General features: G+C 63.7%; 112 protein-coding genes, 2 pseudogenes and 1 riboswitch (1 of these 115 running past the window's edge). Of the genes and pseudogenes, 73 read left to right on the top strand and 41 right to left on the bottom strand.

Annotated features, from left to right (window positions below):
- The 4 genes from GEV01_RS24260 to GEV01_RS24245 all read left to right on the top strand — a co-directional run.
- Window positions 1–338: the end of an alpha/beta fold hydrolase gene (locus GEV01_RS24260; protein WP_152808029.1), read on the top strand. Its footprint begins 409 nt before the window's first position; only the last 338 of its 747 coding nucleotides appear in the window; the start codon falls outside the window, past its left edge; the stop codon is at window positions 336–338.
- Between the two features lie 91 nt (window positions 339–429).
- Window positions 430–3,987: a response regulator gene (locus GEV01_RS24255; protein ID WP_152808028.1), complete on the top strand. Its 3,558-nt coding sequence runs from the start codon at window positions 430–432 to the stop codon at window positions 3,985–3,987.
- Window positions 3,988–4,218: 231 nt separating this feature from the next.
- Window positions 4,219–6,594 carry a catecholate siderophore receptor Fiu gene (locus tag GEV01_RS24250; protein ID WP_152808027.1) on the top strand — a complete coding sequence of 792 codons (2,376 nt, stop codon included), beginning with the start codon at window positions 4,219–4,221 and terminating at the stop codon, window positions 6,592–6,594.
- A 68-nt stretch (window positions 6,595–6,662) separates the two neighbouring features.
- Window positions 6,663–7,343, top strand: coding sequence for a Fe2+-dependent dioxygenase (locus GEV01_RS24245; protein WP_008443280.1), 681 nt, complete (start codon window positions 6,663–6,665; stop codon window positions 7,341–7,343).
- A gap of 11 nt (window positions 7,344–7,354) precedes the next feature.
- On the opposite strand, the gene GEV01_RS24240 is transcribed toward GEV01_RS24245, so the two are convergent.
- Window positions 7,355–8,026 (bottom strand): TMEM175 family protein, encoded by a 672-nt coding sequence (locus GEV01_RS24240; RefSeq protein ID WP_152808026.1) that lies wholly within the window; start codon window positions 8,024–8,026, stop codon window positions 7,355–7,357.
- A gap of 75 nt (window positions 8,027–8,101) precedes the next feature.
- Window positions 8,102–8,758 carry a response regulator gene (locus GEV01_RS24235; protein WP_152808025.1) on the bottom strand — a complete coding sequence of 219 codons (657 nt, stop codon included), beginning with the start codon at window positions 8,756–8,758 and terminating at the stop codon, window positions 8,102–8,104.
- Window positions 8,759–8,867: 109 nt separating this feature from the next.
- Between GEV01_RS24235 and GEV01_RS24230 the strand changes: the two genes are divergently transcribed.
- From GEV01_RS24230 to GEV01_RS24215, 4 genes are all read left to right on the top strand, one after another.
- Window positions 8,868–9,605, top strand: a complete 738-nt coding sequence (locus GEV01_RS24230) for a hypothetical protein (RefSeq protein ID WP_152808024.1) — start codon at window positions 8,868–8,870, stop codon at window positions 9,603–9,605.
- Window positions 9,606–9,615: 10 nt separating this feature from the next.
- Window positions 9,616–10,875 (top strand): gliding motility protein GldB-related protein, encoded by a 1,260-nt coding sequence (locus GEV01_RS24225; protein ID WP_152808023.1) that lies wholly within the window; start codon window positions 9,616–9,618, stop codon window positions 10,873–10,875.
- A gap of 103 nt (window positions 10,876–10,978) precedes the next feature.
- Window positions 10,979–11,860 carry an SDR family oxidoreductase gene (locus GEV01_RS24220; protein WP_152808022.1) on the top strand — a complete coding sequence of 294 codons (882 nt, stop codon included), beginning with the start codon at window positions 10,979–10,981 and terminating at the stop codon, window positions 11,858–11,860.
- A 133-nt stretch (window positions 11,861–11,993) separates the two neighbouring features.
- Window positions 11,994–15,230 carry a S41 family peptidase gene (locus tag GEV01_RS24215; protein ID WP_175023201.1) on the top strand — a complete coding sequence of 1,079 codons (3,237 nt, stop codon included), beginning with the start codon at window positions 11,994–11,996 and terminating at the stop codon, window positions 15,228–15,230.
- A gap of 3 nt (window positions 15,231–15,233) precedes the next feature.
- Here the strand turns inward: GEV01_RS24215 and GEV01_RS24210 are convergent, their stop codons facing one another.
- Window positions 15,234–16,160 carry an AraC family transcriptional regulator gene (locus GEV01_RS24210; protein ID WP_152808020.1) on the bottom strand — a complete coding sequence of 309 codons (927 nt, stop codon included), beginning with the start codon at window positions 16,158–16,160 and terminating at the stop codon, window positions 15,234–15,236.
- A 4-nt stretch (window positions 16,161–16,164) separates the two neighbouring features.
- Window positions 16,165–16,917 carry a hypothetical protein gene (locus GEV01_RS24205; RefSeq protein ID WP_152808019.1) on the bottom strand — a complete coding sequence of 251 codons (753 nt, stop codon included), beginning with the start codon at window positions 16,915–16,917 and terminating at the stop codon, window positions 16,165–16,167.
- A gap of 102 nt (window positions 16,918–17,019) precedes the next feature.
- On the opposite strand from GEV01_RS24205, the gene GEV01_RS24200 reads away from it, so the two are divergent.
- Window positions 17,020–17,232 carry a ParD-like family protein gene (locus GEV01_RS24200; RefSeq protein WP_008443292.1) on the top strand — a complete coding sequence of 71 codons (213 nt, stop codon included), beginning with the start codon at window positions 17,020–17,022 and terminating at the stop codon, window positions 17,230–17,232.
- Window positions 17,229–17,996 (top strand): type I methionyl aminopeptidase, encoded by a 768-nt coding sequence (map, locus tag GEV01_RS24195; protein ID WP_152808018.1) that lies wholly within the window; start codon window positions 17,229–17,231, stop codon window positions 17,994–17,996. Before GEV01_RS24200 ends, map begins: the two co-directional genes overlap by 4 nt.
- A 1-nt stretch (window position 17,997) precedes the next feature.
- Here the strand turns inward: map and cobA are convergent, their stop codons facing one another.
- On the bottom strand, window positions 17,998–18,717 hold the full coding sequence (gene cobA, locus GEV01_RS24190; RefSeq protein WP_152808017.1) for a uroporphyrinogen-III C-methyltransferase: 720 nt from the start codon (window positions 18,715–18,717) through the stop codon (window positions 17,998–18,000).
- Between the two features lie 84 nt (window positions 18,718–18,801).
- Window positions 18,802–18,994: riboswitch (cobalamin riboswitch) on the top strand.
- A gap of 116 nt (window positions 18,995–19,110) precedes the next feature.
- On the opposite strand from cobA, the gene GEV01_RS24185 reads away from it, so the two are divergent.
- From GEV01_RS24185 to GEV01_RS24120, 14 genes are read left to right on the top strand one after another with little or no spacing between them, the layout of a single operon-like run.
- Window positions 19,111–19,794: an energy-coupling factor ABC transporter permease gene (locus tag GEV01_RS24185; protein ID WP_152808016.1), complete on the top strand. Its 684-nt coding sequence runs from the start codon at window positions 19,111–19,113 to the stop codon at window positions 19,792–19,794.
- Window positions 19,791–20,138, top strand: a complete 348-nt coding sequence (locus tag GEV01_RS24180) for an energy-coupling factor ABC transporter substrate-binding protein (RefSeq protein WP_152808015.1) — start codon at window positions 19,791–19,793, stop codon at window positions 20,136–20,138. The genes GEV01_RS24185 and GEV01_RS24180 overlap by 4 nt, the downstream gene beginning before the upstream one ends.
- Window positions 20,128–20,862, top strand: a complete 735-nt coding sequence (gene cbiQ / locus GEV01_RS24175) for a cobalt ECF transporter T component CbiQ (RefSeq protein ID WP_217428486.1) — start codon at window positions 20,128–20,130, stop codon at window positions 20,860–20,862. Before GEV01_RS24180 ends, cbiQ begins: the two co-directional genes overlap by 11 nt.
- 8 nt (window positions 20,863–20,870) lie before the next feature.
- Entirely contained in the window at window positions 20,871–21,728 is an 858-nt protein-coding gene (locus GEV01_RS24170) for an energy-coupling factor ABC transporter ATP-binding protein (RefSeq protein ID WP_328595611.1), read from the top strand.
- On the top strand, window positions 21,725–22,519 hold the full coding sequence (gene cobM / locus GEV01_RS24165) for a precorrin-4 C(11)-methyltransferase (protein ID WP_008443329.1): 795 nt from the start codon (window positions 21,725–21,727) through the stop codon (window positions 22,517–22,519). Before GEV01_RS24170 ends, cobM begins: the two co-directional genes overlap by 4 nt.
- Complete coding sequence (locus tag GEV01_RS24160; RefSeq protein ID WP_152808013.1) at window positions 22,516–23,484, top strand: sirohydrochlorin chelatase; 969 nt, start codon at window positions 22,516–22,518, stop codon at window positions 23,482–23,484. Before cobM ends, GEV01_RS24160 begins: the two co-directional genes overlap by 4 nt.
- Window positions 23,481–24,158: a precorrin-8X methylmutase gene (locus GEV01_RS24155; RefSeq protein ID WP_008443337.1), complete on the top strand. Its 678-nt coding sequence runs from the start codon at window positions 23,481–23,483 to the stop codon at window positions 24,156–24,158. The genes GEV01_RS24160 and GEV01_RS24155 overlap by 4 nt, the downstream gene beginning before the upstream one ends.
- Window positions 24,155–25,345 carry a cobalt-precorrin-5B (C(1))-methyltransferase gene (locus GEV01_RS24150; protein WP_152808012.1) on the top strand — a complete coding sequence of 397 codons (1,191 nt, stop codon included), beginning with the start codon at window positions 24,155–24,157 and terminating at the stop codon, window positions 25,343–25,345. Before GEV01_RS24155 ends, GEV01_RS24150 begins: the two co-directional genes overlap by 4 nt.
- A 2-nt stretch (window positions 25,346–25,347) precedes the next feature.
- A complete protein-coding gene (cbiE, locus tag GEV01_RS24145; protein ID WP_152808011.1) occupies window positions 25,348–26,658 on the top strand; it encodes a precorrin-6y C5,15-methyltransferase (decarboxylating) subunit CbiE in 1,311 nt (436 codons plus the stop codon).
- A complete protein-coding gene (gene cobI / locus GEV01_RS24140) occupies window positions 26,651–27,457 on the top strand; it encodes a precorrin-2 C(20)-methyltransferase (RefSeq protein ID WP_152808010.1) in 807 nt (268 codons plus the stop codon). Before cbiE ends, cobI begins: the two co-directional genes overlap by 8 nt.
- Entirely contained in the window at window positions 27,454–28,215 is a 762-nt protein-coding gene (locus GEV01_RS24135) for a cobalamin biosynthesis central domain-containing protein (RefSeq protein ID WP_152808009.1), read from the top strand. Before cobI ends, GEV01_RS24135 begins: the two co-directional genes overlap by 4 nt.
- Window positions 28,212–28,616, top strand: coding sequence for a cobalamin biosynthesis protein (locus tag GEV01_RS24130; protein WP_152808008.1), 405 nt, complete (start codon window positions 28,212–28,214; stop codon window positions 28,614–28,616). The genes GEV01_RS24135 and GEV01_RS24130 overlap by 4 nt, the downstream gene beginning before the upstream one ends.
- Window positions 28,613–29,605, top strand: a complete 993-nt coding sequence (gene cobJ / locus GEV01_RS24125) for a precorrin-3B C(17)-methyltransferase (protein ID WP_152808007.1) — start codon at window positions 28,613–28,615, stop codon at window positions 29,603–29,605. The genes GEV01_RS24130 and cobJ overlap by 4 nt, the downstream gene beginning before the upstream one ends.
- Complete coding sequence (locus tag GEV01_RS24120; protein ID WP_152808006.1) at window positions 29,602–29,949, top strand: (2Fe-2S) ferredoxin domain-containing protein; 348 nt, start codon at window positions 29,602–29,604, stop codon at window positions 29,947–29,949. Before cobJ ends, GEV01_RS24120 begins: the two co-directional genes overlap by 4 nt.
- Window positions 29,950–29,952: 3 nt before the next feature.
- On the opposite strand, the gene GEV01_RS24115 is transcribed toward GEV01_RS24120, so the two are convergent.
- The 11 genes from GEV01_RS24115 to GEV01_RS24065 form a co-directional block, all read right to left on the bottom strand.
- On the bottom strand, window positions 29,953–30,687 hold the full coding sequence (locus GEV01_RS24115; protein ID WP_328595610.1) for a hypothetical protein: 735 nt from the start codon (window positions 30,685–30,687) through the stop codon (window positions 29,953–29,955).
- A 16-nt stretch (window positions 30,688–30,703) separates the two neighbouring features.
- Window positions 30,704–31,462 (bottom strand): helix-turn-helix domain-containing protein, encoded by a 759-nt coding sequence (locus GEV01_RS24110; protein WP_235914555.1) that lies wholly within the window; start codon window positions 31,460–31,462, stop codon window positions 30,704–30,706.
- Between the two features lie 111 nt (window positions 31,463–31,573).
- Window positions 31,574–33,106 carry a cryptochrome/photolyase family protein gene (locus GEV01_RS24105; protein WP_152808004.1) on the bottom strand — a complete coding sequence of 511 codons (1,533 nt, stop codon included), beginning with the start codon at window positions 33,104–33,106 and terminating at the stop codon, window positions 31,574–31,576.
- 2 nt (window positions 33,107–33,108) lie between these two features.
- On the bottom strand, window positions 33,109–33,534 hold the full coding sequence (locus GEV01_RS24100) for a nuclear transport factor 2 family protein (RefSeq protein WP_152808003.1): 426 nt from the start codon (window positions 33,532–33,534) through the stop codon (window positions 33,109–33,111).
- Window positions 33,531–34,310: an SDR family NAD(P)-dependent oxidoreductase gene (locus GEV01_RS24095; RefSeq protein ID WP_152808002.1), complete on the bottom strand. Its 780-nt coding sequence runs from the start codon at window positions 34,308–34,310 to the stop codon at window positions 33,531–33,533. Before GEV01_RS24095 ends, GEV01_RS24100 begins: the two co-directional genes overlap by 4 nt.
- Window positions 34,298–34,831 carry a DUF3833 domain-containing protein gene (locus GEV01_RS24090; protein ID WP_152808001.1) on the bottom strand — a complete coding sequence of 178 codons (534 nt, stop codon included), beginning with the start codon at window positions 34,829–34,831 and terminating at the stop codon, window positions 34,298–34,300. Before GEV01_RS24090 ends, GEV01_RS24095 begins: the two co-directional genes overlap by 13 nt.
- Complete coding sequence (locus tag GEV01_RS24085) at window positions 34,828–36,030, bottom strand: MFS transporter (RefSeq protein WP_235914574.1); 1,203 nt, start codon at window positions 36,028–36,030, stop codon at window positions 34,828–34,830. Before GEV01_RS24085 ends, GEV01_RS24090 begins: the two co-directional genes overlap by 4 nt.
- A gap of 68 nt (window positions 36,031–36,098) precedes the next feature.
- Window positions 36,099–36,665 (bottom strand): chalcone isomerase family protein, encoded by a 567-nt coding sequence (locus GEV01_RS24080; RefSeq protein WP_152808000.1) that lies wholly within the window; start codon window positions 36,663–36,665, stop codon window positions 36,099–36,101.
- Window positions 36,634–37,839: an SAM-dependent methyltransferase gene (locus GEV01_RS24075; RefSeq protein ID WP_152807999.1), complete on the bottom strand. Its 1,206-nt coding sequence runs from the start codon at window positions 37,837–37,839 to the stop codon at window positions 36,634–36,636. The genes GEV01_RS24080 and GEV01_RS24075 overlap by 32 nt, the downstream gene beginning before the upstream one ends.
- Window positions 37,836–38,612, bottom strand: coding sequence for a DUF1365 domain-containing protein (locus GEV01_RS24070; protein WP_152807998.1), 777 nt, complete (start codon window positions 38,610–38,612; stop codon window positions 37,836–37,838). The genes GEV01_RS24075 and GEV01_RS24070 overlap by 4 nt, the downstream gene beginning before the upstream one ends.
- Complete coding sequence (locus GEV01_RS24065; protein WP_152807997.1) at window positions 38,609–39,889, bottom strand: NAD(P)/FAD-dependent oxidoreductase; 1,281 nt, start codon at window positions 39,887–39,889, stop codon at window positions 38,609–38,611. The genes GEV01_RS24070 and GEV01_RS24065 overlap by 4 nt, the downstream gene beginning before the upstream one ends.
- 98 nt (window positions 39,890–39,987) lie before the next feature.
- On the opposite strand from GEV01_RS24065, the gene GEV01_RS24060 reads away from it, so the two are divergent.
- Window positions 39,988–40,593: a TetR/AcrR family transcriptional regulator gene (locus GEV01_RS24060; RefSeq protein WP_152807996.1), complete on the top strand. Its 606-nt coding sequence runs from the start codon at window positions 39,988–39,990 to the stop codon at window positions 40,591–40,593.
- Between the two features lie 147 nt (window positions 40,594–40,740).
- Window positions 40,741–41,814 (top strand): annotated as a pseudogene (locus GEV01_RS24055) (glycosyltransferase); the annotation flags it as partial.
- Window positions 41,815–41,821: 7 nt separating this feature from the next.
- On the opposite strand, the gene GEV01_RS31200 reads toward GEV01_RS24055, so the two are convergent.
- Together GEV01_RS31200 and glmS are read right to left on the bottom strand one after the other, a co-directional pair.
- Window positions 41,822–42,937, bottom strand: a complete 1,116-nt coding sequence (locus tag GEV01_RS31200) for an acyltransferase family protein (RefSeq protein ID WP_152807994.1) — start codon at window positions 42,935–42,937, stop codon at window positions 41,822–41,824.
- 90 nt (window positions 42,938–43,027) lie between these two features.
- Window positions 43,028–44,857: a glutamine--fructose-6-phosphate transaminase (isomerizing) gene (gene glmS / locus GEV01_RS24045; protein WP_152807993.1), complete on the bottom strand. Its 1,830-nt coding sequence runs from the start codon at window positions 44,855–44,857 to the stop codon at window positions 43,028–43,030.
- Between the two features lie 139 nt (window positions 44,858–44,996).
- On the opposite strand from glmS, the gene GEV01_RS24040 reads away from it, so the two are divergent.
- Window positions 44,997–45,449 carry an Lrp/AsnC family transcriptional regulator gene (locus GEV01_RS24040; RefSeq protein ID WP_152807992.1) on the top strand — a complete coding sequence of 151 codons (453 nt, stop codon included), beginning with the start codon at window positions 44,997–44,999 and terminating at the stop codon, window positions 45,447–45,449.
- Between the two features lie 380 nt (window positions 45,450–45,829).
- Here the strand turns inward: GEV01_RS24040 and glmU are convergent, their stop codons facing one another.
- Entirely contained in the window at window positions 45,830–47,194 is a 1,365-nt protein-coding gene (gene glmU, locus GEV01_RS24035; RefSeq protein WP_152807991.1) for a bifunctional UDP-N-acetylglucosamine diphosphorylase/glucosamine-1-phosphate N-acetyltransferase GlmU, read from the bottom strand.
- A gap of 41 nt (window positions 47,195–47,235) precedes the next feature.
- Here glmU and GEV01_RS24030 point away from each other — a divergent pair, with 41 nt between their 5' ends.
- The 5 genes from GEV01_RS24030 to GEV01_RS24010 all read left to right on the top strand — a co-directional run bounded on the left by GEV01_RS24030 (window position 47,236) and on the right by GEV01_RS24010 (window position 50,413).
- Window positions 47,236–48,117 (top strand): DUF6279 family lipoprotein, encoded by an 882-nt coding sequence (locus GEV01_RS24030; RefSeq protein WP_152807990.1) that lies wholly within the window; start codon window positions 47,236–47,238, stop codon window positions 48,115–48,117.
- 53 nt (window positions 48,118–48,170) lie between these two features.
- Window positions 48,171–48,827, top strand: a complete 657-nt coding sequence (gene rsmD / locus GEV01_RS24025; RefSeq protein WP_152807989.1) for a 16S rRNA (guanine(966)-N(2))-methyltransferase RsmD — start codon at window positions 48,171–48,173, stop codon at window positions 48,825–48,827.
- A 108-nt stretch (window positions 48,828–48,935) separates the two neighbouring features.
- Complete coding sequence (gene coaD, locus GEV01_RS24020; RefSeq protein ID WP_008443383.1) at window positions 48,936–49,427, top strand: pantetheine-phosphate adenylyltransferase; 492 nt, start codon at window positions 48,936–48,938, stop codon at window positions 49,425–49,427.
- Window positions 49,428–49,451: 24 nt separating this feature from the next.
- On the top strand, window positions 49,452–49,706 hold the full coding sequence (locus GEV01_RS24015) for a YfhL family 4Fe-4S dicluster ferredoxin (protein WP_008443384.1): 255 nt from the start codon (window positions 49,452–49,454) through the stop codon (window positions 49,704–49,706).
- Between the two features lie 113 nt (window positions 49,707–49,819).
- Window positions 49,820–50,413, top strand: a complete 594-nt coding sequence (locus GEV01_RS24010; protein ID WP_070268087.1) for a chalcone isomerase family protein — start codon at window positions 49,820–49,822, stop codon at window positions 50,411–50,413.
- Between the two features lie 52 nt (window positions 50,414–50,465).
- Here the strand turns inward: GEV01_RS24010 and GEV01_RS24005 are convergent, their stop codons facing one another.
- Window positions 50,466–50,741, bottom strand: a complete 276-nt coding sequence (locus GEV01_RS24005; RefSeq protein ID WP_235914554.1) for a hypothetical protein — start codon at window positions 50,739–50,741, stop codon at window positions 50,466–50,468.
- Window positions 50,742–50,912: 171 nt separating this feature from the next.
- On the opposite strand from GEV01_RS24005, the gene GEV01_RS24000 reads away from it, so the two are divergent.
- Window positions 50,913–51,881, top strand: a complete 969-nt coding sequence (locus GEV01_RS24000; protein WP_008443389.1) for a LysR family transcriptional regulator — start codon at window positions 50,913–50,915, stop codon at window positions 51,879–51,881.
- 13 nt (window positions 51,882–51,894) lie between these two features.
- Here the strand turns inward: GEV01_RS24000 and GEV01_RS23995 are convergent, their stop codons facing one another.
- Window positions 51,895–53,460: a methyl-accepting chemotaxis protein gene (locus GEV01_RS23995; RefSeq protein ID WP_152807987.1), complete on the bottom strand. Its 1,566-nt coding sequence runs from the start codon at window positions 53,458–53,460 to the stop codon at window positions 51,895–51,897.
- Window positions 53,461–53,517: 57 nt separating this feature from the next.
- A complete protein-coding gene (locus GEV01_RS23990) occupies window positions 53,518–53,973 on the bottom strand; it encodes an Lrp/AsnC ligand binding domain-containing protein (protein ID WP_008443393.1) in 456 nt (151 codons plus the stop codon).
- A gap of 212 nt (window positions 53,974–54,185) precedes the next feature.
- On the opposite strand from GEV01_RS23990, the gene putA reads away from it, so the two are divergent.
- Window positions 54,186–57,842, top strand: a complete 3,657-nt coding sequence (putA, locus tag GEV01_RS23985) for a trifunctional transcriptional regulator/proline dehydrogenase/L-glutamate gamma-semialdehyde dehydrogenase (RefSeq protein WP_152807986.1) — start codon at window positions 54,186–54,188, stop codon at window positions 57,840–57,842.
- Window positions 57,843–57,891: 49 nt separating this feature from the next.
- On the opposite strand, the gene GEV01_RS23980 is transcribed toward putA, so the two are convergent.
- The 3 genes from GEV01_RS23980 to GEV01_RS23970 form a co-directional block, all read right to left on the bottom strand.
- Window positions 57,892–58,551, bottom strand: coding sequence for a formylglycine-generating enzyme family protein (locus GEV01_RS23980; RefSeq protein WP_152807985.1), 660 nt, complete (start codon window positions 58,549–58,551; stop codon window positions 57,892–57,894).
- Entirely contained in the window at window positions 58,542–59,231 is a 690-nt protein-coding gene (locus GEV01_RS23975; protein ID WP_152807984.1) for a 5'-methylthioadenosine/adenosylhomocysteine nucleosidase, read from the bottom strand. Before GEV01_RS23975 ends, GEV01_RS23980 begins: the two co-directional genes overlap by 10 nt.
- A gap of 363 nt (window positions 59,232–59,594) precedes the next feature.
- Window positions 59,595–62,330: a bifunctional diguanylate cyclase/phosphodiesterase gene (locus GEV01_RS23970; RefSeq protein ID WP_235914552.1), complete on the bottom strand. Its 2,736-nt coding sequence runs from the start codon at window positions 62,328–62,330 to the stop codon at window positions 59,595–59,597.
- Window positions 62,331–62,776: 446 nt separating this feature from the next.
- Here GEV01_RS23970 and GEV01_RS23965 point away from each other — a divergent pair, with 446 nt between their 5' ends.
- From GEV01_RS23965 to GEV01_RS23930, 8 genes are all read left to right on the top strand, one after another.
- Entirely contained in the window at window positions 62,777–63,814 is a 1,038-nt protein-coding gene (locus tag GEV01_RS23965; RefSeq protein ID WP_152807983.1) for an NAD(P)H-dependent flavin oxidoreductase, read from the top strand.
- A 29-nt stretch (window positions 63,815–63,843) separates the two neighbouring features.
- The gene (locus GEV01_RS23960) at window positions 63,844–65,472 is read left to right on the top strand and encodes a GMC family oxidoreductase (RefSeq protein WP_152807982.1); all 1,629 of its coding nucleotides are present in this window, start codon (window positions 63,844–63,846) and stop codon (window positions 65,470–65,472) included.
- A gap of 123 nt (window positions 65,473–65,595) precedes the next feature.
- Complete coding sequence (locus GEV01_RS23955) at window positions 65,596–66,366, top strand: ABC transporter ATP-binding protein (protein WP_008443410.1); 771 nt, start codon at window positions 65,596–65,598, stop codon at window positions 66,364–66,366.
- Window positions 66,366–67,073, top strand: coding sequence for an ABC transporter ATP-binding protein (locus tag GEV01_RS23950; RefSeq protein ID WP_152807981.1), 708 nt, complete (start codon window positions 66,366–66,368; stop codon window positions 67,071–67,073). Before GEV01_RS23955 ends, GEV01_RS23950 begins: the two co-directional genes overlap by 1 nt.
- A gap of 63 nt (window positions 67,074–67,136) precedes the next feature.
- The gene (locus tag GEV01_RS23945) at window positions 67,137–68,345 is read left to right on the top strand and encodes an ABC transporter substrate-binding protein (RefSeq protein WP_152807980.1); all 1,209 of its coding nucleotides are present in this window, start codon (window positions 67,137–67,139) and stop codon (window positions 68,343–68,345) included.
- Window positions 68,346–68,437: 92 nt separating this feature from the next.
- A complete protein-coding gene (locus tag GEV01_RS23940) occupies window positions 68,438–69,322 on the top strand; it encodes a branched-chain amino acid ABC transporter permease (protein WP_043479584.1) in 885 nt (294 codons plus the stop codon).
- 10 nt (window positions 69,323–69,332) lie between these two features.
- Window positions 69,333–70,316 carry a branched-chain amino acid ABC transporter permease gene (locus tag GEV01_RS23935; RefSeq protein ID WP_152807979.1) on the top strand — a complete coding sequence of 328 codons (984 nt, stop codon included), beginning with the start codon at window positions 69,333–69,335 and terminating at the stop codon, window positions 70,314–70,316.
- A gap of 124 nt (window positions 70,317–70,440) precedes the next feature.
- Complete coding sequence (locus GEV01_RS23930; RefSeq protein ID WP_152807978.1) at window positions 70,441–72,501, top strand: 3-hydroxybutyrate oligomer hydrolase family protein; 2,061 nt, start codon at window positions 70,441–70,443, stop codon at window positions 72,499–72,501.
- 3 nt (window positions 72,502–72,504) lie between these two features.
- On the opposite strand, the gene GEV01_RS23925 is transcribed toward GEV01_RS23930, so the two are convergent.
- A complete protein-coding gene (locus tag GEV01_RS23925; RefSeq protein ID WP_152807977.1) occupies window positions 72,505–73,671 on the bottom strand; it encodes an iron-containing alcohol dehydrogenase in 1,167 nt (388 codons plus the stop codon).
- 143 nt (window positions 73,672–73,814) lie between these two features.
- Between GEV01_RS23925 and GEV01_RS23920 the strand changes: the two genes are divergently transcribed.
- The 15 genes from GEV01_RS23920 to GEV01_RS23850 all read left to right on the top strand — a co-directional run bounded on the left by GEV01_RS23920 (window position 73,815) and on the right by GEV01_RS23850 (window position 86,803).
- Window positions 73,815–74,579, top strand: coding sequence for a sulfite exporter TauE/SafE family protein (locus GEV01_RS23920; RefSeq protein WP_152807976.1), 765 nt, complete (start codon window positions 73,815–73,817; stop codon window positions 74,577–74,579).
- A gap of 167 nt (window positions 74,580–74,746) precedes the next feature.
- Window positions 74,747–76,678, top strand: coding sequence for a tRNA uridine-5-carboxymethylaminomethyl(34) synthesis enzyme MnmG (mnmG, locus tag GEV01_RS23915; protein ID WP_152807975.1), 1,932 nt, complete (start codon window positions 74,747–74,749; stop codon window positions 76,676–76,678).
- Window positions 76,675–77,325: a 16S rRNA (guanine(527)-N(7))-methyltransferase RsmG gene (gene rsmG, locus GEV01_RS23910; protein ID WP_152807974.1), complete on the top strand. Its 651-nt coding sequence runs from the start codon at window positions 76,675–76,677 to the stop codon at window positions 77,323–77,325. Before mnmG ends, rsmG begins: the two co-directional genes overlap by 4 nt.
- 120 nt (window positions 77,326–77,445) lie before the next feature.
- The gene (locus tag GEV01_RS23905) at window positions 77,446–78,216 is read left to right on the top strand and encodes a ParA family protein (RefSeq protein WP_008443425.1); all 771 of its coding nucleotides are present in this window, start codon (window positions 77,446–77,448) and stop codon (window positions 78,214–78,216) included.
- A gap of 9 nt (window positions 78,217–78,225) precedes the next feature.
- Window positions 78,226–79,113: a ParB/RepB/Spo0J family partition protein gene (locus GEV01_RS23900; protein ID WP_008443426.1), complete on the top strand. Its 888-nt coding sequence runs from the start codon at window positions 78,226–78,228 to the stop codon at window positions 79,111–79,113.
- Window positions 79,114–79,319: 206 nt separating this feature from the next.
- Complete coding sequence (locus GEV01_RS23895) at window positions 79,320–79,685, top strand: ATP synthase subunit I (RefSeq protein ID WP_070268109.1); 366 nt, start codon at window positions 79,320–79,322, stop codon at window positions 79,683–79,685.
- Between the two features lie 21 nt (window positions 79,686–79,706).
- Complete coding sequence (gene atpB, locus GEV01_RS23890) at window positions 79,707–80,507, top strand: F0F1 ATP synthase subunit A (protein ID WP_152807973.1); 801 nt, start codon at window positions 79,707–79,709, stop codon at window positions 80,505–80,507.
- A 61-nt stretch (window positions 80,508–80,568) separates the two neighbouring features.
- Window positions 80,569–80,844 carry a F0F1 ATP synthase subunit C gene (gene atpE, locus GEV01_RS23885; RefSeq protein WP_008443432.1) on the top strand — a complete coding sequence of 92 codons (276 nt, stop codon included), beginning with the start codon at window positions 80,569–80,571 and terminating at the stop codon, window positions 80,842–80,844.
- 42 nt (window positions 80,845–80,886) lie between these two features.
- Window positions 80,887–81,357: a F0F1 ATP synthase subunit B gene (locus tag GEV01_RS23880; protein ID WP_008443434.1), complete on the top strand. Its 471-nt coding sequence runs from the start codon at window positions 80,887–80,889 to the stop codon at window positions 81,355–81,357.
- 2 nt (window positions 81,358–81,359) lie between these two features.
- On the top strand, window positions 81,360–81,905 hold the full coding sequence (locus GEV01_RS23875) for a F0F1 ATP synthase subunit delta (protein ID WP_008443436.1): 546 nt from the start codon (window positions 81,360–81,362) through the stop codon (window positions 81,903–81,905).
- A gap of 62 nt (window positions 81,906–81,967) precedes the next feature.
- Window positions 81,968–83,509: a F0F1 ATP synthase subunit alpha gene (gene atpA / locus GEV01_RS23870; RefSeq protein WP_152807972.1), complete on the top strand. Its 1,542-nt coding sequence runs from the start codon at window positions 81,968–81,970 to the stop codon at window positions 83,507–83,509.
- Between the two features lie 52 nt (window positions 83,510–83,561).
- A complete protein-coding gene (atpG, locus tag GEV01_RS23865; protein ID WP_008443438.1) occupies window positions 83,562–84,437 on the top strand; it encodes a F0F1 ATP synthase subunit gamma in 876 nt (291 codons plus the stop codon).
- A gap of 30 nt (window positions 84,438–84,467) precedes the next feature.
- Window positions 84,468–85,868: a F0F1 ATP synthase subunit beta gene (gene atpD, locus GEV01_RS23860; protein ID WP_152807971.1), complete on the top strand. Its 1,401-nt coding sequence runs from the start codon at window positions 84,468–84,470 to the stop codon at window positions 85,866–85,868.
- 60 nt (window positions 85,869–85,928) lie between these two features.
- A complete protein-coding gene (locus tag GEV01_RS23855) occupies window positions 85,929–86,351 on the top strand; it encodes a F0F1 ATP synthase subunit epsilon (RefSeq protein ID WP_008443442.1) in 423 nt (140 codons plus the stop codon).
- Window positions 86,352–86,410: 59 nt separating this feature from the next.
- Window positions 86,411–86,803, top strand: a complete 393-nt coding sequence (locus GEV01_RS23850; protein ID WP_152807970.1) for a hypothetical protein — start codon at window positions 86,411–86,413, stop codon at window positions 86,801–86,803.
- A 14-nt stretch (window positions 86,804–86,817) separates the two neighbouring features.
- On the opposite strand, the gene GEV01_RS30965 is transcribed toward GEV01_RS23850, so the two are convergent.
- Complete coding sequence (locus tag GEV01_RS30965) at window positions 86,818–86,994, bottom strand: helix-turn-helix domain-containing protein (protein WP_152807969.1); 177 nt, start codon at window positions 86,992–86,994, stop codon at window positions 86,818–86,820.
- Window positions 86,991–87,155, bottom strand: a complete 165-nt coding sequence (locus GEV01_RS30960) for a hypothetical protein (RefSeq protein WP_217428484.1) — start codon at window positions 87,153–87,155, stop codon at window positions 86,991–86,993. Before GEV01_RS30960 ends, GEV01_RS30965 begins: the two co-directional genes overlap by 4 nt.
- Window positions 87,156–87,430: 275 nt before the next feature.
- On the opposite strand from GEV01_RS30960, the pseudogene tet reads away from it, so the two are divergent.
- Window positions 87,431–88,633: pseudogene (gene tet, locus GEV01_RS23840) on the top strand (Tet(A)/Tet(B)/Tet(C) family tetracycline efflux MFS transporter); the annotation flags it as partial.
- A 22-nt stretch (window positions 88,634–88,655) separates the two neighbouring features.
- On the opposite strand, the gene rsgA reads toward tet, so the two are convergent.
- From rsgA to GEV01_RS23820, 4 genes are all read right to left on the bottom strand, one after another.
- Window positions 88,656–89,708 carry a ribosome small subunit-dependent GTPase A gene (gene rsgA, locus GEV01_RS23835; RefSeq protein ID WP_152807967.1) on the bottom strand — a complete coding sequence of 351 codons (1,053 nt, stop codon included), beginning with the start codon at window positions 89,706–89,708 and terminating at the stop codon, window positions 88,656–88,658.
- 244 nt (window positions 89,709–89,952) lie between these two features.
- Entirely contained in the window at window positions 89,953–90,276 is a 324-nt protein-coding gene (locus GEV01_RS23830; protein ID WP_328595608.1) for a helix-turn-helix domain-containing protein, read from the bottom strand.
- A gap of 163 nt (window positions 90,277–90,439) precedes the next feature.
- Window positions 90,440–91,288, bottom strand: a complete 849-nt coding sequence (locus GEV01_RS23825; protein WP_152807966.1) for a PhzF family phenazine biosynthesis protein — start codon at window positions 91,286–91,288, stop codon at window positions 90,440–90,442.
- Window positions 91,285–92,094, bottom strand: coding sequence for an AraC family transcriptional regulator (locus tag GEV01_RS23820; RefSeq protein WP_152807965.1), 810 nt, complete (start codon window positions 92,092–92,094; stop codon window positions 91,285–91,287). The genes GEV01_RS23825 and GEV01_RS23820 overlap by 4 nt, the downstream gene beginning before the upstream one ends.
- Window positions 92,095–92,173: 79 nt before the next feature.
- Here GEV01_RS23820 and GEV01_RS23815 point away from each other — a divergent pair, with 79 nt between their 5' ends.
- A complete protein-coding gene (locus tag GEV01_RS23815) occupies window positions 92,174–92,806 on the top strand; it encodes a glutathione S-transferase family protein (protein ID WP_152807964.1) in 633 nt (210 codons plus the stop codon).
- On the opposite strand, the gene GEV01_RS23810 is transcribed toward GEV01_RS23815, so the two are convergent.
- The gene (locus tag GEV01_RS23810) at window positions 92,803–93,171 is read right to left on the bottom strand and encodes a VOC family protein (protein WP_152807963.1); all 369 of its coding nucleotides are present in this window, start codon (window positions 93,169–93,171) and stop codon (window positions 92,803–92,805) included. The genes GEV01_RS23815 and GEV01_RS23810 overlap by 4 nt on opposite strands.
- An 86-nt stretch (window positions 93,172–93,257) precedes the next feature.
- On the opposite strand from GEV01_RS23810, the gene GEV01_RS23805 reads away from it, so the two are divergent.
- Window positions 93,258–93,728 carry a hypothetical protein gene (locus GEV01_RS23805; RefSeq protein WP_152807962.1) on the top strand — a complete coding sequence of 157 codons (471 nt, stop codon included), beginning with the start codon at window positions 93,258–93,260 and terminating at the stop codon, window positions 93,726–93,728.
- Here the strand turns inward: GEV01_RS23805 and speD are convergent.
- The 5 genes from speD to GEV01_RS23780 form a co-directional block, all read right to left on the bottom strand.
- A complete protein-coding gene (gene speD, locus GEV01_RS23800; protein ID WP_328595607.1) occupies window positions 93,721–94,122 on the bottom strand; it encodes an adenosylmethionine decarboxylase in 402 nt (133 codons plus the stop codon). The genes GEV01_RS23805 and speD overlap by 8 nt on opposite strands.
- Window positions 94,119–94,301, bottom strand: a complete 183-nt coding sequence (locus GEV01_RS23795) for a hypothetical protein (RefSeq protein WP_152807961.1) — start codon at window positions 94,299–94,301, stop codon at window positions 94,119–94,121. Before GEV01_RS23795 ends, speD begins: the two co-directional genes overlap by 4 nt.
- The gene (locus tag GEV01_RS23790; protein ID WP_235914550.1) at window positions 94,298–95,704 is read right to left on the bottom strand and encodes a DUF4178 domain-containing protein; all 1,407 of its coding nucleotides are present in this window, start codon (window positions 95,702–95,704) and stop codon (window positions 94,298–94,300) included. The genes GEV01_RS23795 and GEV01_RS23790 overlap by 4 nt, the downstream gene beginning before the upstream one ends.
- 62 nt (window positions 95,705–95,766) lie before the next feature.
- Complete coding sequence (locus tag GEV01_RS23785) at window positions 95,767–96,795, bottom strand: SPFH domain-containing protein (RefSeq protein WP_152807959.1); 1,029 nt, start codon at window positions 96,793–96,795, stop codon at window positions 95,767–95,769.
- Window positions 96,796–96,816: 21 nt separating this feature from the next.
- On the bottom strand, window positions 96,817–97,203 hold the full coding sequence (locus tag GEV01_RS23780; protein ID WP_328595606.1) for a DUF350 domain-containing protein: 387 nt from the start codon (window positions 97,201–97,203) through the stop codon (window positions 96,817–96,819).
- Window positions 97,204–97,268: 65 nt separating this feature from the next.
- Between GEV01_RS23780 and GEV01_RS23775 the strand changes: the two genes are divergently transcribed.
- The 4 genes from GEV01_RS23775 to gabD are packed head-to-tail and all read left to right on the top strand — an operon-like array spanning window position 97,269 to window position 102,711.
- A complete protein-coding gene (locus tag GEV01_RS23775; protein WP_152807958.1) occupies window positions 97,269–98,780 on the top strand; it encodes a polyamine aminopropyltransferase in 1,512 nt (503 codons plus the stop codon).
- The gene (locus GEV01_RS23770; protein WP_152807957.1) at window positions 98,780–100,390 is read left to right on the top strand and encodes an NAD(P)-binding protein; all 1,611 of its coding nucleotides are present in this window, start codon (window positions 98,780–98,782) and stop codon (window positions 100,388–100,390) included. Before GEV01_RS23775 ends, GEV01_RS23770 begins: the two co-directional genes overlap by 1 nt.
- Window positions 100,391–100,402: 12 nt before the next feature.
- Window positions 100,403–101,245, top strand: coding sequence for a polyphosphate kinase 2 family protein (locus tag GEV01_RS23765; protein WP_152807956.1), 843 nt, complete (start codon window positions 100,403–100,405; stop codon window positions 101,243–101,245).
- Window positions 101,246–101,256: 11 nt separating this feature from the next.
- A complete protein-coding gene (gene gabD / locus GEV01_RS23760; RefSeq protein ID WP_152807955.1) occupies window positions 101,257–102,711 on the top strand; it encodes an NADP-dependent succinate-semialdehyde dehydrogenase in 1,455 nt (484 codons plus the stop codon).
- A 4-nt stretch (window positions 102,712–102,715) separates the two neighbouring features.
- Here the strand turns inward: gabD and GEV01_RS23755 are convergent, their stop codons facing one another.
- Window positions 102,716–103,780, bottom strand: coding sequence for an extracellular catalytic domain type 2 short-chain-length polyhydroxyalkanoate depolymerase (locus tag GEV01_RS23755; RefSeq protein ID WP_235914549.1), 1,065 nt, complete (start codon window positions 103,778–103,780; stop codon window positions 102,716–102,718).
- Window positions 103,781–103,947: 167 nt separating this feature from the next.
- Here GEV01_RS23755 and GEV01_RS23750 point away from each other — a divergent pair, with 167 nt between their 5' ends.
- The gene (locus GEV01_RS23750; protein WP_152807954.1) at window positions 103,948–104,550 is read left to right on the top strand and encodes a glutathione peroxidase; all 603 of its coding nucleotides are present in this window, start codon (window positions 103,948–103,950) and stop codon (window positions 104,548–104,550) included.
- A gap of 16 nt (window positions 104,551–104,566) precedes the next feature.
- Here GEV01_RS23750 and GEV01_RS23745 read toward each other — a convergent pair whose 3' ends face one another.
- Window positions 104,567–105,382, bottom strand: a complete 816-nt coding sequence (locus tag GEV01_RS23745) for a substrate-binding periplasmic protein (protein ID WP_152807953.1) — start codon at window positions 105,380–105,382, stop codon at window positions 104,567–104,569.
- Window positions 105,383–105,476: 94 nt separating this feature from the next.
- Between GEV01_RS23745 and GEV01_RS23740 the strand changes: the two genes are divergently transcribed.
- Complete coding sequence (locus GEV01_RS23740; RefSeq protein ID WP_152807952.1) at window positions 105,477–105,767, top strand: hypothetical protein; 291 nt, start codon at window positions 105,477–105,479, stop codon at window positions 105,765–105,767.
- A gap of 98 nt (window positions 105,768–105,865) precedes the next feature.
- Window positions 105,866–106,522, top strand: a complete 657-nt coding sequence (locus tag GEV01_RS23735; protein ID WP_175023200.1) for a class I SAM-dependent methyltransferase — start codon at window positions 105,866–105,868, stop codon at window positions 106,520–106,522.
- Here GEV01_RS23735 and GEV01_RS23730 read toward each other — a convergent pair.
- On the bottom strand, window positions 106,469–106,909 hold the full coding sequence (locus GEV01_RS23730; protein WP_152807950.1) for a rhodanese-like domain-containing protein: 441 nt from the start codon (window positions 106,907–106,909) through the stop codon (window positions 106,469–106,471). The two genes, GEV01_RS23735 and GEV01_RS23730, sit on opposite strands and share 54 nt — an antisense overlap.
- Before the next feature lie 97 nt (window positions 106,910–107,006).
- Between GEV01_RS23730 and ftrA the strand changes: the two genes are divergently transcribed.
- The 6 genes from ftrA to GEV01_RS23700 form a co-directional block, all read left to right on the top strand.
- A complete protein-coding gene (gene ftrA / locus GEV01_RS23725; RefSeq protein ID WP_152807949.1) occupies window positions 107,007–107,963 on the top strand; it encodes a transcriptional regulator FtrA in 957 nt (318 codons plus the stop codon).
- Window positions 107,964–108,150: 187 nt separating this feature from the next.
- Entirely contained in the window at window positions 108,151–108,651 is a 501-nt protein-coding gene (locus tag GEV01_RS23720; protein WP_152807948.1) for a phage tail protein, read from the top strand.
- 7 nt (window positions 108,652–108,658) lie between these two features.
- Window positions 108,659–109,186, top strand: coding sequence for a phage tail protein (locus GEV01_RS23715; protein ID WP_152807947.1), 528 nt, complete (start codon window positions 108,659–108,661; stop codon window positions 109,184–109,186).
- Between the two features lie 12 nt (window positions 109,187–109,198).
- The gene (locus GEV01_RS23710; RefSeq protein WP_152807946.1) at window positions 109,199–109,720 is read left to right on the top strand and encodes a phage tail protein; all 522 of its coding nucleotides are present in this window, start codon (window positions 109,199–109,201) and stop codon (window positions 109,718–109,720) included.
- A 48-nt stretch (window positions 109,721–109,768) separates the two neighbouring features.
- Window positions 109,769–110,203, top strand: a complete 435-nt coding sequence (locus tag GEV01_RS23705; protein WP_152807945.1) for a DUF6916 family protein — start codon at window positions 109,769–109,771, stop codon at window positions 110,201–110,203.
- Window positions 110,204–110,257: 54 nt separating this feature from the next.
- A partial coding sequence (locus GEV01_RS23700) for a two-partner secretion domain-containing protein (RefSeq protein ID WP_152807944.1) occupies window positions 110,258–111,356 on the top strand: 1,099 nt, incomplete at its 3' end.

The raw sequence follows: 111,356 nt of genomic DNA, 5'->3' as shown, positions 1-111,356 counted from the left end.
TGCAGGCCGACGCCGCCGGCTACCTGTGGCTGCCTGCCGACTCGGTCGCCAAGAACTTCGCGCCGGACGTGCCGCCGGCCACCGCCGCGCTGATCGCCGCCACCCAGGGCCCGATCAACTCCAAGGCCTTCGGCGACGTCACCACCGTGGCGGCGTGGAAAACCAAGCCCAACTACTACATCGCCGCCGCCAACGACCGCATGATCGCGCCGGCGCTGCAGCAAGCCTTCGCCAAGAAGCTCAACGCCACCACCGTCACGCTGAAAACCAGCCACGTGCCCATGGTTTCGCAGCCGGCCAAGGTCGCCGAAGTGATCATCGCCGCCGCCCAGCGTTAATCCTGTTGCCAAGGCCGGGCTTTGATAGGAGAATTTGCTAGCATTTTCATATTTTTTCCAATCTCGCCCGGCCTCGCCTACTAAGGATGAAATGAAGTCACTTGGCATCAAGGCAAAAGTTGCGCTCGCAACCAGCATCACTTCGGTCCTGATGATCGCGCTGGTGACGGTGGTGCAAACCCATCGCATGCAGGACGACTTCACCCGGGTGCTGTTCACGCAGCAGACGGGGCTGATCAACCGCACCGCCGAGGAGCTCGACGACAAGCTGTTGATGCTGCTCGATATCATCGCCGTGTCGGCGCGTAACACGCCTGCCGCCATCGCCCACAATCCCGGCCAGCTGCGTACCTACTACCAGGACCGCGCCGTGCTGGCGCTGTTCGACGACCTGCTGGTGATCAACCCCGAGGGCACGGTGATCGCCGACCTGCCCGAGGTGCCGGGCCGCGCCGGCATCGACGCCTCCGACCGCGCCTACTTCAAGACCGTGATGCGCGCCCGCAAGCCGCTGATCACCGAGCCGCTGATCGGCCGCGCCGGCAAGCAGCCCATCGTGCAGATGGTGGCGCCGGTGCTGGACGCCAACGGCGACGTGGTGTGCCTGCTGGTCGGCGTGCTGCGGCTGTACAAGGACAATCTGCTGGGCCACCTGCGCAACGCCAAGGTCGGCCGCACCGGCTACTACTTCGCGCTGACCCGCGGCCCGCATCCGGTGTACGTGCTGCATCCCGAACTGAGCCGCCTGCTCAAGCCGCGCCAGCCCAACGCCAACCCCGCCACCACCCAGGCGCTGGAGCAGGACTTCGAAGGCACGATCGACAGCGTCAACGGCGCCGGCAAGCGCACCCTCAACAGCTACAAGGCGCTGAAGTCGGTGGACTGGGTGCTGGCCGCCTCGCTGCCGGCCGAGGAAGCGTTCGAGCCCTTCAACGGCGTGCTGTACCGGCTGCTGCTGTGGGGCGGCCTGGCCTCGCTGGCGGCCGCCGCGCTGATCGGCTGGCTGACGCTGCGCCTGCTGGCGCCGCTGATACGGCTGCGCGACGCCATCGTCGCCCTGCGCGACAACCCCGCCCGCTTCACGCCGCTGCCCACCCAGGGACAGGACGAGGTCGGCCAGCTGACCACCGCCTTCAACGAGCTGATGCACGAACGCCTGGCGGCCGACGCCCGCCTGCAAAGCCTGGTCGAGTTCGCACCGAACGCCATCGTCGTGGTCGGCGTCGACGGCCGCATCGAAACCTTCAACCGCGAGGGCGAGCGCTACTTCGGCTACGAGCGCGACGCCGTGCTGGGCCAGCCGCTGGAAATGCTGGTGCCGGAACGCCTGCGCGGCCAGCACGCCGCCCACCGCGTCAAATTCTTCGCCGAGCGCCTCAGCGCCGAGCCGGTGCGCATGGGCGACGGCAGCGTGCTGTACGGCTTGCGCAAGGACGGCAGCGAGTTCCCGGTCGAGATCAACCTGAGCGCGGTGCGCACCGACCAGGGCACCAAGGTGCTGGCGGTGATCTCCGACATCACCGAACGCCACCGGCTGCGGCTGGAAGTGGAAGCACGCGCCGAGGAGCTGGAGCGCGAGCGCGACCGCGCCGAGGCGGCCAACCGCGCCAAGAGCGAGTTCGTGGCCAATATGAGCCATGAAATCCGCACGCCGATGAACGCCGTGCTGGGCATGGTCTACCTGCTCGGCAATACGCCGCTGACGCCGCAGCAGCGCAAATACCTGAGCATGGTGCGGGTGTCGGGCCAGTCGCTGCTGGGCATCCTCAACGACGTGCTGGATTTCTCCAAGATCGAGGCGCGCCACATGGAACTGTCGCCGGTGGACTTCGCGCTGGACGACACCATGAACTCGCTGGCCACGCTGATGACCATGAACGCCAGCGACAAGGAACTGGAGCTGGCGATCAGCGTCGACCCGGCCGTGCCGCGCCACCTGCGCGGCGATTCCATGCGGCTGCAGCAAATCCTGGTCAACCTGGCCGGCAACGCCATCAAGTTCACCGAGCAGGGCGAGGTGGTGGTCAGCGTCGAGCTCAGCGCGCGCGACGAGGGCCACGCGCTGCTGCGCTTCGAGGTGCGCGACACCGGCATGGGCATGACCGAAACCCAGCTGGCGCAACTGTTCCAGGCCTTCTCGCAGGGCGACCAGAGCATCACGCGGCGCTTCGGCGGCACCGGCCTGGGCCTGGCCATCACCAAGCGATTGATCGAGCTGATGGGCGGGCAGATCGCCGTCAGCAGCACCCAGGGGCGTGGCACTTCCTTCTGGTTCAGCCTGCCGTTCGACGTGCTGCCGGAGCTGCCGGACGAGCGCCGCAAGCCGGCGCTGGGCAATCTGCGCCTGCTGGTGGCCGACGACAACCGCACCAGCCGCGAAGTGATCGCCAAGCTGATACGGGCCTGGGGCTGGCATGCGGACGAGGTCGATTCCGGCGCGGCCGCGCTGCACCGCTACCGCCAGAGCCAGCAGTCGCAGCAGACCTACGACGTGGTGCTGGCCGACTGGCACATGCCCGGCATGGACGGGCTGGCCACGGCCAAGGGCATCCGCGAGGCGGCGGGGGGCGGCAAGCAGCCCATCGTGGTGATGGTCAACGCCTTCGCCCGCGACCATGTGGAGGAAATCTCCAACGCGCCGGAAGCGGACGTGGTGCTGGTCAAGCCCATCACCAGTTCCAACCTGTTCGACGCGCTGCACCAGGCGCTGGTGGCCAAGAGCGACGGCCAGCCGCAGCCGGTGGCCGACGCCAGCATCGCCGGCAGCCTGGCCGGCCGCCATTTCCTGCTGGTGGAAGACAATGCGCTGAACCAGGTGGTGGCGCGCGGCATCCTCGAACACGCGGGCGCGACGCTGGACGTGGTCGGCGACGGCCGCCAGGCGGTCGAGCGCCTGCGCGCCGGCGCCAGCCGCTACGACCTGGTGCTGATGGACATGCAGATGCCGGTGATGGACGGCTTCACCGCCACCCGCATCCTGCGCCAGCAGCTGCGCCTGACCCTGCCCATCATCGCGATGACGGCGGGCGTGCTCGGTTCCGAGCGCCACCGCAGCCAGGAGGCCGGCATCACCGATTTCATCCCCAAGCCGATCGAAGTCGAGGAAATGCTGGAGGTGCTGCTGCGCCACCTGCCTGCCCCTGCTCCTGCTGCGGCCCCGGCCGCGCCGGCGACAACGGCCGCCGAAGACGACCTGCTGGCCGCCATGGCCGCGGCCGCCGCACCGATAGCGGCGCCGATGCCGGAACCGGTGCTGGTCAAGCCCGCCGCGGCGGCCATGCCGGCCGGCGAGGCCAGCATCTTCAACATGGACGCCCTGATGCGGGTGATGGGCAAGGACGCCAAGGGCCGCGCCGTGATGGCCAAGATGGTGCGCGGCGCGGTCGACACCGGCATGACGCCGGTGGAGGAGGCCGGCGCGGCGCTGCAGGAAGGGCGGCTGCGCGACGCCGCCCGCCTGTTCCACAGCCTGCGCGGCGCCGTCGGCGTGCTGGGCGCCAAGCGCCTGATCCAGGCCACCGTGGACGCCGAGAACGCCATCAACGAGCAGCGCGACGAAGAGCTGGCGCAGCGCTACCAGACCGTCTGCGACGAGCTGGAACTGACGCTGGCCCAGGCCCGCGCCTGGCTGGAACGCGAACAGCTGTAATCGCACAGCTGTAATTCCCCTCCATCTTTACATTTGTCACCATCTGCGCCCCCGGCCACGGCCAGGGGCGCTGTCTTTTTTCACATAACGAAATGTTATTGATAATAATTCGCATTTACATATGTGAGCTTCGTTGTTACAATCTCACGCATTAAATCGCCATGATCCGGCAGCCAGACGCCAGAACGCTACACCTCAGCGCAGCCAGCCGCCTACATTCTCGGAAGAAAGATGCAAATGATTAAGAGTCGCAAACACGCGCAATCGCGCTTCAACCAGCAAATGAGCGCGGCATTGGCCGTGATGCTGCTCCCGGTCGCCGCGCACGCCGCCGACGCCGGCGTCGATCCGGTCATCGTGGCCGGCAGCAACCAGACGCTGCAGGAAGTCAAAGTCACCGGCAACGCCATCAACGACTTCAAGGCCGACAAAGCCTCGTCCGCCAAGTACACCGAGAAACTGGTCGACACCGCCCAGACCCTGAACGTCATCAAGAAAGAACTGATCGACCAGCAAGGCGCCGTCACGCTGACCGAAGCGCTGCGCAACACCCCGGGCGTGGGCGCCTTCTTCCTGGGCGAAAACGGCAGCACCACCACCGGCGACGGCGTCTACATGCGCGGCTTCGACGCCTCCAGCAGCATCTACGTGGACGGCGTGCGCGATGTCGGCTCGATCTCGCGCGACACCTTCAACATCGAACAGATCGACGTGCTCAAAGGCCCGGCCGGCACCGACAACGGCCGCAGCTCGCCGACCGGCTCGATCAACCTGGTCAGCAAGAAGCCGCTGATGGAAGACGCCTACCTCGGTTCCGTCACCGTCGGCAGCGGCAGCCAGAAGCGCGCCACCGCCGACCTGAACAAGGTCATCAACGCCGACACCGGCACCGCCTTCCGCCTCAACCTGCTCGACCAGGACAGCGGCAATCCAGGGCGCGACGTGGTCAAGAACAAGCGCTGGGCGATCGCGCCGTCGGTCGCCTTCGGCCTGAACGGTCCGACCCGCGTCTACCTGAACTACCTGCACGTCAGCCAGGACAACATCCCCGACGGCGGCGTGCTGACCATCGGCCTGCCGGGCTGGACCCCGCCGGCGCCGGTCGTCATCACCCCGGCCGCCGGCGGCAAGCCGGCCGTGTTCGGCCCGAGCTTCGACTTCATGGCCGGCGCCAAGGCGGTCGATCCGAAGAACTTCTACGGTTCGGTGCTGGACTTCGACAAGGTCAAGGCCGACATGTTCACCGCCCGCATCGAGCATGACTTCGCCGGCGGCGCCAAGCTGCAAAGCACCACCCGCTACGGCCGCACCAAGCAGGACTACCTGCTGACCTCGTTCATGTCGACCGGCGCCAACCTGCGCGGCGTCGTCGCCGGCTCCAATCCGGACAGCTGGATGATGGCGCGCACCAACCTGAACTACAAAGACCAGCTGAACGAAATCCTGACCAACCAGACCACCGTCACCGCCGACTTCGACGGCGCCGGCATGAAGCACACGGTGGTGGCCGGTATCGAGCTGATCAACGAGAAGCAGACCAACTACACCAACGTCAATGCGCCGGGCGCGACCGGCCTGCCGCTGGTCAGCATCTACCATCCGGACAGCAGCCAGCCGGTGACGGCCGCGCAGGTGAGCACCGTGCGCAACGGCGCCCGCGGCGACGGCACCACCAACACCCAGAGCCTGTACGTGTTCGACACCGCCAAGCTGGGCGACCAGTGGATCTTCAACGCCGGCGTGCGTCTGGACCACTACAACACCACCTACAACGGCGTCACGGTGCAGGGCACGGCCACGCCGCAAACCATCCCGGTCGGCACGCTGCTGGGCAGCTCGCTGACGGCCTCGGACAACCTGCTCAACGGCAAACTGTCGGCGCTGTACAAGCCGACCGCCGACAGCAGCGTCTACGCCCTGGTGGCGACGTCGAAAGCGCCGCCGGGCGGCAACAACTTCACGCTGAGCTCGGCCGCCAACAGCGCGTCCAACCCGAACTACGATCCGCAAATCACCACCAGCTACGAGCTGGGCACCAAGTGGGATCTGCTGAAGCAGAAACTGTCGCTGTCGGCCGCAGCCTACCGCACCGACGTGCGCAACGAGATCGAAGTCGACCCGAACAACGCGGCCAACTTCTTCCAGACCGGCAAGAAGCGCGTGCAGGGCGTCGAGCTGGGCGTGACCGGCGAAATCCTGCGCAACTGGCTGGTCAGCGCGGGCTACACCCGCATGTCGACCCAGGTGGTGTCCGGCAAGGTGGTCACCGCTGCCGGCGACAACCTGCTGAGCTACACGCCGAAACAGGCGTTCACGCTGTGGACCTCGTACACGCTGCCGATGGGCCTGCAGATCGGCGGCGGCGCCCGCTTCAGCGACAAGCTGATGCGCGGCACCGACGGCGCCGTCGGCACCCCGGCCTACGCCGATTCGTACTGGGTGTACGACGCCATGGCTTCGTACCCGGTCAACAAGCACGTCGATCTGCGCCTGAACGTCTACAACCTGGCCGACACGCAGTACGTGCAGGCGATCAACAAGTCGGGCTACCGCTACACCCCGGGCGCACCGCGCTCGGCCAGCCTGACCGCCAACTTCAAGTTCTAAGCGACAGCGCAGCTGTTATGCTGGCCCCGCCCTCACCGGCGGGGCTTTTTTTTGCAAGGAGTATCATCATGATGTTGCACATTCCCGGCGTACTGAGCCGCGAACAGGTGGCCGCCATGCGCCAGCGCCTGGACCAGACCGACTGGGTCGACGGCCGCAGCACGGTCGGCGCCCAGGGCGCGCAGGTCAAGCAAAACCGCCAGCTGGCCGAAGGCTCGGCGCTGGCGCAGGAACTGGGGGCGGAAGTGCTGGCGGCGCTGGCGCGCAGCCCCTTGTTCTTCTCGGCCGCGCTGCCGCTGCGCACCTGCCCGCCGCTGTTCAACAGCTATGCGGGCGGCGAGCACTACGGCGACCACGTCGACGGCGCGCTGCGGCGCGTGGCGTCCAGCGGGCAATGGCTGCGCACCGACGTCTCGTCGACGCTGTTCCTGTGCGATCCCGAGGATTACGACGGCGGCGAGCTGATCGTCACCGACGCCTATGGCGAACATGAGGTGAAATTGCCGGCCGGGGATTTGATCGTCTATCCGTCGACCAGCGTGCACCGGGTCATGCCGGTCACGCGCGGGGCGCGGGTCTGTTCCTTCTTCTGGACCCAGAGCATGGTGCGCGACGATATGCGCCGCAGCCTGCTGCTGGAGCTGGACCAGAACATCCAGAGCCTGCGCGCGCGCCTGGGCGACTGCCCGGAACTGGTCGGCCTGACCGGCCACTACCACAACCTGCTGCGACAGTGGAGCGAGGTCTGAGGCCTCAGGCCTCAGGCCTGTACTGCGGCCTCGGCTTCCGCCTTGGCCTTGGCCAGCGCATGACGGCGCTCGATGCGCGCGCCCAGCGGACGCATCAGGGACATCAGCACGAACACAAAGTTGGCATTGCCCGGCGCCGCATAGCTGATGACGACGGCCAGCGCGGCGATCAGCATGACGCCAAAGCTGCGCGCCATGGTGGCGCGGTAGACGCCCAGCGACATCGGATGCACGCACAGGCCGGGATGGCGGTGGATGTAGCGCGCCAGCAGCAGCGTGGACACGCTGAGCCAGATCATCACGCCCGAATACAGCGCCTGCCCGGTGATCGACGCGTACTGGCCGTTGACCGCCGACGCGAACGGCAGCAGCGCGGCGCTGGCCAGGCCGAGGATGGTCAGCCATAGCAAGCCCTGGTCGGCGTGGCGCACATAGCTGAACAGGCGGTGGTTGGCGATCCAGAAGATCGCCAGCACGAAAAAGCTGATCAGCCAGGAAATCAGATTCGGTATCAGGCCGTACAGCGCGCCGCGCAGCGCGGCCTCGCTGTCCAGGTGCGCATGCTCGGGCAGGCGCAGCTCGATCACCAGCAGGGTCATGGCGACGGCAAAGATGCCATCGATCAGGGCTTCGATACGGTGTTTGCTCAGCTGCGGCTGGCCCTCTGCGCTGACGTCGGTCATAGGTACTCCAGGATGATGGGGACGAGCCGTATTCTTGCCGCAAATTAAAATGTTTGCAACAACGGCCTGCCCGCCTCAGGCGGCCAGCATGTAGCCGACGCCGCGCACGGTGCGGATGCGCTGGGCGCCGATCTTGCGCCGCAGGTTGGAGACGTGGACTTCGATCACGCCGAAGTCGAGGGCGTCGCCCAGCGGCTCCAGGCGCTGCGCCAGCGCGCCCTTGGGCACCACCACGCCCGGTTCGCGCGCCAGCTCCAGCATCAGGCGGAATTCGCGCGGCGACAAATCCAGCAGCTCGCCGGCCAGCCAGGCCTTGTAGCCGCGCGGCTCGATGTGCAGCTCGCCGATGGTCCACAGCGGACTGGCCTGCTGCGCGTAGCGGCGCAGCACCGCGCGCAGCCGCGACACCAGCTCGGCCATCGCAAACGGCTTGATGATGAAATCGTCGGCGCCGCCGTCCAGCCCGGCCAGGCGGTCGTGCAGCGCCGAGCGCGCGGTGATCATGACGATGGGCAGCGCGACGCCGGCCTGGCGCCAGCGCAGCAGCAGGTCCAGGCCGCTGCCGTCGGGCAGCGAGATGTCCAGCAGCGCGCAATCGTAGGGCAGGTCGGCCGCCAGCAGCGGCGCGTCGGCCACGCGGCGCAGCCACTCGCTGCTGATGCCGTCCGCCTTCAGCGCCTGCTGCAGCGCGAATCCCAGGTCCAGGTCGTCTTCGATGATCAAGATGTGCATGTGGCGATTATAACGACGCCAACCTTAAGCCCAGCTATCGTTTTTTGTTCGCCCCGGTGCCGCGATACGTTATAGTTTCGGCTATTCAATTCTTCAACTGTGGATGGACATGGCGGAACAGGAAATAGCAAAGCACACCAAGAAAGTGGTGCAACTGATGGGCAAGAGCGAACACGGCTGGCGCCACAAGCTGGGCGAGATGGGGCTGGAGATCGTCACCATCGTCTTCGCGGTCAGCCTCAGCATCTGGCTGCACAGCCTGGGCGAGCACCGCCACGAGCAGCAGCAGGTGCGCGCCTTCCTGCTGGGCCTGCGGCACGATATCGGCAGCGACCTCGACATGATCAAGGAGCTCAATCAGGCCCACCATGAGTACGACGCCAACTTCGTCTACCTCGGCAAGTTCGATCCGCGCGCCACGCCCGACCCGCAAACCTTCGACGCCGCCTACCAGCGCGCCGACAGCAACTACTTCTTCAATCCGCTGGTCAGCCGCTATCAGGGGTTCAAGTCCTCCGGCAAGCTGGGCCACATCGAGAACGAAGCCCTGCTGGACAAGATCCTGGACCTGTACGAACGCAACACCGCCGCCATCAAATCGTCCGAAGGCGGCTGGCACTCCAACCAGGAGATCTTCCGCGCCTACATCGAAAACGGTTTGACGGGCGAAGACAGCCTCGCCGAGCGCTACCGCCTGATCACCGCGCCCAAGGGCAAGCGCCTGCTGCGCAAGCAGATCACCTTCCCGCAGCTATACGAGCGCTACAACGACTACGCCACGCTGGGCGCGGAGATCATCAAGGAAATCGAACACGAATATCCGGAAGCGGTCCAAGAGAAAAAATAGGAGTAAGCCGATGAAATTGAACACCCTGCTGGGCATGGCCGTCTGCGTGTCCGCCACCATGACCTGCGCCTATGCGCAACAATCGCCGCGCCAGCTGGCCAACGCCGCCGCCACCGCGCTGGAGAAAAAGGACTACGCGGCGGCGATCAGCGGCTACCGCGCCGCGCGCGACGGCGGCTATCGCGACGCCACGCTGATGTACGACCTGGCCACCGCCCACCTCAAGGCCGGCAACGAAGCCGAGGCGCTGGCCGCGCTGGAACGCGGCGTGGCCGAAGGCATGCGCCTGGCCGCCTACCTCGCGGAGGATCCGGATCTGGCCCCGCTGCGCGGCAACCCGCGCTGGCCGGCCATCGTCCAGCGCGCCACCGCCAACGAAGCCGCCTACCAGGCCGGGCACGCGAGCCCCGAGCAGTTCAAATTCATCACCAGCGATCTCGACCGCTTCTGGAAAGTATTCGAGCAACTGCCGGCCGCCAGCGCGCCGGCGCAGCTGCTCGACCAGCAGTACCTGGACGCCGGCAGCGTCGGCCTGCAGGGCTTCATCCCGCACCGCATCGGCAGCGGCGCCAACCTGTACGCGTCGATCAGCAAGCGGCCCAAGTACTACGCGGCGATCCGCCCGCAGACGCTGCAAACCGGCCGCATCGAACCCGCGCTGCGCGGCGCGATGCGCAAGTTCAAGGGCCTCTACGACAAGGCCACCTTCCCCGACGTCTACTTCCTGATCGGCGCGATGAACAGCGGCGGCACCTCCTCGCCGGACGGCCTGCTGATCGGCGTCGACATGTTCGGCCTGGGGCCGGGCGTGCCCACCGACGAACTGACGGGCTGGCACAAGAAATCGATCAACTCCTTCGACGCCCTGCCGTCGCTGGTAACGCACGAGCTGATGCACTTCCAGCAAAACCTGATGCCGCAAACCCTGCTGGGCCACGCCATCAAGGAAGGCGGCGCCGATTTCATGACATCGCTGCTCATCGACGGCAACTTCAACCAGAAGATCTACACCTACGGCTACGCGCACGAGGCCGAACTGAAGCAGCAATTCTTCGCCGCCATGCAGGGCAGCGACACCAGCCAGTGGCTGTACGGCGGCGCCGACGAAGCCACCGGGCGTCCGGCCGACCTCGGCTACTTCATGGGCTTCCGCATCTGCCAGGCCTACTACCAGCAAGCCAAGGACAAAAAGCAGGCCATCGCCGAGATCCTCAACACCAGGAATTTCGAACGCCTGCTGGCCGACAGCGGCTACCAGAACCCGCGCTGAAGCAGGCCCGGACGATCGCGACAACAATACGGACGCCGACGCATAGCCCGTGGCCGGGCGGCGGCATAGCATGTGTTCTTTCATCAAACGGAAGGAATGCAAGATGCGCGTATTCGTTACCGGAGCGACGGGATTCGTCGGCTCCGCAGTTGTAGCAGAACTGATCGCCGCGGGCCACCAGGTCACCGGACTGGCCCGCTCCGACGCCTCCGCCCAGGCACTGGCCGCCGCCGGCGCGCAGGCGCACCGGGGCGACCTGGAAGATGTCGACACCCTGCGCCAAGGCGCCGCGCAAGCGGACGGCGTCATCCACACCGGCTTCAACCACGACTTCTCGAAATTCCAGGCCAGCTGCGAAATGGACCGCCGCGTCATCGATGCCCTCGGCTCGGCGCTGGAAGGCAGCGCGCGGCCGCTGGTCGTGACGTCGGCCATGGGCGTGCTGCCGCGTGGCGTCGTCTCGACCGAGGAGTCGACGCCCATCGGCCATCCACGCGCCGCGTCGGAGCAAGCGGTCGATGCGCTGCGGGCCAGGGCGGTGCAAGCCTCGGTGCTGCGCCTGCCGCCGTCGGTGCACGGCGCGGGCGACCATGGCTTCGTGCCCATCCTGATCGAGACGGCACGCCGGACCGGCGTCTCCGCCATGGTCGACGGTGGGCTGAACCGCTGGCCCGCCGTGCACCGGCTCGATGCGGCCCGACTCTACCGCCTGGCGCTGGAACAGGGCGAAGGCGGCCGCCGCTACCACGCCGCCGCCGAGGAGGGCGTGGCCTTCCGCGACATCGCCGGTCTCATCGGCGACAAGCTGGGCCTGCCCGTCGCCAGCCTGAGCGTCGAAGAAGCCGCCGCCCATTTCGGCTGGTTCGCAAACTTTGCCGCGATGGATATTCCCTCGTCCAGCGCGTGGACGCGGCAAACGCTGGGATGGTTGCCGGCGCAGACGGAGCTGCTGTCCGACCTGCGGCAAGCGAATTATTTCGCATAATCGCATCGGGCCAGGGCCGGCCGCGACGGTTTTTTTGCATTCTATTCCCGCCAAACTGCAGTGCGTCGTCGCGGCATAATTCATCTGGTTTAATCGTTTTACCATGGCGCCTCCGAACAATTGGAGACACCCGATGAAATTGCGTACCACCCTGGCCCTGGCCTTATGCATGTCGACCGCACAGGCCGCCGATGTGCTCAAGCGCTTCCCCCATGCATCCGCCGAGCGCATCGTATTCGTCGCCAAAGGCAAGCTGTGGCAGGTTGCGCGCAGCGGCGGCGTGGCGAGCCAGCTGGCGCCGGAGGCCACCCGGCCGGTGATGCCGCGCTTTTCGCCGGACGGCCAGTGGATCGCCTTCAGCGCCCAGCGCGACGGCCACCAGGATGTCTACGTGATGCCGGCCGCCGGCGGCGAGCCGCGCCGCCTGACCTTCAATCCCAACTACGCCCAGCAGAAGGACGACATGGTCGTGACCTGGACGCCGGACTCGCGCCACATCGTGTTCGGCTCGCGCATGCAGGCCTGGAATCAGAAGGGCTACCGCATGTTCCTGGTGCCGCGTGAAGGCGGCCTGCCGCAGCCGCTGCCGATGGAGCACGCCGGCCTGATGAGCTACGCGGCGGACGCGCGCCACATCGCCTACACCCAGGTGCTCAACGATTTCGACGCCCGCAAGCGCTACGACGGCGGCCTGGCGCAGGACATCTACACCTACGACCTCGACACCCACGCCAGCCGGCAGATCACGCACTGGAAGGGCAACGACACGGCGCCGATGTGGTACGGCCGCAGCATCTACTACCTGTCCGACAGCGACAGCAAGCGCCGCATGAACCTGTGGGCCTACGACCAGGATAGCGGCAAGTCGCGCCAGCTGACCTTCTTCACGGATTTCGATATCGACTTTCCCGCGCTCGGCGGCCAGCAGATCACCTTCCAGCAGGGCGGCAAGCTGTATGCGCTGGACCTGCCGACGGAGCGGCTGCGCGAAATCCGCGTGACGCTGCCGGCCGATGCCAGCCCACCGCTGCAGGAAGTCGACGCCTCCCGCTTTATCCGCGAGGGCGACGCCGCCTTCGCCCTGGCGCCCGACGGCGGCGCGGCCGTGTTTTCCGCGCGCGGCGATCTGTTCGCGGTGGCCACCGGCGCGAACGCCATGACCAGGCTGACCGCCACCAGCGGCGCCGATGAAGAACGTCCGGCGTTTTCGCCCGACGGCAAGCTGCTGGCCTACATCACCGACGTCAACGGCGAACAGCAGGTCGCCGTGCGTCCCGCGCAAGGCGGCGCGGAACGGCTGCTGACGCATTCCACACGCGGCGCCTACTACACGCCGGTCTGGTCGCCGGACGGCAAGACGCTGGCCGTCGCCGACAGCGACAAGCGCCTGTGGCTGCTCACCGTAGCCGACGGCACACTGCGCGACGTAGCGCACGACCTGCATCGCGTGATCGACGACGCCGCGTTTTCACCCGACGGCCGCTGGCTGGCCTACAGCGTCCAGGCCGAGAACCAGCAGCGCGGCATCCACCTGTACGACATCGCAGCCGGGCGGGACCACGTCATCAGCTCGCCCATGAACAGCGACTGGAAGCCGGCCTTCTCGGAGGATGGCCAGTACCTGTACTTCCTGTCGTCGCGCCATGAGCTGCCGGTATCGTCCAGCAGCGAGGAAGCGTTTGCGACCGTCAACCCGAACGGCATCTACGTCACCACCTTGCAGCAGCATGCGCCGTCCGCCGTGCGCGCGCTGCGCGCCTCCGCGCCGGCCGGCAGCGGCAAGGCCGCGAACGGACAAATCGATTTCGATGGACTGATGCGCCGCGCCGTTCCCGTACCTGTCGGGCCGGGCAACTATTCGGGGCTGGCGGTGCGGCAGGGGAACCTGGTCTACCTCAGCCAGCCGATGCCGCTGGTGGCCGGCGAGCTGCCGGGCCAGCAGAACGCGCTGCACCTGTACGACATGCAGCGCGGCGAAGACCGCGTGCTGCAACAGGATGTGGAGCAGTTCCAGCTGTCCGGCGACGGCCGCCGCGTCCTGATAAAACAGGGCGACCAGTGGAAGACCATCGCCACGGCGGCCGGCGCCGCCGACAGCCAGGCGCTGTCGTTCAAGGGCATGACGGCCACCATCAACCTCAAGGAAGAATGGGCAGCCCTGTACAACAAGGTCTGGCGCCTCGACCGCGATTTCTATCTGAGTCCCACCATGAACGGCATCGACTGGCCGGCCGTGCGCAAGGCCTACGCGCGCCTGCTGCCCTTGCTCGGCTCGCGGGACGACCTGAACTACCTGATCGGCCAGCTCCAGGGTGAACTGGCGACCTCGCACATGGTCTACGGCAGCGGCGATTTCGGCCCGCCGCCTAACAGGCCGGCGACGCCGCGCCTGGGTGCGGACTACGCGCTGGACGCGGCCAGCGGCCGCTATCGCCTGGCGCGCATCTACCCCGGCGACAACTCCCGTCCATCGCTGCGCAGTCCGTTGGCCGAGCCCGGCCTCGACGTGCGGGAAGGCGACTATCTGCTGGCGATCAACGGCAAGCCGCTGGCCGCGCCGCACACGCCCGACGAACTGCTGGAAGGCCTGAACGGCAAGCTGGACTTGCTGGTCGCCGACAAGCCGGACGGCACGCCGCGCCAGGTCACGGTCGATCCGGTCAGGAGCGAGATGGCGCTGCGCGAGGAATACATGATCGAACAAAACCGCCGCAAGGTGGAGCAGCTGTCCGGCGGGCGCGTCGCCTACGTCTTCGTGCGCGACTTCCATCAGACCGGCGCGGAGCAGTTCGTGCGCCAGTTCTATCCGCAGATGGACAAGCAGGCGCTGATCTTCGATGTGCGCTGGAACCTGGGCGGCTTCACCAGCCAGCAGATCCTGGCGCGCTTGCGGCGCAACGTGGCGGGCCTGTACGTGAACCGCGCCGGCGGCCGCGAGACGCTGCCGGCGCAGCAGATCATCGGCCCCAAGGTGGCACTGACCAACCAGTTCACCGGTTCCGACGGCGACCAGTTCGCCTACTACTTCCGCGACTACGGACTCGGCAAGGTCGTCGGCCAGCGCAGCTGGGGCGGCGTGCGCGGCGTGACCGGTGCGATGGAACTGGCCGACGGCGGCTACCTGGCGATCCCCAAGGATGCGCTGTACAGCCCGGACAGCCGCTGGCTGATCGAGAACCACGGCACCGATCCCGACGTGGAAGTCAACGACGTGCCGGGCGAGACGCTGGCGGGCAAGGACGCCCAGCTGGAAGCGGCCATCCGCATGCTGGTCGATGCGCTGGACCGTCATCCGACGGTGCTGCCGCCTGCGCCGCCAGCCTTGCCGTCGTATCCCAAGGATGGCGATGTGCCGGGGCCCAGCCTCTAAGCTCTAGCTGAGGCTTGCGGCTTGCCGTTCCAGGCTGTACTGGCGCGGCGAACCACCCATGACGCGCTTGAACGCCGCGCCGAAAGCGCTCTCCGATTCGTAGCCGAGCGACAGCGCGACGCGCGCAATCGGCGCGCTGGAATTGGCGAGCCGGTCGGCGGCCAGCAGCATGCGCCAGCGGGTCAGGTATTCCATCGGCGGCGTGCCGACCTTCTGCTTGAACTTCTGCGCGAAGATGGAGCGCGACATGCCGGCCACACTGGCGAGCCCGGCCAGCGTCCAGCGCTGCGCGGGATCGTGGTGGATAGCGTTGATGGCCGCGCCGATCTGCTTGTCGGCCAGGGCGCCCAGCCAGCCGGCCTGCTCGCCGTGCTCGTCGGACAGGTAGAGGCGCAAGGCCTGCACCAGCATCATGTGCGCCAGCTGCTGCACCACCAGGTCGTTGCCCGGCTGCCGTTCGCGCAGCTCCTGCGCCATGCGCTCGACCGCCCAGCGCAGCGCGGCGCGGTCGCTTTCCTTCCATAAGTGGACGACCGGCGGCAGCATGGCCAGCAAGATACCCACATGGTCGCCATTGACGGCGAAGCGGCTGCCACCCAGGAAAAAACCGCCGCCGCCGTTGTACGTGACGACGCCGCCTTCCTGCGCCGACGAGAACACGGCCGTGGATTCAATGGCGGGCAGGGACAGGTCGCTGGCCAGCCGGAACGTGCGTCCGCTGCCCAGCACGAAGCAATCGCCGGCCTTCAGGTGCATGGGCTCCGGCACGCCATCCACCGCCAGCCAGCACTGGCCGGACACCACCGTGCAGCATTTGATGAAGTTCTGCTGCTGTGAAAAACGAACGGACCAGTCGCCGCCCGCATCGAAGCCGGCGGACACATAGCTGCGCGGTTTCAGCAACGACAGTACATCCGAGAGTGGGTCCATGGCCTTAAGGCGCAACGGGAACGAAGCTGAATTCGATGCGCGTATCGTCCGGCCAGCCGGCGTCGTTGACCGGGGCGATAAACGTCTCGCCATTCCGGCCGATAGCCGTCTGCGGCAAGGCCACGCGGCGGTTGCCGTGAACCAGGGTGACGCCATCGATCCTGGCCGGCGCCAGAGCCCAGAAGTCCACCCGGCTGCCGACACAGGCGCCGCCGAGCAGGGACAGCCCCATGCGCTGCGTGAAGCTCATGCTGCGCTCGTCGACCGCGTCGAACACCCGGCATTCGATGCGCAGATCGCCCAATCGCAACTGGTCCGCCGGCACCCCGGGCGTGCGGACATACGGCCGCCAGCGCACGCTGTCGGACCGCAGGCTGAGCTTCAGTTGCGCGTCAGGCTCGGGATGGTCGAGGCGCGGCAAATCAAAGCGGCCATCGGCATCGACCGCAACCGGCGTGATCTCGTCGCCGCTGGCGATGGAGAGACGGATGGTCTTCAATGCCGCCCGCCCCTGCAGCGGCACCAGCTGGAAGCGGCGCCGGCTGTCCGGCGCATGCGACTGGTATTTTTCAAACGCGTTCAAGCCATCCAGCATCTGCTGGTACGAGCGTAGCGGCGCACCACCGGTCGCCCGCACGATCACGCGCTGGACGTCCGGCTCGGGCTCGGGTTCCGTGGCGTGGCAGGGCGCGGACATCGACCAGCATGCGCAGGCCAGCATGGTCACGAGTCGGAGGTAAGGTTTGGTCGATGGCATGGCTACAGAGATCAGAACGTAACGCTCGACACTATATGGTCACTTGCGCGGCTCCGCAACACGAATATATAATCCATATACGTTTCGTATATAGGATAAATCATGGGCATAGTGAACATTGACGACGATCTGCACGACCAGATCCGCAAGGCCAGCACCGTAGGCTGCCGCTCCATCAACGCCCAGGCGGCCTTCTGGGTCAAGATGGGCATGCTGAGCGAAATGCATCCCACGCTGACGTTCAACGAGATCGTGGCGCGGGAGATGCGGGCCGCCGGGGTCGAGATACCGCCGTTGCGGGTGGCGGCCGCATGACCAAGCGGCCGGAAGAAATCGCCTTGATGGCGGAATCGGGCAAGCTGCTGGCGAGCGTCTTCGGCCAGCTGGACAAGCTGAACCTGATCGGCATGTCGACCATGGAAGTGAATGATCTGGTCGACCGCTACATCGTGAACGAACTCAAAGCGCGTCCGGCCAGCAAGGGGCAGTACGGCTATGCCTATGCGCTGAATTCCTCGCGCAACCACGTGGTGTGCCACGGCGTTCCATCGGCCGGCGATATCCTGCGGGACGGGGATATCGTGAACTTCGACATCACGCTGGAAAAGAACGGCTTCATCGCCGACTCCAGCAAGACCTACTTCGTCGGCGAAGTATCGGCATCGGCCAAGCGGCTGGTGCAAACCACCTACGAAGCCATGTGGCACGGCATTCGCACTGTGCGTCCGGGCGCCAGGCTGGGCGATGTGGGCCACGCCATCGAACGCCATGCGCGGCGCTCCGGCTACACGGTGGTGAAGGAATATTGCGGCCACGGCATAGGCCGCGAAATGCACGAGCCGCCCCAGGTTCTGCATTGGGGCAAACCGAAAACCGGGCTGGTGCTACAGGAAGGGATGGTGTTCACCATCGAGCCCATGCTCAACCAGGGCCGCCGCACCGTGCACACCGAAGACGACGGCTGGACCGTCGTCACCACGGATGGAAAGTTGTCCGCGCAGTTCGAGCACACGGTGGCGGTGACGCGGCACGGCGTGCAGGTGCTGACGCTGCGTCCCGAAGAGAGACCGCCGAACTAAATCACACCGGCTGATGCTGGCGCAGTTGCAGCGCCTCGCCGATCATCACCAGCACCGGCCCTTCCGCCGCATCAAGTCCTTGGCCCAGGCCCGACAGCGTCAGGCGCAGGATGCGCTGGTCGGCGCGGCTGCAGTTTTCCACCACCACCACCGGCAGATCGGGACGGCGTCCCTCGGCCAGCAGACGGGTGGCGGTGCCGACCGCTTCGCGCCCGCCCATGTATTGGACCAGCGTATCCGTCGCCGGCAGCGCGGGATGATCCGGCTCGCCGGGCGCGGTGCTGGAGGTGAAGAAGGCCACGCTACGGGCCACGCCGCGCCGCGTCAGCGGCTGCCTGGTGGCGGCGGCGGCGGCCAGCGCGGTGGTGATGCCGGGTACGACTTCGACCTCGATGCCCTCGGCTTCCAGCGCGCGCAGCTCCTCGTCCGCGCGGCCGAACAGCATCGGGTCGCCGCCCTTGAGCCGCACCACCATCCGATAACGCTGCGCGCATTCGACCAGCTGCTGGTTGATCACGGTCTGCGCGGTCGAGCGCTGGCCGGAGCGCTTGCCGACCGAAATCAGCTCGGCCTGCGGGCACAGGGCCAGCATCTCCGGCGTGACCAGCGCGTCATACAAAACGACCTCGGCCTGCGCCAGCAGACGCGCGCCGCGCACGGTGATCAGGTCCGCCGCGCCCGGTCCCGCTCCGATCAAATAGACTTTTCCCAGCGCTGCCATTGCTATCCTTTGAGTGATGTTCCAGGGCGAATCATACCGGCTAGCGCACGGTTTGGGTTTCGCTTGGCACGCTATGGGGCCTAGTGTAAGATGCGACGCTTGGGTGCGCCGAATCCCTGCGGGGATAGGCGTTAAACGGGAAACCGGTTCAATTCCGGTGCAGCCCCCGCTGCTGTAAGCCAGACGACTCCGTCATCACGTCACTGCCGTAACACGCGGGAAGACACGGAGAAGGATGAAGGCGAGCCAGAATACCGGCCCAAAAAGTCCAGCACCATTCTCCGGGGTAAGGGGAAGCCGCTGTCGACCGGCTTTTCATCCCCGCTGCTGTCGACCGTCCTCTCCTGCCCCTGTCCTTGGTGTCCATATCGCCCATTCGACGGGAGGTTTCGAATGCACATCATGGAAGGCTTTTTGCCGCCAGCGCACGCGCTCGGCTGGGCAGCCGTTTCCTTACCTTTTCTGGCCTGGGGCTTGCGCGCCATCGGCCGCGACCTGCACGCCCATCCCGAGCGGCGCATGCTGCTGGGCGTGGCTGCGGCCTTCGCCTTCCTGCTGTCGGCGCTCAAGCTGCCGTCGGTGACGGGCAGCTGTTCGCATCCGACCGGCGTCGGGCTTGGTGCCGCCCTGTTCGGCCCCGCCGCGATGGTGCCGGTCGGCTTTGTCGTGCTGCTGTTCCAGGCGTTGCTGATGGCGCATGGCGGCTTGACCACGCTGGGCGCGAACGTGTTCTCGATGGCCATCGTCGGGCCGTTCGTTTCCTACGGCGTGCTGCGCGCCGTGTCGGCGCTGGGCCTGTCGCGTTCCGTGGCGGTGTTCCTGGCCGCCAGCCTCGGCGACCTGGCGACATATGTGACCACCTCGGCGCAACTGGCGCTGGCGTTTCCTGCTGCGGCGGGCGGCTTCGGCGTATCGTTCTTCAAGTTTGCCGGCATCTTCGCGCTGACGCAGGTGCCTATCGCCATCAGCGAAGGCTTGCTGACGGTGCTGGTGGTGAACGCCATGGTGCGCTTCAACGCCCACGAACTGCGCGCGCTGCCGGTGATGCGCTTGGGCGCACGGAAGGAAAACGCATGAAGGCCCGTACCTGTTTGCTATGGCTGGCGATCGTTCTGCTGACGGTGCTGCCGCTATGGCTGGTGAGCGCGCCGCCGGCGGCACCTGGCGCTGAAGCACCCGCGATCTTTGCCGGCGCCGACGACCGTGCGCAGCGGGCCATCGGCGATATCGCGCCCGGCTACCAGCCGTGGTTCGCGCCGGTCTTCTCGCCGGCCAGCCCGGAAATCGCCTCGCTGCTGTTTGCGCTGCAAGCGGCCATCGGCGCCGGCGTGATCGGCTTCTGGCTAGGCCTGTCCGTCGCCCGCGAACGCGCGCGCCGGGAGGCTGCGGCCGTATCGTCCCAGGATCGCCGTGCTGATTGAGGCGTCGGCGTACGCGAGCCGCTGGCGCGATGTGGCGCCGTCGGCCAAGGCGTGGTTTGCGCTGGCCGGCATCGTCGCGGCCTGGCTGGCGCGCAGCCCCGCCGCACTGGGCACACTGGCGGCGCTGCTGATGCTGGCCGCGCTGTGCGGTGCACGCGTGAATCCGCGCGCCTACCTGCAAGTGGCGCTGCCGCCGCTCGGCTTCCTGCTGCTGTCCTGCCTGACCATGCTGGTCGGCCCCGACGCCCATGGCCACTGGGGCCTCACCACCGCCATGCTGCCGACCATCGAACATACCGCCCTGCGTTCGCTCGCCATGCTGGCCGCGCTGCTCGGCCTCGTGCTCACCACGCCGTTGCCGGACCTGCTTAACCTGCTGCGGCGCTTGCGCACGCCCGAGCTGCTGCTCGACCTGATGGTGCTGTGCTACCGCATGCTATTCGTCATGCGCCAGGCTTGGGACGAAAGCATCACCGCACAGAGCGCGCGCCTCGGCTATCGCAACTTGCGCCAAGCATGGCGCTCCACCGGCCTGCTGGCGGGCCAGATGGCGGTCCAGGTATGGCAGCGCGCCGCCGCCCTGCAAATGGCCGCCGACGCCCGCGCCTACCAGGGCACGCTGCGCTTCCTGCCCGCCGTCCATCCGCTGGCGCGGCGCCAGCAGGCGTGGGCCGCGCTGGCCGGCGCGCTGATGCTGGCAATCGCCGTGGGAGATAGGCTGTGAGCGCGTCTGTGAACACACCACAGCTGGAACTGCAAGCCGTCGACCACATCTACCCGGATGGCAGCACCGGCCTGCGCGACTGCACGCTGTCGCTGCAACGCGGCCGCCGCTACGCGCTGCTGGGCGCAAACGGCGCCGGCAAGACCACCGTGCTACAGCACCTGAACGGCTTGCTGCGCCCGACCGCCGGCACGCTGCGCGTCGACGGCCAACCGTTCGACTACAGCCGCCAGGGACTCACCGCACTGCGCAGCCGCGTGGGCCTGGTGTTCCAGAACCCGGACCGCCAACTGTTCTCCGCACTGGTCGAGGAAGACGTTTCCTTCGGCCCCCTGAACCTCGGCCTGGACGCCGCCGAAGTGCGCGCCCGCGTCGCCGCCGCGCTGGACGCCGTCGGCCTGCGCGGCCATGCGCGCCGCGCCGTGCATCAACTGAGCTTCGGCCAGAAGAAGCGAGTCTGCATCGCCGGCGTGCTGGCGATGGAACCCGACGTGCTGCTGCTGGACGAACCCATGGCGGGCCTGGACGCCCCCATGCAAACCGAACTGGCCGCACTGCTGGACCGCCTCGCCGCGCGCGGCGTGACAGTGCTGCTGTCCACCCACGACATCGACTTCGCGCTGCGCTGGGCCGACGACATCCACGTGATGGCGGCCGGCCGCTGCATCGCCTCCGGCTCCGCGCAACAACTGGCGACGCAGACCGACATGCTGCGCGCAGCAGGCCAGCGGCCGCCGGCAGCATTGGCGCTGCACGCGGAACTGGTCGCCCTCGGCGTACTGCCGCAAGGCCCCGCGCCACGCAGCGTCGACGCGCTGCTGGACGCGCTGCGCGCACTACAACCTTCAGGAGCAATTAACGCATGACCGGTATGACCACCTTCGGAAAAATCTGGTTCGTAGGCGCCGGCCCCGGCGACCCGGAACTCATCACAGTCAAAGGCCAGAAGCTGCTGTCGCAAGCGGGCGCGGTGCTGTTCGCCGGCTCGCTGGTCGACCACGCCGTGACGCTGTACGCGCCGCCCGGCTGCGCCATCCGCGACTCCAAGGACATGACGCTGGAAGAGATGACGGCATGGCTGATCGAACAGGCGCGCAGCCACGCCACCGTGGTGCGCCTGCAAACCGGCGACCCCGCGCTGTACGGCGCGCTGATCGAGCTGGCGCGCCCATTGAGCGACGCAGGCATCGAATGGTCGGTGGTGCCGGGCGTCTCGTCGGCGATGGCCTCGATGGCGGCGGCCGGCGAATCCATGACACTGCCGGAAGTGACGCAAACCGTGATCCTCACACGCGTCGAAGGCCGCACGCCGATGCCGGACGGCGAAGACCTCGCCAGCCTGGCCGCGCACCGCACCACGATCTGCATCTTCCTGTCGATCACCTTGATGCACAAGGTGGAAACCGCGCTGCGCAGCGCCGGCTGGGCCGAAGACTCGCCGATGCTGGTGGTGCACAAGGCCAGCTGGCCGGGCGAACAGAAAATCGTCCGCGGCACGCTGGCGGACATCAAACAGCGATGCCGGGAGGCCGGTATCGCAAGCCAGGCGATGATCGTCGCCAGCCCCACATTGGGCGCGCTGCACTGGGAAACCCTGGCGCGCTCCAAATTGTATGACCCAACCTTCACCCATCGTTTCAGAAAGGCGAGCGCATGAACCCAGTACCCCACGAGACGATCCTGATTGTCGGCCACGGTTCCCGCGAGGACTCCGGCAACCAGGAAATACGCGAATTCACCGAGCAATGGCGCGCGCGCCGGCCGGACTGGCGCATCGAATTGTGCTTCATCGAATTCGCACCGCCCGAAATGAACGCCGCCTTGCTGAGCGCAGCGCGCAGCTCGCGCCGCGTGCTGGTGGTGCCACTGATCCTGAACGCGGCCGGCCACGTCAAGATGGAGATACCGGAAGCGATCGAGCAGGTACGCGCGGCCTGTCCGCAGACCGAGATCATGCTGGCGCCGCACCTGACGGCTTGCGACCCTATCCTGGCGATCCTGAAGCGCCGCCTACGCAAGGGCATGAACGCGCTGGACATGCCAGATCCAACCACCACCGGCGTGGTGGTGCTGGGACGCGGTTCGTCCGACCGTGGCGCCAACGGCGAAATGGCCAAGATGGCGCGCTGGCTGCTGGAAGAGGGCGATCACGAACTGATCGACCTGGCGTTCACCGGCATCACCTGGCCGCGCCTGGAGAAGGTGGTGCAGCGCCAGGTGTTGCTGGGCATGCGCCAGGTCGTGGTGCTGCCGTACTACCTGTACACCGGCACGCTGATGCAGCGCATACACCGCCAGGTGGAGCATCTGCGCGGCCAGTATCCGCAAGTGCGTTTTTTCTGCGGCGAGCATTTCGGCTTTGAGAACGAAATCTTCGAGCTGATGGACCAGCGCGTGGAAGACCTGCGCGCCGGCGTGCCCGATAGCCGCCTGCCTTGCGACGGTTGCAGCTATCGCGAGATCGCGCATGACCTGGGCCACGGCCATTCGCACGCGCACACGCACGACCACGCAGCCGCGCCGGCGCACGATCATGGGCACGAGCACGGACACGACCACGCGCATGACCATGACCACGGCCACCCGCACGAACACGTCCACCACGAGGGCCAGCCAGCATGAGCACAGTGAACACCGTCACCGAGCAGCTGACCCGCGCCGGCCAGGTCATTGAGCACGACAGCTTCGCCATCATCGACGCCGAAGTCGGCCCGCACGCCTACACCGAAGCCCAATGGCCCATCGTGCGCCGCATGATCCACGCCAACGCGGACTTCGACTTCAACGGCCTGACCGACTTCCATACAGACGCAGTGGAAGCCGGCATCAACGCCATGCTGGCCGGCGGCACGCCCGTCGTGGCGGATGTCGAGATGATCTGCTCCGGCCTGTCGCAACCGCGCCTGGGCCACTTCGGCATGAAGACCCACCAGTTCATCAGCGACGCCGACGTCATCGAAACGGCCAAGGCCGAAGACACCACGCGCGCCGTGCAGGCGATGCGCAAGGCGCACCGACTCGGCTTGCTGGACCGGGCCATCGTCGGCATCGGCAACGCGCCCACCGCGCTGATCGAACTGGTACGCCTGATCCGCGAAGAAGGTGCGCGCCCCGCGCTGGTGGTCGGCATGCCGGTCGGATTCGTCTCCGCCGCCGAATCCAAGGACTTGATGGCCACGCTGAACGACGTGCCGTGGATCGTCATCCGCGGCCGCAAAGGCGGTTCGACGCTGGTGGTGGCCACCCTGCACGCGCTGCTGTCGCTGGCCGAAGCCCGTCAAAAGGCCCAGCCATGAAGGAAAAAACGGCTGCCGAACGTGGCACCCGTACCGGCTTCACCACCGGCGCCTGTGCCGCCGCCGCCGCCCGCGCGGCGGTGCTGGGCCTCGCCCACGGCCAGGTGCCGGAAGAAATCGAAAGCCTGCTGCCCAACGGCAGCCGGGTGCGTTTTGCCATCCACGACGGCCGCTGCGGGCCGGATCACGCGCACGCGATGGTCATCAAATTCGCCGGCGACGATCCGGATTGCACCGACGGCGCCCACATGACGGTCGACCTGCGCCGGCTGCCGGGCGAAGCCGGCGTGGTTTCGTACGTGGCGGGCGACGGCGTGGGCACCGTCACCATGAAGGGCCTGGGCCTGGAAGTGGGCGGGCCGGCCATCAACCCGGTCCCGCGCCGTAACATCGCCGACAACCTGCGCGAAGCCGCGCCCGCGCTGCTGGCCGAAGACGGCATCGAAGTCACCATCAGCGTGCCGGACGGCCAGGTGATGGCGAAGAAGACCACCAACGCCCGCCTGGGCGTCCTGGGAGGCATCAGCATTCTCGGCACCACCGGCATCGTCAAGCCGTATTCGACGGCCGCCTGGCGCGCCAGCGTGGTGCAGGGCGTGCAGGTGGCCGCCACCGCCGGCTACGACATGGTCGCGCTGACCACGGGCGGGCGCAGCGAAACCTTCGCCATGACCGCCTTGCGCGCCGAGCGCCCCGAACTGCCGTCCGCCTGCTTCGTGCAGATGGGCGACTTCCTGCGCTACGCGCTCGATGAAGTGGTGGCGCAAGGCATAGGCCTAGTGGTGCTGGCGCTGATGGTCGGCAAACTGACCAAGATCGCGCAAGGCGAAACCATCACCCACGCCAACCGCAGCGAAGTCGATACCGACCTGGTGGCCGAGATCGCGCGCCGCATCGGCGCCACGCCGGAAGACTGCGCCGCCATGGCCGCCGCCGAAACCGCGCGCTTCGGCGCGGAGCTGATGGTCGAACGCGGCCTAGGCGACGCCTTCCACCAAGCGCTGGCGCAAGCCGCCATCGATACCCTGACCGCGCCCGACCGCTACGGCCGCGCCTTCCAGATACGCGTGCTGGTGTGCGATTTCAGCGGCGTGCAAGTGGCCGACGTTTTGTCGGCCCCCGCCGAACCGCACGAACGCCCGGCCAGCGCCGGCCGCACCGGCATCGACCACTTACCGGAATCCTGATTATGGAAATACAAGACCCCAACCCCTGCCGCGTGATCGGTGTGCTCGACGACGGCATCGCCAGCTTGAACCAGACCGCGCTGGCCTTGCTGCGCAGCGCGGACGTGATCGTCGGCGGCACGCGCACGCTTGCCTTGCTGGCGCCCGAGTTCAAGCCCGGCGCCGTGCGCCACGACCTCACCGGCAAACTGAAAGAAGTGCCGGAATGGGTGCGCGCCGCCCGCGCCGACCATTTGTCCTGCGTGGTGCTGGCGACCGGCGATCCGCTGTGCCATGGCATCGCGCCCTATCTCGCGCAGCATCTGTGCGTGCAGGCGCTGGATATCCTGCCCAATCTGTCGACGCTGCAATTGGCGTGTGCGCGCATCGGCCTTGCGTGGCAGGATGCGCGCATCGTCTCCGTGCACGCCAAGGATGCAGGTGAATGGCAGCGCGGCAGTGTGCCCGCCCACGGCCTGTATGCGCTGGCTCAGGCCACGCGTCAGCATGCGCGCCTGCTGGTGCTGACCAGCCCTGACAACAGCCCCGATCGGATCGCCCGCCTGCTGCTGGCCGAAGGATTGGGCGACGACTTCCTGATGGCGGTGGCGGAAAACCTGCTGCAACCGGAAGAACGCGTGGTGGCGGAACTGACGCCGCAACAGGCGTCCGAAATGCGCTTCGCCGCGCTCAACGTGGTGCTGCTGTGGCGCGTGACGCCGGCAGCGCGGTCGGTGCGTTTCGGCCTGGCCGATGCGCAGTTCGTGCAGCGGCAGCCGGAGAAGGGCTTGATCACCAAGCAGGAAGTGCGCGCTGTCAGCCTGGCGCGCTTGCAGCTGCGGGCGGACAGCGTGGTGTGGGATATCGGCGCCGGTTCCGGTTCGGTGGGCCTGGAGGCGGCGCGGCTTTGCCCGCAAGGCCACGTCTATGCCACGGAAAAAAACGAGGCGGATTTCGCCATCGCGGGACAGAACCACGCCAACTTCGGCGTCAGCAACTACAGCCTGTTCCTCGGCAAAGCGCCGGAAGGACTCGACGCCTGGCCGGACCCGGACGCGGTCTTCGTCGGCGGCTCCGGCGGCGAGCTGGCGACGCTGATCGGCGGCGTGATGTCGCGCCTGCGTCCCGGCGGCGCGCTGGTGATGAACTTCGTCACGCTGGAAAACCTGGCCACCGCGACCGCCACGCTGCAAGCGCTGGAAGGCGTCGACTGGGATGTGCTGCAACTGCAAGCGGCGCGCAGCAAACCTATCCTGCACATGCACCGCATGGCGGCGGAAAACCCGGTGTGGATCGTCTGCGCGCGCCGCACCGAGGAGGCCCGCGATGAGTGAGCATATCCAGCCAGGCACCCTGTGGGGCATTTCGCTCGGCCCCGGCGATCCGGGCCTGATCACGCGCGCCGCGTGGGAAGCGCTGCAACGCCGCGATACGATCTGGGTCTACCCGGCGCGCAGCGGCAAGACGCCCAGCTACGCCTTCGACATCGTACAGCGCGCCGGCGCCACGCCGCCCGAGCAGCACACGCAGCTGCTATTCCCGATGACGCACGACGGTGAAAAACTCGGCCGCGCATGGCTCAAGGCCGCCGACACCGTGCTGCCATGGCTGCGCGCCGGCCGCGACGTGCTGTTCCTGGTCGAAGGCGACGCCAGCACCTACGCCACCTTCGGCCACCTGGCCCGCACGGTGAACGCGCTGGACCCCGGCGTGCCGGTGCAGATCATCGCCGGCGTCAACGCCTTCACCGCCGCCTGCGCGCAAGTGCCGGTGCCGTTCGCCGAACAGGACGACACGGTCGCCATCGTGCCCGCAGCGTATGGCGTCAGCGCGGTCGAGCGCCTGCTGCCCGACTTCGACACGCTGGTGCTGATGAAGGTGAAGCCGTTGATGGATGAACTGATCGACTGGCTCGAACGGCGCGAGCTGCTGGCAGGCTCGCACTTCATCGAACGCGTCGGCGCACCCGACGAACGCCGCTTCAGCGGCAACGACATCCTGGCCCTGCGCGGCACCAAGGTCAGCTACCTGTCGCTGCTGATCGTCAAACACGGACACCGCATACGCGGCGAACGCATCAAAGGCTGTCTGAAGAAAGATAGTCCTCAACCCCAAGTCACGGAGACCGCATGAGCAGCGCACCTATCACCACCGAAGCACCACGCGTATGCCTGGTCGCCATCACCAAGCACGGCGCAGCGCAGGCCGCGCGCCTGGCCGCCGATCTGCCGGAAGCCGACATCTGCACCTCGGCCAAATTCGCCGCCGTGTTTGCGGAGGCCAGCAACACCGTGCGCGCCTACGACGGCGCATTGCGCGACGAGATAGCCCCGCTGTTCGCCGGCTACGACCAGATCATCTTCTTCGTTTCGCTGGGCGCCGTGGTGCGCCTGATCGCACCCCACCTGCGCAGCAAGGATGAAGACCCGGGCATCATCGTCGTCGACGACGCCGGCCAGTATGTGATTCCGGTGCTGTCCGGCCACGTCGGCGGCGCCAACGAGTGGAGCGAGCGCGTCGCCGACCTGCTGGGCGCCGCGCCCGTGCTGACCACCGCGTCCGACGTCGGCCGCACGATCCCGGTCGATATCCTGGGCCGCCACCTCGGCTGGAAAGTGGAAGCGCCCAAGATCAACATCACGCGCGTATCCGCCCACGTGGTCAACGGCGAACCGATCGCCTTCGTGCAGGAAGCGGGCAGCCCGGACTGGTGGACCCGTCCCACCCCGGTGCCGGACAACATCCACCGCTTTGCGCGCTTCGACGATGTGCCGCTGGACCGTTACGCGGCGCTACTGTGGGTCACGCACGCCGACGTGACGGCCGAGCGCTGGGATGCGCTGACCGAACGCCTGGTGGTCTACCGCCCGCCGCTGGATAACGCGGCATGACGCAATTCACCGTGGGCCTCGGCTGCGACCGTGGCGTGCTGCTGGAAACGCTGCGCGAAGCCGTGCAGGCCGCGCTGGCCGACGCCGGCGCGCATGCCGGGCAAGTGGTGGCCGCCGCCAGCATCACGCTGAAGCAGGACGAGGCGGCGCTGCTGGCACTGGCGGCGGAAAACGGCTGGCCGCTGCATTTCTACGAGGCGCAGCAGCTGGCCGCCGTGGAAGTGCCGCACCCGTCCGAAACCGTGCGCCGCTACACCGGCACGCCGTCGGTGAGCGAAGCGGCGGCGCTGCTGGCCGCCGGACCGGATACGCCGATGACCGCGCTGGTCGTCGAAAAACATAAACTCAAAGGCGCAGATGGCCGCAATGCCACCGTCTCCATCGCAAGGAAACAACCATGAACGAAGCATACGTCCCGACCGCGGGCAAGATCATGCTGGTGGGCATAGGCCCCGGCAGCGTCGACCACATGACCAAGCGCGCGCGCGACGCCATCGCCGAAGCCGACGTGGTGATCGGCTACGTCACCTACATCAAGCTGGTGGCGGATCTGCTCGAAGGCAAGGAGATCATCCGCAAGTCGATGACCGAGGAGCTGGACCGCGCAGTCAGCGCGCTGGAGGCTGCGCGCGCGGGCAAGAAGGTGGCGCTGATTTCGTCGGGCGATGCGGGCGTGTACGGCATGGCCGGGCCGACCTTCGAGGTGCTGTTCCAGTCCGGCTGGACGCCTGACGATCCGGTGCAGGTCGAGATCATCCCCGGCGCCTCGGCGCTGAACAGCTGCGCGGCGCTGGTCGGCGCTCCGCTGACGCACGATTTCTGCGCGATCTCGCTGTCCGATCTGCTGACGCCGTGGCCGACCATCGCCCGCCGCCTGGACGCGGTGGCGATGGCCGATTTCGTCGTCGCGCTGTACAACCCGAAGAGCGGCCGCCGCACGCGCCAGATCCTGGAAGCGCAGCGCCTGTTCCTGCGCCATCGCCGCCCGGATACACCGGTGGCCATCGTCAAGAGCGGCTATCGCCGCCGCCAGAACATCGTCTTCACCACGCTCGATTCGATGGCGGACGCGGACATCGGCATGCTCAGCACCGTCCTGATCGGCAACAGCAATACCTTCGTGCGCCACGGCCTGATGGTCACGCCACGCGGCTATGCCAACAAGTACGACATGGAAGAGGGCGGCGCCACGCGTGAGGGCGAACGCGCGGGGCGTTCGCTGTCGACCGGCCTGCTGGGCTGGCTGGAAACGCTCCAGGCCGAGCACGCGGCCGGCGACAGCATCGAGACGCTGGCGGCACGCCATCGCCTGCCGGCCGACTACATCCGCGACACCTTGAACGAGCCGGTGGAAGCCGAAGCCGCCGCCAGCGAGGAGGCCGAAGCATGAGCGAAGCCGTCGTCAAGCCGAAGATCGGCAATTACCACCGTCACCTGCTGATCTGCACCGGCCCGCGTTGCAGCGAGGACGGCGCGTCGCAGCTGCTGTTCGACAGCCTGGGCGGCAAGTTCAAGGCCGCCGGGCTCGATGCGGGCGAACTGCGCGTCAAGCGCAGCCGCGTCGGTTGTTTCGCCGCCTGCAAGGGCGGCCCCATCGTCTGCGTGCAGCCGGATGGCACCTGGTACTACAACGTCACGCCGGAGAACATGGATCGCATCATCGATGACCACCTGTGCAACGGCAAACGGGTCGAGGAACTGGTGTTCCACCAGGCTGGCGCAGAGGAGCAGTAAGCCTTATTCCTTCGAGGTCGGCGAGATGGTCTTGCTGACCTTGCCGGCCTCGTCCAGCATCTGGATTTCGGCCTTGCCGTCCGCGCTGACCAGCAACATCATGCGCACCCGGCCTTGAGCATCCTTCAGCTGCAAGGAGGAACCCTTGTCGCGTGTGTTGCCCAGCCAGATGCGGTTGTTGCTCAAACGGCCCTGCTCGTTCAGCTTCTGCCAATACGCTTCCTGCTCGGCCTTGGGCAGCTTTCTCCCCGCCTCGCCGAAGCGGCTGTAGTCCTCCAGCGACGTCACCGTGTACAGCGGCACATCGTTGATCTTGATGCCGGTAGTTTGATGGGCCGCACTGTCGTTGTTCATCAACTGCAGGGCCTGGTCCTGGCGGAAGCGGTCGAAGGTCAGCGACAGGCCGGACGAGATCTTGCCGTCGGCGGCGATGCTGCCTTTCTGGATCAAGCCGCCATTTTCCGTGCCTTCCTCGTTGATGAACAACATGCCGGCAAAGCTGTTGCGGTCGGGGCGGGCGCCTTCCTTGCCCTGCATGAAATCGCCGGGGAACTGCGCCTTGTTCGAAATGACGATGCGCTTGGTGCCGTCCGGTTCGACGATATTGATGCGACCCACGGTGATCTCGTCGAACTTCTCATGCCTGATCGGCTCCCTGGCCCCGCTCAGGAAAAACACTGCGGCCAGCGCGCTGGCCATGGTCGTTGCACCCGTCAAAAATGTTCTGATTTGCGACACGCTACTTCTCCTCTGGTTATTTCAACTCGTTGTTAATCGCTGCGCTTGCCTTGCGCATCCGCCACTCGACAAAACAGATCAGCACGCTGCAAAACGCCAGCAGCCCGCCCAGGTATTGCAACACCCGGTTGAGCGGCGAACGCGCATGGCGCGTGTTGACTAGTTCGAACTTGCGCTTGCCGTTCTCGACGTTCTCGAAGAACACACTGCCCCGGTCTTCCGGGAACTCGACCGTCGCCAGCCGGACCCGGTCGGCTTCGAACGCGGCCAGCAATCTGGCGTGTTCTTCGGCGCTGATCGTGTTCGCGGCGAGCTTCAGGTTCTGGATTTCCTTGAACTGGTCAAAGATATTGTCTGACTCATTTTTCAGCAGCACGCCTTTGGACACGTACTTGTACTGCATGTTGGAAGAGAAAATGCCGTCGTTGGCCGCCAGCATCAGCGCGAACCCGAGGGCGCCGGCAGCGGCGGCGCTGAACAGCCATTTCCTGGCGTCGTGGACGCGCTGAGTGACGGTGCCGTTCAAGAACTGGCTAACTTCCGGTATATGGCGCAGCGACGTTTGCAGCGCCTGCTTGTTGATACCGCTCAGGAACTCCCTGGCGTCGAGTTCGAGGGCGGCGACGATGGCGCTGAACATCTCGGCCGAGGGCTGGGATTTATCGTTCTCCAGCTTGGACAGGTAGGACTGCTCGATGCCGATCGCAGCCGACATCTGCGGCTGCGTGAGATTTCTTTCCGTTCTGATTTGCTTGAGTCGTTCGCCAAAATTCATCGGGGACATGCCTTTCTTCCAAGAGAATGGGCATATTCTTGTCTATTCCTCAATGAATGAGAAGATGAATATCGGCGAATACCGGTGAATATTGCGTTTGGACCTCGAATGCTACAGCGCAGCCAAGTTGGCGCGGGTGGCGGCGGCCTGCTCCTGCAATGCCTGACGGTCGGCGTCGCTCATGCGGCGCAGCTGCTGATAGACCATGCCGAGGCGGTGGTTGCTACCCAGCTGCTTTTCATTGCGAAGGAAAAAATCCCAGTACAACGCGTTGTAGGGGCAGGCGCGTTCGCCGATGCGTTGTTTCTTTTGGTAGTGGCAGCCTTTGCAATAATCGCTCATGCGGTCGATATAGGCGGCGCTGGAAACATAGGGTTTGGTCGCCAGCAGGCCGCCATCGGCATACTGGCTCATGCCCAGCGTGTTCGGCAGTTCCACCCATTCGAAGGCGTCGATGTAGATGCCCAGATACCATTGATGCAGTTCCTGCGGCGACAGTCCCGCCAGCAGGGAAAAATTGCCGATGACCATAAGCCGGTTGATGTGGTGGCTGTGCGCGTGCTCCAGCGACTGGCCGATGGCCGCCGCCACACAGCGCATGCGCGTGTCCCCGCTCCAGAACCAGTGCGGCAGCGCCGTCGTATGGCCGAACATATTGAGTTGTCCGTAGACCGGCATGCGGTACCAGTAGACGCCGCGCACGTATTCGCGCCAGCCGAGTATCTGCCGGATGTAGCCCTCGGCCGACGCCAGCGGCACGGCGCCGTCGCGCCAGGCCGCTACGACCCGGTCGACCACGGTGCGCGGATCGAGCATCTTGGTGTTCATCGCGAACGACAGCAGCGAGTGGAACAGCCGCCAGGCGCGCACGCTCATCGCGTCCTGGTAGCGGCCGAAATGGGGCAAGGCGTGCTGCACGAAGCTGTCCAGCTGCTGCAGCGCTTCATCGCGGTTGAGCGGCCACGCGAAATCGCCGGCCTGCGGAACGCCGAAGGTGCGCACGCCAGCCGCTTCGATGGTTTGCCATAGCGCGCTGTGGTCGTGGCGCGGGCGCGAATCGGCAGGCTCCCACGGCACGCCCGGCCAGGCTTCGCGGTTGTCGTGGTCGAAATTCCATTGCCCGCCGGTCGGACTTCCAGTCTCCGAGACCAGCACGTCGTGGCGCTTGCGCATGTGGCGATAGAACGGTTCCATGACCCACGCGGCGCGGCCTTCGAAGAAGTCGGCGGCCTCGTGGCGGGCGGTGTAGAAGTGTTCGCTGTCGTCCATCTGCGTGGCGATGTCCAGACCGGCGGCATACGCGACGAGCTGCTGGTCCAGCCGCCATTCGTCCGGCGCCTGCCAGGCGAAGCTATCGGCCCCGTAGTGCGCCAGCAGGTAGTCCAGGTTGGCGGGCAGGGATTGGCGGTTGTCCGGATCGTCGATGCTCAGGTAGTGCACGCGGTGGCCGGCCTCGCGCAGCCGGCGCGCCAGATCGCGCATGGCGGCAAAGATGGCGATCACCTTTTGCGCGTGGTGCAGCACGTAATCGGTCTCCTGGCGCACTTCCATCAGCACGAACACCACGTCCTGGCGCGGCCGGGCGAACCAGCTATGGCCGCAATTGAGCTGGTCGCCGAGGATCAGTTTCAGCGTTGTGCTCATGTTCAATCCAGCACGGGAACGCGGAAGCGGCGGCGCAGCCAGCGAATCGGGGCGCCGATCAGGGGCAGCTTGGCCAGCAGTTCCTCGGCGGCGTCCCAGTAGTCGCGGTGGACGACCACCAGGCCGTCCTGGTTGAAGCGCAGGTGGCTGCCGCCGGCGATCTGGTACGGCACGCCGCGCAGCCGGAACACAAACAGCCAGGTGACGAAGGCCTGGTCGCCCTGCACGATGCGCTCGCCGATGACGAAGCGCGGCTCCTCGGTGTGGACAAACATGTGACGGAAAATCGCCTCGATGGCGGCCACGCCGCGCACGTCGTTGAAGGGGTCGCGAAACTGCGCATCGGCTGCGTAGAATTCGCGGGCCCGCGCAACGGTGTGCGGCGTCAGCGCGGCATACCAGGCCAACAGGGGTTCGGGATCGGTCATTGCGGCACCAGGAAGTGGGTGATCAGGGCAAAGCGCCAGCGGTACGGCAGCCAGCGCAGCAGTTTGAGCATCAGCGTGAAGCGTTTCGGAAAGTGGATTTCGAACAGGCCGGCGGCGAAACCGCGCCGTATGGCCTTGGCCGCCGCCTGCGGTGTCTGCAACGCCGGCATGGCGAACTGGTTTTGCGCGGTCAGCGGCGTCTGCACGAAGCCGGGATTGATCAGATAGACGTCCAGTCCGCGCGGCCGCAGGTCGGTGTACAGCAGTTCCGCCAGATTGATCAGCGCGGCTTTGCTGGGTCCGTACACGCTGGCATTGGGCAGGCCGACATAGCCCGCCACGCTGGCGACGATGGCGATGCCGCCGCTGCCGCGCGCCAGCATGGCCGGCAGCACCGTGGCCAGGCCGGTGTAGACGCTGCCCAGGTTCACGGCCAGCGTGTGGGCGGCGCCGTCCGGGCTGACATCCCAGCTGCGCTCGGGGTGGTAGGCGGCGGCGCAGAACACGATCAGGTCGACGCCGCCGGCCTGTTCGCAGATGTACTGGTAGCGCTCGGCCCATGCATCCTGGTCCAGGATGTCGAAGGGCGCGACGATGGCTTGCGGATGCCCGGCGGCGACGCCTTGCAGCAGCTCGGCGCGGCGGGCCGACAGCGCCACCCGCGCACCCGCCAGCAGCAGCTCCTGGGCCAGCGCGGCGCCGATGCCGCTGGAGGCGCCGACCAGCCACACGCGCCGGCCGGCCCACGCCGTGATCGTCCGGTTCAGGGGCCGCATGCGCGCCTCCGGAACATCAGCGTGACTTGACCCAGCTCGACGCCGAACTTGGCCATGCTGGCGCGGTTGATCATCGTGCAGTCGTCGATCAGGAACATCCAGTCGTCGAAGGCCATCTCGTAGGTGCTGCCGTCGACCGGCAGCAGCAGCGTGTATTGCCAGCGCAGCGCATTGCCGGCCAGTTCGCCCTGCGCCTCGCCCTTGACGTCGTCGGCGCGCCCGCGCCAGCGGCCGTCAGCGGCACGCGTCAGGCGCCATACGCGGCGCTGGGTGCTGCCGTCGTCGTAGCGAAACTGTTCGTCGAGCGTCAGCACGCCTTCGCTGCTGGTGCCGGTGATGACGACGTGGAAGCGTTTTTGCACCGCGCCGCCACGCCGCTGGAACATGCCCCAGGCGTCGGTGGTGCCGGTGAAGTAGGCGGCCAGGTCGAGCGCGGGCTGTTGCGCCTTGTATTGCTGGACGTCGGGACCGGCGCAGCCGGCGAGCAAGGCCAGCAGCAGGCCGCAGAACAAGGTTTTCATGGTGAACTCCAGTAGCGTACGACGGGCATGGATGCCGGATGGAAGCGCCACAGCGCGGCCATCGCCAGCAGTTTGAGCAGGCAAGGGACGGCGGCGTACACCAGCGCCAGCGCGGCGCCGCCGGCCACGCCGGGCTGGTATCCGAGCGCGGCCAGCAGCGGCAGCGCCAGTCCGGACAAGGCCAGCGCCAGCTTGCCCAGCAGCGTCAGCACGCCGTAGTAGGCGCCGGCCGCTTCGCCGGTTCCGATCAGCTCGGCCAGCAGCACCGGCGGCATGGCCAGGTCGGCGCCCAGCGCCGCGCCGGCGGCGATGCAGACGGCAAAGTAGAGCAGCACGTCGCCCTCGCCCAGCAGCCCGGCGCCGGCAAAGCTGGCGATGGCCAGCGCCATGCCGATACGCCAGCACGGCAGCACGCCGATGCGGCGGGCCAGCGCGGTCCACAGCGGCAGGCCGCAGGCGGCGGAAATGAAATAGCAGCCGAGGAAGGCGCCGGCCAGCGGCGCCGCGTGCAGCCGGTCGCGGATGAAAAACAGCGCCAGCGTCGCCGGCAGCGACACCGAACAGGCATTGAGGAAATACGGCGCAAGCAAACGCAGGAAGGTGCGGTTCGACGCCATGCGCCGCAGCGTGCCGCGCCAGCCGCTTGCCCGTTCGGTGACGGCCGGCCACGCGGGCGCCAGTTTCAGCAGCGCCAGCAGGGCGGCCAGTAGCAGCGCGGCAAACGCCAGGCTGTAGAGCGCCATGCGGGCGGGGATGCGTTCGGCGTCGCCGCTCATGATGGTGGCGGGGATCACGCTGGCGACGATCATGCCCGCCAGTCCCGCGCCTTCGCGCCAGGCCGAGGCGGACAGCAGGGCGCCGCCGCCCAGGCGCGCGCCCCACGTCAGGTAGGCGATGTTCAACATGCTGTGGGCGCTGTAGGCCAGCACCAGCATGGCGCCCAGCCACGCGGCTGCGGCCACTTCGTTGGCGGGCGGCTGCCACAGGCCCGCGAAAGCCAGCGCGAGCACGGCGCCGCCCAGCGCCAGCCAGCGCGCGATGCCGTTGCGCAGGCGGTCGATGACGTGGCCCTGCAGCGGATCTTGCAAGGTGTCGAGCAGGCGCGCGGCAAACAGCACCCAGCCCAGCTGCGCCAGCGGCACGCCGCGCAACATGCTGTAGTACGCCCCCACCTGCACGTACACGGGCAGCGCGGCCATGGCCAGCGGCAGGCCGAGCAGGCCGTAGGCGGCCAGGCGCCACCAGCGCGGCGGCGCGGCGGCGGGCTTCACTGCGTGGCTCCCATCAGTTTGCGGCGCAAGTCTTGATCGCGGGTCCGCTCGTCGAGCCAGATGCCGAAGAAGGCGCGCGCCAGTTGCGGATCGTCGATGTCCGCCAGCAGACGCTGCTGGTTGTAGAAGCGCATGCCGTGGCCGGGCACATACACGCCGGTCAGCTCTTCGCCGGGGGCGACATCGGTGAAGGCGCGGTTCAGCGACTTGTCCCATTGCGCCAGCGTGACCGCGTCGATGGCTGCGCCGTTCAGGCGCTGGATTTCGTCCAGGCTGGTCTGCACCAGGCGCTGGCGGCTGATGCTGCGGTAGTAGTGCAGTTGCAGCGCGAACGCGCGCTCGGGCTGGAACGGCCGCTGCTCCGCCCACAACGTGGCGCGGTAGATGCGAAAGCCCAGCCAGCGCAGTTCGCCTTCGCCCAGCGCCTCGGCGCGGGGCAGCTCGTCGCGCCAGCTGGCGGCGCTGCACAGGCCGCTCGCTAAAAAGCAGCACAGCAGAACCCCTTGCCGGGCCAGCCGCAGCCAGGCGGGGTCAGGCCTTTTGCAGCAGGAATTGGACAACATCGGTGCGTCCCTCGTCAAAGGCGGCCTCGCAGTAGGCGAAATACATATGCCAGATGCGCATGAAGTGCTCGTCGAAGCCCTGGCCGGCGATCTGGTGGTGGGCGTTGCGGCACTGGACGTCCCAGCGGCGCAGCGTTTCCGCATAGTCGCGGCCGAAAGCGTGACGCTGCAACGGTTGCAGGCCGCAGCGGGCCGCCTGTCGTTCAAACCTCTCCACGCTGGGCAACATACCGCCGGGGAAGATGTACTGCTGGATGAAGTCGGCGCTGCTGCGGTAGCGCGGGAAATACTGTTCGCCGATGGTGATCGACTGCACCAGCGCCTGCCCGCCAGCCTTCAGCCGGGCCGCGACGGTGCGGAAATACTGCTGCCAGTACTGCTCGCCCACCGCCTCGAACATTTCGATCGACACCACGGCGTCGTATTCGCCGTTCAGGTCGCGGTAGTCGCACAGTTCCAGCCGGCCCCGGTCCTGCAGCCCCTGCGCCTGCACGCGGCGCTGCGCCACTTCCAGCTGCGACGGCGAAATCGTCACGCCGTGCACATGGATGCCCTGCTGCGCGGCCTGCTCGGCGAAGCCGCCCCAGCCGCAACCGATTTCCAGCACGCGCTGGCCCGGCCGCAGTTGCAGCGTGTCGATGATGCGCTGGTACTTGCGCTGCTGCGCACTTTGCAGCGACAGGCTGTAGTCGCCGTCGAACAGCGCGCTGGAATAGGTCCAGCTGGGATCGAGCCACAGCTGGTAGAAGTCGTTGCCAATGTCGTAGTGGGCGTGGATGTTGCGCTGGCTGCCCTTGCGGGTGTTGGGCCGCAGCCAGTGCCGCAGACGGTACCAGCAACGCGCCAGCGCGCCGCCGAACACCAGCTGGTCCAGCGACGCTTCGTTGCGCAGCGCCAGGCGCAGCAGCGCGGTCAGGTCGGGCGTGGCGACCCATCCGGCGGCGTAGGCCTCGGCAAAGCCGATGTCGCCCGCGCGCAGGATGCGCTGGCAGGCACGCCAGTCATGCAGTTGCAGCGTGGCGCCGGTGGGCGCGTGGGCGTCGCCGAACACCATGCGGGTATTGCAGGGCGTGATCAGCTCCAGGTGGCCGTGACGAATATTGTTGAGCAGCGCCAGGAACATGCGCGCGCCGACGGGGGCCGACAGCGCGGCGGTGGATAAGGTGCGGTTCATCGGGCAGTCTCCTGGTGCACGGTGGTGTGATGGGCGGGGGCGGGCGGCTTGCTGAAGAACGGGACGCGCTTCAGCCAGAGCCTGAGCGCCTGCCAGTGAATGCGGAACACAATGCCCAGCCCCAGCAGCGGATAGCGCAGCAACGCGCCGGCCACGGCGCGGTCGGTCATGGGTGCGGGACGGCCGCTGAGCGCGGTGCGCAGCAGCAGGCCGTCGCCGTCGTAGTAGTCGAGGCCGGTGCAGTGGCTGGCGCCGCCCAGGCGGAAGCGGAAGCGGTAGTGCCCTGCGACCTCGCAGAACGGCGACACGTGCATCTGCTTGTCGGCGCGGGCGGTGCCGGTGTCGCCCACCGTCGGGGCGACGCGCATCAGGTAGCGGTGGCTTTCGCCGAAGGTGTTGTTGACCTCGGCCAGCACGGCGCACAGCCGGCCGTCGGCGTGGTGGCAGTGCCAGAAGCTGACGGGATTGAATGCGTAGCCGGCGACGCGCGGAAAGGTCTGCAGCCAGATCTCGCCGTCGGCGGCGATGTGGTGCTCGCGCAGCAGTGCGCGCATCCATTGTTCCAGGCTGGAGCCGTCGCGCGGGCCATAGTCGCGGCGGCGGATCGACAGCGGCCGCCAGCGGTCCACGCCGAACCAGCGCGAATTGCAGTCGTCCAGCCGGGCCAGGTTCAGGCGCACGTAAAACAGCGGATAGACGAAGCGGTGCGGCGCCGGGCGCAGGCGCGCGTGCATCACCTGGCCGTGCACCAGCTGGGCGGCGGGCGGCTTCATGGCAGCGTGGTCCAGGCGGGCGCGGCGTCGAATGCCGTCGCGATGCGCAGCGCCGATTTCAAGCCGTCCTCGTGGAAGCCGTAGCCGGTCCAGGCGCCGGCGTACCAGATGCCGTCCTTGCCCTGTATCTGCGCCAGTTGCTGCTGCGCGCGGACGGTGGCCTGGTCCATGATCGGATGATCGTATTCGAACCTGGCCAGCAGCGTGCCGGCGGCGGGCGGCGTGTAAGGGTTGAGCGTGACGATGACCGGCGTCGCGAACGGCAGCGCCTGCAACTGGTTCAGCCAGTAGCTGACGCAGACCGGACGCTGTCCGGAAGACTGCGCGCCGGCCAGGTAGTTCCAGGCGGCCCAGACCTTGCGCCGGCGCGGCATCAGGTTCGCGTCCGTGTGCAGATAGGCGGTGTTGGGCTGGTAGCGCACGCCGCCGAGGATGGCGCGCTCGGCCTCGCCGGCATTGAGCAGCAGCGACAGCGTGGTCGGCGCATGGGTGGCGAACACCACGTCGTCGAAGGCTTCGGTGCCGCCGGCGGTGGAGACCAGCAGCTTGCCGCCCTCGCGCAGCACCGCGCGCACGGGTGTGTTCAGGCGGCAGTCCGGCAGCACGGCGGCGATCTTCTCGACGTAGTGGCGCGCACCGCCCGCCACCGTGCGCCATTGCGGACGGTCGTTGACCTGCAACAGCGCATGGTTCAGGCAAAAGCGCAGGAAGGTCGCCGCCGGAAAGTTCAGGATGTCGTTGGGCGAACTGGACCAGATGGCCGCGGCCATCGGCAGCAGGTAGGCGTCGCGGAAGCGCGCGCCGTAGCGCTGCTGCTGCAGCAGCTGTCCCAGCGTCAGGCCGGCCTGGCTGGACAATTGGAGGAAGCGCTCGGCGTTGCGGTTGAAATGCAGGATATCCCACAGCATGCGCAGGAAGGACGGCGAGCCGAGGTTGGCGAGCTGGGCGAACACGGTGGCCAGGCTGGTGCCCGCCCATTCCAGCGCGCCGCCGTCCATGGACACGGCGAACGACATGTCGCTGGCGTTGCTGGCCACCTCCAGTTCGTCGAACAGGGCCACCAGGTTGGGGTAGGTGCGCTCGTTGTACACCAGGAAGCCGGTGTCGACGCCGTGGGTGTGTCCCTCCAGCGTGACGTCGACGGTGTTGGTATGGCCGCCCAGATAGCCCGCCGCCTCGAACAGCACGACGTCGTGCTTGCGGCTGAGGAAATAGGCGCTGGCCAGGCCGGAGATGCCTGAACCAATGATGGCGATACGTTTGCGTGGCAGATTCATGTCGTTTGGATGGTTATTTTGACCGCCTTTTGTACCGGCGTGCTAATATTACTACCACCACACAACAAAAGCTACTGATTAGTAGCGTAAATTTACCAATGAGTATCCTTCCCAGATTAAGCTTTAAAAATCAAGCGTTTAAGCTGCGCGAAAATGCGATCCTCGATGCCGCGACCGCCGTGCTGAGCCAAAAAGGCTATGACTTGATGACCATGGATGACGTCGCCGGCGCGGTGGGCATCTCCAAACCCAGCCTGTACAAGCACTTCAAGTCGAAGGAGGAGCTGGTGGGCGAGGCGCTGATACGCTTGCTCGATGGCGCACTGGACTACGTCGCCGCGCTCGATCCGGCGCTGAGTGCGTTGCAGAAATTGTCGGCGCTCCTGGAATGGGCGCTGCGGGTGCGTCTCGATGGCGGCTTGCCGTTCCTGCCGTCCACCAGCCCCCACGTGCGCGATATGCTGATACGGAATGTGAAATACATGCTGCGCATCATGAAGCTGAACCGGCAGCTGGAAGCCCTGGTGAAGCAGGCGCAGCAGCTGGGCCAGCTCAACCGCGAGCTGCCCACCGACGTCATCCTGTTCAGCTACTACGCGCGGACCTGCGATCCGGCGGTCGAGTATCTGCAAAAGTACAGCAAGATGGCGACCGACGATATCGTGCGCCATATGCTGAAAGTGTCGTTCGAAGGCTTCCACTAGATCAAAACAAATGGCATGGCAAAGCCGGTCTGCGCGTCCGTCATCCCCCGGCGCGATGGTATTGCAAATAAATATAAATTATCTGTTTAATAAATAAATTTACATCGCTACCACAGTCTGTTGTAATGGCCATCCAGGGGGAAGAATATGGCCAAGAGACGCGTGATTCAATTTCATCCTTATGACCCAACCCATCCCAACGTGGGCGGCATAGGCAGCGTTATTCACGCGCTGATCAAATTTGCGCCACCGGACTTCGATATCTATTTCGTCGGCGTCAGCGTCGATATCCAGCGCCACCCGGTCGGCCGCTGGCAGCAGCTGGAACTGGATGGGCGCAGTTTTCATTTCCTCCCGGTCATGGAGGCCCCTGTCGGCCGACGCGAGAAGATACCGCGCACGCTCAAATTCGCCTACGCCTTGTGGCGCCACCGCAAACAGATCGACTTGCGCGGCGCCCTGCTGGAATTTCACCGGATCGAGCCCAGCGCCATATTCTGGCTGGCGTCCAACCATAAAGTCCTGTTCCTGCACGGCCATCACGGGAAAGACTATTACAACCCGAAATCCGAAGTGAAATGGTCGCGCTTCCCGGCCATCTATTTCTGGCTGGAGCGCCATTTGATCGCACGGATCAAACAGGTCTATATCGTCAGGGCCGATGCGGTCGCACACTACCAACAGCATTATCCGGCCATGCGCGACTGCATCCAGTTCATTCCCACCTGGGTCGACGAGACGGTCTTCCGTTCCTTGCCGGCGACCGGTCGCACGCAGCTGAAACAGCAATTCGCCCAAGAGCACCAGTTTGACCGGGGCAAAAAAATACTGCTGTTCGTGGGGCGCTTTGTCGGTCAAAAAGACCCGCTGTTGCTGCTGCAGGCGTATCTGGAATTCAAGCGCCACCGCGACGATACCGTTCTGGTCATGATAGGTGCGGGCGAGCTGGAATCGGACATGCGGCGCTTTATCCGCGAGCAGGGACTGGAGGCCGACGTCCGCATCCTCGCCCCCCGTTCCCATCAGCGGATTTCAGAATGGATGAATGCCGTCGATTGCCTGTGCCTGTCCTCGGCCTTCGAGGGCATGCCGGTGGTGCTGGTGGAAGCCCTGTATTGCGGCGTGCCGGTGGTCAGCACCGATGCCGGCGAGGCGGCCCGCCTGATACCCAACGAAAGCATCGGACGCCTGGTGCGCGAGCACGCGCCCCTGCCGTTCATGCAGGCGATCAGGCAGATTTTGTCGCAGCCGTCGGATCCGTGGGCATGCCAGCAGCAGGCAGCTCCGTACACGGCGAAGACGGTACTGCTTGGACTACACTCCCGCTACCGCGAGCTGCTCGATAGCGTCGACGCAGAGCCTCCGTCAGCGGCCGTTCGATAGCCAGGTAGACCGCATACCCCAGGCCTACGGCACCCAGCAATACCAGCAGATAGGTGCAGCGGGGACCGATCAGCGCCGCCAGGTGGCTCCTGATCAGCAGCTTCAGCAGCAAGCCCTGGAGCTGCTCGTGGATCAGGTAGATGGTATAGGACGCGTTCCCCAGTGCGACCAGGACGGCGGGTACGCGGAAATATTGTGCCGTCTCCAGCTTGGCCGCTCCGGCCAGCAGGAAAGCAAAGCCCAGTATCAGCACCAGATAGGACAGCTCGTGGGGCAGTGGCGGGGCCACGAGTGCGGCTATCGATATCCCCACGCCAGCCGCCAGCTCGATCCAGCCGCGCCCGCCGCACCGGTACAGGTAGAACGCCCCCATGCCGAACAGGAAATACAAATTAAAGGCAGCGGTATAGACATTGCCCGCGTTGCGCTCCGCTACGCTCGGATAGTTGTAGTAAATGACGCAGAACACGGCGGCCGCGGCAAATCCCGCCATGCCCAGGCGCCGGTTCAAAATCAACAGCGAGAACACGGCATAAAAGGCCACCTCGTGAAACAAGCTCCACGCCACCGTCAATGGTGTGACGGCGGCGGTGAATCGTATCAAGGTGAATGATGTTATCCAATCGCCCAAGCTGGAGGGAATGCGCGCATCGGTGCCAAAGCCTGCCGCCACCAGCAGGCAAAATGGGATGTTATATAGCCAATAGATGGGATACAGGCGAATGAAGCGCCGGTAGATATACGGCCACCACGCGGACGGCTGGCCTATCTCGCGGTGATGGGCAAACAGAATAATAAAGCCGGACAAGACAAAGAAGAACCGCACCCCGCCTATGTGGCGCGTCCAGTCAAAAAAGACCTGCTCGCCGCCGTAGCGCGGCAATCCCATGGCGATCGACAGATGGAAGGCGGCGACACTGATGGCAGCCAGCGCCCGTGCAGATTGTAGTGTTTTTAGCATGCAATAATATTAACATTGAATGCCGGAAGCCTCGACAAAAAAAACGCAGCCCGAGAGGGCTGCGCTTTTGGTGCAGGTCTGTCGCCAGCCTTACTCGACCGTGACCGACTTCGCCAGATTGCGCGGCTTGTCCACATCGGTGCCGCGTGCCAGCGCCGAGTGGTAGGCCAGCAGCTGCAGCGATACAACGTGCAGGATAGGCGACAGCAGGCCGTAGTGTTCCGGCAGACGGATCACGTGCACGCCCTCGCCCGAGGTGATGCGCGAGTCGACGTCGGCAAACACGTACAGCTGGCCGCCGCGCGCGCGTACTTCCTGCATGTTGGATTTCAGCTTCTCGATCAGCGCATCGTTCGGCGCGATCGTCACGACCGGCATTTCTTCCGTCACCAGCGCCAGCGGGCCGTGCTTCAGTTCGCCTGCCGGATAGGCTTCGGCGTGGATGTAGGAAATCTCTTTCAGCTTCAGCGCGCCTTCCAGGGCGATCGGGTAGTGCATGCCGCGGCCGAGGAACAGTGCGTTTTCCTTGCGGGCGAAATCTTCCGACCAGGCGATGATCTGCGGCTCCAGCGCCAGCACGGCCGAGATCGCAACCGGCAGGTGGCGCATGGCTTTCAGGTGCTGCTCTTCTTCCTCGTCGGTCAGGCGGCCGTTGACTTGCGCCAGCGACAGGGTCAGCAGGAACAGCGCGGCCAGCTGGGTGGTGAAGGCCTTGGTCGACGCCACGCCCACTTCGACGCCGGCGCGGGTGATGTAGGCCAGTTTGCATTCGCGCACCATGGCGCTGGTGGCGACGTTGCAGATGGTCAGCGTGTGTTCCATGCCCAGGCTGCGGGCGTGCTTCAGTGCGGCCAGGGTGTCGGCGGTTTCGCCGCTTTGCGAGATCGTCACCACCAGCGTGTTCGGGTGCGGCACGCTGTCGCGGTAGCGGTATTCGCTGGCGATCTCGACGTTGACCGGGATCTTGGCCACCGATTCGATCCAGTACTTGGCGGTCAGGCCGGAGTAGTAGCTGGTGCCGCAGGCCAGGATCAGCACGCGGTCGATCTGCTTGAAGACGTTGTAGGCGCCGTCGCCGAACAGTTCCGGCATGATGCCGGTGACGCCTTCGAGCGTGTCGCCGATAACGCGCGGCTGTTCGAAGATTTCCTTCTGCATGTAGTGGCGGTACGGGCCCAGCTCGGCCGCGCCGGTGTGCGCCTGCACGGTTTTGACTTCGCGCGTGACCGGCTTGCCGTCGACGTCGACGATCCAGGTGCGGGCCAGTTGCAGGTCGACCACGTCGCCTTCTTCCAGGTAGATGATCTGGTCGGTGGTGCCGGCCAGCGCCATCGCGTCCGAGGCGACGAAGTTTTCACCCTGGCCCAGGCCGACGATCAGCGGCGAACCCTGGCGCGCGGCGATCACGCGGTGCGGTTCTTCGCGGGCGAACACGGCGATCGCATACGCGCCGTGCAGGCGTTTGACGGCCAGCTGGACGGTTTCGAACAGGTCGCCGTTGTACATGTGGTCGACCAGGTGGGCGATCACTTCGGTGTCGGTCTGGCTCTGGAAGACGTAGCCGAGCGCGGTCAGTTCGGCGCGCAGTTCGTCGTGGTTTTCAATGATGCCGTTGTGGACCAGGGCGATGCGCGCCTGCTCGGTCGATGGCGAGAAGTGCGGGTGGGCATTGTGCGAAGCCGGGGCGCCGTGCGTGGCCCAGCGGGTGTGGGCGATGCCGGTGAAGCCTTGCATGCCGACTTCGGCGATCTGCTTTTCCAGGTCGGCCACGCGCGAGGTGCTGCGCGAGCGCTGCAACTGGCCGTCCACGTGCAGGGCGACGCCGCAGGAATCATAGCCGCGGTATTCCAGGCGCTTCAGGCCTTCGATCAGGATAGGGGTGATGTTACGCTGCGCTACCGCGCCGACTATGCCGCACATGGAAAACCTCGCTAAAAATAAGTGTAGCCATGCTAGAGCAGGACTTCTGAAATAAGCTTTCTAAATCCTGTATATTTTGGAATATTCTTTCACCACACTGTTATCGTGAAATATTATTTCATTTTCGAGGATTATTTTCATGGATGAGATAGATCGTCGCATTTTGAATGCGCTGCAAGTTGATTCTTCGCAAACAAACAGCGAGCTGGCGCTGGCCGTCCACGTATCGGCGCCCACTTGCCTGCGCCGGGTCAAGCACCTGACTGAAAGCGGCGTGATCCAGCGCCAGGTCGCCATCGTGGCGCCGGAGAAGGTCGGCCCCAGCCTGACGGCGATTGTGGAAATCTCGCTGGATATCCAGGCCGCCGAACGCATGGCCGAGTTCGAAGCCCATGTGGCGGCCGACGACGCCGTGCTGCAATGCTACCGCGTGGCGCCGGGGCCGGACTTCGTGCTGATCGTCCAGGTGGAGGACATGCCAGCCTATCACGCGCTGGCCCACCGTTTGTTCGCGACGCAGACCAATGTGCGCAACGTCAAAGCCTACTTTTCCACTTTTCGCAGCAAATTCGAGACGCGGATCGCGGTTTAGCCGTTTATCCCCGGCTTGTTCAGGTGCTTTTACACAGGTTTATCCACACCGGATTATGAGCGGGAAATGTTTTCCCGCCTTTTCCATGGCTTTTCCAAGGGCTATGCACGGGCTTATACCCAAGCTTATCCACAATAAAAAGTTATCCTGAATTACTCACACGATTTCCCACAGGCTTACCCACAATATGGCCGGAAGCGGGGCTGCAGGCCATGGCGCGGGGTCGCTTTATTCATGCAAGCGAGGTTGTCCAATACTTTTCCCCGGCTTATACGTGGCTTTTGCAGGGCTTGTACGCAGGCTTCTCCACATCGTTATCCACAATGCTAGGGATAAAAAAAGCCGGGACGTATCCCGGCTTTGCTTGAGGCACTGAGCGCTTACTTCGGCTTTTTCACCGGGCGGCTCCAGCCGTCGATGGTGATCTGGCGCGCGCGCGAAATCGTCAGCTTGCCGGCCGGCGCATCCTTGGTCAGCGTGGTGCCGGCGCCCAGGGTCGCGCCCTTGCCGACGGTGACGGGCGCCACCAGCTGGCTGTCGCTGCCGATGAAGGCGTCGTCTTCGATCACGGTGCGGAACTTGTTCACACCATCGTAATTGCAGGTGATGGTGCCGGCGCCGATGTTGACGCGCGAACCGATAGTCGCGTCGCCGATGTAGGCCAGGTGGTTGGCCTTGCTGTGCGCGGCGACCTGGCCGTTTTTGATTTCGACGAAGTTACCCACATGCACATCCTCGGCCAGCACGGTGCCGGGGCGCAGGCGCGCGTAAGGGCCGATGATGGACACTTCGCCCACCACCGCCTCTTCGATATGGCAGAACGGCTTGATCTGCGCACCGGCCAGGATGCGGGAGTTGATGATGACGCTATGCGGGCCGACGCGCACGCCGTCCGCCAGTTCGACCTTGCCTTCGAACACGCAGCCGACATCGATGGTGACGTCGCGGCCGCAGATCAACTCGCCACGCACGTCGAGGCGGGCAGGGTCCATCAGCGTCACGCCCTGTTCCAGCAGTTTCAGGGCGATATTGCCCTGGTGGATGCGCTCCAGCTCGGCCAGCTGCACCTTGCTGTTGACGCCGGCCACTTCCCACTGCGCCGACGGCTGGGCCGACACCACAGGCACGCCGTCCGCCACCGCCATCGCGACGATGTCGGTCAGGTAGTACTCGCCCTGGGCATTGTTGTTCTTCAGCGCGCCCAGCCATTGCTTGAGGCGCGCGGTAGGCACCACCAGGATGCCGCTGTTGATCTCTTTAATGGCACGTTCGGCCTCGTTCGCATCTTTTTGCTCGACGATGCGGACAATTTCGCCGTTCTCGCGGACGATGCGGCCGAGCCCGGTCGGATCGTCCTGCACCACGGTCAGGATGCCCAGCTTGTCCTTGCCGGCCACGTCCACCAGCGCTTGCAGCGAGGCGGCGGTGGTCAGCGGCACGTCGCCGTACAAGATCAGGGTGGCGGCGCTGTCGTCCAGCTCCGGCAAGGCCTGCATGACGGCGTGGCCCGTGCCCAGCTGTGGTTCCTGCAGGGCGGTGGCGACCTTTTCCGGCTGCTTGGCCAGCATGTCCAGCACGGCTGCGCCCCCATGACCGTAAATCACGCATAATCGGCTGGCAGACAGGCTGCGGGCCGTATCCAGAACATGCGACAACAGCGGCTTGCCCGCCAGCGGATGCAACACTTTTGGCAAGGCCGATTGCATGCGCTTGCCCATGCCTGCTGCGAGGATAACTACATTCATAGGTGCCAAATCAAGAAAGTTAATCAATGCGAAAGTTTAACATGCCAGATATCCACAGCCCCGCACTGCGCCGGGTTTTCCTGATCGTCCTGATGGCGGTGCTGGCCGGCTGCAGTTCGCTGCGCCTGGCCTACAACCACGGCGATACGCTGCTGTACTGGTGGCTGGACGCTTACGTCGACCTCAACAGCGATCAGAAAGTCTGGGTCAAGAAGGATATCGACGAGCTGTTCCACTGGCATCGCAAGACCCAGTTGCATGACTACACGCAGATTCTGCAGACCGGACAGCGCCAGCTGGCCGGCAATCCCACCGTGGCCGACCTGGCCAACAATTACGACGAAATCAAACGCCGCACCCAGCTGCTGCTGTTCAAGGCCTTGCCCGAGCTGGCCGACCTGGCACGTTCGCTGCAACCAGAGCAGATCGCCGCGCTGGAAAAAAAGTTCACTGCCAATAACGTCGAGTTCCGCAAGAAGAATATGAAGGGCGACAAGGAAGCCCAGCAGAAGTTCCGCTATAAAAAATCGATGGAGCAATTCGAGCTGTGGTTCGGCCCCTTCAACGCCGAGCAGGAAGCCCAGATCCGCCGCGCCTCCGACGCACGCCCGCTGGACAACGATATCTGGCTCGACGAGCGCATGCGCCGCCAGAAGAACATCCTGACGCTGGTGCAAAAGGTGCAGCGCGAAAAACTGAGCAAGGAAGCGACGATGGCGCTGATCCACACGCTGATCAAGGACAGCTTCGAGCGCCTGGAACATTCCGAGCGCAAACCGTTCTTCGATGCCTACGATGAATCCACCATGCAGTTCATCTTGACCGTCATCAAGATTGCGACGCCGGCCCAGAAAGCCCACGCGCACAAGCGCATGCAGGGCTGGATCGACGACTTCAACAGCCTGGCGGCGGAACCCCGCTAGGGCCGGTATGGTATAGTGGCCCCTGTTGAATCAATGACTTAGAACACAGCCACATGCCAAAGAAGCCCGCCAACAAGCCCGCGAAACCAGCCAAAGTCCCGGTCCACGGTCCCCAGCACAGCAACCAGGTGCGCATCATCGGCGGCGCCTGGAAGCGCACGCCGCTGCCGGTGCTGAGCGCCTCCGGCCTGCGTCCGACTCCGGACCGTGTGCGCGAAACCGTGTTCAACTGGATCAATCACCAGCGCGACGGCTATTGGGCCGATGCGCAAGTGCTGGACTTGTTCGCCGGCAGCGGCGCGCTGGGTTTCGAAGCGGCCAGCCGCGGCGCGCAATCGGTAACGATGATCGACACCGTGGTGCCGGTGGTGCGCCAGCTGGAAGACATCAAGGCCAAGCTGAAAGCCGACAATGTGCAGATCATCCGCGCCGACGCGCTGGCCGTGGCCCAGTCGGCCATTGCGCGCGGCCAGAAGTACGACCTGATCTTCCTCGATCCGCCTTACCAGCAGGAATTCCTCGAACGCTGCCTGCCGCTGTGCACGCGCATCTTGAAAGAGGGCGGCCTGATCTACGCTGAATCCGGCCTGGCGCTGGAGTTCGAAGAAGACGCGGCGCCGGAGTGGATGGCGCCGTGGGAAGTGCTGCGGGCTGACAAGGCCGGGATGGTGTTCTATCATTTGTTAAAGCACAAGCAAACGGCTGCCTGAACACCCGCCATTTGCCGCTAAAAGGGCCGCAAGCCGCCCCAAATTAAGGCAAACAGGGTTTTTCAGGCATAATGCGCGTTCTATATTGGTGCACTGCAAGGAGCCGCGATGGTAGTAGCCGTTTATCCAGGAACTTTTGATCCGTTGACCCGTGGTCACGAAGATCTGGTGCGTCGCGCATCCGGTCTGTTCGACACGCTGGTGGTCGGTGTCGCCGACAGCAAGAACAAGAAACCGTTCTTCTCGCTGGAAGAGCGCCTGACCATAGCCAACGAAGTCCTGGGCCACTATCCCAACGTCAAGGTCGAGAGTTTCTCCGGCCTGTTGAAAGATTTCGTGCGCGAGCATGATGCCCGCGTCATCGTACGCGGCCTGCGCGCCGTGTCCGACTTCGAGTACGAGTTCCAGATGGCGGGCATGAACCGCTACCTGCTGCCCGACGTCGAAACCCTGTTCCTGACGCCGTCCGACCAATACCAGTTTATCTCCGGCACCATCGTGCGCGAGATCGCGGTGCTGGGCGGCGACGTATCGAAGTTTGTTTTCCCATCGGTCGACCGCTGGCTGCAAAAGAAAATTGCCGCCACCAAGGCCGAGTAACCAGCGATTTAAGCGAGTTCCGCCATGGCCTTGATGATCACCGACGACTGTATCAATTGCGACGTTTGCGAGCCTGAGTGCCCGAACGACGCGATCTACATGGGCGCGGAAATTTACGAAATCGACCCGGACAAGTGCACCGAATGCGTCGGCCATTTCAATGAGCCGCAATGCCAGCAGGTGTGCCCGGTCAGCTGCATCCCCTTCAATCCCGCCTGGCGCGAGAGCGAAGAACAGTTGCGCAGCAAATTCGAACGTTTGCAGGCTGCCAAGGCCTGACGAGCCAAAAAAGCATGACCGTGCGGCCAATTTGCGCCGCACCGTGTTGCTGTCCTGCTCCGGGTGGTATATTCCACCAACGCCTACCTCACGGGCGCCCTCGGAGACTACACATGAATCGCAGAAACACCATCAAGAGCCTGATGGCAGCCGCCTTCCTGGCCGGCAGCTTCAGCCTGCCCGCATTTGCCGCCGTGGACGTGGCCGGCGTTAAATTCGACGACAGCATTAGCGTTGCCGGCAAAGAACTGAAGCTGAACGGCGCCGGTCTGCGCACCAAGGTCATCTTCAAGGTCTACGCCGCCGGCCTCTACCTGACCGAAAAGAAAACCACCGTGCCGGACGTGCTGGCGACCCAGGGCCCGCGCCGCGTGGCGATCACGATGCTGCGCGAAGTGAGTTCGGAAGATTTCGGCAAGGCCTTCATGGACGGCCTGAACAATAACACCGACAAGAACGAACGCAGCAAGATCCTGCCGCAGACGATGAAGTTCGGCGAAGTGTTCGCGCAAATCCAGGCGCTGAAAAAGGGCGACCAGATGCTGCTGGACTGGACCCCGGGCGAGGGCACGCAGTGCTATCTGAACGGTAAGAAAATCGGGGAATTGATGCCGGACGTGGCGTTCTACAACGCCGTGCTGCGCATCTGGCTGGGCGACCATCCGGTCGACAGCTCGCTGAAACCTGCCCTGCTGGGCGAGAAATAATGTTGCGGCGCGGTACCGGCGGGGGCGTCCCCACGGTACCGCCGCTTAAAATTTAGGCACGGGCGGCCATCGCGCGCAGTTCGGCGGCCTGGCTAGGCTCCACCGAGTTCAGCATGCGCTTGAGCATCATAGCGTCGCGCATCTGGCGGCGCTGCAGCTGCTCTTCCTTGCTGCGTTTCGGCTTGACGACCAGCATGGCTGCACGGCCCAGGCCGCGCAACAACGGTTTGAACAGCACGATCAGCGCGCAAACGGCGCCGCTGGCCAGCGCCAGCTCACCGGCGGCAACCAGGGAAAAATTTTGTACGAATGAGATGATGGTAGACATGTTGTAACACTGCATTTAGAATCAAGTGTAACTATAGTGCAGCGCAACATAAGTATCCAATTTACTTCCCCGATAACAATTATTCGTTTGGTGAATGGGATGTCTTATCATTGACGAGAAATCCATATTTCTCGATACTGCAACGACCCCAACCCCACATCCCGAGCCAACATGAGCTTTTTGACGCTGGACTTGAATTTGTTACGCGTCTTCGACGCCGTGATGACAGAGCAGAACCTGACACGCGCCGCCGGCCATTTGGCCATGACCCAACCCGCCGTCTCCAACGCCATCAAGCGTTTGCGCGAGAGCCTGGGCGACGAATTGCTGATACGCACAGCCTACGGCGTCAAGCCGACCCCGCGCGCCGAGGCGCTGTGGCCGTCGGTGCGCAGCGCGCTGGCCAGCCTGGAAGCGGCGGTGGCGCCGGAGACTTTCGACGTCTCCGCCGCCCACGCCACCTTCCGCATGGCCATGGCCGACGCCACCGCCGCCTTCTGGCTGCCGTCGCTGATGCGTTCGATCGAGCGGGAAGCGCCGGGCGTCAACGTGCGCATGGTGCCGCTGACCACACGCGAGCCGCGTCCTATGCTGCTGCGTGGCGATATCGACCTGGCGGTGGGCTTCTTCCCCGGCGTGGCGGCGCAGCTGTCGTACGAGACCGGCTCGCCGATCCGCCACGAGCGGCTGTATTCGGGACATTATGTGTGCGTGATGCGGCGCGACCATCCGCTGTCCAAGGTCGACCTGACGCTGGATAACTACTGCAAGGCCAATCACCTGCTGGTGAGTTTTTCCGGCCGCGCGCACGGCCTGGTGGACGAGGCGCTGGCGCAGATCCAGCGCGAACGCCGCATCCTGCTGACGGTGAACCAGTTCTTCACCGCCGGCCGCGTGGTGGCCAATTCGGACTTGATCACCGTGCTGCCGCGCCACCTGATCGCCTCGACCGGCATGACCGATGCGCTGATTTCCAAGGAGTTGCCGTTCACGCTGCCTGCGGTCCACCTGGACATGCTGTGGCACGAGCGCGATGCCCGCAGCCCGGCCCACAAATGGCTGCGCATGCATCTGGAAGGCATGAACACCGTGGCCCAGCGCACCGCGCCGGGCACGGCGCCCAAAAACGACACGTACTAAACGGCGCTACCGATTACTGGTGGCTGGAGCGGTAGCCGATGCGGAAACCGCCCCAGTGCCTGCCATTCACATAAATCGGCGCCGACAGGTCGTGCATCACCTCGCCGGTATCGCGCTTGTAAGTTTGCAGCAGGAAGGGCTTGGTATTCGAGCCGCAGCGCTTGCCGGTGCGGTCGCTGAAGATGCGCTTGGTGCGGTTGTTGACGATGTCCACATCGTAATTGCCCGTCAGCGGCTGCGAAAACTTCTTGTTGTGGGTGGGGAAATATCCGTTGTTGTCCACAGCGCCGGCGTAGGCCAGCTGCGGCATCGCCGCCAGCACGGCCTCCTGCAATTGCGGCAGCGCGCGGTCGGTGAAATCGTCGAAACGGGTCTTGTGCTTGGGCGGATCGGTGTTCGGGATCGGCGTGTAGGTGCGGTCGAACAGCGCTTCGCGCGTGATCTTGCCGGCAGCGATGGCCGCTTCGAAGCGCTGTCCCACGTCCGCCGCCGCCTGCTGCGCGGCGATGCGGATCGCGTCGTGCGAGGTGGCGATCGACGACTCGCCCAGCGCGCCGGTGATGACCTCGGCCCGCTCCGCCAGCGCCATCGCCGAACTGGCGGCGCGCGGCAATTCCTTCTCTGTGGATAACAAGCTGTCGCGGATGCTGGCGATGGCCGTGGCGATGTCCTCGGTGGTGGCGACGTGCTCGCGCGAGGCGCGCGCGATCTCGCCGATCTCCTCTTCCGACACGCCGGAAGAACGCTCGATATTGCCCAGCAGGCCGTGCACGGTTTCCACATTGCCGGCCGCCTCGCTGACCTTGGCCGCCAGCGAATTCATGCCGGACGCCGCCTGTTCGGCCTGCTGGTTAATCTCGCGCACCATGGTGCTGATCTCGTCGGTGGCCTCCTTGGTGCGCAAGGCCAGCTGGCGCACCTCGCTGGCGACCACGGCAAAGCCGCGCCCCTGTTCGCCGGCGCGCGCCGCCTCGATGGCGGCGTTCAGCGCCAGCAGATTGGTGCGGGCCGAGATTTCGCTGATGGCTTCGGTAAAACCATAGATTTTGCGGGAGTTCGTCTGCAGGCTGGCCATGACGGCCGCTGCGGTCTGCGCATCCTGGCGCGCGGTGTTGATGCGCTGCAGGCCGTTGTCGGCCTCGGCGCGGCCTGCCACGGTTTCACCGCGCACCTGGGCGGCGATCTTGGCGGCGCGCTCGGCGTTGGCCGCAATCGCGGCGGTGGCCTGCGCATTGTGGGCGGAGCTGCGGACGATGCCGCTCGCGGTACCTACGTCGAGTTCGATTTTCTTTTTGACCGAATCGACGAAATACGAGGTTTCCGCCGCGCCGATCATGATGGCGTCGATCTCATCGCCGACCACATGGGCGAAGCGCTTGACGCCGTCCTCATCGCCGTTCTGGCGGGCGGCCCACCAGGCCACCGCGGCGCCGGCCAAGGCGGCCGGCACCGCCGTATAAACCAGCATGGCACCGTCGCCGGCCGCCAGCTTGAACAAATATGCTACGCAGGTACCACCTGCCGTCGCGCCCAAAAACCAGAATCCACGTTGCACCAGCTTGTGCTGCAAAAGCTTCATTTGTCCCCCGTTTTACCAGGCGCCTCGGGCGTCTCGACTAATTTTATTTCCCTGCTGCTATTTTATGGGCAACTTGGTGGTATTCTTCACCTCTTCCATGACGGCGTAAGTATGCGTTTCGCGTACGCCCTTCTGGAGCAGGGTTTTACCCAGGAATTCGCGGTAGGCCGCCATGTCCTTGACGCGGGCTTTGACCAGATAGTCGAAGCCGCCGGCAACCATGTGGCACTCCAGCACTTCCGGGATCACCTGGACGCTGTGCTTGAAGGCGTCGAAGACTTCGGGTGTGGTGCGATCAAGCACTACCTCGATAAAGACGAGCAGGGACACATCCAGCAGCTGCGGGTTCAGTTGCGCGGTGTAGCCCATGATGTAGCCGGACTCGTGCAACTTGCGCACGCGTTCCAGGCAAGCGGCTGGTGACAGGTTCACCCGCGCCGCCAGTTCCACATTGCTGATGCGGCCATCGCTCTGCAATTCCATCAAGATTTTTTTGCTGATCTTGTCTAACATTTCCGGGAACTCCCAAATAAATATTATTTGGTTAAATTGTCGCACTAAAAACAATCTATTGCTAGCCCCCTGCAATACCAGAATTAATCCAGAAGAAATCCCACTACAATCGAATCATCAGCAGTTGACTCCGATTCACGCTCGCCAGCGCCCGCCGGCCGGGCGTTTTTTTGCAATCAGCGGCGCCAAAATTTCCCTTCTGAGAGTATTCAATGCAAGCAGCAGCAGCCACCGGTTTTACCCCTTTCGCCGCACTGCAGGACGAGATCCTGCGCGACCCGATTCCCCTGCGCTCAGCAGTGACAGCAGCCTACCGCCGCGATGAAATCAGCGCCGTTCAGTGGCTGCTGGAACAGATCAAGAACAACGACGCAAGCACCCTGCAACAGGCCCAGCAGCTGGCGCATAAACTGGTCAGCTCGGTGCGCGAACAGCGCACCCGCGCATCCGGCGTCGACGCCCTGATGCACGAGTTTTCGCTGTCCTCGGAAGAGGGTGTGGCACTGATGTGCCTGGCCGAAGCACTGTTGCGTATTCCCGACAACGCCACCGCGGACCGCCTGATCGCCGACAAAATCAGCAAAGGCGACTGGCGCAAGCACCTGGGCGAATCGCCTTCGCTGTTCGTCAACGCCGCCACCTGGGGTCTGCTGATCACCGGCAAGCTGGTCTCCACCAGCAGCGAAACCGGCCTGGGCTCGGCGCTGACCAAGCTCATTTCCAAGGGCGGTGAGCCGCTGATCCGCAAGGGCGTGGACCTGGCGATGCGCATGCTGGGCAACCAGTTCGTCACCGGCCAGACCATCGACGAAGCGATCAAGAACGGCCAGTCCAACGAGGCGCGCGGCTACCGCTATTCCTACGACATGCTGGGCGAAGCGGCGCTGACCGAGGCCGACGCCAAGAACTACTACGCTTCCTACGAAACCGCGATCCACGCGATCGGCAAGGCCTCGAACGGCCGCGGCATCAAGAACGGCCCCGGCATTTCGGTGAAACTGTCGGCGCTGCACCCGCGCTACAGCCGCGCCCAGCGCGCCCGCGTGATGCAGGAACTGCTGCCGCGCGTGCGCGAACTGATGCTGCTGGCCAAGCGCTACAACATCGGCCTGAACATCGACGCGGAAGAGGCCGACCGTCTGGAACTGTCGCTGGACCTGGTCGAAGCGCTGGCGCACGACCCTGAACTGGCCGGTTTCGAAGGCATCGGCATCGTGGTGCAGGCTTACCAGAAGCGTTGCCCGTTCGTCATCGACTACCTGGTCGACCTGGCCAAGCGCAGCGGCCGCAAGTTCATGGTGCGCCTGGTCAAGGGCGCGTATTGGGATGCCGAGATCAAGCGCGCCCAAGTGGACGGCATGAGCGGGTATCCGGTCTACACCCGCAAGGTCTACACCGACGTGTCATACCTGGTATGCGCGCAAAAGCTGCTGGCCGCGACCGGCGTGATCTATCCGCAGTTCGCCACCCACAACGCGCAAACCCTGTCGACGATCTACACATGGGCCAAGCGCGACGGCGTGACCGACTACGAATTCCAGTGCCTGCACGGCATGGGCGAATCGCTGTACGACCAGGTGGTCGGCAAAGACAACCTGGACAAGCCTTGCCGCATCTACGCGCCGGTCGGCACCCACGAAACGCTGCTGGCCTACCTGGTGCGCCGCCTGCTGGAAAACGGCGCCAACTCCTCCTTCGTCAACCAGATCGTCGACGAGGCGATCCCGGTCGATTCGCTGGTCAAGGATCCGGTTGCACAGGCGCGCGAACAGGGCGGCCTGCCGCACACCGGCATCCCCCTGCCGCTGGACATGTTCGGCGCCGACCGCAAGAACTCGGCCGGTTTCGACCTGGCCAATGAAGACGTGCTGCGCGACATTTCGGCAGCACTGGCGACGCCGCGCAGCTGGCACGCCGCGCCGCTGCTGGCGGGCGGCCTGAGCGCCGGCCAGCCGACGCAGGATGTCACCAACCCGGCACAACGCAGCGACATCGTCGGCCAACTGGTCGAAGCGAGCGCCGCCGACGTTGAAACCGCGCTGACCAGCGCCAGCACCTTCGCCATGGATTGGCAGACCACCGAACCGTCGCAACGCGCCGCAGCGCTGAACCGCGCCGCCGACCTGTTCGAAGCCAACGCCATGGAACTGATGACTCTGGCCATCCGCGAAGCGGGCAAATCGCTGCCGAACGCCATCGCCGAACTGCGCGAGGCGGTCGACTTCCTGCGCTACTACGCCGGCGAAGTGCACGGCGCGACCAATCCGCTGGCGCTGGGTCCAGTGACTTGCATCAGCCCGTGGAACTTCCCGCTGGCGATCTTCACCGGCCAGGTGGCCGCCTCGCTGGCGGCCGGCAACGTGGTGCTGGCCAAGCCGGCCGAGCAGACGCCGCTGATCGCCCACCGCGCCGTCGAGCTGCTGCACGAAGCCGGCATCCCGCGCGCCGCGCTGCAATTCCTGCCGGGCCGCGGCGAAGTGGTCGGCGCCGCGTTGACCGCCGATGCGCGTGTCAAAGGCGTGATCTTCACCGGCTCGACCGAGGTGGCGCAACTGATCAACCGCACGCTGGCCAAGCGCGCCGTCGCCGAGAACGCCGACATCCCGCTGATCGCCGAGACCGGCGGCCAGAACGCGATGATCGTCGATTCGTCGGCGCTGCCGGAGCAGGTGGTGCAGGATGCGATTTCGTCGGCCTTCGACAGCGCCGGCCAGCGCTGCTCGGCGCTGCGCGTGCTGTTCCTGCAGGAAGATATCGCCGACAAGACCATCAAAATGCTCAAAGGCGCGATGCAGGAGCTGAAAGTGGGCTGCCCGGACCGCCTGGTGACGGACATCGGCCCGGTGATCGACGCCGAAGCCCAGCAAAACCTGCTGGCCCACATCAACAAGCTGAAAGCGACCGCGCTGAACTACTTCTCGCTGGACCTGCCTTCCAGCGTGACCACGGCAGGCACCTTCGTGCCGCCTACCGTGCTGGAGATCCGCTCGCTGTCCGAGCTGACGCAGGAAGTATTTGGCCCGGTTCTGCATGTGATCCGCTACAAACGCGCCGATCTGCCGAAACTGGTCGAGCAAATCAACGAAAGCGGCTACGGCCTGACCCTGGGCGTGCATTCGCGCATCGATGAAACCATCGACTACATCACCTCGCGCGCGCATGTGGGCAACATCTACGTCAACCGCAACATCGTCGGCGCCGTGGTCGGCGTGCAGCCGTTCGGCGGCGAAGGCAAATCCGGCACCGGCCCGAAAGCGGGCGGCCCGCTGTACCTGAAGCGCCTGCAGCGCGGCGCCGTCGCCAACGCCACCCACGAACGCCAGGCGACGCCGGGCCTGGATGCGCTGGCGGTCTGGTCGAAAATGCATGGCCACGAGCGTGTCGCCACTCTGGCGGAGCAATACAGCCGCACCACGATGCTGGGCAGCCTGACCGTGCTGCCAGGCCCGACCGGCGAACGCAACACGCTGGCGCTGGTCGCACGCGGCTCCGTGGTGTGCGCTGCCGCGACCCAGGCCGGCCTGCTGAACCAGCTGGCGGCGACGCTGGCGACCGGCAATATCGCGCTGGTGACGGCGGAATCGTCGAAATTGCTGCCGGCGGACCTGCCAGCGGTGGTGAAAGACCGCATCCAGGCGATTGGCAGCCTCGACAGCTTCAATGGCGACTTCCAGATCGCGCTGGTGGAGGCGATGCTGGTTGGTGGCCTGCGCACCTCGCTGGCGGCCCGTAGCGGGGCGCTGGTGGGCTTGATCGACACCAATGAGGATGGCGCCATCCCCCTGTGGCGTTTGCTTGCTGAGCGCGCTCTGTGCGTGAATACGACGGCAGCCGGCGGCAACGCCAGCCTGATGACGCTCGACGCGTAACGATTACCTGTTGTTGTTTTGGGGGCCGGGGTCAAACCTGGCCCTTTTTTTATGCGCGCTGCCTGACGATACGGAATCCCAGATCGTCGATGGCGTAGGTGGGATGGCTGCGGCGGCGGTTGGTGGCCAGGCAGCCACGCTCCACATCCGACCAGCCGCCACCCCGGAACACCCGATACGAGCCATAGACCTCGGGGTCGTACTGATCCTCGCACCATTCCCAGACATTGCCCAACATGTCATGCAGCCCCCATGGATTCGGCTGCTTGAGGCCAACCGCGCAGCTGCGGCCGCCGGAGTTTTCCCGATACCAGGCGATATCATCGAGTTCGCCATAGCGGGGACCATTGCTGCCGGCGCGGCAGGCGTACTCCCATTCCGCCTCGGTGGGCAGGCGATAGCCGTCGCCGTTGCCCAGGCGAGAGGCGCCCATGCCGTCTTCGTCCAAGACGTAGCAGGCACGCAAGCCTTCGGCCTCCGACAACATATTGCAAAACCGCACTGCATCGATCCAGGACACGTTTTCCACCGGGCACTCAGGGGAAACGTGCGACGATGGCCACAGGCCGCTGGCCGCCGCGTACTGCGCCTGCGTGACCGGATAGCGGCCGATCGCAAAGGACGGCAGCTCGACCACCCATGCGCGGCTGGTCCGGTCATCCCTCAAAGCGATGGTTCCTGCCGGGATAACGACCGTCTCTATCGCCATTTGCAAAAGTTCTCGATCACCTCATACGCGTAGCGGGAAGCCACGGTTTTAATGAAATGCATGAAATCAACGGCAGCCTCGTCGTTGGCGTTGTCGGAAATCGTGCGAATGACGGCAAATGGAATGCCCAGCTCGAAACACACTTGCGCGACGGCGGCGCCTTCCATCTCCACTGCCAATAAATCGGGCAAAGCAGTCTTCAATGCCTGAATTTGCGTCAATTTGCCGATGAACTGGTCGCCACTGGCGATCAAACCGCGATGAACGCGCGTGGTTTTCGCAGCAGCGCCAGCCAATCGCTCGGTCAAAGCGCGGTCGGTCGCGAAGCGCGACAGGCCTGTCAGCGGGATTTCAAACTGCGGAAACAGCGGGCTGGCATCGAAATCATGCTGAACCAGTTCTTCAGCGACAACGATATCGCCGACTTTGACGTTTTTATCCCCGCTACCGGCAACGCCGGTGAAGACGATGTGGGTAACTCCGAACTTTTCCACAAGGATTGCAGCTGTCATGGCTGCTGCAACCTTGCCTATACGCGACAGAACGCACACAGCGTCGATTTCCCAGAGTTTCCCGGCCGTGTACTCCCGCATGCCGTGGACGAGCTTGTAGGGGCTCTCAAGGGCTTCTATGAGCCCATGCTGTTCTTCAGCCAAAGCGCTGATGATGCCTAAACGCATACGTTTCCTTGGTTTTCAGAGGTTTTAAAAAGGTGGAGCTTGTGGATTTCGAGCTGCTTTTCCACAGGAGTTTACAAAAAACGATCGATTTTAAAGCGTTTTTTGTGGTCAGAAGTGCTTACAGAAGGCGAACAAGCCTTCAATTTTCGGCTTTTTCCTTCGGATTTCGCGTTTTCACGGTTTAGTAGTTTACAAAGGATTTATATAAAAATAGTAGTAATAGTAAACGAGCTAAAGCCTGTGGATAAGTCATGTATACGTTTACAAATCATTTGTTTACGTGAAAGATAAGCACTTGCATAAGCGCTGTACCAGTTCAGGAGCAATTCTGTATAAAATGCGGGTCTTTGGACAACTTCGTCCTTACTCACAAGTCGTCCTGTGGATATCCAGCGAGTTATTCACAGGTGACTGCTCGTTTTTGATCTGTTTTTCCAGTTCTTCGCCCGAAATGGGCTTGGAAAACAGGTATCCCTGCCCTAAATCGCATCCGGCGGCCGTCAAGGCGGCCAATTGTTGAGGTGTTTCGATGCCTTCGGCGATAACTTTGATGTTCAGCTTGTGCGCCATGGCGATAATTGCCTCGCAAAGCACTACGCCATCGGTCCCTTCCGACAGATTTGAGACAAAAGTCGGGTCGATTTTGATGTAATCGATATCGAAACGCTTTAAAAACGCCACGGAGCAGTAGCCGGTGCCGAAATCGTCGAGCGAAATCTGCATATGGGCGTGCTGGAACGCCAACATCCGCTCTGAAACCGCGTTGGCCGTGTCCAAAAGCAGGTTTTCCGTCACTTCGATGATGATGCTGTTGGCATTCAGGTGCAGTTCCTGCAGAAAATCCAGCCATTGCTGGTAGTTGCTGCCGTCGTCACGGAACTGCCAGGCCGATTTGTTGACGCTGACCTGGAAATCCGGCAATCCCAGCGCCTGCAATTTCTGCACTTCCCGTGCCGCTTGCTTGAAAACCCAGTCGCCGATGCCGACGATCATGCCGCTGCTCTCCGCGATGCTGATAAATTCAGCAGGATTGAGCAATCCCCGCACTGGATGTTGCCAGCGCACCAGCGCTTCCGCCTTGCAGATCTTGCCGCTGGCCAGGTCGATAATCGGCTGGAACAAGATCCGCAATTCATCGTGGTTGACCGCTTCGCGCAATTCGTTGACCAGGGTCATGCGCACGCGCGTGGCTTCCTGCATGAACGGAGCGAAATAATTGAAGCGGTTGCGTCCCTGCTGCTTGGCCGCGTACATCGCCTGGTCGGCGTTTTTGATTAAAGTTTCAGCATCTGCGCCATCTTCGGGGTAGAGCGTGATGCCGATGCTGCTCGAAATATGGGCAACATGCTTGTCGCCGGCGCTGCCCAGGTTGAACGGCGTGCTCATCTGCTTGAGGATTTCCTGCGCTGTGCGGACGACGTCGCTTGCATTGCGCAGCTCGCTCAAGATGATGGTGAACTCGTCTCCGCCCAGCCTGGCCACGGTATCGGTGCCGCGCACTGAACTGGACAAGCGGTTTGCCACTTCTTTGAGCAGCAAATCGCCTTTATCGTGGCCCAGGGTGTCGTTGATTTCCTTGAAATGGTCCAGATCCATGAATACCAGCGCCATCGGCAGGTGCGAACGGTCAGTTTTCTTCATTTCCTGGCGCAAATGCTCGTGGAACATGCGCCGGTTCGGCAAGCCGGTCAGCGCATCGAAGTTGGCCTGGCGCCAGATCAATTCTTCCGAGGCTTTTTTCTTGGTGATATCGCTCAGCAGCGCGACGTAGCGGAAGGGATTTCCCAGCTCGTCGTAGACGGTGTTGAAGCGCATCGCCACCAGGTATTCCTCGCCATCCTTGTGCTGGTGCCAGAGTTCGCCTTCCCATTGCCCGGTCTGGGCGATCGATTCGAACATGCGGATGAAGAAATTGATGTCCTGGCGGCTGGTCGTCAGCTCATAGCCGCGGTGGCCGATCAGTTCTTTTTCGGTGTAGCCGCTCAGCAGGGAAAATGCCGGGTTCACGGTCAGGATACGTCCGTCCGCGTCCGTCACCATCATGCCTTCGCCGCTGTTCTGGAATAACAGGGCCGCCAATTTCATCGATTCTTCGTTTTTCTTGCGCTCTTCCTCGTTGGCCAGCAGTTTTTGTTCCATTTCCCGGCTGGCGGCATACAGAGCTCGGTAGCGCAGTTCGCGTTCTTCCTGCCTGGTGTAAGTGCGTAGCGAGAAATGACCGGCGCCTGCCATCAAAATGAGCAACATGATCAAGCCAGCGCCAGCGATCAGATAGTTTTGCTGGAGCAGCCTGGCCGATTCCGCATCGTTGCTGCCGACGGCAATGATCAACGGCAGGTTGTCGAATACCCGGTAGCTGAACACGCGCGCGATGTTGTCGATGCTGCTGACAACCTTGTACGTGCCGGAACTGGCGATGCGGACATTGTCGAACAAGGCGGTAGGGCCCAGGTCTTTGGCAAACGATTCTTCGAAATTAGGCACGCGGGCGATCACTTTGCCGCCGCCGTGTACCAGAGCGATCGAGATGTCGGAATTGAAGCGGGAATTTTCAAACACTGTGACGTAACGGCTGACATTCAAGGGAGCGACGATCACGCCAAGAAATTCTCCCTTGGCACTTTCTACCCGGCGACTGAGAAAAAACAGTTTTTGACTGCTGCGACGGCCTATCGATGGTTCGCCGATGAACAATTTGCCGCGCATGGCGACATCCAGATGGGCTTTGAAGTAATCGCGATCGCCGTATTGAGTGCCGGTGATGTTGTTGCCGGTCGAAGTGGCGACGGCATTGCCTTTGGCATCGAGAAAGCTGATCCAGTATTCGCTGTTGAAACTGGAACCGCGCGAGGACAGCAATTCCGACATCGTTTCCGGCGAATGCCGTTGTTGAGCAGTCAGGACTTTGATGGCGTTGGCAAATCCGATCAGCGACAGGTCGACCGATTGGATGGAATACAGCACATGGGCTTCCATCGCTTTGACGAAATGCTCGGTCTGGTTTTTGACGGAGAGTTCGCGTTCAACGTAGGCAGTGCGGAATTGGGAGACAACTACAGCAATGGCAAGTGCTGCCATCAGCAAAAGGCCGGTGATCAAGCGTCGCCGAAAACGCAGATATGCAGGCGACCGCAGATTTTTGCGCTGTGAGGCCAAAGTGTCTCCGGCTTGTGCAGTTTGTTTGCCAATCCAGTATAGGGGAAAGCAGATGTTGGCGAAATCTTATTTCCGTTTCAGTGGGGTATCAGGTGGTTCTGGCGCATGCGCCTGTGGTTTTTGAGTTTATGGTTTACTCTAAAGATGTAGATATAAAAATAGTAGTAGTTGTTAACGCAGACACTTTTCTGTGGATAAGTGTTCATTTTGGATTAGAATCAGGCGTTTACGGGCTGCATAAGCAGGCGAGAAAGCCGTGTATGAGCAAAGAACTGTTTTGGGATAAGAAAATCGGTCCCCAAAAATTTTTTGTTTACTCACATTTGGTGCCTGTGGATATCCATAGACTTATCCACATGTCGTAAACGCCATTTTTTGTGAGAAATCAGATGAATTTGGCATCAATTTTTCCTCATCCCATCATCCAGGGACCGACCGCCGGCGGCAATAACACCCCGGCGCAAGTGGCGGCGGTTTCCAATGCAGGCGGCCTGGGTTCGCTGGCTTGTTCCCTACTTTCGCCCGAGACCATCCGCACGCAAACCGCGCAAATTCGCGCCCTCACCGACAAGCCGTTTTGCCTGAATTTCTTCGTCCTGGAGACGCCGACGCCGGATCCGGCCGAGGTGGCCCGTGCCGTCGAGTGGCTCAAGCCGGCCTGGTCGTCGCTGGGCTGGACGGAATTGCCCACGCCCGCCAAATGGTGCGAAGACTTCTCCGCCCAGTTTGAAGCGCTGATCGAAATGCGGCCCGCCGTGGCCAGTTTTACTTTCGGCATCCTCAGCGTCGAGCAGATCAAGCGCCTGCATGAGGCTGGCATTGCCGTGATCGGCACGATCACCCACGCCGACGAAGCGCTGGCCTGGCAAAGCCGGGGCGCCGATGCGGTGATCGCTTCCGGCACCGAGTCCGGCGGCCATCGTGGCACCTTCATCGGCGCGCAGGAAGACGCGAAGTTGACCACTTTCGAGCTGCTCCCGACCATAGTCGCGGCGGTGAATATTCCCGTGATCGCCGCCGGCGGCATCATGGATGGCGCCGACATCAAGCGCGCGCTGGACGGCGGCGCCCAGGCAGTGCAGATGGGCACGGCTTTCCTGGTGTGCGACGAATCGTCTATCAATCCGGTTTACAAGCAGCGCCTGCTGACGGCGGGCGACCATCCGACCCGGCTGACGCGCACTTTTTCCGGCCGTTATGCACGCGGGCTGGAGAACCGTTTTATGCGCGAGATGGCGGAGGTGGAAAAACAAATCCCCGCCTATCCGATACAAAATGCACTGACCGGCGCCATCCGTGCCGAGGCGGGCAAGCGCGGCGAAACGGAATTGATGTCGCTGTGGTGCGGCACCGGCGTGGCACGCGCACGGCCGATGCCGGCGGCGAAACTGGTTGAGACTTTGCTGGCGGAGATAGCAGCCGCCTGACCGAAACACCGCTCTTGGAGGAGAAGTTTTTGGAATCAGCAGGCATTTACGATTACATCATTATTGGGGCGGGCTCGGCGGGCTGCGTATTGGCAAACCGGCTCAGCGCAAACAAGAACGCGAATGTTCTGCTGATCGAGGCGGGCGGTAGAGACGATTATGTGTGGATACACATTCCCGTCGGCTATCTGCATTGCATCGACAATCCGAGGACTGACTGGATGTACCGCACCGAAGCCGATGCCGGCCTGGGCGGGCGCAGTCTGCTGTACCCGCGCGGCAAGGTGCTGGGTGGCAGTTCCTCCATCAACGGCATGATCTACATGCGCGGCCAGGCCGGCGATTACGACCGCTGGGCCGAGCTGACCGGCGACGACAGCTGGCGCTGGTCGTCGGTGCTGCCGCTGTTCAAAAAGAGCGAGGATTATCACGGCGGCGCTTCCGAACTGCACGGCGCCGGCGGTGCGTGGCGCGTGGAAAAACAGCGTTTGTCGTGGAAGATACTGGATGCGTTCCGCGATGCGGCGGAGCAGGCCGGCATCCAGAAGGTCGACGATTTCAATCGCGGCGACAACGCCGGCTGCGGCTATTTCGAGGTCAATCAAAAACGCGGCATTCGCTGGAACACGGCGAAGGCGTTTTTGAAACCGGTGTCGATGCGGCCCAACCTGACCATCATGACCGGCTGCCACGTGGAACGTTTGCAGATCGAAATGAGCGATCGCGGACCCGTGTGCAAAGGCGTGATTTTCACCGGCGGTGGCACGCAGTTCAGCGCGACGGCCGACAAAGAAACCCTGCTGGCGGCTGGCGCCGTTGGTTCTCCACAGATTTTGCAATGCTCCGGCATAGGCTCGGCCGAGCGTCTGCATCAGCACGGCATCGAGCCGCTGGCGGACTTGCCCGGCGTCGGCGAAAACCTGCAGGATCATCTGCAGTTGCGCATGATTTACAAGCTCGGCGGCGGCGCCCGCACGCTCAACACGATGGCGGCCAGCTGGTACGGCAAGATGAAAATCGGCCTGCAATATGCGCTGTTCCAGAGTGGGCCGATGTCGATGGCGCCGTCGCAGCTGGGCGCTTTTGCCCGTTCCGATGCAGGGCAGGCGACGCCGAATCTGCAATACCACGTGCAGCCTTTGTCGCTGGAAAAGTTCGGCGATCCTTTGCACGCTTTTCCTGCGTTCACCGCCAGCGTGTGCAATCTGCGGCCGACCTCGCGTGGCCATGTGCGCATCGCCAGCGCCGATTCCTACGCGCCGCCGAAGATTTCGCCGATGTATCTGAGCACGCCGGAGGACCGCAAGGTCGCCGCCGACGCGCTGACCTTGACGCGCAAGATCGTCGCCGCGCCGGCATTGCAGCGCTACGCGCCGGAAGAGTACAAGCCCGGCGCCCACTATCGCACCGAGGAGGAATTGGCGGCGGCCGCGGGCGCGATCGGCACCACGATTTTCCATCCGGTCGGCACCTGCAAGATGGGCCGCTCCGACGATCCGACCGCCGTGGTCGACAGCGCGCTGCGTGTAATTGGGATACAAGGACTGCGTGTAGTTGACGCGTCCGTCATGCCTTTCATCACGTCCGGCAATACCAATTCTCCCACCATCATGATCGCTGAGAAAGCTTCAGAACTGATCCGTTCAGAGTGGAAATGAAACCTCGTGTTCGCTAGGTCCAGATCAAAAGTCGACCGTAGTTATACTGTATTGTTAGCCAATTTGTTACTGTGTATGATCTAAAAAAATTTAGTAGTTTGAAAAGAATAACAAGGAGACAGGATGTCCGGCGTTATCTTGGAAACAAAGCATTTGACCAAAGAATTCAAGGGTTTTACCGCGGTCAATGATGTGAATTTAAAAGTTCAGCGCGGCCACATCCACGCGCTGATCGGTCCCAATGGCGCGGGTAAAACCACGTGCTTCAACCTGCTCACCAAGTTCCTGGTGCCCACCTCGGGCCAGATACTTTTCAACGGCAAAGACATCACCGCCGCCAAGCCGGCACAGATCGCCCGCATGGGCGTGATCCGTTCGTTCCAGATTTCCGCTGTGTTTCCACACCTGACGGTGCTGCAGAATGTCCGCATCGGATTGCAGCGCCAGCTCGGCACCAGCTTCAACTTCTGGCAGAGCGAACGGTCGCTGGACAAGCTGAACGAGCGCGCCATGCAATTGCTGGCCGAGGTCGACCTGACCGAATTCGCCGACACCGTCACCGTCGATATGCCTTACGGCCGCAAGCGCGCTTTGGAAATCGCCACCACGCTGGCGATGGAACCGGAGCTGATGCTGCTGGATGAACCGACCCAGGGCATGGGCCACGAAGACGTGCACCGCGTGACGGAACTGATCAAGAAAGTTTCAGCCGGCCGCACCATCCTGATGGTCGAACACAATATGAAAGTGGTGTCCGGCATCTGCGACAAAATCTCCGTTTTGCAGCGCGGCGCGATGCTGGCCGAAGGCACTTACGCCGAAGTTTCAAGCAACCCTCAAGTGATGGAAGCCTACATGGGTACCGAAGCCGCAGTGCTGGAAGGAGCCCACTGATGGCGGCCGCTCTGGAAATCTCCAACCTGCAAACCTGGTATGGCGAATCGCATATTTTGCATGATGTGAATTTGACGGTGCAGCCCGGCGAAGTGGTCACGCTGCTGGGCCGCAACGGCGCCGGCCGCACCACCACGCTGCGCGCGATCATGGGCCTGACCGGCGCCCGCAAGGGTTCGATCAAGGTCAACGGCGTGGAAGCGATCGGCTTGCCGACGCATAAAATCGCCCACCTCGGCATCGGCTATTGCCCGGAAGAGCGCGGCATTTTCTCGTCGCTGTCGACCGAGGAAAACCTGATGCTGCCGCCGCAGTTGTCGACCGGCGAGAAGGGCATGTCGGTCGAAGAAATCTACGCCATGTTCCCCAACCTGGAAGAGCGCAAGCACAGCCAGGGCACGCGGCTGTCCGGCGGCGAGCAGCAGATGCTGGCGGTGGCGCGCATCCTGCGCACCGGCGCGCGCCTGCTGCTGCTCGATGAAATCTCCGAAGGCCTGGCGCCGGTCATAGTGCAGGGCCTGGCGCGCATGATCACCACGCTGAAATCGAAGGGCTACACCATCGTCATGGTGGAACAGAATTTCCGGTTTGCCGCGCCGCTGGCGGACCGGTTTTATGTGATGGAACACGGGCAGATCGTCGAGACCTTTGTTGCATCGGAATTGAGCGCCAAGATGCCGGTCCTGACCGAGCTTCTGGGTGTCTGAAGTTTGCAAGGCAAGTGTAAAAAAATAAGCAATAACACTATTTCTTGAACCAACGGAGACAAAATGAAACTTAAAGCCATCACCATCGCAGCCACCGCCGTGTGCGCACTCGGCCTGTCCTTTGCTGCCCAAGCCCAGGTTTCAGGCGACACCATCAAGATCGGCCTGATCACCGACATGTCCGGCCTGTACACGGACATCGACGGCGCCGGTGGTGCCGAGGCCATCAAGATGGCGATTGCCGATGCGGGCGTGGTTATCGCCGGCAAGAAGGTCGAGTTCATCTCCGCCGACCACCAGAACAAGGCCGACATCGCCGCCTCCAAGGCGCGTGAATGGTTCGACCAGCAGGGCGTCGACATGCTGATCGGCGGCACCAACTCGGGCGCCAACCTGGCCATGGCCAAGGTCGCGGCCGAGAAGAAAAAAGTCTTCATCTCGATCGGCGCCGGCTCGGCCCGCCTGACCAACGAGGAATGCACTCCGTACACGATTCACTACGCCTACGACACCATCGCGCTGGCGCGCGGCACCGGCGGCGCCATCGTCAAGCAGGGCGGCAAGAGCTGGTACTTCATGACCGCCGACTATGCCTTCGGCCAGTCGCTGGAAAAAGATACGGCGGAAGTGGTGAAGGCCAACGGCGGCAAGGTGCTGGGCGCGGTCAAGCATCCGCTGTCGGCGTCGGACTTCTCGTCCTTCCTGTTGCAGGCGCAATCGTCGGGCGCGCAGATCCTGGGCCTGGCCAACGCCGGCGGCGACGCGATCAACTCGATCAAGGCCGCCAACGAGTTCGGCATCACCAAGAAAATGAAACTGGCCGGCCTGCTGATCTTCATCAACGACGTACACTCGCTGGGCCTGAACCTGACCCAGGGCATGTACCTGACCGACGGCTGGTACTGGGACGCCAACGCCGAGACCCGCGCCTGGTCGAAACGCTACTTCGAGAAGATGAAGAAGGAACCGTCGATGCTGCAGGCGGCCGACTACTCGGCGGCGGCCAACTACCTGAAGGCGGTCAAGGCCGTCGGCACCGACGACACCGACAAGGTCATGGCCTACCTGAAAGCCAACAAGATCAACGACATGTTCGCCAAGAACGGCGTGATCCGTCCGGACGGCCGCATGGTTCACGATATGTACTTGATGGAAGTGAAGAAGCAGTCGGAATCGAAGTATCCGTGGGATTACTACAAGATCGTCGCCACCATTCCTGGCGACCAGGCCTACGCCACCAAGGCGGAGACCAAGTGCTCCCTGTGGAAATAAGCTGAGTTGTACACAGGCCGTGCCACCGCGCACGGCCTTTTTCTGGTGTCGCGCCGCACCGTCCGGGACGGCGATCTTTATATTGTGATCTCATGGAAATATTCGGCTACCCCTTGCCCATGATTATGAGCCAGCTGATGCTGGGCCTGGTCAACGGCTCCTTCTATGCCATGCTGTCGCTCGGCCTGGCCGTGATCTTCGGCCTGCTAAACGTGATTAACTTCTCGCACGGCGCGCTCTACATGATGGGCGCGTTTGTCGCGTGGATGGGCATGGCCTACCTCGGCCTGAACTACTGGGTGATGCTGGTGCTGGCGCCGCTGATCGTCGGCGTGTTCGGCATCGTCATCGAAAAGACCATGCTGCGCTGGCTCTACAAGCTGGACCATCTTTACGGCCTGCTGCTGACCTTCGGCATCACGCTGCTGGTCGAAGGCGTGTTCCGCTCGTTCTACGGCGTGTCCGGCCAGCCGTTCCAGGTGCCTGAGGCGCTGGCGGGGGCGACCGACCTCGGCTTCATGGTGCTGCCGAACTACCGCGCCTGGGTGGTGGTGGCGTCGCTGGCGGTGTGCCTGTCGACCTGGTTCGTCATCGAGAAGACCAAACTGGGCGCCTACCTGCGCGCCGGCACCGAGAATCCCAAGCTGGTCGAAGCCTTCGGCATCAACGTGCCGCTGATGGTCACGCTGACCTACGGCTTCGGCGTCGCTTTGGCGGGCTTTGCAGGGGTGCTGGCGGCCCCGGTGATCCAGGTGCAGCCCCTGATGGGCCAGAACCTGATTATCGTCGTATTCGCCGTTGTAGTGATCGGTGGCATGGGTTCGATCATGGGCTCCATCCTGACCGGCCTCGGCCTGGGCGTGATCGAGGGCCTGACCAAGGTGTTCTACCCCGAGTTTTCGTCGACGGTGGTGTTCCTGGTGATGGTCATCGTATTGCTGATCCGTCCTGCCGGCTTGTTCGGCAAAGAAAAATAAGAGGCCGCAGATGAACAAAAACATAGGTTATATCGTCGCTTTCGCCGTTGCGCTGGCGGCGCCGTTTGTCGGCTATCCGATCTTCCTGGCCAAGCTGCTGTGCTTTGCGCTGTTCGCCAGCGCCTTCAACCTGCTGATCGGCTTCACCGGTTTGCTGTCGTTCGGCCACGCGGCCTTCTTCGGCGCCGCCGGCTACGTGGCCGGCAACGCGATGAAGGTGTGGGGCTGGCCGGTCGAGCTGGGCATGTTGGCCGGCGTCGCGGCCGGCGCGCTGATCGGCCTGGTGATGGGGGCGCTGGCGATCCGCCGCCAGGGCATCTACTTCTCGATGATCACGCTGGCGCTGGCGCAGATGGTGTACTTCGGCGCGCTTCGCGCAGGCGAATTCACCGGCGGCGAGGACGGCCTGCAAGGCGTTCCACGTGGAAAATTGCTGGGCCTGGTCGACCTGTCCAACGATACGGCGTTGTACTTCTTCGTGCTGGGCGTGGCCGTGCTGGCCTTCATGCTGATCGTCCGCACCGTGCATTCGCCGTTCGGCCAAGTGCTGAAGGCGATCAAGGAAAACGAGCCGCGCGCGATTTCGCTGGGCTACGATGTGGACAAGTACAAGCTGCTGGCCTTCGTGCTGTCGGCCGCGCTGGCCGGCCTGGCGGGCGCGTCCAATATGCTGGTGCAGGGCTTCGAGACGCTGACCGATGTGCACTGGAGCATGTCGGGCCTGGTGATCCTGATGACCCTGGTCGGCGGCATGGGCACGTTTGCCGGCCCGATGCTGGGCGCCATCCTCGTCATCGCGCTGGAGAACAAGCTGGGCGATTTCGGCATCTTCATGGTCGCCCACACCGGCATCGAATGGTTCAACACCATCGGCGAGGCGGTCAACATGGTGATCGGCTTTATCTTCATCGTTTGCGTGCTGTTGTTCCGGCGGGGCATCGTCGGCGAGATCATCGCCAAGTTCGCGTTCAGCAGCGGCAAAAAGACAGCTTGATGTAGCGCATACGCCGGACGTTCTGTCCGGCGTTTTTATTTCACCGGTAGTACATTTCGTCTGGCCGCCGGCCGGAGTGGGAGTAGTCCGTCCGTAACTTTTATCGACATAGAGGATGACATACATGCATATCAAGAAAATCTCGCTGGCGCTGGCCGGCATTGCGCTGACCGCCTGCGGTGCCAACGAGCACGACGCGACGGAAGATTTGAACGTGTTGCCGACGTATCTGGGCACCATCAGCAGCAAGAGCTACGACGGCGTCACCGATGACCTGCTGACCGCCGGCCTGGGCGCTACCGGCCTGGCCGCCGTCGCCGCGCCAGCTTACACCGATCCCACCAATCCTACCGCCGCCGAGCTGCGCCGCAACGCGATCTACGCCAACTACCGCGCCGTGCTCGACATCGCCACCAACAGCGGCTACGGCACGCTGTACGGCCCGAATGTGGACGCCAAGGGCGTGGCCGGGTCAGGGCAGGGCATGATAGGAGGCACCGAGTACATCGCCTACTCGGACGATGGCAGCGGCAACCAGAACGTCACCTTGATGGTGCAGATCCCGACCGGTTTCGACATCAACAATCCCTGCATCGTCACCGGCACGTCGAGCGGCTCGCGCGGCATCTATGGCGCCATCGGCAGCGCCGGCGAATGGGGCTTGAAGAACAACTGCGCCGTGGCCTACGCCGACAAGGGCAGCGGCACCGGCCTCTACACCTTCGACGACGACAGCGTGAACCTGCAGAACGGCGTGCGTGCCACCCGTACCGCGGCCGCGAAAAACGCCATCTTCGCGCCGGCGCTGAGCGATGCCGACCGCGCCGCCTTCGCCGCCGCATCACCCGGCCGCGTCGCCTTCAAGCACGCCCACTCGCAGCAGAACCCGGAAAAAGACTGGGGCAAGTACACCTTGCAGTCGCTGGAATTCGCCTTCTACGTGCTCAACGAAAAGTACGGCGTGCTGGCCAAGGACAACAAAAGCCACATCGTGCGCCTGACGCCGAAGAACACGGTGACGATCGCCTCCAGCATCTCCAACGGTGCCGGCTCGGCCCTGCTGGCGGCGGAGCAGGACGCCAAGGGCCTGATCGGCGGCGTGGCGGCCACCGAGCCGCAGGTGCAGCCCAAGGCCGCCACCGGCTACACGGTGCGCCAGGGCGGCGTCAACGCGACGGGGCAGGGCAAGGCGCTGTTCGATTACTCGACCTATGCGGCGCTGTACCAGCCCTGCATCGCCTCGACCGCCGCCGCGCCGGGACGTTGCACCGCGCTGGCCGCCAAGGGCTTGTTGACCGGCACCGACTTGCCGTCGCAGCAGGCCGACGCCAAGGCCCGTCTGAAGGCCTACGGCTGGCTGGTCGATTCCGACATCCTGCAGGCGGCCCACGCCGGCACCAACATCCTGGTGGCGGTAACGTACGCCAACGCCTACGGCAAGTTCTCCGTGACGGACAATGTGTGCGGATTCTCGTTCGCCCCGACCGATGCGACAGGTGCGCCACTGGCCTTCACTGCCGCGCAAAAAGCCAGCAGCTTCGCCACGCAGAGCGGCATCGTCGGCAGCGTGGTGTACGAGAATTCGGTGGGCGGCGCCAAGGCGTATAACTTTGGCGTGTCGCCGAGCAGCAGCCTGGCGGACCAGTCGCTGGACGGCTTCCTGTGCCTGCGTTCGCTGGCGACCGGCGTCGATCCGGTCACCGGCGGTGCCTTGAGCGCGACGCTGGCGGCGCAGAGCGCGCGCGTGAAAGTGGGCATGGCGGAAGTGGCGGCCACCGGCAATCTGCGCGGCAAGCCGGCCATCATCGTGCAAGGGCGCAGCGATACGCTGATCCCGGTGAACTTTGCCTCGCGCTCGTATGTGGGCTTGAACGCGTCGGTGGAAGGGGCGGCCAGCAAGTTGCGCTACATCGAAGTGACCAACGCCAATCACTTCGATTCCTTCACCAACGCCCTGCCGGCGAACATCGTGCCGCTGCACGTCTACCTGTTCCGCGCGCTCGATGCGATGCTGGCCAATCTGCGCAACTCGTCGGCGGCGCTGCCGACGTCGCAGGTGGTGCGGACGGTGCCGCGTGTCGACAACACCTCGCTGATCACCGTCGCCAACGTGCCGCCGATCTCGGCCACGCCTGGCGCCAACGCCATCTCGGTCAGCGGCACCACGGTCGACGTGCCGAACTAAGGTCTACAACGCTGCCGCGTAGATCGCCCTCGCATCGTCGCGCGTGACGGTGCGGGGATTATTCCCCAACAAACGGGTCTGGAGCATGGCGTCATCCGCCAGCCGGTCCAGATCCGTTTCCCTGATTCCCACCTGCTGCAAGGTCCGCTCTATCCCCGTGATGATGGCTATTTGTTGCATCGCAACAACCAACGCCTCCGCCCTCGCCTCGGCGCTGCCGCTGGCCAGCGGCACGACGATCTCCGCCAACTCGGCATACAGCGGCGCCGCCTCCGGCGCATTGAAGCGCAGCACATGGGGCAAGACCAGCGAGTTCGACAGCCCATGCGGCACGTGGAAGATGCCGCCTATCGGATACGCCAGCGCATGCACGGCCGCCACCGGCGCATTGGAAAACGCCTGCCCCGCCAGCATCGCGCCGAGCAGCATGGCTTGCCGCGCCGCCAGGCCGCGGCCGTTTTCGCAGGCGCGTATCACGTTGGCGGACAGCAGACTCAACGCCTTGCGCGCAAAGATATCGGACAGCGGATTCTTTTTGTGTCGGCTGGTGTAGGCCTCGATGGCGTGCACCATCGCGTCGATGCCGGTGGCGGCCGTCACCATGGGCGGCAGGCCGATGGTTAGTTCGGCGTCCAGCAATGCCAGATCGGCATAGAGTTGCGGCGCGACCACGCCCATTTTTGTGGTAGCGCCGGTGGTGACGATGGCCACGTTGGTCACTTCTGAACCGGTGCCGGCGGTGGTCGGAATCTGCACCAGCGGCAGCCGTCCACCCTTCACATTGCCGATGCCGTAGATCGCAGACAGCGGCTGGTCGCTGCCGGCCAGCACGGCGATCAGCTTGGCGACGTCCATCGAGCTGCCGCCGCCCAGGCCGATGACGATGTCGGTCCGATGCGCGCGGGCGGCATCCACTGCATCCAGTACCACCTGTTCCGGCGGGTCCGCCACCACCTGCGAGTAGACCTCGACCGCAAGTCCGGCGGCGCGCAGGCTGGCGGCCGGAGCATCGACCAGGCCGGTTTTCAGGAAGCCGGGATCGGTGACGAGCAGGGCGCGCGTGGCCGCCGGGAAGCGCTGGGCGATATGTTCACCGAGCCGGCCGGCCGCGCCCAACTCGGAAACGATGTGGGCGACGGTGCTGAAAGCAAACGCAGGGAAGTCTTGCATGGCGATTCCAGGTGGTGGATTTCACGTGAAGCTTACCTCATGCGGCTGCCTTGCGCATGCGCCTGGCTATGCAGGATGCGCATCAGCCGCATCTAATTTCTTCCGTACAATGTAGCCTTTGCATGTGGAAGGATGGCAGGGCGATGGTCGATTATCTGGTGTTGGGAGTGGCGGCGTTTGGCGCGGGACTGGTGGACGCGGTAGTAGGGGGCGGGGGACTGATACAGTTGCCGGCGATGTTCTCGGTGTTCCCCAACATGGCGCCGGCCACGCTGATCGGCACCAACAAGCTGGCCAGCATCTTCGGCACCAGCGTAGCGGCGGTCAGCTACGCGCGCCGGGTCGCCATCGCCTGGTCGGTCGCGACGCCGGCCGCGCTGGCCGCCCTGGTCTTTGCCTTCCTCGGCGCCTACACCGTCACCAAGGTTTCGGCCGAGTTCATGCGCCTGCTGCTGCCGCTGGTGCTGGTGGCGGTGGCCGTCTACACCTTCGCCAAGAAAGACTTCGGCAGCGTGCACGCGCCCATCCACTCCGGCGCCAAAGAGCAGACGCTGGCGCTGGTGATCGGCGCCGGCATCGGATTCTACGACGGCTTCTTCGGCCCGGGCACCGGCAGCTTCCTGGTGTTCCTGTTCGTACGCATCTTCGGCTTCGACTTCCTCGGCGCCTCGGCCGTGGCCAAGGTCGTCAACGTGGCCTGCAACTTTGCCGCGCTGATCTGGTTCGGCTACAGCGGCCACCTGATCTGGCAGCTTGGCGCGACGATGGCCGTGTGCCAGATCGCCGGTTCGCTGATCGGTTCGCGCATGGCGATGAAGCACGGCAGCGGATTCGTCCGCAAACTATTCCTGGTCGTGGTGACGATACTGATCATAAAAACTGGCTACGATGCATGGTTGCGTTGGTGACACTGTTTCACGTGGAACAAAAAGAGGGCGCTTATTGGGACGGATAAGCGCCCTTTTTCAATGTTTCACGTGGAACAATTTGGGGATATTTTTTTGCTTAAAAAAGTCGCAGCAGCAAAAAGACTCTATAATCTGACCTTGATCCCTTCGCTTTAACCAATTCCAACATGCTATTTCCTACAAATTTCGACGTCATCGTTGTCGGCGGTGGTCACGCCGGTACCGAGGCGGCCCTCGCTTCCGCGCGCATGGGACAGAAGACTTTGCTGCTCACGCATAACATTGAGACGCTGGGCCAGATGTCGTGCAACCCATCCATCGGCGGTATCGGCAAAGGCCATCTGGTCAAGGAAGTCGACGCCATGGGCGGTGCCATGGCCATCGCCACCGATGAGTCGGGCATCCAGTTCCGTATCCTGAATTCGTCCAAAGGCCCTGCCGTGCGCGCTACCCGCGCCCAGGCCGACCGCATCCTGTACAAGCAAGCCATCCGCTCGCGCCTGGAGAACCAGCCGAACCTGTGGCTGTTCCAGCAAGCCGTCGACGACCTGATGGTGGAGGGCGACCGCGTGGTCGGCGCCGTCACCCAGATCGGCCTGAAGTTCCTGGCGCCGGCCGTGGTGCTGACCGCCGGCACTTTCCTCGACGGTAAGATCCACGTCGGCCTTCAGAACTACTCGGCCGGCCGCGCCGGCGATCCGCCGGCCATCTCGCTGTCGGCCCGCCTGAAGGAATTGAAGCTGCCGCAAGGCCGTCTGAAGACCGGCACGCCGCCGCGCATCGACGGCCGCAGCATCGATTTCTCGCTGATGACCGAGCAGCCTGGCGACCTCGATCCGGTGCCGGTGTTCTCGGTGATGGGCAATGCGTCCATGCATCCTGAGCAAATGCCGTGCTGGGTCACGCACACCAACAGCCAGACCCACGACATCATCCGCGCCGGCTTGGACCGCAGCCCGATGTACACCGGCGTCATCGAAGGTGTCGGCCCGCGCTATTGCCCGTCGATCGAAGACAAGATCCACCGCTTCTCGGCCAAGGAATCGCACCAGATTTTCCTGGAACCGGAAGGCCTGACGACCAACGAATTCTATCCAAACGGTATCTCCACCAGCCTGCCGTTCGACGTGCAGATCAACCTGGTGCGCTCGATGAAGGGCATGGAAAACGCCCACATCCTGCGTCCCGGCTACGCCATCGAATACGATTATTTCGACCCGCGCGGCCTCAAGGCATCGCTGGAAACCAAGGCCATTAACGGCCTGTACTTCGCCGGCCAGATCAACGGCACCACCGGTTACGAAGAGGCGGCGGCGCAGGGCATGCTGGCCGGTATCAACGCCGCGCTGCAAACCCAGGGCCGCGAGTCCTGGACGCCGGCCCGTTCCGAAGCCTATCTGGGTGTGATGGTCGACGACCTGGTCACGCAAGGCGTGATGGAACCGTACCGCATGTTCACCAGCCGCGCCGAGTATCGCCTGAGCCTGCGCGAAGACAATGCCGACATGCGCCTGACCGAAATCGGCCGCAAGCTGGGCGTGGTCGGCGATGCGCAGTGGGAAGCCTTCGAAACCAAACGCGAATCCGTGGCGCGCGAACTGGAGCGTCTGCGCTCCACGTGGGTCAATCCACGCATCCTGGAAGCGGCCGAATCCGAGCGCGTTATCGGCCAGGCGATCGAGCGCGAGTACTCGCTGGCCAACCTGCTGGCCCGTCCCGGCGTCGAGTACGACAAGCTGATGAGCCTGTCCGGCATCGATGGCCGCGACCTCGCCGGCCCCGGCGTAGCCGATGAAGCGGTGCGCGAACAGGTGGAAATCCAGCTCAAATATTCGGGCTATATCGACCGCCAGACCAAGGAAGTCGAGCGCCACGAGCACTACGAAAACCTGAAATTGCCGGAAGGTTTCAGCTATCTGGACATCACCGCGCTGTCGGTGGAAGTGCGCCAGAAGCTGCACGCGCAGCGTCCGGAAACGCTGGGCCAGGCATCGCGCATTTCCGGCGTGACCCCGGCGGCGATCTCGCTGCTGCTGGTGCACCTGAAGAAGGCCGGTTTCGGCGGTTTTTTGAATCAAAAAGATGAGGCTGTTCAATGAAGGTGTTTGACCGTGTAGCAATTGCGGATGTTTTAAAACAAGGCATCAACAGTCTGAAGCTGGACCTGAACGACAACCAGGTAGAGAAATTGCTGGACTACCTGGCGCTGCTGAACAAGTGGAACTCGGTGTACAACCTGACCTCGGTGCGCGATCCGATGCAGATGGTCACCTTGCATGTGCTCGATTCGCTGGCGGCGGTGCCTGCCTTCGCCGGCGCGCAGAATGTGCTGGACGTGGGAGCAGGGGGCGGACTGCCGGGCATGGTGCTGGCGATCAGCCGCCCGGACATGAAAGTGTCGATGATCGACACGGTGCATAAGAAGACCGCCTTCCTCAACCAGGTGAAGGCGGAGCTGGAACTGGTCAACGTGACGGTGTACACCAAGCGCGTGGAGCAGCTGGAAGTGAAGACCAAGTTCGACGTCATCACCTCGCGGGCTTTCGCGGACCTGTCCGACTTCGTCAACTGGTCGGGGCACCTGCTGCAAGAGGGCGGGCGATTCATAGCCCTGAAAGGAACGGCGCCGGCAGAGGAGCGAGAGCGGCTGCCAGAGCCATGGAAAGTGCAGAAACTGGAACCTTTAGAAGTGCCGGGGCTGGACGCGGAGCGCCACCTGGTATTCATCCAAGCCGAAACTAAGTAAATGATTTATACGATATTAATCGTTTATAAGGTTTATACAGTTTATTCTGTATAAACAGTATAAATCGTTTATATCGTTTTAATAGTATAAATAATTAAGAAGCACAACACAAAGAAATACATGGCGAAAATTTTTTGCGTAGCGAATCAAAAGGGTGGCGTAGGGAAAACCACCACGACGGTAAACCTGGCCGCCGGATTGGCAAAGCTGGACCAGCGGGTATTGCTGGTCGACCTGGACCCGCAGGGCAACGCCACGATGGGCGCGGGCATCAACAAGGCAGGACTGCCTGCGTCGACCTATGAGGTGATGCTGGGCGAATCCGACGTGGCCACCGCGCGCCAGCGTTCGGAGCCCGGCCAGTTCGACGTGCTGCCCTCCAACCGCGAGCTGGCCGGCGCCGAGGTCGAGATGGTCGCGCTGGACAACCGCGAGCGCCGCCTGAAGGATGCGCTCGCCCTGGTCGACAAGGAGTACGACTTCATCCTGATCGACTGCCCGCCGGCGCTGTCGATGTTGACGCTGAACGGCCTGTGCGCCGCGCACGGCGTCATCATCCCTATGCAGTGCGAGTACTACGCGCTGGAAGGTCTGTCCGACCTGGTCAACACCATCAAGAAGGTGCACGCCAACCTGAACCCGGACCTGAAGATCATCGGCCTGCTGCGCGTGATGTTCGATCCGCGCATGACGCTGTCGCAGCAAGTGTCGGCCCAGCTGGAGCAGCACTTCGGCGACAAGGTTTTCAAAACCATCATCCCCCGCAACGTACGCCTGGCCGAAGCGCCGTCCTACGGCCTGCCGGGCGTTACCTTCGATCCATCCTCCAAGGGTGCGCAGGCGTATATCGCCTTCGGCGCCGAGATGGTCAAGCGCATCAAGAAAATGTAAGGCAATCACATGGCAACCAAAAAACTCAAAGGCCTTGGTCGCGGCCTGGAAGCGCTGCTCGGCGGCGACGGCGACATCACCACCCCGGACGCGAACACGCCGTCCGAACTGCCGGTCACGCAAATGCAGGCTGGCAAGTATCAGCCGCGTACCCGCATGGACGAGGGCGGTCTGCAGGAACTGGCCGCATCGATCAAGACCCAGGGCATCATGCAGCCCATCCTGGTACGTCCGGTCGGCACGGATAAACTGACCGGCGCGATCAAGTACGAGATCATCGCCGGCGAGCGCCGTTTCCGCGCGGCGCAGCTGGCCGGCCTGGAAGTGCTGCCGGTGCTGGTGCGCGATGTCGACGACCAGGCCGCCGCCGCGATGGCGCTGATCGAGAACATGCAGCGCGAGGATCTGAATCCGCTGGAAGAGGCACAGGGCATCCATCGCCTGATCACCGATTTCAGTTTCACGCACGAGCAGGCGGCCACGGCTGTCGGCCGTTCGCGCAGCGCGGTGTCCAACCTGCTGCGTTTGATGAACCTGGCCAATCCGGTGCAGACCATGCTGATGGCCGGCGATATCGACATGGGCCATGCCCGCGCCTTGTTGTCGGTCGATGCGGCCACGCAGATCAACCTGGCGAATATGGTTGTCGCCAAACGGTTATCGGTGCGTGAAACTGAAAAGTTGGTGGCAAAAACGCTGGAAGATCAAAAAGCCTCGCCGACCGAAGCGCGCCAGAAGGAAAAGTCCGGCGACATCGTGCGCCTGGAAGAAGAGCTGTCGGACAAACTGGCCACGCCGGTGGTGTTCAAGATGGGCACCAAGGGACGCGGCCAGATGATCATCGACTTTGCCGACCTCGACATCCTCGACGGCGTGCTCGCCCGCCTGCGCGCTTAAACTTGTTGAAGTTGCAGTAGAGACAATAAAAAACGAAAACGCTTAACTGGTTCCAACTTGGTGCAACCGGCTTGGAAATGTTTATAAAAGCGTCTCTTTCGTGCACCAATTGCTCTGCTGCGGTGCAGCAATGTTTGACGTGATACAGTAAAGACACATATAATCCCGTGTCTTTGGGTTTTATCGGCTTTTTGGGAGCTCGCCAGATGAATGATTCGACGAGTATTTCCAAGCCGGTGTATAAAGTCGTCGCCCTCCAGTTAGCCATCGCAACTGGATTCGCCTTGCTCGCCTGGAACTTGGGTGGAGTACTCAAAGCTTGGTCGGCCGCCTATGGCGGAGCAATCGCAGTCATCGGGAGTCTGATGTACGCGATGATTGTTGCGGGCGGAACAAATGACGCCAAAAAAGCTTTCCGGTCGCATGTGCGCGCCGAAGTAGTGAAAATATTTATCACGGTAGTGCTGTTTGTTTTGGCACTGGCGCTGTTTCAGTCGGCCTCTTGGTTATGGCTGATCTTGGGTTTCGCGGTGGCAACCTTAGCTTATTGGTTTTCACTGCTCGCAATTTAATCATCAAAATCTAATACTTTTATGACCACAGAAAACGCTGTAGGGGCACACGAAGCGCCCACCTCCATTGAGTATATTCAGCATCACCTGTCGCACCTGAAGTCTGCGGACGGCGCATTTAACCTGGACACGTTCTGGGTTTCGGCCGTTCTGGGCATGATTTTCCTCGGTGTGTTCTACATGGCATCGCGCCGCGCGACCGCCGGTGTACCGGGCAAGCTGCAAAACTTCGTCGAAGCCGTCATGGAGCTGGTCAACGAAGTCGTCAATTCCGCATTCCACGCCAAGAGCAAGGTTATCGCGCCGCTGGCCATCACGATCTTCTGCTGGGTTTGGCTGATGAACGCGATGGACTTCCTGCCGGTCGATCTGCTGCCTAAGCTGCTTGGCTACGTTGGCGTTCACAAGCTGCGCGTCGTGCCGACCGCGGACGTCAATCACACTTTCGGCATGTCGTTCGGCGTCATGCTGTGCATTATTGGTTTCTCGATCAAAGCCAAAGGTCTCGGCGGCTGGGGTAAAGAGTTGCTGACCGCTCCGTTCCACGCCCACGGCTTCATGGCCGTCGTGCTGGCCCCGGTCAACTTCATCTTCCAGATGATCGAGTTGCTGGCTAAGCCACTGTCGCTGTCGCTGCGACTCTTCGGCAATATGTACGCCGGTGAGCTGCTGTTCATTCTGATCGCTCTGCTGCCATGGTGGGCGCAGTGGCTGCTGGGTGGTCCTTGGGTTATCTTCCACATCCTGGTGGTGACCCTGCAAGCGTTTGTGTTTATGGCGTTGACTGTCGTGTACCTGAGCCTCGCGGTTGAGAAGCACTAAGCAACTTAGTTTTAACTTTTTTAGTATCTGTAGTCTTTTTTAAAATCTTAGGAGAAATTCAATGCAAGCTCTGATCGCACAAGTACAAAGCATGACCGTTCTGGCCGCAGCAATCATCATCGGTCTGGCCGCTATCGGCACCGCACTCGGTTTCGCAATTCTGGGCGGCAAATTCCTGGAAGCTTCGGCACGTCAACCAGAACTGATGCCACAACTGCAAACCAAACTGTTCGTTATCGCTGGTCTGCTGGATGCGATCTCGATGATCGGCGTCGGCGTTGCTCTGCTGTACACCTTCAGCAACCCATTCCTGGCAGCAGTTCTGGCAGCACATTAATTCGCTCCCTTCTAGGAGAAACTTTTAGTTAGGAGCAAAGGTATGGACATCAATATGTCTCTCATCGGTCAGATGATCACCTTCGCGGTGTTGGTCTGGGTTTCGATGAAGTTCGTATTTCCTTCGCTGAATGCAGCGTTGGATGAGCGTGCCAAGCGTATCGCTGACGGTCTGGCTGCGGCCGACCAAGGCCAGCAAGCGATGGTAGTTGCTGAGAAGCGCGCCAGCGAAGCGCTGGCCGGTGCACGCGAAGAAGCTTCGCAACGCGTTGCCGACGCTGAAAAGCGCGCGCAACTGGTGGCGGAAGAAATCAAAGCACATGCACAAGCTGAAGCCGACCGCATCATTGCGCAAGCTAAAGCCGACGCCGATCAGCAACTGGCCAAGGCGCGCGAAGCGCTGCGCGCTCAGGTGGCTGACCTGGCTGTGAAGGGCGCCGAGCAAATCCTCAAGCGCGAAGTCAACGCTTCGGCTCACGCCGATCTGTTGTCGCGCCTGTCTGTCGAGCTGTAATCATGGCAGAAAACGCAACCGTCGCCCGTCCCTACGCGGAAGCTTTGTTCCGCGTAGCCCAAGCAGGTAAGGAATCGTTCAACCTCGCGGCGTGGTCCGAACTGGTGGCCGAACTGGCCCAGATCGGTGCCCACCCCGAGGTGCAAGCATTCGCCCGCAACCCGAAAGCTTCGGCTAGCGATGTGAGCGCCGCCATTACGGCACTGGTGAAGTCGCCGTTGAACACGGAAGCGAAAAACTTCCTGGCGATGCTGGTCGAAAACGGCCGCATCAGTCTGCTGCCGGAAATCGGCGCGCAATTCCAGGCGTTGAAAAACGCCCAGGAAGGTGCGGCAGACGCCGACATCACCAGCGCATTCGACCTGAGCTCGGCTCAAGTGAGCGAGCTGGTCGCCACGCTGGAAAAGAAATTCAGCCGCAAGCTGAACCCGGTTGTTACCGTGGACCCAGCGTTGATCGGTGGCGTGCGCGTGGTCGTTGGCGATGAAGTGCTGGACACTTCGGTCCGCGCCAAGCTGCAGCAAATGCGTGTCGCACTGGTCGCATAAGCGTCGCTTAGAACAGATTCTTCATCTCGCGCAAGCTGAGAGAAACACTTTTAGGAGTTAGTATGCAACTCAACCCATCTGAAATCAGCGAGCTGATCAAGAGCCGTATCGAAGGCCTTGATGGCGGCGCTGAAGTACGCAACCAAGGCACGGTTATCTCCGTCGCCGACGGTATCGTCCGCATCCACGGCCTGTCCGAAGTGATGCAGGGCGAAATGCTGGAATTCCCTGGTAACACCTTTGGCCTGGCCATGAATCTGGAGCGCGACTCCGTCGGCGCCGTGATTCTGGGTGCTTACGAGCACATCTCCGAAGGCGACACGGTCAAGTGCACCGGCCGCATTCTGGAAGTGCCGGTCGGTCCTGAACTGCGTGGCCGTGTGGTCAACGCCCTGGGCCAGCCTATCGACGGCAAAGGCGCCATCGACGCCAAGCTGACCTCGCCAATCGAAAAGATCGCTCCAGGCGTTATCGCCCGTGAGTCCGTCTCGCAGCCTATGCAGACCGGTCTGAAATCGATCGACGCGATGGTACCAATTGGCCGTGGCCAGCGCGAGCTGATCATTGGCGACCGTCAAACCGGTAAGTCCGCCGTAGCGGTTGATGCGATCATCAACCAAAAAGGCCAGGGCATGACCTGCATCTACGTGGCTATCGGTCAGAAAGCCTCGACGATCAAGAACATCGTGCGTTCGCTGGAACAGCACGGCGCGCTGGAGTACACCATTGTTGTTGCCGCATCGGCCGCCGAATCGGCAGCGATGCAGTACATCTCGGCTTACTCGGGTTGCACCATGGGCGAGTACTTCCGCGACCGCGGCGAAGACGCGCTGATCGTGTACGATGACCTGTCCAAGCAAGCTGTAGCCTACCGTCAGATCTCCCTGCTGCTGCGCCGCCCACCAGGCCGCGAAGCATACCCGGGCGACGTGTTCTACCTCCACTCCCGTCTGCTGGAACGCGCAGCACGCGTCAACGCCGACTACGTCGAAGCCTTCACCGGCGGCGCAGTCAAAGGCAAGACCGGCTCGCTGACCGCACTGCCGATCATTGAAACCCAGGCTGGCGACGTTTCGGCCTTCGTTCCAACCAACGTGATTTCGATTACCGACGGTCAGATCTTCCTGGAAACCTCGCTGTTCAACTCGGGCATCCGTCCTGCGATTAACGCGGGTATCTCGGTATCGCGCGTTGGTGGCGCCGCTCAGACCAAGGTCATCAAAAACCTGTCCGGCGGTATCCGTACCGACTTGGCGCAGTATCGTGAACTGGCTGCGTTCGCGCAGTTCGCTTCCGACCTGGACGAATCGACCCGCAAGCAGCTGGACCGCGGTGCACGCGTGACCGAACTGCTGAAGCAGGCTCAGTACTCGCCACTGTCGATCTCCCTGATGGCTGCCTCGCTGTTCGCAGTGAACAAGGGCTACCTGGATGATGTGCCAGTCAAGAAAGTACTGCCATTCGAAGCCGGTCTGCATGCATACCTGAAGACCAAGCAAGCTGCGCTGCTGGCCAAGATTGAAGAAACCAAGCAACTGGACAAAGACGGCGAAGCAACGCTGTCGGCCGCCATTGCGGACTTCAAGAAATCCGGCGCATTTTAAGCGACACGGCGGTCCCTCGGGACCGCCTTCAGCGCAGAAGGAGTAAGGACTCATGGCAGTAGGCAAAGAGATACGTGGCAAGATCAAGAGCGTAGAGAATACGAAGAAGATCACCAAGGCGATGGAAATGGTCGCCGCATCGAAAATGCGCAAAGCGCAGGATCGCATGCGCGCCGCCCGTCCCTACAGTGAAAAGATTCGCAATATCGCCGCCAATCTGGCTACCGCAAATCCGGAATACACCCACCCGTTCCTGGCTGAAGAGCAACAGGACACGGCGAAGGCAGTTGGCTTCGTGATCGTCACCACCGACAAAGGTCTGTGCGGCGGCATGAACACCAACATCCTGCGCATGGTGACGGCGAAAACCCGTGAGCTGGAAACAGCCGGCAACAAGATTGCCGCGGTAGCTATCGGTAACAAAGGTTTGGGGTTTTTGAATCGCGTAGGCATTCCTGTCGTTGCGCAAGTAACGCAGATCGGCGACACGCCGCACCTGGAAAAACTGATCGGACCTGTCAAGGTCATGCTCGAAAAGTTCCAGAACGGTGAAGTCGACGCAGTCTACCTGTGCTACACCAAGTTCATCAACACGATGAAGCAAGAGCCGGTCGTGGAGCAGTTGCTGCCACTGCCAGCCGCGAAGACGCAGGCCGACGCGGGTAATCACAACTGGGATTACATCTACGAGCCGGACGCTGCGACCGTGATTGACGAACTGCTGGAGCGCTATGTAGAAGCGCTGGTGTACCAGTCGGTGGCGGAAAACCTGGCGTCCGAGCAATCGGCGCGTATGGTGGCGATGAAGTCGGCAAGCGACAACGCCGGCAGTGTGATCGGCGAATTGAAGCTGATCTACAACAAGACCCGCCAAGCTGCGATTACCAAAGAACTCTCCGAAATCGTTGCCGGTGCGGCTGCGGTTTAAACGAATTTAACTATATTTGAAGGAACGAACATGGCTGATGGCAAAATCGTTCAGTGTATCGGCGCTGTAGTGGACGTAGAGTTTCCACGCAACGCGATGCCTAAGGTATTTGATGCCTTGAAAATGGAAGGCTCCGAGCTGACCCTGGAAGTACAACAACAGCTGGGCGACGGCGTAGTCCGTACCATTGCTCTGGGTTCGTCCGACGGCCTGCGCCGCGGCATGATGATCCAGAACACCGGCAAGCCGATCATGGTGCCAGTGGGTAAAGCTACCCTGGGTCGCATCATGGACGTGCTGGGCAACCCGATCGACGAATGCGGCCCGGTCGCTCACGACCAGATCGCTTCGATCCACCGCACTCCTCCTGCATACGACGAACTGTCGCCATCGCAGGATCTGCTGGAAACCGGCATCAAGGTGATCGACCTGGTGTGCCCGTTCGCCAAAGGCGGTAAAGTTGGTCTGTTCGGCGGTGCAGGTGTAGGCAAGACCGTGAACATGATGGAACTGATCAACAACATCGCTAAAGCGCACTCGGGTCTGTCCGTGTTCGCCGGTGTTGGTGAGCGTACCCGCGAAGGTAACGACTTCTACCACGAAATGGCTGACGCTAAAGTAGTTGACCTGGAAAACCCGGCCAACTCGAAAGTAGCGATGGTCTACGGTCAGATGAATGAACCACCTGGTAACCGTCTGCGCGTCGCGCTGACCGGTCTGACCATCGCGGAATCGTTCCGTGACGAAGGCAAAGACGTTCTGTTCTTCGTGGATAACATCTACCGCTTCACCCTGGCCGGTACCGAAGTATCCGCACTGCTGGGCCGTATGCCTTCCGCAGTGGGTTACCAGCCTACCCTGGCCGAAGAAATGGGCCGTCTGCAAGAGCGCATCACCTCGACCAAGACCGGTTCGATCACCTCGATCCAGGCCGTCTACGTTCCAGCGGATGACTTGACCGACCCATCGCCAGCGACCACCTTCGGTCACCTGGATTCGACCGTCGTTCTGTCGCGTGACATCGCCTCGCTGGGTATCTACCCTGCGGTGGACCCACTGGATTCGACCTCGCGTCAGCTGGATCCGCTGGTCGTCGGCCAAGAGCACTACGACACCGCGCGCGCTGTTCAGGGCACCCTGCAGCGCTACAAAGAACTGCGTGACATTATCGCGATTCTGGGTATGGACGAACTGGCGCCGGAAGACAAACTGCTGGTGGCCCGTGCACGTAAGATGCAGCGTTTCCTGTCGCAGCCGTTCCACGTTGCTGAAGTGTTTACCGGTTCGCCAGGTAAATACGTTTCGCTGAAAGACACGATCAAGGGCTTCAAAATGATCGCTTCCGGCGAACTCGATCACCTGCCAGAACAAGCGTTCTACATGGTCGGCACGATCGACGAAGCTATCGAAAAAGCCAAGAAGCTCAACTAATCGTTGAGTTTCGATCGCGGCCCTGTGCAAACGGGGCCGCATCACACCGACAGGACACACATGGCAAACACTATTCACGTTGACGTGGTTTCCGCCGAGGAGTTGATCTACTCGGGCGAAGCCGAATTCGTCGCGTTGCCGGGCGAGCAGGGCGAGCTGGGGATCTACCCCAAGCACACGCCGCTGATCACCCGCATCCGTCCGGGCGCGGTGCGCATCCAGGTACCAGGTCAAGCCGAGGAAGAATTTGTCTTCGTCGCGGGCGGCCTGCTGGAAGTGCAGCCGGGCGCCGTGACGGTGCTGGCGGATACCGCGATTCGCGGCAAGGATCTGGACGAAGCCAAAGCGGCAGCGGCCAAGAAACGTGCCGAAGAAGCGCTGGCGAACAACACCTCCGGTATCGACTACGCGAAAGCGCAAGCCGAACTGGCAGCGGCCATCGGCCAGCTGGCGGCGATCGCCAAACTGCGCGCGAAGCACTAAGAAACGCACAGCATCACAGCAAAAAGGCAGCTTCGGCTGCCTTTTTTATTGGCGCGAACATGAAAACAGCAACCGTCGTCGGGTGGTATATCAAAGCCGAGATCGTCTGCGTGGCGGCGGTGGCGCTGCTGGTGGCGTATCTTGGATGGATGATGTTTTCATCGCCGTTTTCCCATGCGGACTTCGACCAGCGCGCCTGGGCCCTCATCACCCCCGCCACCGACAACAGCTGTGCGCGCGGCGCGATGGTCGACAGCCTGCTGAAAAAACACGTCCAGATCGGCATGCAGAAGGACCAACTCGTCGCGCTGCTCGGCAAGCCGGATTATGACCGTGGCGGCGCAGCCTCTTACGAACTGGGCTTTTGCCAGACCTTCGTCGATCCGGATACCCTGGATTTTTACTTTGACAGCCAAGGCGTTCTCACCAGGCACGCGATTACCAATCACTAGGCCGGTTGTGCCAGCTATTTCAGCATGGCTTCGTCATTGCGAGCTTTCGCTGCGAGCAGGGCATCGGGGTTGTCGAGTGCGATGGCCAGCAAGGTGCGGGCAGCGCCTTCGGGCTGTCGATGGCCTTGTTCCCAATCTTCAAGCGTGCGGACTGAGATGCCCAACAGCTCTGCGAATTCTGTTGGAGTCAAACCGGTTTTTTTCGCGCGGCGATAGTTGGTGAGTAGACCACCCTTCCCAAACCGGCCTGTATGTCCTTTGCTGCCTGTTTTAACTCTGAATATAAATCGCGAGTCGCCTCGAACGCTTCCAACTCTTCATCGCTTAGAGGTAGTGATTTTTTCATAGTCATGACGCAATTCCTCCAACTGGGCGGACGTCAAATTGGCAGTCGTCGCCTTGGCATAGATCGTCAGCAAAACGATCTGCCCTGCAGCGGTACGCTTGAAATAAATAACACGAACGCCGCCCGATTTCCCCTTGCCCATACCGGTCCAACGCACCTACAAAGTATAGTCGATTTGATTTGTCGCATTTGACGGCCCTGTTCCAAAGTGCCAGATGCGCAGATAAGTTGTGACAGCGGGCACAGCAGTGCAAGATTGATCGCTCTACAATTGGCGGCTACTTCTTGAAGAGCGCCAGATGAACCGAGCACTGCTGACCATCCTTTCCACCGTTGTCCTGAGCGCCGTCGGCATCGGGCTGACGATGCCCATCATTCCACAGCTGATGCGCGACGTTGGCCATACAGCCGAACTGGGCTGGCGCTTCGGCGCCTTCACCGGCCTGTATGCGCTGATGCAGTTCATCTTCTCGCCGGTGCTCGGCGTGCTGAGCGATCGCATCGGCCGGCGGCCGGTGCTGCTGCTGTCGTTGGCGGGCGCTGTGGTCGATTATCTGTTCATGGCGATGGCGCCGTCGCTGACCTTGCTGTTCGTCGGCCGCGCGATTGCCGGCATCAGCGGCGCCAGCATCGCCGTCACCTACGCCTACATCGCCGACGTCACGCCGGAAGACCAGCGCTCGCGCCGCTACGGCCAGTTGGGCGCCTGCTTCGGCATCGGCTTCATCATCGGACCGGTGATCGGCGGCCTGCTGGGCGCGTGGTGGGTGAGGGCGCCGTTCCTCGCTGCCGCGGCGATGAACGCCGTCAACCTGATCCTGACCTTGCTGCTGGTGCGCGAATCGCATACCGAGCGTTCGGCCTCCGCGTCGGACATGTCGTTCAATCCGCTGGCCAACTTGCGCTGGGCGGCCGGCTTCAAGTCCTTGCTGCCGATGATCTTCGCCTCGGGCATGCTGGTGTTGATCGGCGAGATAGGCGGCACGGTCTGGGTGCTGTACAGCGAAGACAAGTTCGCATGGGATACGCTGACCATCGGCATTTCGCTGGCGGGCTTCGGCGCGTTTCACGCGCTGGCGCAGGCCTTCGTGGTCGGCCCGGTTTCCGAGCGCTGGGGCGAACGCCGGGCGCTGATGGTGGGCGTCACGGCCGATACCTGTGCGTATGTGCTGATCGCGTTGGCCAACCAGGGGTGGATGTTGTTCGCGTTGATGCCCTTGTTCTGCATCGGCGGCATAGGCGCACCGGCCTTGCAGGCGATCATGTCCGGCAGCGTGGGGCCGGACCAGCAAGGCAAGCTGCAGGGCGTGCTGGCCAGCGCCGCCAGCCTGGCGACGGTGATCGGCCCGGTGGCGATCAGCACGATCTACTTCATGTCGCGCGGCAGCTTCCCCGGCCTGGTGTGGCTGATCGGCGCCGGCCTGTACGTGCTGTGCCTGCCGCTGTTGCTGCGCAAGCCTGCCGTGCCGTCGGCCTCAATGTAGCCGACGGCGGTAGCGGTTTCGCTTAGCGCTTGCCGAGCTTGTCCTTCGAGCGGGCCACGGCGGCGCGTTGCATCACTTTCCATTTGGCGACTTGGGCGATGCGGTCCAGCGGTGTCTGCTGGCTGCGGCGTGCTTCGCGCATCAGCTTGTGGTAGTTCAGCAGACGATCGTCATCGACCGCGCCGCGCACCGCGCAACCGGGTTCGCCGGCGTGGTGGCAGTCGCGGAACTGGCATTGCGCCGCCAGCGCGTCGATGTCTTCGAAGGCGGCCGTCAGGCTGGCTTCGTCGGCATCCGGCTGCCAGCTGCGCAGGCCCGGCGTATCGATGATGCAGGCGCCGTCCGCGCACAGATGCAGCGAACGGGACGTGGTCGTGTGACGGCCGCGTCCATCGCCCTTGCGCACGCCGCCGGTTTGCTGGCCCGCTTGCGTCAGCGTGTTGGTCAGCGTGGATTTGCCGGCGCCCGAAGACCCCAGCAGCACCAGCGTCTGCCCGACGCCCAGCCACGGCGCCAGTTGCGCCGCCGCGTCGCCGCTCAGCGTGTTGACCGCCAGCAGCGGGATGGTGGCCGGCAGGCGCTGCCGCAGCAGCTCCATGCGCTGCTCGACGTCGTCGCCGATGTCGGCCTTGCTCATCACCACCACAGGCTCCACGCCCGCCGTCTTGACGATGGCGAGGTAGCGCTCCAGGCGGCGCGGGTTGAAGTCGTGATCCAGTCCCATCACCAGCAGCGCCGTGTCGACATTGCTGACCAGGCTGTGATGCCGGCCGTCGTTGCCGCGCCGGGCGATGTGGGTGGTGGGCGGCAGCAGCGTGCTGAGCCAGCGTTCGTCGTGCGCCAACGTGGTGCTGAGCATCCAGTCGCCGACGGCCAGCGCTTCGTCGTGCAGCGCCGGCAGCGCGCGCGCGCGGAACTCGGCCTGGCCGTCGTGGACGGTGAGCCAGTCGCGCTGGATTTCGGTGATGCGCACCAGGCTGGCGTTGGCCGGTGCGTCGTGCAGTTGGTAGAGCTGGCTGGCGATGGTTTGCGTTAGGCCGATAAGGCGCAGCGATTCAAAATCGATGTCGATCATGGTGTATGTGTTTCCTGATTCCGGTAAGACGAGCAGTACCCTTCGCGAATATGCGAACAGGTGGCGAATACGGGAAGTCAGCTGCGCGAGAACGCGCGGATCAACACACTACGGAGGGGATTCCGACGTAATCAGGCAGCCGACAGGAGGGCAGTATCTACTTGGCGCATTTTATGGTCTCCTGTGGTTGGGGTAAGGCGCACAGTGTCTCATTGGACGATGGCGCCGTCAATCGTGCTTACACTTATTGATTTTGGTTAGCGATAGCGACCAATGCTTCAGGATGGTGGAGGGCAATGGCGATCAGAGTGCGTACCGCGCCGACCGGCGGATTCCGGTCCTGCTCCCAACTTTCCAGGGTGGTGACGGAAATGCCGAACAAGGCTGCGAACTGCTCGGGTGTGAGTCCCGTGTTTTTGCGCGCAGCGATCAAGGGAGAATAGACCACCCGCCCAAGCCCAGCTTTCATTTGCTCGCCGGCTTGCAGTAGCTCGGCAGCCAAGTCGCGCTTAGCCTCAAATGCCTCTAGCTCTTCATCGCTGAGAGGCAGCTTACTATTCGTAGACACGGCGAATTTCCTTTAGCGTAGCGCTAGAGAAGGGCCAACGGCTTTGGAACAGCGGCGTTTCGATGACGGTGTACATGAAACGACTGTACCTTCAGGAAGTATAGTCGATTTGGCGTAGCGTTAAATGGATGCTGCTCTTCGTATGCCCGTTGCTCTGATATTCTTACCGATGTATGGAACCGTCGATGACGGTGACGACGCGCCCGCCTATCCAGGGCTCGCCGTCGAGGTAGCTGACGGTGACGCGGCCGTCGCGGCCCAGCGCCGTGCCCTGGCGTACGGTGTAGTCCGGACCGCTGGCCAGCAGCCGGGCGATGCAGGCGTTGGCGCTGCCGGTGACAGGGTCTTCGATCATCACGCCGTTTTCCACGCACACCGCGCGCACCTCGTAGTCCGCCGGGGCGCCGGACGGATGCGGGCCGTAGACCGCAACGCCGTCGCTGCCGGCGCGCTGCATCAGCTCGGCGATCGCCGCCGCGCTGAACGACGCAGCCATGCAAGCGGCTGCCGTATCGAGTCGCACCACCAGCCAGCGTATGCCGATATTCACCACGACCGGAGGCTGGCTTTCGGTCAGCGTAGCGGTGCCGAGCGCGGTCCGCAGCAGCGGCATCAGGCCGGCATCCAGCGCGGCGAGCGTGGCCGGCGGCGCGTGGAACGCCAGGCCGCCGTCATCGGCAATACGCACCGGCACCAGGCCGACGCCGCATTCCTGCACCAGCATGCCGGGCGTCTTGGGCCGCAGTCCCGACTGCAACAGCGCGTGGGCCGTGCCCAGCGTCGGATGGCCGGCGAACAGAAACTCTTCCGACGTCGTGAAGATGCGCACGCGGTAATCGGCGGCCGGATCGGTGGCCGGCAGCACAAAGGTGGTCTCGGACAAATTGGTCCAGCGGGCAATGGCTTGCATCTGCTGGCCGCTGAGTCCTTCCGCGTCGAGGATCACCGCCAGCGGGTTGCCCATGAACGGCGCTGTGGTGAAGACATCGACCTGCTTGAAACGACGGTTCATGCCTGCTCCTTGCAACTGCGGCGGTAATCGGCGGGCGGCTTGCCGACCAGTTTTTCAAAATCGGTGGTGAAGTGCGCCTGGTCGTAGTAGCCCAGCGCCTGCGCCAGCGTGGCCAGGTCGATCTCGGCTCCGTGCGACAGCTGATCGGCCGCGTCCAGCAGGCGGTTGCGGCGTATCACCCATTTCGGCGTGGCGCCCACGTATTCCTTGAACAGAATCTGCAACCGCCGCACGCTGATGCCCGTGTGCGTGGCCAACTGCTGTACCTGCGTGATGTCCGGCTGCCGCTGGATCGCTTCCAGTATCCCGGCGATGCGCGCGGTTTGCGGATCGGGAGCGGGCAGGGCGCGGCGCAGGATGGCGCTGGCGGCCGCCACCATGCCGGCGTCGTCGTCCGCAGTCAGCACGCTGCGCTCGGCTTCGGCATCGTCGCAATCGAACAGCGACGACAGCGCCAATTCGCGATCCGTCGCCGACTGCACCGGCTGCTTCAGGAAGCTGCGGAACGCACCCGGCAGGAAGCGCACGCCGAGAATACGGCCGCTGCCTTTCAGCGTATATTCGAAAGCGCCCGTCATCACGCCGAACACCGCCGTGCGGCCGGTGTCGAACACCATGTGGATGCAGGGCGAGGGCAGGGTGCGCTGCACATGCGTCACGCCGTCCGGCAATTGCCAGGCCACCAGCCAGAAGTGCTCGATGAAAGGCGCCAGGTCGGGCTCGGGCAGGTAGCGTTCCAGCCGGAAGATTTTTTCCGCCGCGGCGGGATTGACCACGCCCTTGGGCCGGCTGGTGACGGTTTGCATAGCTGTTCGCGTTTTTACAAGACCATCATCATAGCAAGAGTTATCGTGGCGTTTCTTCACCCCCAACAGGAGACACAACATGGCACCACAGCTGACTTTGTACCACTGCCCGTATTCCCGCTCCACCGGCGTCCTGACCTTGCTGGAAGAGCTGCATGCGCCCTACGACCTGCATGTGATGAACATGAAGAAGGGCGAGAACCGCGCGGCCGCCTACCTGGCCGTCAATCCGATGGGCAAGGTGCCGGCGGTGCGCCACGGCGACGCCGTCATCACCGAGCAGGTGGCGATCTACCTCTACCTGGCCGACCTGTTCCCCGACGCCAAGCTGGCGCCGCCGCTGGGCGATCCGCTGCGCGGCCCTTACCTGCGCTGGATGGCGTTCTACGGCAGCTGCTTCGAGCCGGCCATCGTCGACAAGTGGATGAAGAACACGCCGGCCGATAAAACCTCCTGCCACTACGGCGACTTCGACACCATGTTCAACACGCTGATCGAACAGCTGTCCAAAGGCCCGTACCTGCTGGGCGAGCAGTTCAGCGCGCTGGACGTGTTGTGGGCGTCCGCGATGGGCTGGATGGGCGCCTACGAGCTGCTGCCCAAGCTGCCCGTGATCGAGCAGTACGTGGCCCGCGTCATGAGCCGCCCCTCGTTCGCCGCCGCCAACACCAAGGACGGCGAGCTGGCCGCCGCCCAGGCCGCTGCCGCCTAGCGCTTCTCTTCCATCACGGCCAGCAGATGGCCGTCCGGGTCGCGGAAAAAGCCCATCCACAACTCGTGGTCGGGCATTTTCGCGACCAGGTGCGGCGCCGCTTCGAACGCCACGCCTTTCGCCTGCAGCGCCGCCGCCACCGCCTCGATCTGCTCGACCTTGAAATAGTGGCACACGCCGGTGCCGGCCTGCACCGGCGCCTTGCCCGAACCTTCCAGCATCAGGCGCACGCCGCCGCAATCGAAAAACACCAGCTCGCCGTAGCGGAACAGCTTGGGCAGTCCCAGGCTGTCGCCGTAGAACTGCTCCGAACGGTCGGCATTGGAAACGGGGAGGGCGATCTGCCCGATGCGGGAAAGCGTCATTTTTCGTTCCTTTGATAATTGCACATTGTCATCTTCTGTTTCCTGAGTGATAATTTGACGGACATGAAGTCCATCAGGGGAAACACATGAAGAGAATACTCGCTTTGTCTGCTATGTTGGCGTTGACCGGCTGCGCATCGGTGCTGAGCGGGAAGACTCAGCCGGTCTCCGTCACGACGGTGTTGGACAGCAAGGAAGTCGCCGGCTTCGGCTGCACCCTGAGCAACGACGCCGGCAACTGGTCGCTGACCAGCCCGGCAAGTGTCATCATCCACAAGAGCACGGCCGACCTGGCGATCAACTGCAAGCAGGATGCCTACGTCGGCAACACCACGGCCGTATCCAAGGCCAACGGCGCGGTATGGGGCAATATCCTGGTGGGAGGCGGTATCGGCTACATCGTCGACCGCAGCACCGGGGCCGGCTTCGACTACCCGCAGAACATCGTCGTAACGGTGCGCCAGCTGGCCGCGCCCGCCATCACTTCCAGCGTGGTGCTGGAAGACGTGCCGCTCAAGCTGATGTCGCCCAGCCAGAGCGCCGCCAGGGTCAACTGATCGCGGGAGGCACCCGCCTTACCGTGTTGATCTGGCTGGACGTCGGCTGCAAGGCCGTTTCAATGATGGTGAGCGCTAACTCCGGCCGCGCGCTGCCGCACATGAAAAGGTCGGCGGCGGCAAAGCCGCATTCCGGCCAGGTGTGGATCGTGATGTGCGATTCCGCCAGCAGCACCACCCCGGTCACACCCTGACCTTCCCCAAAACCGTGAAAATGACTGAACAGCACGCGCGCGCCCGCGGCCTCGGCGGCCGAGCGCAGCAGTGCTTCCAGTTCAGCGCAATTGCCCAATTTTTCGGCAGCGATGCCGCCCAGGTCGGCCAGCAGATGGGTGCCGGCCGGCTGGTGCACCAGCCCGGACGCCGCCGCCTGAGGTAGCGTTTCGCGTTTCACTTGTGGCCTCCGCCGCCGGAGCCGCCGCCGTAGCTGCCGCCGCCACCGCCGGTGTTCGAGCTCCAGGTGCTGCCCCGGTAGCCGCTGCTGTAGTTGTTGCTGCCGCTGGTGGCGCGCATCCAGCTGCTGCCCGACGTGACGATGGAAACGATGACCGCGTAGATGAAGTATTTGCTCATGACTTGTCCTCGTTATCCATAAACCAGGCGGGCAGGTAGATGGCCGCCGCACCGATCAGGCTGAGGAACCAGGTGCCGGAAAAATTCATCAGCAGCGGAATCGCGTTAATCGCCAGCATGAACCAGATGATGTATTTGGCGGTATTGCGGTAGCGGCGCTTGTCATTGCCGCCCTTGGGCGCCGCCGCGCCCACCCGGCCCTTGAACTGCTTGCCGAACCAGGCCTTGAGCTGGTCGGCCGATACCGGCGAGGAGCGCGACCACGTCATTTCCTGCTCCGACGTTTCGGACGCCAGCCGTATCTGGCCGGCGCTGAACTCCTCCACACGCGTGCGGTCGCCCGCCGCCACCCGCCAGTTGAAGGCGCCGGCGGCGAACGTCACCACCGAGCCGTAGTCGTACAGGCGGTTATATTGGACCTTATCCACAGTCACCCGATCCGAACCGGGGGCGTACCACAGCGGCCACTCGGCCATCACGTTGGAGCCGGACCAGCCCTCGTCGGTCTCCACCAGCCACGAGAAGCCGGCGCGGGTGCCGTACATCAGGTACTCGCTCCACTCCGTTCCCTCGTCGTCGGCGCGGCGCATCATGCCGATGATGGTGAAATCCTGGTTGTTGATCTTGGCGGTCGCGCCCAGTTCCAGCGAGGATTCGTAGCGCGTCACCCGTTCGCCGGCGGCCAGCACTTCGGCCTTCGGGCTGGCGGCGTCGATCTGCGCCTGGCAGGCCGGGCACACCAGCGTCGCCGTCACGCCGGGGATGTACTTGATGCCGCTGCCGCACGACGGGCAGTCGAGCGCATCGACCTTGCCGCGATAACGGCCGGCCGCGCGCTGGATGGTGTCGTCGTCGCGCAGCAGCTGGCATTGCATGCCCTCCAGCGTGACGGCCAGGCCGGTGTAGACCACGGGCCGTGGTCCGTCCGAATAATCGAGCGTGATGAATTCGCCGGCGCGGCGGAAGTCCGCGACCTTGGCCTGGTAGCCTTCGCCCACCTTGAACGGCAGCTCGCCCTGGCCGCCTATGCAATCGGCGGTGCGGATTTCGGCGGCCGTGTACGGCGCGCCGTTGATGGCGTAGTTGCGGCCGGGCTGCAGCTGTTCGAAGGCCGGCATGTCGCCTTCGCCCTTGTACTGCGCCGTGATGGTGTACATGCCGGACGAATCGCCCAGCCACGAGGTGACGCCGTCGTCGAACAGCAGATACCATTCGTTCCACATGCCGGCCGCATAGCGCAGCTGGATGCGGCCGACCACCGTGAACGGGCGCTTGCCCAGCACGCCGGTGGTGCCGATCTGGATCGGCGAATAGTCCTCCAGCACGGACGACATCTTGCCCAGGTCTTTGACCGAGTCCGCGTCTTTGAGCACGCTGGTGCTGCAGTATTCGCAGACCGCCATAACCGAGGCATGCGAGCGGAATTTGACTTCCGCGCCGCAGCTGGGACAGGAAACGATTTGCATTAGCCGAGCAGTTTTTTCAGCAGTTCGGCCTTGGTGCTGTCGTAGTCGGTAGCCGTGATCAAGCCCTTGTCGAGCAGACCTTTAAGTTTTTCCAAGCGCGCCTCGATCGAGTCCTCGGCCGGTGCGGCCGCAGCAGGTGCCGCCTGCGGCGCCAGCGTCGCACCGAGCGCCTGGCCCATCACCTGGCCCAGCTGCACGCCCGCGCCCAGGCCGACGCCGATGCCGGCCATGCCGCCCTCGTTCTGCGCCGCCAGCGGAATCGCGCTGGCCACCTGGTACTTGGTGAAGCCGGCCATCTTGTCGGCGCTCATGCCGCCCTTCATGCCGGCGGAGATGCGCTCGTCCAGCGCGGCCTGCAGTTCTTCCGGCAGGCTGACGCTGGCGACGTTGAATTCATCGAGGCCGATGCCGTAGCGGCCGAAGGCCGTGGCCAGGTCGCCCTTGACCTGCTGCGCCATCAACGCCTGGTTGGCCGCCATGTCGAGGAAGGGCACCTGCGCGCTGCCCAGCGAGCTGGCCATGCTCGCCATCAGGATGCCGCGCAGCTGGTCTTCCACCTCGTCGCGGGTGTAGGCCTCGCGGGTGCCGCTGATCTCCTTGAAGAACAGGCGCGGATCGGCCACGCGGTACGAGTACATGCCGAAGGCGCGCACGCGCACCATGTCGAAGTCCTTGTCGCGGATGGTGATCGGCTGCTGCGTGCCCCATTTGCGGCCGGTCTGCACGCGGGTGCTGAAATAATAGACATCCGACTTGAACGGCGAATCTAACAGCTTGTCCCAGTTTTTCAGGTTGGTCAGCACCGGCAGGGTCTGCGTGGTCAGCTTGTGGGTGCCGGGGCCGAACACGTCGGCGATCTGGCCTTCGTTGACGAACACCGCCATCTGCGATTCACGCACCACCAGCACGCCGCCGTTCTGGATCTCCTGGTCCTGCATCGGATAACGCCACGCCAGTACGCCGTCGACTTCCTCGTTCCATTGCAGTACGTCGATAAACTGCTTCTTGATAAAGCTGCCTAAGCCCATGATGGTCCTCGCTGAAAAATATTAGGAAATGCAGGCGCCGTTGATGACGCCGATGGAAATGGAGATAGCGCCCAGCAGGCCGCCGAAAGCGGCGTTGTTGGCTTCGATCTGGTCTTTCGACATGTTCAGCACGCGTGTCGCGATCGCGTAGGAGAGCATCTGCACCACCATGGCGCCGAAGGCCCAGGCCGCGAACTCGCGGTAATCGGCAGTATGCACCAGCGCTGAACCGATGGTGATGGAAAAACCTATCAGGGCCCCGCCCAGCGATAGCGCTGCGGCGAAATTCCCCTGTCGTATCAGCAGCACCTCGTCGAAAGGCGTCATCCACGTGTAGGCTTTGAAAAAGACGGCCAGCAGCACGGCAGCCAGCAAAAGATGGATCAGGTAGTTTAGGATGGCGGGCACGGCGCACCTTGGGTTAAAGTGGTTAACTTGCTAACGCTGAAACATATTAGAGCAAAAAGAGCTAAATGACCAAAAAGATTCTGATCCTGTCCGTCTTCGTCGTCGCTTCCTGCGGCCTTGCGTATGAATTGATCGCCGGCGCCCTGTCCAGTTATCTGCTGGGCGACTCCATCCTGCAATTTTCCACCATCATCGGCTGCTACCTGTTTGCGATGGGCGTGGGCGCGCACTTTTCCAAGTATGTCAGGGATGAGGATGTGCTGGCGCGCTTCGTGGATATCGAGCTGGCGGTCGGCCTGGTGGGCGGCTTGTCGGCGGCCGTGCTGTTCCTGACCTTCTCGTGGATGGCCGCTCCCTTCCGCACGCTGCTGTACGTGATGGTGTTCCTGATCGGCGCCTTCGTCGGCATGGAAGTGCCGCTGGTGATGCGCGCGCTCAACGAGCGCAAGACCGAGTTCAATGAGCTGGTCAGCCGCGTGCTGACCTTCGATTACCTGGGCGCGCTGGCGGTGTCGCTGCTGTTCCCGCTGGTGCTGGCGCCGTATCTGGGCCTGGTGCGTACCGGATTTTTGTTCGGCATGCTGAATGTCGGCGTCGCCCTGTGGACAATTATGGCTTTCCGCACAGAGCTGAAAAACGTCACCGGCCGCATGCTGCGCGCCGCCAGCGTGATGTGCGTGCTGATCTTCGGCTTCGCCTTCGCCGACAAGATGACTTACTGGGGCGAGCATGGCCTGTTCGGCGACGAGATCGTGTTCGCCACCACCACGCCCTACCAGCGGCTGGTGGTCACGCGCTGGAAGGATGACCTGCGCCTGTACATCAACGGCAACCTGCAATTCTCCTCGCGTGACGAGTACCGCTATCACGAAGCGCTGGTGCATCCGGTGCTGCAACCGCTGCCCTGGGCCAGGCGCGTGCTGGTGCTGGGCGGCGGCGACGGCCTGGCGCTGCGCGAAATCCTGCGCTATCCGAATATCGAACAGGTCACGCTGGTCGATCTCGACCCGGCGATGACGGGCGCCTTCTCCAAGCGCGAGGAGCTGGTCAAGCTCAATCACGGCTCCTTCAGCGACAAGCGGGTGCGCGTCATCAACGCCGATGCGGCGATCTGGCTGCAAAACAGCGACGACATGTTCGACGCCGTCATCGTCGACTTCCCCGATCCGTCCAGCTTCGCGCTGGGCAAGCTGTATTCGGTGCCGTTCTACGGCATGGTGAAGAAGCACCTGGCGGCCAATGGCCTGATGGTGGTGCAATCGACGTCGCCGTTCTTCGCGCCGCACGCCTACTGGACCATCGACGCTACCTTGCGTGAGGTCGGCCTCAAAACCCATCCCTACCACGCCTACGTGCCGTCGTTCGGCGAATGGGGCTTCATACTCGCCACGCCCCAGGCGCAGTACAAGCCGCCCACCGAGTACCGCCTGCCGATGCGCTACCTGAACGCCGACACCACGCGTGAGATGTTCATCTTCCCGCCGGATATGAAGGCCTTGCCGATGGAGCCTAACCGCCTCAACACGCAGTCGCTGGTGCACGAGTTCGAGCAGGACTGGCGCAGGGTGATACGCTGATGCTGCGCCGCTCCTTCCTCGTATGGGCTGGCGCCAGCGGCGTGGTGGCGGCGGGCAGCGTGGCCGGTTTTCAACGCTGGCAGGAAATCACGCCAACGGTCCACTATCCGGGCCGCGACGAGGGCCACTTCCTGCGAGACCGCCGCGCCTTGCCGCCGCCATCGCAAGTTATCCACACCGACGTCGCCATTCTCGGCTCCGGTGTGGCCGGCCTGACCGCCGCGTGGAAGCTCAATAAACTCGGCAAGACCGACATGCTGATGATCGACGGCCCCCAGCCGCACGGCAATGCCGCCGGCGGCGCTTTCGGCGACCTCGAATATCCGACCGGCGCGCACTACCTGCCGCTGCCGTCGCCGGAATCGGTGCACGTGCGCGAAATCCTGGCCGACCTGGGCATCATCCAGAAAGACCCGTACGCGGAGAAGCCTTACTACGACGAGCGTTTCATCCTGCACGGGCCGGAGGAAAGGCTGCTGTTCAACGGCCACTGGCAGGACGGCTTCATCCCCACCGACGGCGTGCCGCAGTGGGAGCGCGATGAACATGCGCGCTTCTTCGCCGAAGTGGCGCGGCTGCGCCAGACCCACGGCGCCGACGGCCGCCGCGTGTTCGTGTTCCCGACCGTGATGTCGTCGGAAGACCCGCAGTGGCAGGCGCTGGACCGCATCACGCTCAAGCAGTGGCTGGAGCAGGGCGGCTACAAATCGCCGACGCTGCACTGGTATCTGAACTACTGCTGCCGCGACGATTACGGCACGCGCTACGACCAGGTCTCGGCCTGGGCCGGCCTGCACTACTATTGCAGCCGCTGGGGCCAGGCCGCCAACGCCGGCAACGGCGCCTGGCTGACGTGGCCGGGAGGCTTGCAGCCGCTGGCTTCCGGCATCGAGCGCGCGTCCGGCGTCAAGCGCATGGCCGGTACCACGGTGTCGCTGAAAAAAACGGCGGACGGCGTCGAAGCGCTGTGCTTCAAGCTGGAAAACGGCAAGCCGTCCACCTATCTGGTCCGCGCCCGCAAGGCGATTTGCGCGATGCCAGTCTACGTGGCCGCAAGGGTTGTGGATAACATCGCCGCCTACGGTTTCGACGCGGCCAAACATATTCCCGAATACGCGCCGTGGATGGTGGCGAACTTCCTGCTCAAGCGCTTCCCGGACGAGCGCCCCAGCCAGCCGCTGTCCTGGGATAACGTGGTGTACAGCGAGCCGGGACTGGGCTTCGTCGTCTCCACGCACCAGGACATCCGCGTGCGCCCGCCCGAGAAGACCGTGTTCAGCGCCTACGTCGCGCTGTCGGACCGCAAGCCCAGCACCGCGCGCCACTGGATGGCGGCGGCCAAGCCGGAGGAGCTGCTGGCGCTGGCCAGCGCCGATCTGAAGGAAGCCTACGGCCCGCAGTTCGCCTCCTGCGTCGAGCGGGTCGACATCACGCTGCGCGGGCACGCGATGGCGTCGCCGTGGCCCAATTTCCGCAGCAACGCCGGCATGAAGGCCTTGCGCGAGGTCGATGGCCCCATCCTGTTCGCGCATGCCGACCTGTCGGGCTTCTCGGTTTTCGAGGAGGCCGCATGGTGGGGCTATCGCGCAGCAACCCTTGCCGCAAAGTGATAAGCTAATCCGATGACACATAACGCCCGCCAGCGCTTCGGCGCCTCCGCCAAACTCAAACTGCATGAAAAAGATGCAGACGACGCGGCTTTCTCCAGCCGCTCCGCCAATCCTGAACTGAGCAAATCCAAGGCCAAGGCGCTGGACCTGAAGCGCATCGCCGCGCTGATCGACCGCATTCGCGCCCTGCAGGACAAGCTGTACGCGCAGCACAAGCAGAAGGTGCTGCTGATCCTGCAAGGCATGGACACCTCCGGCAAGGACGGCACGATACGCGCCATGTTCAACGGCATCAGCCCGATGGGCATCCGCACCGCAGCCTTCAAGGCGCCGACCGACAATGAACTGGCCCACGACTACCTGTGGCGCGTGCATCAGCAGGTGCCGGTCAAGGGCGAGATCGCCATCTTCAACCGCAGCCACTACGAAGACGTGTTGATCACCAAGGTGCAGGGCATGATCGACGGCGACGAATGCCAGCGCCGCTACGCGCAGATCCGCGATTTCGAACGCATGCTGGCGGAGACGGGCACGGTGATCGTCAAGGTGTTCCTGCACATCTCGAAGGAAGAACAGCGCGAGCGCCTGCAGGAGCGGCTGGACGATCCCGACAAGCAGTGGAAATTCAACCCGGCCGACGTCGAGCAGCGCAAGAAGTGGAACGCCTACCAGCGCGCCTACGAACAGGCCATCCGCGAGACCAACGCGCCGCATGCGCCGTGGTATGTGGTGCCGGCCAATTCCAAGACCCACCGCAACCTGGTGGTCGCCAGCCTGCTGCTGGAGACTTTGGAAGGCATGGACCTGGCCTACCCCGAGCCGCATCCCGACCTGTCCTCGTTCACCGTGGAGTAAAGGAGCTACCCATGCTGCAACTGAAAGATCCCACCCTGCTGCGCCAGCAAGCCTATGTCGACGGCGCATGGCGCGATGCCGACAGCGGCGCCACGCTGGCCGTCACCAATCCCGCCACCGGCGAGCAGCTCGGCACCGTGCCGCTGATGGGCGCGGCCGAGACGCGCCGCGCCATCGCCGCCGCCAACGCAGCCTGGCCGGCCTGGCGCAAGAAGAGCGCCAAGGAACGCGCCGCCATCCTGCGCAAGTGGAATGACCTGATCCTGGAAAACACCGAAGACCTGGCGCAGCTGATGACGGCCGAACAGGGCAAGCCGCTGGCCGAATCGCGCGGCGAAGTCGCATACGGCGCATCCTTCATCGAATGGTTCGGCGAGGAAGCCAAGCGCGTGGCCGGCGAGACGCTGGCCTCGCCGTGGGCTGATCGCCGCCTGCTGGTGACGAAGGAGCCGATCGGCATCTGCGCCGCCATCACGCCGTGGAACTTCCCGATCGCGATGATTACCCGCAAGGCCGGTCCGGCGCTGGCCGCCGGCTGCCCGATGGTGCTCAAGCCGGCCGAATCGACGCCGTACTGTGCGCTGGCGCTGGCGGTATTGGCCGAGCGCGCGGGCGTGCCGGCCGGCGTGTTCAGCGTGGTGACGGGCACGCCGAAAGAGATCGGCGGCGAGATGACGTCCAACCCCACCGTGCGCAAGCTGACCTTCACCGGTTCGACGGCGGTGGGCCGTCTGCTGATGGAGCAGAGTGCCAAGACCATCAAGAAGCTGTCGCTGGAACTGGGCGGCAACGCGCCCTTCATCGTGTTCGACGACGCCGACCTCGATGCTGCGGTGGAGGGCGCGCTGGCGTCCAAGTACCGCAACGCCGGCCAGACCTGCGTGTGCGCCAACCGCCTGTACGTGCAGGATGGCGTGTATGAAAAATTCGCCGAGAAGCTGGTGGCCGCCGTGGCTAAACTGAAGGTCGGTAACGGCGCGGAAGAGGGCGTCACGCAAGGCCCGCTGATCGACGAGAAGGCGGTGCAGAAGGTCGAGCAGCACGTGGCCGACGCGCTGTCCAAGGGCGGCCGCCTGCTGGCCGGCGGCAAGCGCCACGCACTGGGCCACAGCTTCTTCGAGCCGACCGTGATCGCCGACGTCACCAGCGACATGATCGTCGCCACCGAGGAGACCTTTGGTCCGCTGGCGCCGCTGTTCCGCTTCAGCACCGATGAGGAAGCCGTGGAGCTGGCCAACAGCACCGAGTTCGGCCTGGCCAGCTATTTCTATTCGCGCGACATCGGCCGTATCTGGCGCGTGGCGGAAGGGCTGGAGAGCGGCATGGTCGGCGTCAACACCGGCCTGATCTCCAACGAGATCGCACCGTTCGGCGGCGTCAAGCAATCGGGCCTGGGCCGCGAAGGTTCGCACTACGGCCTGGATGATTTCCTGGTCATCAAATACATCTGCATGGGTGGCATCTAGGCGCCTATCTGGCGCGCAGCCGCACCAGCAGCGTGGCCGGCGCAACGCCGGTCAGCCGGTCGACCATGTGCTTGACGGCCGCCATCTGGCGGCCCGATTGCAGCGCGTAGCGCGGGTCGTCGTAGGCAAACCAATCCCAGCATGCATTGGGATTGGTGTACGGGTAGATCGCCGACGCCTGCGGATACAGGATCACCAGCTTGTTGCTGTCGGCCCAGGCGTTGTAGCCGGCGTGCTCGACGAAGGTGGGGCCGATGTTGTCCAGGTCTTGCAGGCAGCCATGGAAGGCCACGTGCAGCCTGCAGCCCGCGCCGCTGTTGCCGTCGCAAGCCTTGGGCACGTACAGGTAGCCGGTGCCGGCCATGCCGTGCCAGCCCGGCAGCGACAAGAATTCCGACTGGTCGAAGGCGATCAAGCGCCCGCCTGGCGCGGCGTTGTTGCGCGGCGAGAGCGGGCCGTACAGCCAGCGCAGCAGTTCGCCGGCCGCATCGTAGCCGCAGTTGTTGATGTAGGGACTGCCCAATGTGTTGCAGCTGCTGCCGTACTGGTCGGTGGGCATCGCGTGCTCGGCCGGCAGGGTGCGGGTATAGGAGATATGGTCGGCGTCGATGTAGTGGCGATAGTAGAAATACAGGTCGGTCATCACCGGCTGCGGCACGACGGAATCGGCGCTGCCTGACAGCATCCAGACATGGTGGCCGGCCAGCGCGGCGGTCGGGTCGATGCTGCCGGCGCCGGCGAACCAGTCAGTGAAGGCGATCAGGTCGTCGATGCGGGTGCCGCCGGGGCGCACCCGGCAGGTGAACAGCTCGGTGGTGCAGCTGCAGCTGGTGGTGGCGGTGAACACGCTACCCTGCGAGCAGAAGTAGGGGCCGCCGGCGATCACGCCGGCACCGCGTACCGTCTGCGAGAACGCCACCTCGAACTGCACCGCCATGTAGGCGCCGGAGGACAGGCCGGACACCGTCACTTGCGTCGTGCTCATGTTCGGCAGCGCCACCACCTGCGCCCGGGCGGTTGCGCCCCACAGGCCGATGAGCCACAGGCACAGCAAACACAGCATCTTCATGATAGGCCTCCTGGCGCCGGGACGGAAATTCAGTGTGGGGCAGGGGCGGGCGGTTTGCTTAATTTCGCTCAATCGTGCGCGGGGCGGAAAAGCTTATTCGCGGGCTCGGCAAGCAGGTTGCGCGAGTTTGGCATAAAATGGTTTTTTACCTTTTGCGGCCGCCCATCATGTCCAAGACCTTTGCCCAGTTGTGCCTAGTTTCCTCGCTGACCCTGCTGGCCAGCGCGTCTGTGTTTGCGCAGGCGCCGGCGGCCGCACCATCTGCCGCGCCGGCCGCGGCCGCGGGCAGTTGCCCGGCCATCCTCAAGCAGAACTTCAAGCGCCTGCAGGACGATACGCCGCAGGACCTGTGCCAGTACGCGGGCAAGGTGATACTGGTGGTCAACACGGCCAGCTACTGCGGCTTCACCAACCAGTACGAAGGCCTGGAGGCGATGTACGCCAAATACAGCGGCAAGGGTCTGGTGGTGCTGGGCTTCCCGTCGAACGACTTCGGCCAGCAGGAGCCGGGCAGCAGCAAGGAGATCGCCGATTTTTGCTACAACACCTACGGCGTGAAGTTCCCGATGTTCGCCAAGTCGGTTGTATCGGGCAAGGAACCGAATCCGCTGTTCGCCAACCTGATCAAAATCACCGGCAAGGCGCCGGCCTGGAACTTCCACAAATACCTGATCGATCGCAACGGCAAGGTTGTGGACAACTTCGGCAGCAAGGTCACGCCGTCGGACAAGCAACTGGTCGGCGCGGTGGAAAAAGCGCTGGCGATGTAAGCGTCGTCGTTGACGGCTAGTCGATCTTGTAGCGCCTCTGCAGTGCTTTCAGATCGCCGGACGCTTCCATCTTGTGCATGCCGTCGGCCAGTGCGCGTATCCAGGTTTCGGCCCGGATATCCTGCGTCGCAAAACCGATGGTCAGGGGTAGTTCATGGTCGAGGCAGCCTGCCTGGCGGATACGGCCGACCACGTCAAGCCGCTTGCTCAACTGCGCCATCACGGCGGTGTGTTCCAGCATGACGCGATAGCGTCCACCCAGTAACTTCTGCACATTGGTCGTACCGGCCGATGCGCCGTAAGCGAGCGCGATCAGGGCAGGCTTGCGCCGGTTTTCGGCAATGTAGGCATCCATCGGCCCGTCATCGTAGCCGTAGTCGTCGATCACACCCACCACCAGTGTTTTAAGCGAGCCGATGGAGTGGAAACTCCAGTCATCGTCCGCCCGCGTGTAGAAGCAGGCCCGCGACTGCGCCAGGGGCGCGCTCAGATGCAGGCGCCGGTCGATCGGGGGAGCGTAGACGCCTTCGATATCGCCATGCGCCGTTTGGGTGATGGCCCGGTTGAGCGGCATGAGCACCGGCTCCACCCGATACCCTTCCAGCGCCATCGCCATCGAGGTCAGGTCCACCAGATAGCCACTGGGAGGTTTGCCTTCGGCCGCGCACACAAACGGGCACCAATCGTCCGAGCCCAGGCGGATCAGCGGGCCGGCTTGCGCCAGGCCCGAGGACGCCAGCAGGCAAGCGAGCAGCGCAGCGGTGAATAGCCGGCTTGCGTTGATGGTCATGCGGCGCTCCCAGTGCGGATGGTGAGCTAATAGTATCGCCAAACGCGGTTCGCCGGCGCGCTGAACTTTTGCATACGGCAGAGGTCTACCAGTAATGGCTGCCTCGGCGGCTCAATTGTCGATGGAGGAGGACGTTATGGCGCATATCGCAAAAAAGCTTGTGGCCAAACTGGCCGAACTAAAATCCAGCGGGTTAATTGTTCTCCCGGTTGGCGGCATAGTCATCCGGGAGAACCAGCCGACTGCCTGGCAATTGGTGCGGCAGCGCGGCGATTTCCTGGTCGCACCAGGCGTCAATCTTGACCTTGAGCCTGGCACGCCTGTTTTTCGTGCCGATCCACAAGACCCCAATTTGGTTATCCGAGAGCTGGACGGCCGAGCGGTGAGGGGCTATTTTAAAGCCGGAAAGTTTGTCGCAATCTCGTGACCATGGGTCTCTTCCGCGCAGCACCACCAGTCATATCAATGCCCTCTCGTTCACCGTCCTTACACTGGCGGTACGTAGAACGTCATTCAGGAGGCAATATGATCAGGCAGATGGCTGCATGGATAGCGCGGAACTACTGGCGTTTCTCCCCGATGAACCTGTACGAGAAATTCGAGCGGCACCGCTTCGACAGCAGGCATGGGGTGGATACGCAAATCGATGTCCACTTGGCCGATCTGAACATCGACAGCCCCAACAAGCGGCACGGCAACCGCTACCATGCCACGCCCCCGGTATCGTTCCGGCGCGTCTTGAAAAAGCTGAAGGTGAATCTTGCCGACTACACCTTCATCGATTTTGGCTCCGGCAAAGGCCGGACCTTGCTGATGGCGAGCGATTTTCCGTTCAAGCGCATTATCGGCGTCGAATTCGGAGAGCAATTGCATCGGCATGCCGTCGCCAACATTCAACGCTACAAGGCCAGGCACGACACGCACATTCAATCGCTCAATGTCGACGCCACGCAGTTCCCCTTGCCCGACGGCCCGTTGATCCTGTATTTTTTCAACCCCTTCGATGAGATCGTATTGCGGCAGGTGCTTGCCAATATCCGGCAAGCCGCGTCTGCGTCGAAGCGCAAGATTTTCATCCTGTATCTCTACCTGCAAAACGAAGAGTTGTTCCAGGAGTCTGGCGCGTTTTCACTGGTCTTCCGCTGGCATCGATTCGATGCCTTTGAATGCCGGCTTGCTTAAGGCGAAGCCCTCATCCACCCAGCCGGTGATCCCGCCCGGCATCAGTTTGACCGGCCGCCCCAGTTGCGCCAGCCGTACCGCCGCGCGTGCCGCGCCGTTGCAATGCGGGCCGGCGCAGTACACGACGAACAGCGTGTCGGCCGGGAACTCGGCCAGCTTGGAAGCGATGATCTTGCGGTGCGCCAGGTCCAGCGCGCCCGGCACGTGGCCTGCGGCGTATTTCTCCGTGCCGCGCACATCCAGCAGGACGAAATCCTGCGGGCCGTTGGTCAGCGCATCATGCACATCCCAGCAGTCGGTTTCATAGCTGAAGCTCGCTTCGAAGCGGGCCAGCGCATCGCTGCTGGCGGCTGCGGGAATGGCGGCGACATGGGACTTGGCGGACATCGTTTTCTCCTTCGTTGAGTGGACAGTGGCGCCATTGTGCGGCGCCGCCGCCATCGCCGGCAGTGGCGCACAAGCCATTCTGCGTTAAGATTACGCCATGAAAAAACACCTGGTCGTCGCACTGGCCTATGACCGCTTGTGCACCTTCGAGTTCGGCTGCACGGTCGAACTGTTCGCGCTGGAACGCCCCGAGCTGGAGGTGGACTGGTACGACTTCGCGGTCTGCGCCGTCGAGCCGGGGCCGATCCGCGCCGCCGGCGGCATCACCGTGCAGGCGCCGTACACGCCCGAGCTGCTGGAGCGTGCCGACACCATCGTCATCCCCGGCTGGCGCGACGCCGACGAACTGCCGCCGCCGGCCATGCTGGAGCTGATACGCGCCGCCCACCGGCGCGGCGCCCGTCTGTGCTCGATCTGTTCCGGCGTGTTCGTGCTGGCCGCCGCCGGCGTGCTGGACGGCCAGCGCGCCACCACCCACTGGCGCTATGCCGACCGCCTGGCCCAGCGTTATCCACGGATCCAGGTCCAGCCCGACCATCTGTACGTGGACAACGGCCAGGTCGTCACCGCCGCCGGTTCCGCCGCCGGCCTCGACATGCTGCTGCACCTGGTGCGGCGCGACTATGGCGCCAAGGTCGGCAACCAGGTGGCGCAGCGGCTGGTGGTGGCGCCGCATCGCGAAGGCGGCCAGGCGCAGTTCCTGCCCCGGCCGATGGCGCAGGGCGAACAGGGCCGCCTGTCGCGCCTGATGGACTGGCTGCGCAGCCATCCGGGCCAGCCGCACACCGTCGCCAGCATGGCCGAACGCGCCGCGATGAGTCCGCGCACCCTGCAGCGCCAGTTCCAGCAGGCCACCGGCCTCGGCCCCGTCGAATGGCTGACACGCGAACGCGTCGCCCTCGTCAAGGAAATGCTGGAGGTGCCGGACGTGCCGCTGGCGCAGATCGCCGAACGCGCCGGTTTCGGGTCGGAGGAATCGCTGCGCCACCACTTCCGCCGGCTGGCTTCCACCACGCCGGGCGCCTATCGCCGCCGCTTCACGCACGCCGGCTGAGATGAAAAATAGTCCAAATGGACTGTTCTTGATAGGCAATTCTTGATTTATAATTGACAATGTTGGTTGCCAAAAGGGTTATGGTTCCATTTTGTCATACGGATTCTTCACTACCTCCCTGCACCAGCGAGGCCGTGCCAAGCGGAGCACGGCGTTTTCCTCTCTTTATCGATACTAGGAACCCGACATGGACCCCTTTCTGGGCGAAATCAGGATGATGCCTTTCCACTTCACGCCCAGAGGCTGGGCGCGGTGCGATGGGCAGCTCATGTCCATCCAGCAGAACGCGGCGTTGTTTTCGTTGCTGGGTACTTACTACGGCGGCGATGGCATCAGGACCTTCGCGCTGCCCGATATGCGCGGGCGCACGCCTTTGCACTACAACGACTCTTACTGGCTGGGCTCGTCCGGCGGCGAGGAAACGCATGCGCTGTCCAGCGCGGAAATGCCGGCGCACAGCCACACGCTGCAGGGCAGCACGGCGCCGGCCGTCACCGGCACGCCGGCCAACGCCGTGCTGGGCGCCAAGGGGCGCTTCGGCCGCGATCTGATGGGGCCGGTCAATTCCAGTATGGCGCCGGCCTCGGTGGCCATCGCCGGCGGCGGCCAGCCGCACCAGAACATGCAGCCTTACCTGGTGGTGCCGTTCATGATCGCCATTAACGGCATTTATCCACCCCGATCCTAGGCCACCCATGAGTGAAGCGTTTATTGGCGAGATCCGCCTGTTTGCGGGCCAGCGCCCTCCGAGCAACTGGGCGTTCTGCGACGGCCAGCTGATGTCGATTGCCGAATACCAGGCGCTGTACACGCTGCTGCAGACCACCTACGGCGGCGACGGCGTGCAGACGTTCGCACTGCCGGACTTGCGCGGGCGCGTGCCGCGGCATGAAGGCCAGGGCCCCGGCCTGGCGTATCATCAGGCGGGCGAGCAGGGCGGTTCCGAAACCGTCACGCTGCAATCGCAACATATGCCTGGGCACAGCCACGCGCTGGCGGCCAGCCTGGACCGGGCCACGCCGGCGTATGGCCAGGGCGCGGCGGGCGGCTTCGCCAACACCGGCGGCACCCCGGTCTACGGCCTGGCCGGCGGCGGCGTCGCGGCGATGCGGGCGGATACGCTCACGACCACCGGCGGCTCCCAGCCGCACAACAATATGGCGCCGTATCTGGGCCTTCAATTCATCATTGCGCTGTCGGGAATTTACCCGTCGCAGAACTGAGGGGACGATGCTATGAGCGACCAATTTATCGGCGAAATCCGCACCTTTGCATTTAACTTTATGCCCCAGGGCTGGGCCGTCTGCAATGGCCAGCTGCTGTCGATCCAGCAGAACACGGCGCTGTTCGCGGTGCTGGGCACGACCTACGGCGGCGACGGCCGGGCCACTTTCGGCCTGCCGAACCTGCAGGGGCGCATGCCCTTGCATGTGGGCGGCAGCCAGGCGCCGGGCTTGAGCGAACGCTCCCTGGGCGAGCAGGGCGGCGTGACGTCGGTCACGCTGGGGCCGGAACATCTGCCCCAGCACACCCACAGCGTCAACGCGCTGACCGCCGCCGGCACCCAGGCGGCCCCCGGCCCGTCGACGCTGCTGGCCGACGGCGGCCCGGTGCCGCTGTACACCGGGTTTGGCGGCGGCATGGCGGCGCGCGGCACGAGCAGCGCGGCCGGCAGCAGCCAGGCGCACAACAATATGCCGCCCTACCTGGCGCTCAATTTCTGCATCGCCTTGCAGGGCGAATTCCCGGCCCCATGACGTACCGGCGTTCCCCGGACGCCAGCTGATAACCAACGGAGAACCACCATGATGAAACGCCGCGATCTTTTGAAAATGGGCGGCAGTTCGCTGGCGCTGGCCGGCCTGGGCCTGGCGGCGCCGGCACGCGCCGGCGACCCGCAGGCCGGCGTCGAGGCGGCCGCCGGCAACGCCTACCGCTGGTCGCTGGACGGCGCCCGCGCGCTGGTCGGCCAGCAGTTCTGGCTCAACGACCCGGAACGCGGCGCGATCGCCCTGACGCTGGAAAAGCTGCGCGAAGTGCCGGCGCGGGCCGCGGCCTCCGCCGGCCCGGTGGTCGAGCAGTTCACGCTGTACTTCGCCGGCCCGGCCGGCGCCGTCCTGGCCGCCCGCAACTACGAAATGGACCACGCCCAGATCGGCCGCTTCGCGCTGTCCCTGGCGCTGGCGGAAAAGCGCACCGGCTCCTACGTTTACCGCGCCGAATTCAGCCTGCTGGTCTGAGTCCGCCATCGTCCTCCTTCCCCGCTGTACCCAACCCCGTACGGATCCCTGATCATGCATAAACACGCCTCCGCCAACCGCTTCTACCGACTCGTCTGGAGTCATGTGCATGCCTGCTGGGTCGCCGTCGCCGAAGGCGCGCGCGGGCAGGGCAAGAGCGGTTCGACCCGGCGCGCAGCGCGCCGGCTGGGCGTGCTGCTGGCGCTGGGGACGGCCGGCGGCGCGGCGCTGGCGGGGCCGCCCGCCGTCAATGCGCTGCCGGGCGGCGCGCAGCTGGTGGCCGGCCAGGCGTCCATCGCCACCAGCGGCAACCAGATGACGGTCACCCAGGGCAGCAACCAGGCCATCCTCAACTGGCAGCGCTTCGACATCGGCGCCAACGCCGCCGTGCGCTTCGACCAGCCGTCGGCCTCGGCGGTGGCGCTGAACCGGGTGATCGGCGGCGACCCGTCCCAGATCTACGGCAAGCTGTCGTCCAACGGCAGCGTGTTCCTGATCAATCCGCAGGGCGTGCTGTTCGGCGCCGGCGCCCAGGTCGACGTCGGCGCCCTCAGCGCCTCGTCGCTGAACCTGTCGGACAGCGCCTTCCTCGGCGGCCGCTATGACTACGCAGGCAGCAGCGGCGCCGGCGCCGTGCGCAACGACGGCAGCATCCGCGCCGCCGCCGGCGGCTATGTGGCGCTGATCGGCCCGTCGGTGGTCAACCACGGCAGCATCAGCGCGCCGCAGGGCAGCGTGGCGCTGGCGGCCGGCGAGCAGGTCAGCATCGATCTGCGCGGCGACGGCCTGATCGGCGTGCGCACCACGCGCGGCGCACTGCGGGCGCTGGCGGAAAACAGCGGTGTGATCAGCGCCGACGCCGGCCATGTCGTGCTCAGCGCGGCGGCGGCCGATGCCCTGACCCGCTCCACCGTCAACAACAGCGGCCTGGTGCAGGCGCGCGGCCTGGTGGCCGACGGCGGCAGCATCCGCCTGGTCGGCGACGGCGACGTCCATGCCGGCGCGCTCGACGCCTCCAGCCGCAGCGGCGCCGGCGGCGCCATCGCGGTCGGCGGCCAGTTCGTCGCGCTGGACGGCGCGCTCAACGCCGACGGCGCGCGCGGCGGCAGCATCGCCGTCCAGGCCGGCGGCAACCTGTCGGTGTCGGCGGCGG

The sequence above is a fragment of the Rugamonas rivuli genome (assembly GCF_009380165.1).
In the GTDB taxonomy this organism is placed as follows: domain Bacteria; phylum Pseudomonadota; class Gammaproteobacteria; order Burkholderiales; family Burkholderiaceae_D; genus Rugamonas; species Rugamonas rivuli.
The sequence above is the reverse complement of the archived record's forward strand: the minus strand, read 5'-3'. Positions and strand labels throughout refer to the sequence as shown.

What these genes read in the sequence shown, in the direction of transcription:
- GEV01_RS24255 (WP_152808028.1), top strand. Translation starts at nt 430, where the DNA reads ATGAAGTCACTTGGCATCAAGGCAAAAGTTGCGCTCGCAACCAGCATC.
- GEV01_RS24250 (WP_152808027.1), top strand. Translation starts at nt 4,219, where the DNA reads ATGCAAATGATTAAGAGTCGCAAACACGCGCAATCGCGCTTCAACCAG.
- GEV01_RS24245 (WP_008443280.1), top strand. Translation starts at nt 6,663, where the DNA reads ATGATGTTGCACATTCCCGGCGTACTGAGCCGCGAACAGGTGGCCGCC.
- GEV01_RS24240 (WP_152808026.1), bottom strand. Translation starts at nt 8,026, where the DNA reads ATGACCGACGTCAGCGCAGAGGGCCAGCCGCAGCTGAGCAAACACCGT.
- GEV01_RS24235 (WP_152808025.1), bottom strand. Translation starts at nt 8,758, where the DNA reads ATGCACATCTTGATCATCGAAGACGACCTGGACCTGGGATTCGCGCTG.
- GEV01_RS24230 (WP_152808024.1), top strand. Translation starts at nt 8,868, where the DNA reads ATGGCGGAACAGGAAATAGCAAAGCACACCAAGAAAGTGGTGCAACTG.
- GEV01_RS24225 (WP_152808023.1), top strand. Translation starts at nt 9,616, where the DNA reads ATGAAATTGAACACCCTGCTGGGCATGGCCGTCTGCGTGTCCGCCACC.
- GEV01_RS24220 (WP_152808022.1), top strand. Translation starts at nt 10,979, where the DNA reads ATGCGCGTATTCGTTACCGGAGCGACGGGATTCGTCGGCTCCGCAGTT.
- GEV01_RS24215 (WP_175023201.1), top strand. Translation starts at nt 11,994, where the DNA reads ATGAAATTGCGTACCACCCTGGCCCTGGCCTTATGCATGTCGACCGCA.
- GEV01_RS24210 (WP_152808020.1), bottom strand. Translation starts at nt 16,160, where the DNA reads ATGGACCCACTCTCGGATGTACTGTCGTTGCTGAAACCGCGCAGCTAT.
- GEV01_RS24205 (WP_152808019.1), bottom strand. Translation starts at nt 16,917, where the DNA reads ATGCCATCGACCAAACCTTACCTCCGACTCGTGACCATGCTGGCCTGC.
- GEV01_RS24200 (WP_008443292.1), top strand. Translation starts at nt 17,020, where the DNA reads ATGGGCATAGTGAACATTGACGACGATCTGCACGACCAGATCCGCAAG.
- map (WP_152808018.1), top strand. Translation starts at nt 17,229, where the DNA reads ATGACCAAGCGGCCGGAAGAAATCGCCTTGATGGCGGAATCGGGCAAG.
- cobA (WP_152808017.1), bottom strand. Translation starts at nt 18,717, where the DNA reads ATGGCAGCGCTGGGAAAAGTCTATTTGATCGGAGCGGGACCGGGCGCG.
- GEV01_RS24185 (WP_152808016.1), top strand. Translation starts at nt 19,111, where the DNA reads ATGCACATCATGGAAGGCTTTTTGCCGCCAGCGCACGCGCTCGGCTGG.
- GEV01_RS24180 (WP_152808015.1), top strand. Translation starts at nt 19,791, where the DNA reads ATGAAGGCCCGTACCTGTTTGCTATGGCTGGCGATCGTTCTGCTGACG.
- cobM (WP_008443329.1), top strand. Translation starts at nt 21,725, where the DNA reads ATGACCGGTATGACCACCTTCGGAAAAATCTGGTTCGTAGGCGCCGGC.
- GEV01_RS24160 (WP_152808013.1), top strand. Translation starts at nt 22,516, where the DNA reads ATGAACCCAGTACCCCACGAGACGATCCTGATTGTCGGCCACGGTTCC.
- GEV01_RS24155 (WP_008443337.1), top strand. Translation starts at nt 23,481, where the DNA reads ATGAGCACAGTGAACACCGTCACCGAGCAGCTGACCCGCGCCGGCCAG.
- GEV01_RS24150 (WP_152808012.1), top strand. Translation starts at nt 24,155, where the DNA reads ATGAAGGAAAAAACGGCTGCCGAACGTGGCACCCGTACCGGCTTCACC.
- cbiE (WP_152808011.1), top strand. Translation starts at nt 25,348, where the DNA reads ATGGAAATACAAGACCCCAACCCCTGCCGCGTGATCGGTGTGCTCGAC.
- cobI (WP_152808010.1), top strand. Translation starts at nt 26,651, where the DNA reads ATGAGTGAGCATATCCAGCCAGGCACCCTGTGGGGCATTTCGCTCGGC.
- GEV01_RS24135 (WP_152808009.1), top strand. Translation starts at nt 27,454, where the DNA reads ATGAGCAGCGCACCTATCACCACCGAAGCACCACGCGTATGCCTGGTC.
- GEV01_RS24130 (WP_152808008.1), top strand. Translation starts at nt 28,212, where the DNA reads ATGACGCAATTCACCGTGGGCCTCGGCTGCGACCGTGGCGTGCTGCTG.
- cobJ (WP_152808007.1), top strand. Translation starts at nt 28,613, where the DNA reads ATGAACGAAGCATACGTCCCGACCGCGGGCAAGATCATGCTGGTGGGC.
- GEV01_RS24120 (WP_152808006.1), top strand. Translation starts at nt 29,602, where the DNA reads ATGAGCGAAGCCGTCGTCAAGCCGAAGATCGGCAATTACCACCGTCAC.
- GEV01_RS24110 (WP_235914555.1), bottom strand. Translation starts at nt 31,462, where the DNA reads ATGAATTTTGGCGAACGACTCAAGCAAATCAGAACGGAAAGAAATCTC.
- GEV01_RS24105 (WP_152808004.1), bottom strand. Translation starts at nt 33,106, where the DNA reads ATGAGCACAACGCTGAAACTGATCCTCGGCGACCAGCTCAATTGCGGC.
- GEV01_RS24100 (WP_152808003.1), bottom strand. Translation starts at nt 33,534, where the DNA reads ATGACCGATCCCGAACCCCTGTTGGCCTGGTATGCCGCGCTGACGCCG.
- GEV01_RS24095 (WP_152808002.1), bottom strand. Translation starts at nt 34,310, where the DNA reads ATGCGGCCCCTGAACCGGACGATCACGGCGTGGGCCGGCCGGCGCGTG.
- GEV01_RS24090 (WP_152808001.1), bottom strand. Translation starts at nt 34,831, where the DNA reads ATGAAAACCTTGTTCTGCGGCCTGCTGCTGGCCTTGCTCGCCGGCTGC.
- GEV01_RS24085 (WP_235914574.1), bottom strand. Translation starts at nt 36,030, where the DNA reads ATGGCCGCGCTGCCCGTGTACGTGCAGGTGGGGGCGTACTACAGCATG.
- GEV01_RS24080 (WP_152808000.1), bottom strand. Translation starts at nt 36,665, where the DNA reads ATGTTGTCCAATTCCTGCTGCAAAAGGCCTGACCCCGCCTGGCTGCGG.
- GEV01_RS24075 (WP_152807999.1), bottom strand. Translation starts at nt 37,839, where the DNA reads ATGAACCGCACCTTATCCACCGCCGCGCTGTCGGCCCCCGTCGGCGCG.
- GEV01_RS24070 (WP_152807998.1), bottom strand. Translation starts at nt 38,612, where the DNA reads ATGAAGCCGCCCGCCGCCCAGCTGGTGCACGGCCAGGTGATGCACGCG.
- GEV01_RS24065 (WP_152807997.1), bottom strand. Translation starts at nt 39,889, where the DNA reads ATGAATCTGCCACGCAAACGTATCGCCATCATTGGTTCAGGCATCTCC.
- GEV01_RS24060 (WP_152807996.1), top strand. Translation starts at nt 39,988, where the DNA reads ATGAGTATCCTTCCCAGATTAAGCTTTAAAAATCAAGCGTTTAAGCTG.
- GEV01_RS31200 (WP_152807994.1), bottom strand. Translation starts at nt 42,937, where the DNA reads ATGCTAAAAACACTACAATCTGCACGGGCGCTGGCTGCCATCAGTGTC.
- glmS (WP_152807993.1), bottom strand. Translation starts at nt 44,857, where the DNA reads ATGTGCGGCATAGTCGGCGCGGTAGCGCAGCGTAACATCACCCCTATC.
- GEV01_RS24040 (WP_152807992.1), top strand. Translation starts at nt 44,997, where the DNA reads ATGGATGAGATAGATCGTCGCATTTTGAATGCGCTGCAAGTTGATTCT.
- glmU (WP_152807991.1), bottom strand. Translation starts at nt 47,194, where the DNA reads ATGAATGTAGTTATCCTCGCAGCAGGCATGGGCAAGCGCATGCAATCG.
- GEV01_RS24030 (WP_152807990.1), top strand. Translation starts at nt 47,236, where the DNA reads ATGCCAGATATCCACAGCCCCGCACTGCGCCGGGTTTTCCTGATCGTC.
- rsmD (WP_152807989.1), top strand. Translation starts at nt 48,171, where the DNA reads ATGCCAAAGAAGCCCGCCAACAAGCCCGCGAAACCAGCCAAAGTCCCG.
- coaD (WP_008443383.1), top strand. Translation starts at nt 48,936, where the DNA reads ATGGTAGTAGCCGTTTATCCAGGAACTTTTGATCCGTTGACCCGTGGT.
- GEV01_RS24015 (WP_008443384.1), top strand. Translation starts at nt 49,452, where the DNA reads ATGGCCTTGATGATCACCGACGACTGTATCAATTGCGACGTTTGCGAG.
- GEV01_RS24010 (WP_070268087.1), top strand. Translation starts at nt 49,820, where the DNA reads ATGAATCGCAGAAACACCATCAAGAGCCTGATGGCAGCCGCCTTCCTG.
- GEV01_RS24005 (WP_235914554.1), bottom strand. Translation starts at nt 50,741, where the DNA reads ATGTCTACCATCATCTCATTCGTACAAAATTTTTCCCTGGTTGCCGCC.
- GEV01_RS24000 (WP_008443389.1), top strand. Translation starts at nt 50,913, where the DNA reads ATGAGCTTTTTGACGCTGGACTTGAATTTGTTACGCGTCTTCGACGCC.
- GEV01_RS23995 (WP_152807987.1), bottom strand. Translation starts at nt 53,460, where the DNA reads ATGAAGCTTTTGCAGCACAAGCTGGTGCAACGTGGATTCTGGTTTTTG.
- GEV01_RS23990 (WP_008443393.1), bottom strand. Translation starts at nt 53,973, where the DNA reads ATGTTAGACAAGATCAGCAAAAAAATCTTGATGGAATTGCAGAGCGAT.
- putA (WP_152807986.1), top strand. Translation starts at nt 54,186, where the DNA reads ATGCAAGCAGCAGCAGCCACCGGTTTTACCCCTTTCGCCGCACTGCAG.
- GEV01_RS23980 (WP_152807985.1), bottom strand. Translation starts at nt 58,551, where the DNA reads ATGGCGATAGAGACGGTCGTTATCCCGGCAGGAACCATCGCTTTGAGG.
- GEV01_RS23975 (WP_152807984.1), bottom strand. Translation starts at nt 59,231, where the DNA reads ATGCGTTTAGGCATCATCAGCGCTTTGGCTGAAGAACAGCATGGGCTC.
- GEV01_RS23965 (WP_152807983.1), top strand. Translation starts at nt 62,777, where the DNA reads ATGAATTTGGCATCAATTTTTCCTCATCCCATCATCCAGGGACCGACC.
- GEV01_RS23955 (WP_008443410.1), top strand. Translation starts at nt 65,596, where the DNA reads ATGTCCGGCGTTATCTTGGAAACAAAGCATTTGACCAAAGAATTCAAG.
- GEV01_RS23950 (WP_152807981.1), top strand. Translation starts at nt 66,366, where the DNA reads ATGGCGGCCGCTCTGGAAATCTCCAACCTGCAAACCTGGTATGGCGAA.
- GEV01_RS23945 (WP_152807980.1), top strand. Translation starts at nt 67,137, where the DNA reads ATGAAACTTAAAGCCATCACCATCGCAGCCACCGCCGTGTGCGCACTC.
- GEV01_RS23940 (WP_043479584.1), top strand. Translation starts at nt 68,438, where the DNA reads ATGGAAATATTCGGCTACCCCTTGCCCATGATTATGAGCCAGCTGATG.
- GEV01_RS23935 (WP_152807979.1), top strand. Translation starts at nt 69,333, where the DNA reads ATGAACAAAAACATAGGTTATATCGTCGCTTTCGCCGTTGCGCTGGCG.
- GEV01_RS23930 (WP_152807978.1), top strand. Translation starts at nt 70,441, where the DNA reads ATGCATATCAAGAAAATCTCGCTGGCGCTGGCCGGCATTGCGCTGACC.
- GEV01_RS23925 (WP_152807977.1), bottom strand. Translation starts at nt 73,671, where the DNA reads ATGCAAGACTTCCCTGCGTTTGCTTTCAGCACCGTCGCCCACATCGTT.
- GEV01_RS23920 (WP_152807976.1), top strand. Translation starts at nt 73,815, where the DNA reads ATGGTCGATTATCTGGTGTTGGGAGTGGCGGCGTTTGGCGCGGGACTG.
- mnmG (WP_152807975.1), top strand. Translation starts at nt 74,747, where the DNA reads ATGCTATTTCCTACAAATTTCGACGTCATCGTTGTCGGCGGTGGTCAC.
- rsmG (WP_152807974.1), top strand. Translation starts at nt 76,675, where the DNA reads ATGAAGGTGTTTGACCGTGTAGCAATTGCGGATGTTTTAAAACAAGGC.
- GEV01_RS23905 (WP_008443425.1), top strand. Translation starts at nt 77,446, where the DNA reads ATGGCGAAAATTTTTTGCGTAGCGAATCAAAAGGGTGGCGTAGGGAAA.
- GEV01_RS23900 (WP_008443426.1), top strand. Translation starts at nt 78,226, where the DNA reads ATGGCAACCAAAAAACTCAAAGGCCTTGGTCGCGGCCTGGAAGCGCTG.
- GEV01_RS23895 (WP_070268109.1), top strand. Translation starts at nt 79,320, where the DNA reads ATGAATGATTCGACGAGTATTTCCAAGCCGGTGTATAAAGTCGTCGCC.
- atpB (WP_152807973.1), top strand. Translation starts at nt 79,707, where the DNA reads ATGACCACAGAAAACGCTGTAGGGGCACACGAAGCGCCCACCTCCATT.
- atpE (WP_008443432.1), top strand. Translation starts at nt 80,569, where the DNA reads ATGCAAGCTCTGATCGCACAAGTACAAAGCATGACCGTTCTGGCCGCA.
- GEV01_RS23880 (WP_008443434.1), top strand. Translation starts at nt 80,887, where the DNA reads ATGGACATCAATATGTCTCTCATCGGTCAGATGATCACCTTCGCGGTG.
- GEV01_RS23875 (WP_008443436.1), top strand. Translation starts at nt 81,360, where the DNA reads ATGGCAGAAAACGCAACCGTCGCCCGTCCCTACGCGGAAGCTTTGTTC.
- atpA (WP_152807972.1), top strand. Translation starts at nt 81,968, where the DNA reads ATGCAACTCAACCCATCTGAAATCAGCGAGCTGATCAAGAGCCGTATC.
- atpG (WP_008443438.1), top strand. Translation starts at nt 83,562, where the DNA reads ATGGCAGTAGGCAAAGAGATACGTGGCAAGATCAAGAGCGTAGAGAAT.
- atpD (WP_152807971.1), top strand. Translation starts at nt 84,468, where the DNA reads ATGGCTGATGGCAAAATCGTTCAGTGTATCGGCGCTGTAGTGGACGTA.
- GEV01_RS23855 (WP_008443442.1), top strand. Translation starts at nt 85,929, where the DNA reads ATGGCAAACACTATTCACGTTGACGTGGTTTCCGCCGAGGAGTTGATC.
- GEV01_RS23850 (WP_152807970.1), top strand. Translation starts at nt 86,411, where the DNA reads ATGAAAACAGCAACCGTCGTCGGGTGGTATATCAAAGCCGAGATCGTC.
- GEV01_RS30960 (WP_217428484.1), bottom strand. Translation starts at nt 87,155, where the DNA reads ATGACTATGAAAAAATCACTACCTCTAAGCGATGAAGAGTTGGAAGCG.
- rsgA (WP_152807967.1), bottom strand. Translation starts at nt 89,708, where the DNA reads ATGATCGACATCGATTTTGAATCGCTGCGCCTTATCGGCCTAACGCAA.
- GEV01_RS23825 (WP_152807966.1), bottom strand. Translation starts at nt 91,288, where the DNA reads ATGAACCGTCGTTTCAAGCAGGTCGATGTCTTCACCACAGCGCCGTTC.
- GEV01_RS23820 (WP_152807965.1), bottom strand. Translation starts at nt 92,094, where the DNA reads ATGCAAACCGTCACCAGCCGGCCCAAGGGCGTGGTCAATCCCGCCGCG.
- GEV01_RS23815 (WP_152807964.1), top strand. Translation starts at nt 92,174, where the DNA reads ATGGCACCACAGCTGACTTTGTACCACTGCCCGTATTCCCGCTCCACC.
- GEV01_RS23810 (WP_152807963.1), bottom strand. Translation starts at nt 93,171, where the DNA reads ATGACGCTTTCCCGCATCGGGCAGATCGCCCTCCCCGTTTCCAATGCC.
- GEV01_RS23805 (WP_152807962.1), top strand. Translation starts at nt 93,258, where the DNA reads ATGAAGAGAATACTCGCTTTGTCTGCTATGTTGGCGTTGACCGGCTGC.
- GEV01_RS23795 (WP_152807961.1), bottom strand. Translation starts at nt 94,301, where the DNA reads ATGAGCAAATACTTCATCTACGCGGTCATCGTTTCCATCGTCACGTCG.
- GEV01_RS23790 (WP_235914550.1), bottom strand. Translation starts at nt 95,704, where the DNA reads ATGGCGGTCTGCGAATACTGCAGCACCAGCGTGCTCAAAGACGCGGAC.
- GEV01_RS23785 (WP_152807959.1), bottom strand. Translation starts at nt 96,795, where the DNA reads ATGGGCTTAGGCAGCTTTATCAAGAAGCAGTTTATCGACGTACTGCAA.
- GEV01_RS23775 (WP_152807958.1), top strand. Translation starts at nt 97,269, where the DNA reads ATGACCAAAAAGATTCTGATCCTGTCCGTCTTCGTCGTCGCTTCCTGC.
- GEV01_RS23770 (WP_152807957.1), top strand. Translation starts at nt 98,780, where the DNA reads ATGCTGCGCCGCTCCTTCCTCGTATGGGCTGGCGCCAGCGGCGTGGTG.
- GEV01_RS23765 (WP_152807956.1), top strand. Translation starts at nt 100,403, where the DNA reads ATGACACATAACGCCCGCCAGCGCTTCGGCGCCTCCGCCAAACTCAAA.
- gabD (WP_152807955.1), top strand. Translation starts at nt 101,257, where the DNA reads ATGCTGCAACTGAAAGATCCCACCCTGCTGCGCCAGCAAGCCTATGTC.
- GEV01_RS23755 (WP_235914549.1), bottom strand. Translation starts at nt 103,780, where the DNA reads ATGAAGATGCTGTGTTTGCTGTGCCTGTGGCTCATCGGCCTGTGGGGC.
- GEV01_RS23750 (WP_152807954.1), top strand. Translation starts at nt 103,948, where the DNA reads ATGTCCAAGACCTTTGCCCAGTTGTGCCTAGTTTCCTCGCTGACCCTG.
- GEV01_RS23740 (WP_152807952.1), top strand. Translation starts at nt 105,477, where the DNA reads ATGGCGCATATCGCAAAAAAGCTTGTGGCCAAACTGGCCGAACTAAAA.
- GEV01_RS23735 (WP_175023200.1), top strand. Translation starts at nt 105,866, where the DNA reads ATGATCAGGCAGATGGCTGCATGGATAGCGCGGAACTACTGGCGTTTC.
- GEV01_RS23730 (WP_152807950.1), bottom strand. Translation starts at nt 106,909, where the DNA reads ATGTCCGCCAAGTCCCATGTCGCCGCCATTCCCGCAGCCGCCAGCAGC.
- ftrA (WP_152807949.1), top strand. Translation starts at nt 107,007, where the DNA reads ATGAAAAAACACCTGGTCGTCGCACTGGCCTATGACCGCTTGTGCACC.
- GEV01_RS23720 (WP_152807948.1), top strand. Translation starts at nt 108,151, where the DNA reads ATGGACCCCTTTCTGGGCGAAATCAGGATGATGCCTTTCCACTTCACG.
- GEV01_RS23715 (WP_152807947.1), top strand. Translation starts at nt 108,659, where the DNA reads ATGAGTGAAGCGTTTATTGGCGAGATCCGCCTGTTTGCGGGCCAGCGC.
- GEV01_RS23710 (WP_152807946.1), top strand. Translation starts at nt 109,199, where the DNA reads ATGAGCGACCAATTTATCGGCGAAATCCGCACCTTTGCATTTAACTTT.
- GEV01_RS23705 (WP_152807945.1), top strand. Translation starts at nt 109,769, where the DNA reads ATGATGAAACGCCGCGATCTTTTGAAAATGGGCGGCAGTTCGCTGGCG.